This is a genomic window from Chloroflexota bacterium (assembly GCA_026708035.1).
Classification (GTDB): Bacteria; Chloroflexota; UBA11872; order UBA11872; family UBA11872; genus JAJECS01.
On the sequence record JAPOVQ010000017.1, the window covers coordinates 57,672 to 173,014 of the forward strand.

The 115,343-nt window shown below is 69.3% G+C and carries 105 protein-coding genes and 1 pseudogene (1 of these 106 only partly in view); 54 read left to right on the forward strand and 52 right to left on the reverse strand.

The genetic code is table 11. The features are described from left to right. The 13 genes from murA to OXG33_07870 all read right to left on the reverse strand — a co-directional run. Positions 1-1,242 carry the 5' portion of a UDP-N-acetylglucosamine 1-carboxyvinyltransferase gene (gene murA, locus OXG33_07810; protein ID MCY4113826.1) on the reverse strand. It extends 90 nt beyond the left edge of the window, so the window shows 1,242 of its 1,332 coding nt (coding positions 1-1,242); its start codon is at positions 1,240-1,242; its stop codon lies beyond the left edge, outside the window. Between the two features lie 10 nt (positions 1,243-1,252). Continuing rightward, the gene (locus OXG33_07815; protein MCY4113827.1) at positions 1,253-1,675 is read right to left on the reverse strand and encodes a F0F1 ATP synthase subunit epsilon; all 423 of its coding nucleotides are present in this window, start codon (positions 1,673-1,675) and stop codon (positions 1,253-1,255) included. A 180-nt stretch (positions 1,676-1,855) separates the two neighbouring features. Next, a complete protein-coding gene (atpD, locus tag OXG33_07820) occupies positions 1,856-3,259 on the reverse strand; it encodes a F0F1 ATP synthase subunit beta (GenBank protein ID MCY4113828.1) in 1,404 nt (467 codons plus the stop codon). Between the two features lie 14 nt (positions 3,260-3,273). Continuing rightward, positions 3,274-4,140: an ATP synthase F1 subunit gamma gene (gene atpG, locus OXG33_07825; GenBank protein MCY4113829.1), complete on the reverse strand. Its 867-nt coding sequence runs from the start codon at positions 4,138-4,140 to the stop codon at positions 3,274-3,276. A 3-nt stretch (positions 4,141-4,143) separates the two neighbouring features. Further along, a complete protein-coding gene (gene atpA, locus OXG33_07830; protein ID MCY4113830.1) occupies positions 4,144-5,676 on the reverse strand; it encodes a F0F1 ATP synthase subunit alpha in 1,533 nt (510 codons plus the stop codon). Between the two features lie 15 nt (positions 5,677-5,691). After that, the gene (gene atpH / locus OXG33_07835) at positions 5,692-6,234 is read right to left on the reverse strand and encodes an ATP synthase F1 subunit delta (protein MCY4113831.1); all 543 of its coding nucleotides are present in this window, start codon (positions 6,232-6,234) and stop codon (positions 5,692-5,694) included. Beyond that, on the reverse strand, positions 6,231-6,740 hold the full coding sequence (gene atpF, locus OXG33_07840) for a F0F1 ATP synthase subunit B (protein MCY4113832.1): 510 nt from the start codon (positions 6,738-6,740) through the stop codon (positions 6,231-6,233). Before atpF ends, atpH begins: the two co-directional genes overlap by 4 nt. A 38-nt stretch (positions 6,741-6,778) precedes the next feature. Further along, complete coding sequence (locus OXG33_07845) at positions 6,779-7,009, reverse strand: ATP synthase F0 subunit C (protein MCY4113833.1); 231 nt, start codon at positions 7,007-7,009, stop codon at positions 6,779-6,781. A 24-nt stretch (positions 7,010-7,033) separates the two neighbouring features. Further along, positions 7,034-7,873: a F0F1 ATP synthase subunit A gene (atpB, locus tag OXG33_07850; GenBank protein ID MCY4113834.1), complete on the reverse strand. Its 840-nt coding sequence runs from the start codon at positions 7,871-7,873 to the stop codon at positions 7,034-7,036. 3 nt (positions 7,874-7,876) lie between these two features. Beyond that, positions 7,877-8,086: an AtpZ/AtpI family protein gene (locus OXG33_07855; protein MCY4113835.1), complete on the reverse strand. Its 210-nt coding sequence runs from the start codon at positions 8,084-8,086 to the stop codon at positions 7,877-7,879. Positions 8,087-8,533: 447 nt separating this feature from the next. Then, positions 8,534-10,537 (reverse strand): hypothetical protein, encoded by a 2,004-nt coding sequence (locus OXG33_07860; protein MCY4113836.1) that lies wholly within the window; start codon positions 10,535-10,537, stop codon positions 8,534-8,536. Between the two features lie 169 nt (positions 10,538-10,706). Continuing rightward, entirely contained in the window at positions 10,707-11,378 is a 672-nt protein-coding gene (locus tag OXG33_07865) for a LysM domain-containing protein (protein MCY4113837.1), read from the reverse strand. 3 nt (positions 11,379-11,381) lie between these two features. Then, positions 11,382-12,800 (reverse strand): glycerate kinase, encoded by a 1,419-nt coding sequence (locus OXG33_07870; protein ID MCY4113838.1) that lies wholly within the window; start codon positions 12,798-12,800, stop codon positions 11,382-11,384. Positions 12,801-12,838: 38 nt separating this feature from the next. Between OXG33_07870 and OXG33_07875 the strand changes: the two genes are divergently transcribed. Further along, positions 12,839-13,807 (forward strand): hypothetical protein, encoded by a 969-nt coding sequence (locus OXG33_07875; GenBank protein MCY4113839.1) that lies wholly within the window; start codon positions 12,839-12,841, stop codon positions 13,805-13,807. A 25-nt stretch (positions 13,808-13,832) separates the two neighbouring features. On the opposite strand, the gene OXG33_07880 is transcribed toward OXG33_07875, so the two are convergent. Continuing rightward, positions 13,833-14,705, reverse strand: coding sequence for a DegV family protein (locus tag OXG33_07880; GenBank protein MCY4113840.1), 873 nt, complete (start codon positions 14,703-14,705; stop codon positions 13,833-13,835). After that, positions 14,692-15,309, reverse strand: coding sequence for a glycerol-3-phosphate acyltransferase (locus OXG33_07885; GenBank protein MCY4113841.1), 618 nt, complete (start codon positions 15,307-15,309; stop codon positions 14,692-14,694). The genes OXG33_07880 and OXG33_07885 overlap by 14 nt, the downstream gene beginning before the upstream one ends. Before the next feature lie 205 nt (positions 15,310-15,514). Here OXG33_07885 and OXG33_07890 point away from each other — a divergent pair, with 205 nt between their 5' ends. From OXG33_07890 to OXG33_07905, 4 genes are all read left to right on the forward strand, one after another. Then, complete coding sequence (locus OXG33_07890) at positions 15,515-16,123, forward strand: GNAT family protein (GenBank protein MCY4113842.1); 609 nt, start codon at positions 15,515-15,517, stop codon at positions 16,121-16,123. Between the two features lie 56 nt (positions 16,124-16,179). Next, a complete protein-coding gene (locus OXG33_07895; GenBank protein MCY4113843.1) occupies positions 16,180-17,910 on the forward strand; it encodes an aconitase X in 1,731 nt (576 codons plus the stop codon). A gap of 22 nt (positions 17,911-17,932) precedes the next feature. Next, positions 17,933-18,766: an HAD family hydrolase gene (locus OXG33_07900; protein ID MCY4113844.1), complete on the forward strand. Its 834-nt coding sequence runs from the start codon at positions 17,933-17,935 to the stop codon at positions 18,764-18,766. 148 nt (positions 18,767-18,914) lie between these two features. Next, on the forward strand, positions 18,915-19,610 hold the full coding sequence (locus OXG33_07905) for a helix-turn-helix transcriptional regulator (GenBank protein ID MCY4113845.1): 696 nt from the start codon (positions 18,915-18,917) through the stop codon (positions 19,608-19,610). A gap of 243 nt (positions 19,611-19,853) precedes the next feature. Here the strand turns inward: OXG33_07905 and OXG33_07910 are convergent, their stop codons facing one another. The 8 genes from OXG33_07910 to OXG33_07945 form a co-directional block, all read right to left on the reverse strand. Further along, complete coding sequence (locus tag OXG33_07910; protein MCY4113846.1) at positions 19,854-22,166, reverse strand: DUF2283 domain-containing protein; 2,313 nt, start codon at positions 22,164-22,166, stop codon at positions 19,854-19,856. A gap of 56 nt (positions 22,167-22,222) precedes the next feature. Then, entirely contained in the window at positions 22,223-23,437 is a 1,215-nt protein-coding gene (gene metK, locus OXG33_07915; protein ID MCY4113847.1) for a methionine adenosyltransferase, read from the reverse strand. A 209-nt stretch (positions 23,438-23,646) separates the two neighbouring features. Continuing rightward, positions 23,647-24,918, reverse strand: coding sequence for an adenosylhomocysteinase (ahcY, locus tag OXG33_07920; protein ID MCY4113848.1), 1,272 nt, complete (start codon positions 24,916-24,918; stop codon positions 23,647-23,649). Positions 24,919-24,955: 37 nt separating this feature from the next. Then, positions 24,956-26,044 (reverse strand): PfkB family carbohydrate kinase, encoded by a 1,089-nt coding sequence (locus OXG33_07925; protein ID MCY4113849.1) that lies wholly within the window; start codon positions 26,042-26,044, stop codon positions 24,956-24,958. A 181-nt stretch (positions 26,045-26,225) separates the two neighbouring features. Then, the gene (mtnP, locus tag OXG33_07930) at positions 26,226-27,104 is read right to left on the reverse strand and encodes an S-methyl-5'-thioadenosine phosphorylase (protein ID MCY4113850.1); all 879 of its coding nucleotides are present in this window, start codon (positions 27,102-27,104) and stop codon (positions 26,226-26,228) included. A 305-nt stretch (positions 27,105-27,409) separates the two neighbouring features. Then, complete coding sequence (mtnA, locus tag OXG33_07935; protein ID MCY4113851.1) at positions 27,410-28,465, reverse strand: S-methyl-5-thioribose-1-phosphate isomerase; 1,056 nt, start codon at positions 28,463-28,465, stop codon at positions 27,410-27,412. Between the two features lie 161 nt (positions 28,466-28,626). Further along, entirely contained in the window at positions 28,627-29,151 is a 525-nt protein-coding gene (locus OXG33_07940) for a hypothetical protein (protein MCY4113852.1), read from the reverse strand. Positions 29,152-29,161: 10 nt separating this feature from the next. Continuing rightward, complete coding sequence (locus tag OXG33_07945) at positions 29,162-29,884, reverse strand: hypothetical protein (GenBank protein MCY4113853.1); 723 nt, start codon at positions 29,882-29,884, stop codon at positions 29,162-29,164. A 119-nt stretch (positions 29,885-30,003) separates the two neighbouring features. Here OXG33_07945 and OXG33_07950 point away from each other — a divergent pair, with 119 nt between their 5' ends. The 4 genes from OXG33_07950 (at position 30,004) to OXG33_07965 (ending at position 33,171) form a co-directional block, all read left to right on the forward strand. Continuing rightward, positions 30,004-30,525, forward strand: a complete 522-nt coding sequence (locus OXG33_07950; protein MCY4113854.1) for a helix-turn-helix transcriptional regulator — start codon at positions 30,004-30,006, stop codon at positions 30,523-30,525. A gap of 46 nt (positions 30,526-30,571) precedes the next feature. Then, entirely contained in the window at positions 30,572-31,720 is a 1,149-nt protein-coding gene (locus OXG33_07955; GenBank protein MCY4113855.1) for an SUMF1/EgtB/PvdO family nonheme iron enzyme, read from the forward strand. Between the two features lie 14 nt (positions 31,721-31,734). After that, the gene (locus tag OXG33_07960; GenBank protein ID MCY4113856.1) at positions 31,735-32,358 is read left to right on the forward strand and encodes a chloramphenicol phosphotransferase; all 624 of its coding nucleotides are present in this window, start codon (positions 31,735-31,737) and stop codon (positions 32,356-32,358) included. 66 nt (positions 32,359-32,424) lie between these two features. After that, a complete protein-coding gene (locus OXG33_07965) occupies positions 32,425-33,171 on the forward strand; it encodes an SDR family NAD(P)-dependent oxidoreductase (protein ID MCY4113857.1) in 747 nt (248 codons plus the stop codon). A gap of 147 nt (positions 33,172-33,318) precedes the next feature. Here the strand turns inward: OXG33_07965 and OXG33_07970 are convergent, their stop codons facing one another. The 4 genes from OXG33_07970 to dnaA all read right to left on the reverse strand — a co-directional run bounded on the left by OXG33_07970 (position 33,319) and on the right by dnaA (position 36,982). Next, entirely contained in the window at positions 33,319-33,555 is a 237-nt protein-coding gene (locus tag OXG33_07970) for a hypothetical protein (GenBank protein MCY4113858.1), read from the reverse strand. Positions 33,556-33,636: 81 nt separating this feature from the next. Next, positions 33,637-34,500, reverse strand: coding sequence for a ParB/RepB/Spo0J family partition protein (locus OXG33_07975; GenBank protein ID MCY4113859.1), 864 nt, complete (start codon positions 34,498-34,500; stop codon positions 33,637-33,639). Continuing rightward, positions 34,490-35,230, reverse strand: coding sequence for a ParA family protein (locus tag OXG33_07980; protein MCY4113860.1), 741 nt, complete (start codon positions 35,228-35,230; stop codon positions 34,490-34,492). The genes OXG33_07975 and OXG33_07980 overlap by 11 nt, the downstream gene beginning before the upstream one ends. A gap of 393 nt (positions 35,231-35,623) precedes the next feature. Next, the gene (gene dnaA, locus OXG33_07985; GenBank protein ID MCY4113861.1) at positions 35,624-36,982 is read right to left on the reverse strand and encodes a chromosomal replication initiator protein DnaA; all 1,359 of its coding nucleotides are present in this window, start codon (positions 36,980-36,982) and stop codon (positions 35,624-35,626) included. Positions 36,983-37,382: 400 nt separating this feature from the next. On the opposite strand from dnaA, the gene OXG33_07990 reads away from it, so the two are divergent. Together OXG33_07990 and OXG33_07995 are read left to right on the forward strand one after the other, a co-directional pair. After that, positions 37,383-37,529 (forward strand): hypothetical protein, encoded by a 147-nt coding sequence (locus OXG33_07990; protein ID MCY4113862.1) that lies wholly within the window; start codon positions 37,383-37,385, stop codon positions 37,527-37,529. A 104-nt stretch (positions 37,530-37,633) separates the two neighbouring features. Beyond that, a complete protein-coding gene (locus OXG33_07995) occupies positions 37,634-37,792 on the forward strand; it encodes a hypothetical protein (GenBank protein ID MCY4113863.1) in 159 nt (52 codons plus the stop codon). 7 nt (positions 37,793-37,799) lie between these two features. On the opposite strand, the gene OXG33_08000 is transcribed toward OXG33_07995, so the two are convergent. Together OXG33_08000 and OXG33_08005 are read right to left on the reverse strand one after the other, a co-directional pair. Beyond that, positions 37,800-38,369, reverse strand: coding sequence for a VTT domain-containing protein (locus OXG33_08000; protein ID MCY4113864.1), 570 nt, complete (start codon positions 38,367-38,369; stop codon positions 37,800-37,802). 213 nt (positions 38,370-38,582) lie between these two features. Further along, entirely contained in the window at positions 38,583-40,184 is a 1,602-nt protein-coding gene (locus tag OXG33_08005) for a thiamine pyrophosphate-binding protein (protein ID MCY4113865.1), read from the reverse strand. Between the two features lie 338 nt (positions 40,185-40,522). On the opposite strand from OXG33_08005, the gene OXG33_08010 reads away from it, so the two are divergent. From OXG33_08010 to OXG33_08045, 8 genes are all read left to right on the forward strand, one after another. Beyond that, the gene (locus OXG33_08010) at positions 40,523-40,969 is read left to right on the forward strand and encodes an OsmC family peroxiredoxin (protein ID MCY4113866.1); all 447 of its coding nucleotides are present in this window, start codon (positions 40,523-40,525) and stop codon (positions 40,967-40,969) included. 120 nt (positions 40,970-41,089) lie between these two features. After that, complete coding sequence (locus tag OXG33_08015) at positions 41,090-41,332, forward strand: hypothetical protein (GenBank protein MCY4113867.1); 243 nt, start codon at positions 41,090-41,092, stop codon at positions 41,330-41,332. Between the two features lie 218 nt (positions 41,333-41,550). Beyond that, positions 41,551-42,552 (forward strand): mannonate dehydratase, encoded by a 1,002-nt coding sequence (locus tag OXG33_08020; GenBank protein ID MCY4113868.1) that lies wholly within the window; start codon positions 41,551-41,553, stop codon positions 42,550-42,552. 252 nt (positions 42,553-42,804) lie between these two features. Then, entirely contained in the window at positions 42,805-43,647 is an 843-nt protein-coding gene (locus OXG33_08025; GenBank protein ID MCY4113869.1) for an SMP-30/gluconolactonase/LRE family protein, read from the forward strand. Between the two features lie 166 nt (positions 43,648-43,813). Next, entirely contained in the window at positions 43,814-44,365 is a 552-nt protein-coding gene (locus OXG33_08030; GenBank protein MCY4113870.1) for a MarR family transcriptional regulator, read from the forward strand. Between the two features lie 218 nt (positions 44,366-44,583). Continuing rightward, complete coding sequence (locus tag OXG33_08035) at positions 44,584-46,443, forward strand: ABC transporter ATP-binding protein (GenBank protein MCY4113871.1); 1,860 nt, start codon at positions 44,584-44,586, stop codon at positions 46,441-46,443. 17 nt (positions 46,444-46,460) lie between these two features. Then, entirely contained in the window at positions 46,461-48,314 is a 1,854-nt protein-coding gene (locus OXG33_08040) for an ABC transporter ATP-binding protein (protein ID MCY4113872.1), read from the forward strand. Between the two features lie 8 nt (positions 48,315-48,322). Beyond that, positions 48,323-48,868 (forward strand): GNAT family N-acetyltransferase, encoded by a 546-nt coding sequence (locus tag OXG33_08045; protein MCY4113873.1) that lies wholly within the window; start codon positions 48,323-48,325, stop codon positions 48,866-48,868. Between the two features lie 247 nt (positions 48,869-49,115). Here the strand turns inward: OXG33_08045 and OXG33_08050 are convergent, their stop codons facing one another. From OXG33_08050 to OXG33_08070, 5 genes are all read right to left on the reverse strand, one after another. Further along, entirely contained in the window at positions 49,116-49,577 is a 462-nt protein-coding gene (locus OXG33_08050; protein ID MCY4113874.1) for a VOC family protein, read from the reverse strand. Positions 49,578-49,590: 13 nt separating this feature from the next. Further along, on the reverse strand, positions 49,591-51,243 hold the full coding sequence (locus OXG33_08055) for a hypothetical protein (GenBank protein MCY4113875.1): 1,653 nt from the start codon (positions 51,241-51,243) through the stop codon (positions 49,591-49,593). Positions 51,244-51,380: 137 nt separating this feature from the next. Continuing rightward, positions 51,381-53,189 (reverse strand): ABC transporter ATP-binding protein, encoded by a 1,809-nt coding sequence (locus tag OXG33_08060; protein MCY4113876.1) that lies wholly within the window; start codon positions 53,187-53,189, stop codon positions 51,381-51,383. A gap of 18 nt (positions 53,190-53,207) precedes the next feature. After that, positions 53,208-54,956: an ABC transporter ATP-binding protein gene (locus OXG33_08065; protein ID MCY4113877.1), complete on the reverse strand. Its 1,749-nt coding sequence runs from the start codon at positions 54,954-54,956 to the stop codon at positions 53,208-53,210. A 138-nt stretch (positions 54,957-55,094) separates the two neighbouring features. Further along, the gene (locus OXG33_08070; GenBank protein ID MCY4113878.1) at positions 55,095-55,463 is read right to left on the reverse strand and encodes a hypothetical protein; all 369 of its coding nucleotides are present in this window, start codon (positions 55,461-55,463) and stop codon (positions 55,095-55,097) included. 182 nt (positions 55,464-55,645) lie between these two features. Between OXG33_08070 and OXG33_08075 the strand changes: the two genes are divergently transcribed. The 3 genes from OXG33_08075 to OXG33_08085 all read left to right on the forward strand — a co-directional run bounded on the left by OXG33_08075 (position 55,646) and on the right by OXG33_08085 (position 58,374). Then, positions 55,646-56,695: a hypothetical protein gene (locus OXG33_08075; protein MCY4113879.1), complete on the forward strand. Its 1,050-nt coding sequence runs from the start codon at positions 55,646-55,648 to the stop codon at positions 56,693-56,695. Positions 56,696-56,802: 107 nt separating this feature from the next. After that, positions 56,803-57,708 carry a CehA/McbA family metallohydrolase gene (locus tag OXG33_08080; GenBank protein ID MCY4113880.1) on the forward strand — a complete coding sequence of 302 codons (906 nt, stop codon included), beginning with the start codon at positions 56,803-56,805 and terminating at the stop codon, positions 57,706-57,708. 192 nt (positions 57,709-57,900) lie between these two features. Then, on the forward strand, positions 57,901-58,374 hold the full coding sequence (locus OXG33_08085) for an isoprenylcysteine carboxylmethyltransferase family protein (protein ID MCY4113881.1): 474 nt from the start codon (positions 57,901-57,903) through the stop codon (positions 58,372-58,374). A gap of 61 nt (positions 58,375-58,435) precedes the next feature. Here OXG33_08085 and tpiA read toward each other — a convergent pair whose 3' ends face one another. From tpiA to ftsY, 3 genes are all read right to left on the reverse strand, one after another. Further along, a complete protein-coding gene (gene tpiA, locus OXG33_08090) occupies positions 58,436-59,197 on the reverse strand; it encodes a triose-phosphate isomerase (GenBank protein MCY4113882.1) in 762 nt (253 codons plus the stop codon). A 160-nt stretch (positions 59,198-59,357) separates the two neighbouring features. Continuing rightward, complete coding sequence (locus OXG33_08095; GenBank protein MCY4113883.1) at positions 59,358-60,137, reverse strand: sugar phosphate nucleotidyltransferase; 780 nt, start codon at positions 60,135-60,137, stop codon at positions 59,358-59,360. Next, on the reverse strand, positions 60,134-61,087 hold the full coding sequence (gene ftsY, locus OXG33_08100) for a signal recognition particle-docking protein FtsY (GenBank protein ID MCY4113884.1): 954 nt from the start codon (positions 61,085-61,087) through the stop codon (positions 60,134-60,136). Before ftsY ends, OXG33_08095 begins: the two co-directional genes overlap by 4 nt. A 149-nt stretch (positions 61,088-61,236) precedes the next feature. Between ftsY and OXG33_08105 the strand changes: the two are divergent. Then, positions 61,237-61,428 (forward strand): annotated as a pseudogene (locus OXG33_08105) (Rdx family protein). 55 nt (positions 61,429-61,483) lie between these two features. Here the strand turns inward: OXG33_08105 and OXG33_08110 are convergent. The 3 genes from OXG33_08110 to OXG33_08120 form a co-directional block, all read right to left on the reverse strand. Beyond that, on the reverse strand, positions 61,484-63,286 hold the full coding sequence (locus OXG33_08110; GenBank protein MCY4113885.1) for a DUF2723 domain-containing protein: 1,803 nt from the start codon (positions 63,284-63,286) through the stop codon (positions 61,484-61,486). Positions 63,287-63,304: 18 nt separating this feature from the next. Then, complete coding sequence (locus OXG33_08115) at positions 63,305-64,618, reverse strand: heterodisulfide reductase-related iron-sulfur binding cluster (GenBank protein ID MCY4113886.1); 1,314 nt, start codon at positions 64,616-64,618, stop codon at positions 63,305-63,307. A gap of 145 nt (positions 64,619-64,763) precedes the next feature. Next, positions 64,764-66,122 (reverse strand): FAD-binding oxidoreductase, encoded by a 1,359-nt coding sequence (locus OXG33_08120; protein ID MCY4113887.1) that lies wholly within the window; start codon positions 66,120-66,122, stop codon positions 64,764-64,766. A gap of 226 nt (positions 66,123-66,348) precedes the next feature. On the opposite strand from OXG33_08120, the gene panC reads away from it, so the two are divergent. Next, entirely contained in the window at positions 66,349-67,260 is a 912-nt protein-coding gene (gene panC, locus OXG33_08125; GenBank protein ID MCY4113888.1) for a pantoate--beta-alanine ligase, read from the forward strand. Then, a complete protein-coding gene (selB, locus tag OXG33_08130) occupies positions 67,257-69,146 on the forward strand; it encodes a selenocysteine-specific translation elongation factor (protein ID MCY4113889.1) in 1,890 nt (629 codons plus the stop codon). Before panC ends, selB begins: the two co-directional genes overlap by 4 nt. Before the next feature lie 267 nt (positions 69,147-69,413). On the opposite strand, the gene OXG33_08135 is transcribed toward selB, so the two are convergent. Together OXG33_08135 and gap are read right to left on the reverse strand one after the other, a co-directional pair. After that, a complete protein-coding gene (locus OXG33_08135; GenBank protein MCY4113890.1) occupies positions 69,414-70,589 on the reverse strand; it encodes a phosphoglycerate kinase in 1,176 nt (391 codons plus the stop codon). A gap of 42 nt (positions 70,590-70,631) precedes the next feature. Further along, positions 70,632-71,651 carry a type I glyceraldehyde-3-phosphate dehydrogenase gene (gene gap, locus OXG33_08140; protein MCY4113891.1) on the reverse strand — a complete coding sequence of 340 codons (1,020 nt, stop codon included), beginning with the start codon at positions 71,649-71,651 and terminating at the stop codon, positions 70,632-70,634. Between the two features lie 167 nt (positions 71,652-71,818). Between gap and hpnC the strand changes: the two genes are divergently transcribed. The 7 genes from hpnC (at position 71,819) to OXG33_08175 (ending at position 79,135) form a co-directional block, all read left to right on the forward strand. Beyond that, positions 71,819-72,697 carry a squalene synthase HpnC gene (gene hpnC / locus OXG33_08145; protein ID MCY4113892.1) on the forward strand — a complete coding sequence of 293 codons (879 nt, stop codon included), beginning with the start codon at positions 71,819-71,821 and terminating at the stop codon, positions 72,695-72,697. A gap of 3 nt (positions 72,698-72,700) precedes the next feature. Next, positions 72,701-73,537, forward strand: a complete 837-nt coding sequence (hpnD, locus tag OXG33_08150) for a presqualene diphosphate synthase HpnD (GenBank protein MCY4113893.1) — start codon at positions 72,701-72,703, stop codon at positions 73,535-73,537. After that, positions 73,534-74,877 (forward strand): hydroxysqualene dehydroxylase HpnE, encoded by a 1,344-nt coding sequence (gene hpnE, locus OXG33_08155; protein MCY4113894.1) that lies wholly within the window; start codon positions 73,534-73,536, stop codon positions 74,875-74,877. The genes hpnD and hpnE overlap by 4 nt, the downstream gene beginning before the upstream one ends. A gap of 175 nt (positions 74,878-75,052) precedes the next feature. After that, the gene (gene shc / locus OXG33_08160; GenBank protein ID MCY4113895.1) at positions 75,053-76,933 is read left to right on the forward strand and encodes a squalene--hopene cyclase; all 1,881 of its coding nucleotides are present in this window, start codon (positions 75,053-75,055) and stop codon (positions 76,931-76,933) included. 34 nt (positions 76,934-76,967) lie between these two features. After that, on the forward strand, positions 76,968-77,978 hold the full coding sequence (gene hpnH / locus OXG33_08165) for an adenosyl-hopene transferase HpnH (GenBank protein ID MCY4113896.1): 1,011 nt from the start codon (positions 76,968-76,970) through the stop codon (positions 77,976-77,978). 265 nt (positions 77,979-78,243) lie between these two features. Beyond that, positions 78,244-78,609: a PadR family transcriptional regulator gene (locus tag OXG33_08170; GenBank protein MCY4113897.1), complete on the forward strand. Its 366-nt coding sequence runs from the start codon at positions 78,244-78,246 to the stop codon at positions 78,607-78,609. Beyond that, the gene (locus OXG33_08175) at positions 78,602-79,135 is read left to right on the forward strand and encodes a hypothetical protein (protein MCY4113898.1); all 534 of its coding nucleotides are present in this window, start codon (positions 78,602-78,604) and stop codon (positions 79,133-79,135) included. Before OXG33_08170 ends, OXG33_08175 begins: the two co-directional genes overlap by 8 nt. 85 nt (positions 79,136-79,220) lie before the next feature. On the opposite strand, the gene OXG33_08180 is transcribed toward OXG33_08175, so the two are convergent. Next, complete coding sequence (locus OXG33_08180) at positions 79,221-79,691, reverse strand: phage holin family protein (protein MCY4113899.1); 471 nt, start codon at positions 79,689-79,691, stop codon at positions 79,221-79,223. A 14-nt stretch (positions 79,692-79,705) separates the two neighbouring features. Continuing rightward, complete coding sequence (locus OXG33_08185) at positions 79,706-80,719, reverse strand: NADP-dependent oxidoreductase (GenBank protein MCY4113900.1); 1,014 nt, start codon at positions 80,717-80,719, stop codon at positions 79,706-79,708. A 150-nt stretch (positions 80,720-80,869) separates the two neighbouring features. Between OXG33_08185 and OXG33_08190 the strand changes: the two genes are divergently transcribed. Further along, positions 80,870-81,568, forward strand: coding sequence for an N-acetyltransferase (locus OXG33_08190; GenBank protein ID MCY4113901.1), 699 nt, complete (start codon positions 80,870-80,872; stop codon positions 81,566-81,568). Positions 81,569-81,581: 13 nt separating this feature from the next. Here OXG33_08190 and OXG33_08195 read toward each other — a convergent pair whose 3' ends face one another. Beyond that, the gene (locus OXG33_08195; GenBank protein ID MCY4113902.1) at positions 81,582-81,833 is read right to left on the reverse strand and encodes a YdeI/OmpD-associated family protein; all 252 of its coding nucleotides are present in this window, start codon (positions 81,831-81,833) and stop codon (positions 81,582-81,584) included. Between the two features lie 187 nt (positions 81,834-82,020). On the opposite strand from OXG33_08195, the gene OXG33_08200 reads away from it, so the two are divergent. Then, entirely contained in the window at positions 82,021-83,448 is a 1,428-nt protein-coding gene (locus OXG33_08200) for a polysaccharide deacetylase family protein (protein ID MCY4113903.1), read from the forward strand. Between the two features lie 41 nt (positions 83,449-83,489). Here the strand turns inward: OXG33_08200 and OXG33_08205 are convergent, their stop codons facing one another. Both OXG33_08205 and OXG33_08210 read right to left on the reverse strand, forming a co-directional pair. Then, complete coding sequence (locus tag OXG33_08205; GenBank protein ID MCY4113904.1) at positions 83,490-85,982, reverse strand: heavy metal translocating P-type ATPase; 2,493 nt, start codon at positions 85,980-85,982, stop codon at positions 83,490-83,492. Then, positions 85,979-86,356, reverse strand: coding sequence for a metal-sensitive transcriptional regulator (locus tag OXG33_08210; protein ID MCY4113905.1), 378 nt, complete (start codon positions 86,354-86,356; stop codon positions 85,979-85,981). Before OXG33_08210 ends, OXG33_08205 begins: the two co-directional genes overlap by 4 nt. 70 nt (positions 86,357-86,426) lie before the next feature. On the opposite strand from OXG33_08210, the gene OXG33_08215 reads away from it, so the two are divergent. From OXG33_08215 to OXG33_08225, 3 genes are read left to right on the forward strand one after another with little or no spacing between them, the layout of a single operon-like run. Beyond that, positions 86,427-88,832, forward strand: a complete 2,406-nt coding sequence (locus OXG33_08215) for a DUF2298 domain-containing protein (protein MCY4113906.1) — start codon at positions 86,427-86,429, stop codon at positions 88,830-88,832. Further along, on the forward strand, positions 88,829-90,562 hold the full coding sequence (locus tag OXG33_08220) for a TIGR03663 family protein (protein MCY4113907.1): 1,734 nt from the start codon (positions 88,829-88,831) through the stop codon (positions 90,560-90,562). The genes OXG33_08215 and OXG33_08220 overlap by 4 nt, the downstream gene beginning before the upstream one ends. Continuing rightward, positions 90,559-91,884: an NAD(P)/FAD-dependent oxidoreductase gene (locus OXG33_08225; GenBank protein MCY4113908.1), complete on the forward strand. Its 1,326-nt coding sequence runs from the start codon at positions 90,559-90,561 to the stop codon at positions 91,882-91,884. The genes OXG33_08220 and OXG33_08225 overlap by 4 nt, the downstream gene beginning before the upstream one ends. A gap of 289 nt (positions 91,885-92,173) precedes the next feature. Here OXG33_08225 and OXG33_08230 read toward each other — a convergent pair whose 3' ends face one another. Further along, the gene (locus OXG33_08230; GenBank protein MCY4113909.1) at positions 92,174-92,926 is read right to left on the reverse strand and encodes a 2-phosphosulfolactate phosphatase; all 753 of its coding nucleotides are present in this window, start codon (positions 92,924-92,926) and stop codon (positions 92,174-92,176) included. Positions 92,927-93,254: 328 nt separating this feature from the next. On the opposite strand from OXG33_08230, the gene OXG33_08235 reads away from it, so the two are divergent. The 13 genes from OXG33_08235 (at position 93,255) to OXG33_08295 (ending at position 106,679) form a co-directional block, all read left to right on the forward strand. Continuing rightward, on the forward strand, positions 93,255-94,085 hold the full coding sequence (locus OXG33_08235) for an LppX_LprAFG lipoprotein (GenBank protein MCY4113910.1): 831 nt from the start codon (positions 93,255-93,257) through the stop codon (positions 94,083-94,085). A gap of 92 nt (positions 94,086-94,177) precedes the next feature. Next, entirely contained in the window at positions 94,178-95,695 is a 1,518-nt protein-coding gene (locus tag OXG33_08240; protein MCY4113911.1) for an MFS transporter, read from the forward strand. A gap of 109 nt (positions 95,696-95,804) precedes the next feature. Further along, positions 95,805-97,001 (forward strand): zinc-dependent metalloprotease, encoded by a 1,197-nt coding sequence (locus OXG33_08245; protein MCY4113912.1) that lies wholly within the window; start codon positions 95,805-95,807, stop codon positions 96,999-97,001. A 249-nt stretch (positions 97,002-97,250) separates the two neighbouring features. Further along, positions 97,251-99,035 (forward strand): nitrite/sulfite reductase, encoded by a 1,785-nt coding sequence (locus OXG33_08250; GenBank protein ID MCY4113913.1) that lies wholly within the window; start codon positions 97,251-97,253, stop codon positions 99,033-99,035. Positions 99,036-99,159: 124 nt separating this feature from the next. Continuing rightward, the gene (locus tag OXG33_08255; protein ID MCY4113914.1) at positions 99,160-99,771 is read left to right on the forward strand and encodes an NYN domain-containing protein; all 612 of its coding nucleotides are present in this window, start codon (positions 99,160-99,162) and stop codon (positions 99,769-99,771) included. Positions 99,772-99,885: 114 nt separating this feature from the next. Further along, positions 99,886-100,641 (forward strand): phosphoadenylyl-sulfate reductase, encoded by a 756-nt coding sequence (locus tag OXG33_08260; GenBank protein MCY4113915.1) that lies wholly within the window; start codon positions 99,886-99,888, stop codon positions 100,639-100,641. Between the two features lie 49 nt (positions 100,642-100,690). Continuing rightward, positions 100,691-101,266, forward strand: a complete 576-nt coding sequence (gene cysC / locus OXG33_08265; protein MCY4113916.1) for an adenylyl-sulfate kinase — start codon at positions 100,691-100,693, stop codon at positions 101,264-101,266. Continuing rightward, a complete protein-coding gene (gene sat, locus OXG33_08270) occupies positions 101,263-102,348 on the forward strand; it encodes a sulfate adenylyltransferase (GenBank protein ID MCY4113917.1) in 1,086 nt (361 codons plus the stop codon). The genes cysC and sat overlap by 4 nt, the downstream gene beginning before the upstream one ends. A 9-nt stretch (positions 102,349-102,357) precedes the next feature. Further along, positions 102,358-103,266, forward strand: a complete 909-nt coding sequence (hemC, locus tag OXG33_08275; protein ID MCY4113918.1) for a hydroxymethylbilane synthase — start codon at positions 102,358-102,360, stop codon at positions 103,264-103,266. Next, positions 103,263-104,009 (forward strand): uroporphyrinogen-III C-methyltransferase, encoded by a 747-nt coding sequence (cobA, locus tag OXG33_08280; protein ID MCY4113919.1) that lies wholly within the window; start codon positions 103,263-103,265, stop codon positions 104,007-104,009. Before hemC ends, cobA begins: the two co-directional genes overlap by 4 nt. After that, positions 104,006-104,779, forward strand: coding sequence for a uroporphyrinogen-III synthase (locus OXG33_08285; protein ID MCY4113920.1), 774 nt, complete (start codon positions 104,006-104,008; stop codon positions 104,777-104,779). The genes cobA and OXG33_08285 overlap by 4 nt, the downstream gene beginning before the upstream one ends. Further along, positions 104,779-105,798 carry a porphobilinogen synthase gene (hemB, locus tag OXG33_08290; protein MCY4113921.1) on the forward strand — a complete coding sequence of 340 codons (1,020 nt, stop codon included), beginning with the start codon at positions 104,779-104,781 and terminating at the stop codon, positions 105,796-105,798. Before OXG33_08285 ends, hemB begins: the two co-directional genes overlap by 1 nt. Beyond that, positions 105,768-106,679, forward strand: a complete 912-nt coding sequence (locus tag OXG33_08295) for a DMT family transporter (GenBank protein ID MCY4113922.1) — start codon at positions 105,768-105,770, stop codon at positions 106,677-106,679. The genes hemB and OXG33_08295 overlap by 31 nt, the downstream gene beginning before the upstream one ends. On the opposite strand, the gene OXG33_08300 is transcribed toward OXG33_08295, so the two are convergent. From OXG33_08300 to OXG33_08310, 3 genes are all read right to left on the reverse strand, one after another. Beyond that, positions 106,676-108,679 (reverse strand): GAF domain-containing protein, encoded by a 2,004-nt coding sequence (locus OXG33_08300; protein MCY4113923.1) that lies wholly within the window; start codon positions 108,677-108,679, stop codon positions 106,676-106,678. The genes OXG33_08295 and OXG33_08300 overlap by 4 nt on opposite strands. Before the next feature lie 64 nt (positions 108,680-108,743). After that, entirely contained in the window at positions 108,744-109,919 is a 1,176-nt protein-coding gene (gene ftsZ, locus OXG33_08305) for a cell division protein FtsZ (GenBank protein MCY4113924.1), read from the reverse strand. Then, positions 109,909-110,685 carry a ParA family protein gene (locus OXG33_08310; protein ID MCY4113925.1) on the reverse strand — a complete coding sequence of 259 codons (777 nt, stop codon included), beginning with the start codon at positions 110,683-110,685 and terminating at the stop codon, positions 109,909-109,911. Before OXG33_08310 ends, ftsZ begins: the two co-directional genes overlap by 11 nt. A gap of 400 nt (positions 110,686-111,085) precedes the next feature. Here OXG33_08310 and OXG33_08315 point away from each other — a divergent pair, with 400 nt between their 5' ends. Together OXG33_08315 and OXG33_08320 are read left to right on the forward strand one after the other, a co-directional pair. Then, entirely contained in the window at positions 111,086-111,625 is a 540-nt protein-coding gene (locus OXG33_08315; GenBank protein ID MCY4113926.1) for an RNA polymerase sigma factor, read from the forward strand. Further along, positions 111,615-113,651, forward strand: a complete 2,037-nt coding sequence (locus OXG33_08320; GenBank protein ID MCY4113927.1) for a von Willebrand factor type A domain-containing protein — start codon at positions 111,615-111,617, stop codon at positions 113,649-113,651. The genes OXG33_08315 and OXG33_08320 overlap by 11 nt, the downstream gene beginning before the upstream one ends. A 116-nt stretch (positions 113,652-113,767) precedes the next feature. On the opposite strand, the gene OXG33_08325 is transcribed toward OXG33_08320, so the two are convergent. Continuing rightward, positions 113,768-114,091 carry an NIPSNAP family protein gene (locus OXG33_08325; protein MCY4113928.1) on the reverse strand — a complete coding sequence of 108 codons (324 nt, stop codon included), beginning with the start codon at positions 114,089-114,091 and terminating at the stop codon, positions 113,768-113,770. Between the two features lie 87 nt (positions 114,092-114,178). Here OXG33_08325 and OXG33_08330 point away from each other — a divergent pair, with 87 nt between their 5' ends. Both OXG33_08330 and OXG33_08335 read left to right on the forward strand, forming a co-directional pair. Beyond that, positions 114,179-114,589, forward strand: a complete 411-nt coding sequence (locus OXG33_08330) for a TrkA family potassium uptake protein (GenBank protein ID MCY4113929.1) — start codon at positions 114,179-114,181, stop codon at positions 114,587-114,589. 1 nt (position 114,590) lies between these two features. Further along, positions 114,591-115,262, forward strand: coding sequence for an NAD-binding protein (locus OXG33_08335; protein MCY4113930.1), 672 nt, complete (start codon positions 114,591-114,593; stop codon positions 115,260-115,262). The last annotated feature ends 81 nt before the right edge of the window (positions 115,263-115,343 follow it).

Consider the following 115,343-nt stretch of genomic DNA (forward strand, 5'->3'; position numbering starts at 1 on the left):
ATAGCCGCGCTGGATGATCTCCGCGTCATCGAGCACCGTCGTGCCCTGCGCCACCAGCCCGGCCAAGAGCAGCGCCGCGCCGGCGCGGATGTCGGGCCACAGCTGCATCTCGCAGGCCGTGAGCGGCGTCGGACCGCGGATGCGCGCCGTCGGGCCATCCACCGACACGTCCGCGCCCATGCGCCGGAGCTGCTCCACATAGCCCAGGTTGCCGTCGTAGACGCGCTCGATGATGGAGCTCTCGCCGTGGGCCTGGGTCAGCAGCGTGCCCATCGCCGCCTGGACGTCCGTGGGGAATCCCGGAAACGGAATGCACTGGATGGCGGTGGCGCTGAGCATCGGGCTGCCGATGACGCGCACGGAGCGGTTCGTCTCGTGCAGCGCCACCCCCATGGCAGCAAGCTTGACGAGCACCGGCTGCAGGTGGTCGGGGCGCACGTTCAGCAATTCCACGTCGCCGGCGGTAATGGCCGCCGCCACCGCCATCGTGCTGCCCACGATCCGGTCCGGGATCGCGCGCGCCACCGTGCCGAAGAGCCGCGACTGGCCCTGCACGCCGATCGTGCTCGTGCCCTCGCCGTGAATCTCGGCGCCCATGCTGCGCAGGAAGTGCACCAGCGCGATCACTTCCGGCTCGCGCGACGCGTGCACGATGGTCGTGTAGCCGCTGGCCAGCGTGGCCGCCATCAGCAGGTTTTGCGTGCCGGTGTGGCTCGGGTAGTCCAGGTAGACCTGGCCGCCGACCAGCGGGTCGGCCACCGCCTGGTAGACGCCGCCGCCGAGGGCGATGGAGGCGCCCATGACCTCGAAACCCTCGATGTCCACGTTCACCGGGCGGGTCCCCAGTTGGCAACCGCCCGGCGCGTGGCAGTCCACCCGTCCGAAGCGCGAGAGCAGCGGTCCGGTTACCTGAAACGACGCCCGCATGGCGCGCACTAGGCGGGGATCGGGGCGGGTCGAGTGGACGCCGGCCGCGGTGATGGCGACCGATCGGCGCTCAGTGTCGATCTCCACCTGTGCGCCGAGTCCACGCAGCAGCTCGGCCATGACCATGATGTCGGTGATGAGCGGGATGTCCTCGATGACGCAGGTTTCCTCCGTCAGCAGGCACGCGGCCATCATGGGCAGCACCGCGTTCTTGGCGCCGGGCACGCGATAGGCGCCCTGCAGCGACCGGCCGCCGGTGATTGCGACCCGCGTGGCGGGCGTGGTCGTGGTGGCGTCGGCGAGGGCTGCGGCCACGGGGCCGGCCTTAGCCGCGCCCTGCCCGTTGCGCGGTGCGGATGCGCGCCAGCGCCCGAAGCAGGGCCAGCCGCGCCCGGATCACCGTCGCGTCGTCTCCGCCCACGCGCGCCTCCTCGAGCTCGCGCAGCGCCTCGGCGCGGGCGCGCTCGGCCCGCTCCACGTCGATCTCGTCGGACCGCTCCGAGCCGTCCGCGAGCACCGTCACCGTGTCCTGCATGACCTGGAGGAATCCGCCCAGGATGGTGAGAAAGCGTTCATCGCCGCCGCTGCGATAGCGCAGCGTGCCGGCCTGCAATTGGGTCACCAGCGGGGCGTGGCGCGGCATCAGCCCGAGCTCGCCGTCGATTCCGGGCGCAACGACCATATCGACGTCGTCCTCGCGCAGAACTTCCCGCTCCGGCGAGACGACGGTGAGGGTCAACCCAGCCATCTACGCCTCCTCGTCGAGAATATCAGAGCGTTTCGAGACGACTGTTGCGTTGAGCAACACGTTGATCGGCATCAGGCGACTTCCCGCTCCTCGTCCACGGTCTGATCCCCTCTCCCTTGACGCGAGAGGGTTGGGTTGGGGGTGCATTCCGCTGACCGTCGCGATGGACCGACGCCGCGCCTAGCCTTCGGCGGCGAGCTGTTCGGCCTTCGCCACGGCCTCGTCAATCGTTCCCACCATGTAGAACGCCTGCTCGGGCAATTCGTCATGCTCGCCCGCGAGAATCTCCTCGAACCCGCGGATCGTCTCCTCCACCGGCACGATCACGCCCGGCTGGCCCGTGAAGGCCTCCGCCACGTTCATCGGCTGCGAGAAGAACCGCTCGATCTTGCGCGCGCGCACCACCGTCAGGCGGTCCTCTTCCGAGAGCTCCTCGATACCCAGGATCGCGATGATGTCCTGCAGGTCCTTGAACCGCTGCAGCACCTGCTGCGCGCCGCGCGCCACGTCGTAGTGACGCTCGCCCACGATGCGCGGATCGAGAATCTTCGAGGTGCTCGTCAGCGGGTCCACCGCCGGATAGATGCCGCGCTCCACGATGGAACGCTCCAGCCGGATCGTGGCGTCCAGGTGGGCAAACGTCGTCACCGGCGCCGGGTCCGTGTAGTCGTCCGCGGGCACGTAGATCGCCTCGAGCGAGGTGATCGAGCCCGAGGTAGTCGAGGTGATGCGTTCCTGCAACTCGCCCATCTCGGTGCCCAGCGACGGCTGATAGCCCACCGCCGACGGCATGCGCCCGAGCAGCGCCGATACCTCGGAGCCCGCCTGGGTGAAGCGGAAGATGTTGTCGATGAAGAGCAGCAAGTCGCGCCCTTCCTCGTCGCGGAAGTACTCGGCCAGCGCCAGACCCGCCAGCCCAACCCGCAGGCGCGCCCCGGGCGACTCGTTCATCTGGCCGAACACCATGCAAGCGTTGCCGATGACGCCGGCCTCCGTCATCTCACGGATCAGTTGCGTGCCCTCGCGCGTGCGCTCGCCGACGCCGCAGAACACGGAGTAGCCGCCGTACTGCACGGCGATGTTGTTGATCATCTCCATGATGATCACCGTCTTGCCCACGCCCGCGCCGCCGAACACGCCGGTCTTGCCGCCTCGCGTGAACGGCGCGATGAGGTCGATGACCTTCAGCCCGGTGGCGAAGACCTCCGCCTGCGTCGTCTGCTCGGTCAGCGGCGGCGGCGCCCGGTGAATGGGATACCGCGACTCGGTGACGACCTCGCCCTTGCCGTCGATCGGCTCGCCGGTCACGTCGAACACGCGTCCCAGCGTGGGCGCGCCGACCGGCACCGAGATCGGTCCGCCCAGGTCGGCCACGGGCAGCCCGCGGCTCAGACCTTCGGTCGGGCGCATGGAGACGCACCGCACGCGACCGTCGCCGACGTGCTGCTCGACTTCCAGCACCACGCGGTCGTCGCGGTCCGGAGCCTCGACCTCCAGCGCGTTGTAGAGCGCCGGCAACTCGCCGGCCGGGAACTCGACGTCAATGACGGCCCCGATGATTTGTGCGATGCGTCCGCTCGCCATTCCCAATCCTTCCCTCACGCGCGCTGCGCCAGCGCGTTGGCGCCGGAGGCGATGTCGATGATCTCGCTGGTGATCTTGGCTTGCCGCAGTTTGTTGTAGGTGAGCCCCAGGGCGTCGATGAGCTCGCTGGCGTTTTCCGTCGCCGCGCGCATCGCCACCATGCGCGCGCTGTGTTCGCTGGCGGTTAGCTCGAGCAGCGTTTCGTAGAGCACGGTCTCGATGAATCGCGGCACCAGCGCCTCGAGCACCGTGGCCGGGTCCGGCTCGAAAATCACGTCGGCGTCGCGGGGATCGGTCTCCTCGGGCAGCACGACGGGCAGCAGGCGCAGCGACATCGGCCGCTGCGTCAAGGTGTTCACGAACTCCGGGTACACGATCTGGACCTCGTCGAAGTCGCCCGCCAGGTAACCGTCCATCACGAGCCGCGCGATGGGGAGGATGTCCGCCGACGTCGGCCGGTCCGAAATGTCGGTGAAGGCCGCCTGCATGGGCACCAGCCGCGCCAGCGACGTGCGTCCGCGCCGGCCGATCACGATCACCGACACTTCCGCGCTGGCCCGCGACTCCTCGATGTCTTCCATCGCCTGTCGCACGACGTTGGTGTTAAGCGCGCCGCACAATCCACGGTTCGTCGTCATAACCACGTAGGCCGAGTGCTCCACGGGCCGCGTCTGGAGCATCGGCGGCAGCAGGTCGTCGCCGGTGGCCGCCACGAGTTGCTGCATCAGCCCCAGAACCTCTTGCGCGTAAGGTCGCGCGGCGTCCGCCGCGTCTTGGGCGCGCCGCATGCGCGAGGCCGCCACGAGCTGCATGGCCCGGGTGATCTGCCGCGTGTTCTCGACGCTGCGAATGCGGCGTCGCAGCTCGAGCGGGTTGGCCATCGGCTAGCTGCCGGCCATCGCGGCTCGGCCCGAGAACGTGTTGGTCGTGAAGTCGGCGATCGCCGCGTCAAGCGCAGCCTCGTCCTCGTCGCTCAGCTCGCGCGACTCTCGAATGCGGTCCAACAGCTCCGCCTGCCCCGAGCGCAGGAAGTCGAGCAACTCCTGCTCGAAGCTGTCGACCTGATCGGTCGGCACGGCGTCCACCGCGCCCGAGGTGCCGGCGTGAATGATGCAGACCTGCTCCTCGATCGGCGCCGGCTCGAACTGCTTCTGCTTGAGCAGCTCGGTCAAGCGCGCGCCGCGTTCAAGCTGGTTGCGCGTGGCCCGGTCCAGATCGGAGGCGAACTGCGCAAACGCCGCCACCTCGCGGAACTGCGCGAGGCCCAGCCGCAGCTGGCCGGCCACCTGTTTCATGGCGCGAATCTGCGCGTCGCCGCCCACCCGCGACACGGACAGCCCGGCGTTGATCGCCGGTCGGATGCCGCCGTTGAACAGGTCGGCTTCCAGGTATATCTGGCCGTCGGTAATCGAGATGACGTTGGTGGGGATGTAGGTGCTCACGTCCCCTTCCTGCGTCTCGATGATCGGCAGGGCCGTAAGCGACCCACCGCCCTGGTCGTCGTGCATGCGGGCCGACCGCTCGAGCAGCCGGGAGTGCAGGTAGAACACGTCGCCCGGGTAGGCCTCGCGGCCCGGCGGGCGGCGCAGCACCAGCGACACCTGGCGATAGGCCCAGGCGTGCTTGGTGAGGTCGTCGAAGATCACCAGCGCGTCTTGGCCGCGATCGCGGAAGTATTCGCCCATCGTGCAGGCGGCGAAAGGTGCGATGAACTGCTGGGCGGCCGGCTGGCTGGCGGTGGCGGCCACCACGATGGTGTGCTCCAGCGCGCCGTATTCCTGCAGCAAGGCCACCACCTGCGCCACGGCGCTTTCCTTCTGGCCGATGGCGCAGTAGATGCAGATCAGGTCGCCGCCGCGCTGGTTGATGATCGTGTCCAGGGCGATGGCGGTCTTGCCGATCTGGCGGTCGCCGATGATGAGCTCGCGCTGGCCGCGGCCGATCGGAATCATCGCGTCGATGGCCTTGATGCCCGTCTGCACCGGCGTATCCACGTCCTGGCGCAGCGCCACGCCGGGCGCCACCTTCTCGATCACGTCCGTGGCGCTGGCGGTGATCGGTCCTTTGCCGTCCACCGCCTCACCCAGCGCGTTCACCACGCGGCCGAGCATCTCCGGTCCCACGGGCACCTCGGCCACGCGGCCGGTGGTGCGCACCTCGTCGCCTTCCTGAATCGTCAGGTAGTCGCCGAGGATCACCGCGCCCACGGTGTCTTCTTCCAGGTTGAGCGCCATACCCATCACGCCGCCGGAGAACTCCAGCAGCTCGCCCGCCAGACACTCGGAGATGCCCGTGACCTGCGCGACGCCATCGGCGACCTCGAGCACATTGCCCACGTTGGCCTGCTGAGCGCTGGCCTGAAAGCCCTCGATTTCTCGCCGTAGGGCGTCTGCGATTTCTTGCGGGCTGATAGACATTCGCGTCCCTCGCGCCTAGCGCAACGCTCGGCCCAGCGATTGCAGCCGGGCGCGCACGCTCAAATCCAAAACATTGTCGCCGCGTCGCACCACGAAGCCGCCCAACAGGGCGGGGTCGGTCGTGGTGGTGAGGTGCAGCCGGCGGCCCGGCTGGGCCAGCCGCTGGCGCAACTCTTCCGTCTCGGTCTCCTGCAACGGAGCCGCCGTGGTCACGTGCACGCGGTCCAGGCGGCGCTCGCGGTCGGCGACGCGCAAGAACCCGCGCTCGATCTCCGGCAGCGCGTCAACGTCCCGGCTCGTCACCAGCACGTGCAGCAGTCCGAGGCCGTTCACGCTCACGGATGACCGGGCCACCCGATCAACCAGGTCCAGTCGCTCGGCCAGCGGCGTCCCCGGGTTCTCGAGAAACGTCCGCACGGAGTCGTCGTCCGCGATGGCCCGCAGCGTGCGCAGGTCGCTCTCCCAGTCGTCCCAGGAGTCCTCGCGCTGCGCCGCGGCCACCACCACCTGCACGTAGGTGCGGGCGCGGCGTCGGCGCGCGGCTGCGCCCTGTCTCACCGGGCGCCCCCGTCGACGTCCGCCAGGGCTTCCTGCACCAGGCGGCGGTGCTCGGGGTCGTCGATGGAGCGATCCAGCACGCGGGCCGTGGCGCCCAGCACCAGATCCGCCGTCTCGCGGCGAATCTCCTCGCGGACCTGCGCCCGCGAACGGTCGATCTCCGCGTGGGCTTCATTGCGAAGCCGTTCCGCTTCCTTGCGCGCGCGCTCGACCTCGCGCGTGCGCAGCGCTTCGGCGCTGCGAGCGGCCTCGTCGCGGATCCGCTGGGCCTCGGCCTGGGCGCCGGCGAGCTCGGCCTGAAACTCCGCTCGCTCGCGCTCGACCTGCCCCCGCAGGGACTCCGCCTCCTGCAGGCTCTCGCTGATCCGTTCGCGGCGCCGGCGCAGCATCTGCGTGATCGGCCCGAACAGCAGACGCCGCATCAGATACAAGAAAATCACGAAGCTCACCAGCTGGAAGAGAATGTTCCAGCCGCTGATCCCCAGTGAGTTGATTAACCCGTCCATCAGCGTCGCCTCCGACTACGGTTGCAGCGGTCGCCGTCCTAGCCGAACGCCAGAAGGATGCCGATGATGAACGCGTAGATGCCGATGGCCTCGGCCAAGCCGAGACCCACGATCATCGTATTGCGGATGTCGCCGGCGGCCTCTGGATTGCGACCGATGGCGTTCATGGCCGCCTGCACCCCAAGACCAATTCCCAGGCCCGGCCCGATAGCGCCGATGCCAATTGCCAACCCGGCGCCCAACGGTGCCAGGTTTGCAGCTTGTTCCATGCGTCCAACCCCTCCTCGCGGCGTCTAGTGCGCCTCGTGACCCGACTCAGCCACGGCTTGTCCCGTGAACACCATGCTGAGCATGAAAAAGATTACGGCCTGAACCAGCCCGAACAGTAACTCAAGGACCAGGAACACGACCCCGATCAGCGGGATATGCCCCAGCGCGAATCCCGCCAGGATCGGGCCGTTCAGCACCACCTCCCCGGCAAACAGGTTGCCGAAGAGTCGGAACGACAGCGAAATGACCACGAACAGCTCGATCAGGATAAACACCGGCGCCAGCAGCGCGACCTGGGACATCTCCTTGATGTGGCCCACAGGATTGTGCGCCCGGATGCCGGAGCCATGGATGACGAGGAACGCCAAGATCGCCAGTGCCAGCGTCATGTTGATGTCGGCGGTCGCCGGTCGGAAGATCGGCGCCGCGATCTCGTGCGCCGGGTCGTGCGGGTCCGGAACGACCAGCCAGATGGTGCCGATGCCCGGCAACAGGCTGAACCAGTTGGCGACCAGGATGAAGATAAAGAAGGTGGCCCCGATCGGCAGCAGGCGCTGGGCGTATTTCTTGCCCACCGTCGACTGCACCAGCTCGTCGAGGAACTCGATCACCGCCTCGGCCGCGTTTTGCAGGCCCTCGGGCACCAGCGCCGCCTCAGGATCCTGGCGAATCCGCCGCGACGCCAGCCAGGCCACGACCAGCAGCAGGGCCATGGTGATGAACATCATCAGCATGGAGTTGGTGAAGGTGAAGGGCCCAAAGTGGCCCAGCGGCTCCGCCGCCGCGCTGATGTGAGGGGCAAGGTCGGCGCCTTCCTCGGCGAACCTGACCTCCTGTACCGGAGGTGGGCTGGCGCTCGACATGCGCTAGCGATCCCCGCGCGACAACGCGGACATGATTCGGTAGAAAACGTAGGCCGAGCCGACGAGACCGAGCATCAATCCCACAAGCAAAAAGAGCGGGCTGAGGTCCAACCGCTCATCGAGCCACCGACCCCCGAGGATGCCGACGATGAACATCGCCCCGACCAGCGAGCCGAACTGGAGTGCCAGCGCCGCCGCGCGCAGCAGGCCCATTTCGACTCAGTCCGATCCCAAGGGCTTTGTGAAAACATTCACACCCTCGCGAGCCGGGCGAGTCTAGCAGAGGCGCCCTGCCCCAACAACGCGCGACGCGCCCCTTGCCCCGGCCGTCGCGCCTGCCTAAAGTGCACCCAGCGACCCATCCCGAAACCACCCAAGGACCACCGCGTAATGATAGAGCGGCCAAGATCCTGGCGGGTGTCACGCACCGGACTCGTGGTGCTGCTCACCCTGGCCACGTTGAGTCTCGTGCTCGGCACCTGGCTCTACTCGATCGTCGGGTAAAGCCACCCGCCCGGAATCCGGTGGCCCAGGCTGCGCGCAGCCTGGGAGTTTCAGTCGCGGCCAGTCGGGTCCCCTCTCCCCATCGTTGGAAAGGGTTAGAGCCTGCCCCGGACTTGATCCGGGGGTGAGGGGGACGACCAACCCCGTCCGCGCCGCCTACTCCCCGTCGCCAGCCGCGCCCGATTCTTCGTCGGCTTCAGGCGGCTCGTCGACCCAGCGCCAGATCTCGCCGCCCAGCGCCATCGCGTACACGCTCTGGTCCTCGGCGAAGTCCGGTGACGCAACGACGGTGAGCACCGCCAGGTTGCTCAGACCCTCGTTGATGGGCTGCCACGACGCGCCACTCGTTGCGCTGCGATAGACCCCGGCGCTGGTGGCGGCGAACACACGCTCATCGCCCGGCACCGGGGCCGGCACCACCGCCAGCACGGCTGAGCGCCGGCTCGCCGGGAAGGTGCCGCTCCAGGTATCCGAAATGCGCTCCGCCGGCTTGAACACCTGGCCCGCCGTGGCGAACATCCACCAGCGGTCCTCCGGGGTGAAGGATGCCGGAATCCCCAGGGCAATCCACGGCGTCGCGGAGTCGTGCTCCACGAACCGCTCGAAGGTCGCTCCGCCGTCCCGGCTCAGGTGCACCGCCGCCGTGCGCTCGCCTAGGGTCCCGAAGAACACCGTCTGGTCACTGGCAAAGTCGGGGCCGGTGGCGATGGCCGCGATGGTCTCGCCGTCAAACTCGTAGTCGATCTGCGTCCACGAGTTGCCGTTGTCGCTGCTCTTGTATCCCAGGCCCAGCGGACCGCCCGCGAACACCGTGCGATCGCGGGCATATGTTGAGGACACGCCAACCGCGCGAATCTCCTCGGTGTCGATGCCGCGGTCCATCTCGCGCCACTCATCGCCACCGTCCGTGGTGCGCAGCAGCCCAATGCTGGTCGCGGCAAACACGATGCGGTCGCGCCGGTAGTTCGGCGAAATGGCGAGGCCCGTCACGTCGGCTTCCGCGTAGTCCTCGGTGATCGGCGCCCACGACTCGCCGCCGTCGGTCGACCGGAACACCCCCGTGCCGGTTCCGCCGGCGAACATGGTTCCGTCGCGGGCAAGGGCCGGACTGAGGGCCAGGGTGACCCAGTTCTGGCTCGTGATGCCGTTGTTGGCCGCTTCCCAGGTTTCACCCAGGTCCGTCGACCGATACAGGCCAGTCTCGTAGGTGCCGGCCCAAATAGTCGTCGTGCCGCCGTCGGCCATCACCGACACGCTCAGCACGGCGCCCACCTCGTCGCCGACCGAGCGCAGCGTCCAGGTCTGCCCGGCGTCGCTGCTCACCAGAACGCCGGCGTCGCCGGTCCCGGCCACGGCGAGCTGATCCTCACCGAAGTTCGGGGACATGGCGACGGCGTTGATCGACTGCGAGGCCACGTCCTCGATGGCGTCCCAGCGACGTCCGCCGTCCGTCGAGCGCCAGAGGCCATGCTCCTCGGTGCCGATCACCACCACCCGGGCGTCCTTGAACGCGGGCGACAGCGCCACCGCCTGCACCGTGGCGGTGCCGACGGTCGACTTGCCCAGCTGCGTCCAGGTCCGACCGGCGTCGGTCGAGCGGCACAGCCCCCCGTCCACGATGCCCGCGAAGACCATCTGATCGTTGGTGAAGTTCGGCGAGACCGCGACGGCTTGCACCGACAGCCCGGTGAGCCCGCTGCTGGACGGATTCCAGCTCCGCCCGCCGTTCGTCGACCGGAACACGCCGTCGGCGTCGCTGCCCAGGAAGGCCATGCGGTCCGTGTCGTAGGCCGGGGACAGGCCAATGGCCACCACGTTGGGCATGGTGCTCCAGAAGGCCAGCTGATTCCAGGTGTCGCCGCGGTCGAACGACTTGAAGGCCCCGCCGCCGACCACTCCCAGGAAGACCGTGCCGTCCTCGGTGACGGCCGGCGAGGCGACCAGCGCTTGCACGTAGGGACTGGTGAGGTTGCGGTTGGAAATCCGCCAGGAGTCGCCGCCGTCGTCCGACACGTAGACCCCGGACATCGTCCCGGCAAAGAGCCGCCGCGCGCCCTCGGCCTGATCGGCGCCGGCGATGGCCGTGATCGTGCCGCCGGCGCGGCCGCCGACGCGCTGCCATTCATTGACGCGTGGCGCGTCGTCGCTTGTCGCTGCCATCTACGTCTGTCTCCTCTTCCTCAAGTCCCCGTCCCGCAGGCGTGAGTGTGGACGTTCAGCATCCGGTGGGTAAGGCGTGGTGCGCCGACGCCAAAGTTGACGCCGGCCCCCGATCCAGCGAGCCCCGCCAGTCTACGGGCGCCCGCCGCGCGCAACAATCCTACCCGCCTCACGACCCACCGCCCGGCACGTTCAACTCCTGCCCGACGAAGATGTTGTTCGGGTCGGGAATGTCGTTGGCGGCGATCAGCTCTTCAACGGTGACGCCCAGCGCCACGGCAATAGTGCTCAGCGTTTCGCCGGGCCTCACGATGTAGGTCGCTGGGAGCTCGGTCTCGGCGGGCACTTCCGCCTCCGGCGGCAGGATGAGCACCTGCCCAGCCGGCAGATTGTCGGGGTTGGGGATGTTGTTGATCTCGAGAATCGCGCTCATGCTCACGCCGTAGAAGTCGGCGATCACCGACAGGTACTCGCCCGGCCGGACGGTGTGCGTCTTGGGCGTGGGCGTGGGCGGCGGGGTTGGCGTGGGCGTGGGCGCAACCGTGGGCGTGGGCGTGGGCGAAATCACGACCACCGGCACGGCCGTGGGCACCGGCGTCTCGGGAATCGGCGGCGCGGTGACCATAGACCCGGCGTTCGTCTGCGCGGCGGGCGCTCCGGCGGCGGCGAGCTGGTAGGAGTCTTCCTGCCACGCCAGGATGCGCCAGGCAATGAGCACGGCCGCAGCCAGCAGCGCCACTCGCAAGAGGCGGATCCAGTGCCGGTCCAGCGGCGCCAGCGCATCGGGGCCGGACACCTTGACCCATTCGACGTCGGGCGGCGGCGCGGGTTCTTGCGACATCAGCTACCAGCCAACCGCGACGTAGAGGTCATTGACATTCGTGTGCGTGGGCCCCGTTTCAATCAGGTCGCCCGCGGCTGACAAGAATGCGTGCGAGTCGTTGTCATCCAGGGCGCGAGAGGCGTCGATGCCCGCGGCGCGGGCGCGGGCCACCGTCGCGCCATTGACCAGGCCGCCGGCGGCGCTGGTAGGGCCGTCGGTTCCGTCGGTCGCCAGCGCCATAACCGCCGCGCCCGTCGTGCCCTCCAAGGCGATGGCCGCCGCCAGGGCCATCTCCTGGTTGCGGCCGCCCGTGCCCGCGCCGCGCACGGTCACCGTGGTCTCGCCGCCGAACACCACGCATCCCGGTCGTTCCACCGGCCGCCCGTGGCGGGCGATGTCTCGGGCGGTGCCCGCCAGCGTCAGCGCGAATTCGCGGGCCTCCCCTTCCACCGCCGACGTGACGTGCAGCGCGTCAAATCCTCTCTCACGCGCCGCCTGCACGGCCGCCTCCGCCGCCAGCGCGTTGTCGGCGATGATCACATTGCGCACGTCCGCGAGCCGCGGGTCGCCGGGCTTGGGGCTCTCCTCCTCCGCCCCTGCCGCGCCGCGCTGGAGGTGCTCGCGGATCGGCGCGGGCGCGGTTTCGCGCAAGCCGTGGTCGCGGAGCGCGCGCAGCGCGTCGGCATAGGTCGTCGGGTCCGGCACCGTTGGCCCCGAGGCAATCACATCCAGCGGATTGTCCACGACGTCGCTCAGGATTAGCGCCACCACGCGCGCCGGGTGCGCCGCCGCCGCCAGCCGCCCGCCGTGAATCACCGATAGATGCTTGCGCACGGCGTTGATGGCATTGATCGTCGCGCCGCTGCGCAGCAGTTGATCGGTGAGCTGCTGCAGCGCCTCGAGCGATACGCCCGGCGCCACCGCGGGCGTGAGGCACGATCCACCGCCCGAGATGCAGCACAGCAGCACGTCGCGCGGGCCGGCCTCCCGCGCCAACGCCAGCAGCCGACCCGCCGCGCGCTCACCCCGTTCGTCGGGATAGGGGTGGGACGCCTCCACGATCTCGACGGTGGCCGTCGGCGCCTCGTGGCCGTCTTTGACGATGACGAGCCCGCCGCTGACACGGTCGCCCAGTTGCGCTTCGAGGGCGGCGGCCATTCGGGCGCTCGCCTTACCCGCGCCCACGACCAGCACGCGGTCGATCTCCGCCCACGGCAGGGCCGCGTCGCCGACGTGAAGCGCCTCGGCGTCGGCGTGCACGATCGCCGTCACCGCCGCCGCCGGGTCCACGGCGGCAAGCCCCGCGCGCCCGATCTCCAGCAGCTGCGCGCGCAGCTTAGAATCCAGCGTCCGGCCCCCGGTAAATGCGCGGTGCGGTCGAGTGTACGCACCGACGCGCCACGGGGAACCCATCCAGCGGCAGCGGTGCATACTGAGCATCGGTCCGAGCCGCTCGCGCGTGCAACGGAGGCCGACAGATGGGCGATTGTCGGTACTGCGGAGAGTCGGCGGGCTTCATGCGCCGCCAGCACGGGGCCTGCGCCACGAAGAACGCCCGCGCCACGTCGGCCATCCGCGATCTGTGCGTCCAGGCGGCGCTGCGGGGCGACGACTTGGAGGCGCTGCCCGCCAGGATTCGCGAGACTGCCGACGACGGCTTCATCGACATGTCCGACGCGGCCTTGGCGGACACACTGGCCGACACGTGGGGCGACGCCGTCGAAGCCGCCATGCAAGACCACGTGCTCACGGGCCAGGAACGGCGCGGATTGAGCCGCTATCGCGACCAGTTCAGCCTCAGCCCCAGCCGCCTCGACCGGCGAGGCCATTACGACCTCTTCCGCAAGCTGGCGCTGCTCGACGTCATCGGCGAGCACGGCGTGATCCCACGCTACGACCGGCGCGCGGCGCGGGCGGCGTTTGGCCGCCTGCCGTTCAACCTGATGAAGAGCGAAGCCTTGATCTGGCTGTTCGACGACGTGGGATATCTGCGGCAGGTCACGCGCCGGGAATTCCGCGGGCAGTCCATGGGTGTGAGCGTCCGGGTGGCCAAGGGCGTCTACGTGCGTCCGGGCGCCTTCCGGGGCCGCCCCATCGAGAAGACCGAGATGGAGCGCACCGACCACGGAATCCTGGGAGTCACCACCAAGCACATCTACTTCAAGGGCGGCGACAAGAGCTTTCGCGTTCGGCTGGAGCGAATCGTCTCGTTCGAGCCCTATACGGACGGGCTGGGCATCATGCGGGACACGGCCCGCGCGGTGCCCGAGGCCTTCACCATGGACGGCAATGACGCCTGGTTTGCCATCAACCTCATCGATGCGGTGCTGGACATCGAGGACGTGACGCTGCCCAAGCGCGATTCACCGACGCTGGACGACATCGTGGACGCGGGGCCCGACGACGACGCGGGCCTATTCGTCGCCGGCGCGGGCGTTTCGCTCTAGCGCGGTCGTCCGGTCCGCGCGCCCGTCAGGCCGGCAGCGCGCAGTACGCCAGCCCGATGAGCCCCGGCCCGACGTGCGCCCCCATTACCGGAGTAAAGCCGGTCACGAACAGATCGTCGGGCCGAATGATGCGCTGCACGTGCGCGGCCAACTCGTGCGCCTCGGCTTCGTCCGAGCCGTGGTGCACCGTGATGCCGACATACGTGGCGCGCTGCGCCTCTTTTGACACGTGGTGCACCAGGCCCCGCACCGCCCGGGCGCGCGAGCCGAAGCGCGCCCGCACGCCGATGGTGCCGTCCCCGAAGCGCAGCACGAACGTCGACGGCAGGGCGTCGGCCACGCGCGCCACGATTCCGGGAACCCGTCCGCCGCGGGCGAGGTAGGACAGCGAATCGAGCACCGCGACGATCGCGCTGTGCCCCGCCGCCCGCTCCGCCGTCTCCACGACCTCGCTCGCCGCCGCGCCCCCGGCCGCCGCGCGCGCGGCCAGCAACGCGGGAAAGCCCGCCGCCATGCCCGCGCCGCCGGCTTCGACGATATGGACCGGCAGCCGGTCGGCAATGCGCCGCGCCGCGAGATGGGCCGCCTCCGCCATCGTCGAGATCGGTCGGGGCAGGCACACGCACACCGCCGCGCGAGCCCAAGCCGCCGCCTCGTCCAACACCTGCTCATACTCGCCCGGCGCGATAGTGCTCGTCGTGGGCAATTCGGGGTCGGTGGTCAGGCGCTGCCAGAACTCCGCCTGGGTGATGTCGACGCCGTCGCGCAGCTCCTGGCCGTGCCACACCAAGACCATGGGCGCCACGCCAATGCGCAACCGCTCCACCTCGTCGCGCGGCAGGCAGGCGCTGGAGTCAGTGACGACCGCGACCGGTCGCCGAAAGTCAGCGCTCGTCACGATCGAGAATGAGGCGGCGGACCATTAGCCGAGCCAGGCCCACATCCTCCTCGGTCCGCACCTTGCGATACCCGACGAGGCGGCCCACGACGACCACGCCCACGACCACCCAGGCCGTGACGCCGATGGTGAGCGATTGACCAGTCAGACTCAGCAGCACCGCCGTGGCAAAGAATCCCACCAGGGCGCCGGGCGCCGAATCGCGCAGCAGTGCCCGCCCCAGCACCAGGCCGGCAAACGCCAGGCACATCTGCCAGGCTCCCAGCGCCGCCAGCAGCGCGCCGGCCGGTCCTATCCCCCGGCCCCCACGCCAGCGCAGGGTGATGGGCCAGATGTGCCCGCCCACGGCCGCCACGCCCGCGGCGGCGGACACGTCATAGCTCTCGAAACGCTGCGCGACTGCCACCACCAGCACCGGTTTGAGCGCATCCAGGAACCCAGCCGCCGCGCCCGGCACCGGACCCAACCGCTCGATGGCGGCGGACCCGCTCACGCCCCCGGCCCCTTCGTCCAGCAGATCGTGGCCGCGCAGGCGGGCGGCCAGATACGCGATCGGAATGGATCCGATCAGATAGCCCATCAATACGAGCCAGAAGGCGGTCATGGCACCTGCTCACGCCGAGGCGTCGACGCCGCACCGGCAGGCTCGGAGTCTAGCAGTGTCCCCACTGTTGACCCTACGCGTCGGCGCGGCGGCTAGGCTCGTGCGGCGCTCGTCCAGCAAGTGTTGACCATCGCCGCGCCGCCCTGCCCCGTACTCGAAATGGGGTGAGGGGAACACCCTCCGCCATTCCATATCCGATGATGTGGTGCACGAGCCGCTGTCCTCGGTCGCCATGCCTCTCCCCGACCCCACCGACCACGAACCGATCCCGGGCCCTCGCCTACGCCTGCGGCCCATCACGCCCGACGACCTCCCGGAGCTACTGCGCTGGCTCGGCGATCCGGAGGTCATGGCCTTCTACGGCCGTCCGCCGTCGAGCCTCGCCGAGGCCCGAGGCGAATTCCTCGAACCCTCCAACCTGCCCTGCTGGAGATTCATCATCGAGGCTGACGGCCGCGCCGTCGGCGAAATCCAGTACTACTACTCGTACGCCGAAGTCACCTGGTCCGCCGGGATCGACCTATTCCTCGGCGAACCGGATGCGCGAAACCGCGGCCTCGGCACCGAGGCCATTCGCACCCTGCTGCAGTACCTCTTCGAACGGAAGGGCGTGAGCCGCGTGGTGATCGACCCCGAGCCGTCCAACCACCGCGCCATCCGCGCCTACGAAAAGGCTGGCTTCCGCCTCGACGGCGTCATCCGCCGCCACGCGAAGGTCGACGACCGGTGGGCCGACGCCGCCTTCATGACCATCCTGGACGAGGAGTGGCCCGCCGCCAAGGCCCGCTGGCAGCCGCCCGGCGGTTCCGCGTGAAATCCTGCCGCTCAGCCTGTTACAACTAATCAGCCGTCCGTTCCGGGAGCTACCCAATGCCGACGCACACCTATAGCTGCCGCCAGATCGTGGGCGGCGTTGCCGAGGGCCCGGCGCTCGTGGCCGACACGCGCATTTCGTTTTGGGGCGGCTTCGACCCCGCGTCGGGCGAGATCGTCGAGGTCGGCAACCCCTTCGAGGGCGTCAGCATCGCCGGCAAGGTGCTCGTCTTCCGCTCCACCAAGGGCAGCTCCGGCACCTCGCTCATGCTGCGGCTGGCCAAGATGGCCGGCCACGCGCCGCTGGCGTTCATCAACACCGAGCTCGACGAGCTGAGCACGCTGGCCTGCGTCGCGCTGGGCCTGCCGCTGGTCACCGAGCTCGACGTGGACCCCTTTGTCGCCATGCAGACCGGCGACATCGTGCGCGTGGACGCCGACCGCGGGGTGGTCGAGGTGTCCACCGACCGGCCGTCGGCGCCGCGGGTCGAAGCGGTGTCGAGCGCCCCTTCCCGGACAACCATCGACCTGACGCCCGACCAGCAGGCCATGCTGGACGGCGCTCGCGGCGACTCGCGCGCCGAGCACTTGCGCCTGCTGGTGGAGTGGGGCGAAGCCGTCGGCGCCGAGCGCCTGATCGAAGTGGATAACGTGCTGCCGGGCGGCCTGTTCGTCCCCAACCGCACGCTGGGCGAGTTGCCCTTCGAGCTCATCGAGGGCTATATCAACTACACCAAGGGCTGCCTCATCGACGACGTGGGGGGCGTCACCGCCACGGCCCACGCCAGCTTCATGGACCTGGAGCGCCTGGAGCAGTTCCAGCCCGACTTGCGGCAGGTTCCGGCCCAGCGCGAGCTGCTGGACCTCGGACGCAAGGCCGGCGTCTCGATGACCTGGACCTGCGCACCTTATCTGGTGGGCAACGTGCCCCTCAGCGGCCAGGTCTGCGCCTGGACCGAGTCCCACGCCGTGGTGTTCGTGAACTCGTTCCTGGCCGCCCGCACGACACGCAACGGCAACGAGAGCGCGGCCGCCGCCATGGCCACCGGCTTCGTGCCCGAATTCGGCGTGCTCCAGACCGAGAACCGCCGCGCCGACTTCGTCATTGAGGTCGACGTCGAGCTCACCTCGGATGCCGACTGGGGCTGCCTGGGCTATTTCGCCGGGAAGGCCGGCGGACTGCGCATTCCGGCGTTCACCGGGCTGCGGTCGCCGCGAATCGAGTCGGCCCGCCAACTGTGCGCCGCGCTGGCCACCTCCGGCGGCGCGCCCATGCTGCACATTGTCGGCGTCACCCCCGAGGCGCCCACGCTGGAGGCCGCCCTGCGGGGTCGCGAGCCCGACGAGACGCTGACCTTCGGCGCGGACGAGCTGGCCGCCGTCTACGACTCCCTCACCACGGCCACCGACGACGAGGTCGACCTGGTCTACTTCGGCTGCCCCCACGCGACCTTGCAGGAGGTGGTGGAGCTGGCCAAGGAGCTGCGCGGGAAGAAGGTGCGGGAGGGCGTCACGCTGCTGGTTTCCATGTCCTACGCCATCGAGGCGCAGGCGCGCCGCCTCGGCTACGCCGAGGAGATTGAAGCTGCCGGCGGCCGGGTCATGACCGACAGCTGCCCCAGCAACGCCCTCTGGCGCGAGTCGACGCGCATGGCCACCCCGGCGGTCAAGACCGGCTCCTACGCCCCCAATCTGCTGCAGTGCGAGGTAATCCTGGCCCCGATGCCCGATTGCGTGCGCATCGCCGAAACGGGGCGCTGGTCCCGCTCGGCTGCCGCCCTCGTCTGACCACAGGCGCCGACCGTCATCCGTGGCTACACCTGAACCCCAGCGTCGGCCGCCGGCACCCGACGCCCCCACCGTGCTATTCGACCTCGACGAGACCCTCATGCCGGAAGAGCCCGTGGCCATGCGCTGCATCGTCGACACGGCGAGCATCGCGTCCGGCAGGTACGGCGTCGACGCCATCGAGCTGGCGACTGCCTTGCGCGAAGAGGCACGCGCGCTCTGGCACGCCTCGCCGGTCCATGGGTTCTGCAATCGCGTGGGCATCAGCTCGTGGGAAGCGCTGTGGTCCGAGTTTCCCGGCGACGGCCCCGAGCTGGCCTACGTGCGGTCGTGGCGCGGGACCTACCGGCTCGGCTCGTGGCAAGCGGCGCTGGCACGATTTGATATCCAGGATTCGACCCTCGCGCAGCAACTGGCCGACGCGTTCCCGACCTTGCGCGCTCGGACCCACGAGACGTTTGCGGATGCCGTGCCCTGCCTCGAGCGACTCTCTCGCGAGTGCCGCATCGCCGTCGTCACCAATGGGGTCCGCGACAATCAGCTGCGCAAGCTCGCCGGGGGCGGAATCGATTCCCTGCCGGAGCGAATCTTTGTCTCCAGCGACTTTGGCGCCGGCAAGCCGTCGCCGGCGTTCTTTGGCCACGTGCTGCACACGCTGGGCGTGGCGCCATTCGCGTGCGTGTTCGTGGGCGACAGCGTGACGAACGACATTATCGGCGCCAGCACCTGTGGCATTGCGACCATCTGGGTCAACCGCGACGGGCGGGCCGATCGCCGCACCACGGTCGCGCGCCACAAAGTCGCTACCCTGCGCGACGTGGATGTTGGCCTGATCCGCCGGCTGCTCTCGACCTAGCTGGCCGCTTCCCGGATACTCGTCCCGGTCCTAAAGCTCCTGCGTGGCGCCACCTGTCGCCGGACCCGCCGCGGGTGTCTTTTGTGGCACAATCGTTACGGATGTGACTTGGCGCGCTGCCTTGCGCCGTATACATTGCCTATCCCTCATGGGAATCGCTGAAGCCGTCCGTCAGCTCCGCGAGCAGCGACGGTTGTCAAAGGCCGAGCTCGCTGCGCGCTGCGGGCTCGCACCCTCATATCTTTCGCGGCTCGAGAGCGGCGACTACAAGAGCCCGACCGTGGCCACCCTCGTAGCCATTGCCGGTGGGCTGGACGTGGATCCGCGCGAGCTTTTGGTGCTCGCGGGCTACGTACCCGAGGACTTGGCCCGAACCCGGCGCCACCTCGCGGAAGAGTCGATTGCCCGCGTCGCCGAGTCCGCCATTCGCTCGATCTCGCAAACCGTCAGCGCCTCACTCAGCCCAGGCGCCATCGACGCCGTCAACGGCACGCTGAATGTGGATTCCGCATTACTTGCCGAACGCCTGCGTGACTATCGGCGCACCCAGGGGCTGAACCTGCGCGAGGCGGCCCGCCGCGCCGGCGTGCGTCCCTCCCAGGTGAGCGCTCTGGAAGCCGGCAAGCGTCCGGCGGGCTCCCCCGACGTGGTCGCCGTGCTCCGCGAGGGCTACGGCATGAGCGAGCCGCAGGTCGACGACCTCCTGTTCGAAGTCAGCCTCAGCCACTATCTCGCCGACGATCTCGTGCTCTCGGCCGAGTCGCGCCGCATGACGCTGGAGTTCGTGCGGCTCGCTCGCCTCCGCGACCGCCAGAGCCGCCAAGACCAGGCCCACCGCACGTAGAAGCGCTCGGCTCGCGGCCCTTTCCCCCTGGAACCGGCCCACGAGCTAAACCTTTCGTCATTCCAGCGGAGGCCGGAATCCAGTCCAGTTGAACCTGGATGCTTGGCGGCGGGCGGGTCTGAGACCCGCCCCTACGGGCCTATGCGAAGGTCTCTCGATGGGACAAGGCTAGCGATTGCCCCGTAGTGGAAACGTGGACGGGAGTGAGCGCCTACCGTCGCGGCTGCAACGGTCCGGCCGGCCCTACGCCCCGGCCACCGCCGGCACCACCGCGATCGCCGTCGTCGCGTCGCTGGACAGCCCGTCGGCCGTGGTGAACGTCTTCCACGTATTTCCGTCGAACACCCCCACCCCGCCGTCCGTCGCCACCCACACGCGCCCGTCGGCCGTTTCCGCCAGCGCGTGGGCGCCGTCCGCCGGCAGAGCCGAATTGCCCGTCGTGAAGGTGGTCACCGCCCCGTCGACGACGCGGCTCACGCCACCCGCCGTCGCGACCCACACATCGCCGTTCGTGGCGGCGAGCAGGTCCCGCACTTCCTCGCTCCCAAGCCCCTCGGTCGTCCCCACTTGGACCCAGGTGACGAGATTGGCCGAGTGCACCACGCCCTCGTTGAGCAATCCCAGCCAGAGGCGCCCGCCGCTGTCCACGGTCACCGACGTGACGTTGTTCCGGATCACCTCGGGAATCATCGCGCGGGTGATGAAGCGCTGCCACGTGTCCGTCTGCTGATCGTAAAGGGCCGCACCCTGGCGGGTGGCAAACCACACGCGCCCAATGCTCTCATCCACCACGAAGATGTCGCGCACGTCGAGGTCCGGCAGCTCCGAGTTGTCCGGTCGCATCCGGTCCCACTCCGTCCCCGCCAAAACGCTCACGCCCTGGTCCGGGTGCCCGACGTAGAGCACGTTGCTCGCCCGGCGCCCGGCAATGGCCTGCACGTTGTTCGAGCCCAGGCCCCGGCCGGTGGTGTCCAGCGTGAAGACTTCCCCGTCGCCGTCCCGCCCGACCCGGCTCGCGCCCACCGGCGTGCCGACCCAGATTCGACCGTCGCCGTCCACGTGCAGCGCCTGGATTTGGTCGGCCACGAGGTCGGTGTCCGCAGCCCGGATGTTGTGCCACGAGCCGTCGTAGACCGCCAGCCCCGCGTCCGTCGTGCCCACCACTACCAGCTCGCTGGTGAGGCTCGGCGTGGTCGCCGCCGGCGTAGCGGTGGGAGTCGCCGTTGGCGTGGTCGCCGGCGTGACGGCCCCGGCGGTGGGCGTTGGCGGCGGGGGCGGCGTCAGGTCGACGACTTCAACCTGATACGTCGCGCCGTCGGCGAGCGGCCCCGCCGCGTTGAAGGCCGCGATCCGCTGCCAGGCGTCGTTCGGATAGAGGCGGTTGCGCAAGTCGTCGCCCAGCAGCCGCAGCCGCACGCCGGCCCCGGGGTGATGCTCAAGGATCGCCGCCTGGAAATATTGGCGAATAAAGCCCGGCGTAGCCGCGGGAATGTGCAGCGTGCCGGGCCGGTTCGTGTCGATCCGCGCCTCCGTCTTCGGAAAGCCAAAGGCATCAACGCCGCCGTAGGTCCGGAAGAAGTTCAGAAACCCCGTCCACACGCCGCCCACCGAGAAGTTGGAGACCTTGTGCCCCCACGGCCCGTGATCCTCGCCTGAGTTGTTGTTGCTGGTCCCGGGTTCCACGCCCTGGTCCACGCTGCCGGCGAGGCCGCCGCCGAAGTAGTCCCAGGCCAGCCGCCGTTCCATCACATAGATGCCGCCGAGGTCGGCCCGCGGATGGAAGTCCACCACGCCCCGCTGGTAGTACTGCGTCAGCGCGCCGGACTCCTCCTGAAACACTTCGGAGGTCGGCAGCCCCCAGCGCGTCAAGCCGCCGCTGGACTCGTAGAAGGCCGTGAAGTCGGCGGTGAGCGTTTGTCCGCCAATCGTCACCTCGAGCCGGGGAATGTTGTGGCTCAGCGAAGGGTTCGCGTCATCCGCCACCAGCACGGAGCTGACGACCCGCACCGAGTCGAACCCTGTCGCCGTCTGCGCCAGCAGCCCGACCGGCCCGACGATTCCCAGCGCCAGCAGCGCCGCGAGCAGCAAGGTTCCGCTCAGGCGCATCGGGGTGCTCAAGCTCGCCGGTCGCCCCGTTCGAGGCCCCGGCGTCGAATTCGCGACTCTCCTGCCCTGATCCTGAATCGCTCGCCCGCCTGCTGACACCAGCTTCAGTATAGGCAGCGCCGCCCGACCGTGCCGCGTGACGGAAGTTTCACGTGAACCATCGGGGCCGACCTCTGCCAGTACCACGTCGTGCGCAAGTGGCAGCAGTTCGACCGGGCGCGTTTCGCCGGGCGGCCAGCTCGCCTTGACCGTGCGCAGCGGCAGGGCCTCGGTTTCGAGCGTAGAGAGGTCCAGCCGCTGCGACGCGTGATCAATGTCAAAGCCGACGACCTCGCCCGCTGCATCGAGGTCAACGTTGAGCCCATCCGTGACCTCGCGCGTCGCCACGCCCGGCCCTTCCTTGAACTCGACGTAGAGGCTGTCGGTTTCCGAGTAGTAGTGGAGTCTCATGCGCTGCCGTTTCGGAAACGTCGGTAGCTGCCGTCAGATGCCTCGCGATCGGGCGGCTATTGCCCGGCCAATCGCGCCAAGTCCCCGGCGCGGTTGATCTGCTCCCAGGGAATGTCGTCCAGGTCGTCGCGGCCGAAGTGGCCGTACGCCGCGACCTGGCGGTAGAGCGGGCGCCGCAGGTCCAGGTCGCGGATGATCGCGCCCGGCCGCAGGTCGAAGGTGTCGCGAATGGCCGCCTCGATGCGGTCGTCGGGCGCCGTGCCCGTGCCGTAGGTCTCGATGTTGAGCGACAGCGGCTCGGCCTTGCCGATCACGTAGGCCGCCTGCACCTCGAAGCGCGTCGCCAGCCCGGCGGCGACGACGTTCTTCGCGATCCAGCGCAGCGCGTAGTTCGCCGAGCGGTCCACCTTCGTCGGGTCCTTGCCGGAGAAGGCGCCGCCCCCGTGGCGCGCCATGCCGCCGTAGGTGTCCACGATGATCTTGCGCCCGCTGAGCCCTGCGTCGCCCATCGGCCCGCCCACCACAAACCGCCCGGTGCCGTTGACGATGATTTGTGTGGCGGCGTCGAGCAAGTCGGTAGGGATCGCTTCACGGACCACGGATTCCTCGATGGCGCTCGCGATGTCCTCATTCTCAATGTCGGGATCGTGCTGCGCCGCAATCACGACGCTGTCGACTCGCGCCGGCCGCCCGTGGCGGTATTCCACCGTGACCTGCGACTTGCCGTCGGGCCGCAGCCAATTCAGCGTGCCGTCCTTGCGGACCTGCGCCAGCCGCCGCGCGGCGCGGTGCGCCAGCGCAATCGGCGCCGGCATCAGCTCCGGCGTCTCGTCGCAGGCAAAGCCGTACATCATCCCCTGGTCGCCCGCGCCCAAGGCCTCGACATCGTCGTAGTCGCCGTCCAGGGCCCGCACCTCGAGCGCCTCGTCGACGCCCTGCTTGATGTCGGCCGACTGCTCGTTGAGAGCCACCGTCACGCCGCAGGTTTCGCCGTCGAAGCCAACCTCGGAGGCCGTGTAGCCGATCTCGCACACGGTATCGCGGACGACGCGGCGCACGTCGACGGGGGCCTTGGACGTGATCTCACCGAGCACCAGCACCAGGCCGGTGGTCGTGGCCGCCTCGCACGCCACCCGGCTTTCGGGGTCGCCGGCCAAAAAGGCGTCGAGGACGGCGTCCGACACCTGGTCGCAGAGCTTGTCCGGATGGCCCTCGGTCACCGACTCCGACGTGAACAGCAGGCGCGGCGCCTGCATGAACGTGTTGCTCAAGCTGCTCTCCCCCAATAGCGTGACATGGGTGCCTGTCGTCTGCTCGTCATGTGTCCGCCCGGTGAGGACTCCCCCCTCATCCTGTCCTTACTCCCACCAGGGGAGAAGGGATCAGGCCCGCAGGCGCGCGCTCCGGCCCCCTCTCCCTTGATGGAAGAGGGTTGGGGTGAGGGTGACCCGGCGCATCGTCGCGGCCGCGGGCTGATCGCTTAGGTCCCTTCCTGCCAGCCGGACAGGTAGGCGGCCTGCTCCTCGGTCAGCGTGTCAATGGCCACGCCCATCGCCTCGAGCTTCAGCGTGGCGACCCGGCGGTCGATATCCCCGGACACGTCGTACACGTCGGGCGTCAGGTCGCCGGCGTTGGACGCCAGGTATTCGATCGCCAGCGCCTGGTTGGCAAAGCTCATGTCCATCACGCTGGCCGGGTGCCCCTCGGCAGCCGCCAAGTTGATGAGCCGGCCCTGGGCCAGCAGGAAGATGCGGCGGCCGTCGGCCAGCCGATACTCGTCGACGTAGGGTCGCGCCTCATCGACCTCCACCGCCATGTCTTCCAGCGCCTCGATATTGATCTCGATGTCGAAGTGTCCCGAGTTGGCCAGGATCGCCCCGTCGGGCATGGCCTCGAAGTGGGGGCGGTCGATCACGTGCTTGTCGCCGGTGACGGTCACGAACACGTGTCCCACCGACGCCGCCTCCTGCATCGGCATGACGCGGAACCCTTCCATCAACGCCTCCAGCGCGCGCACGGGGTCAACCTCGGTGACGATCACGTGGGCGCCCATCCCGGCCGCACGGCTGGCCAGGCCGCGCCCGCACCAGCCGTAGCCCCCGACGACGACGTTGCGCCCGGCCAAGAGAATGTTGGTGGCGCGCACCAGGCCGTCGATCGTGGACTGCCCGGTGCCGTAGCGGTTATCGAACATGTGCTTGGTCATGGCCTCGTTCACGGCCACGATGGGGTACTTCAGCACGCCCTGCTCCGCCATGGCCCGCAGACGAATGACGCCGGTGGTGGTCTCCTCGGTGCCGCCGAGCACGTCGCCGATGACGTCCCTGCGGTCCGTGTGCAGGGTCGAGACCAGGTCGGCGCCGTCGTCGATCGTGAGATGCGGGCGCGTATTCAGCACCGATTCGATGTGGTCGTAGTAGACCTCGGAATCTTCGCCATTAATGGCGTAGGTGGCGGCGCCGTACTCCTGGACAAGGGCGGCCGCGACATCGTCTTGCGTGCTCAAAGGGTTGGACCCGCAGAGCGCCACGTCGGCGCCGCCGGCCTGCAGCGTGCGCATCAGGTTGGCGGTTTCGGTCGTGACGTGCTGGCAGGCGCCGATGCGCAGGCCGTCCAGGGGCCGCTCGAGCGCGAAGCGCTCCCGGATGCTCGCCAGCACCGGCATGGACTGATCGGCCCACCGGACGCGGCGGACACCGAGGCCGGCGAGCCTGGCGTCGGCGATCTCGAACGAGCTATCCGATGCGGCCATGCGATTCTCCTTGTCGCGCAGGGTCGCCATCCGGCGCCTAAAACGCAACGAGCTCCTTGAACTCGGCGTAACGGGCCTCAACGTCCTCGCGGGTAACCGCGGCCAGGCGCTCGACGCCGAACGCCTCAACTGTAAACGACGCCGCGACGCTGCCATAAACGATTGCCCGGCGCAGATCTTCGTGCCCCCTCCCCCTAGCACGGGGAGGGTTGGGGTGGGGGTCGGCGTGCCCCCTCCCCCTAGCAGGGGGAGGGCTGGGGTGGGGGGCATCCGGCCCATCCCCCTCTCCCCTTGCGGGAGAGGGTTGGGGTGAGGGGTCCTCCCCTCCGTCATTCCCGCGGAGGTGGGAATCCATCCCACCGTCACTTCCGCGCCCCCCGCCGAAGGCCCTCGCTTCGGCCAAACTTCCCAGCATCGCGCCGGCAAACGCGTCGCCGGCGCCCGTCGGATCCACAACCTCCGGCAACGGATAGCCCGGCGCGGAGAACCACTCGCCGCCGTGCGCCAGCACCGCGCCGTACTCGCCCAGCTTCACGACCACGGCTTGCGGGCCGAGCGCCAAAATAGGCCCGACCGCCTTGGGCACTCGGGACTCGCGGCTGAACATCCGCGCTTCCTGGTCGTTCAGCACCACGAGCGTGCTGCGGCGGAATACCTCGGCCAACTCGGCCGACTGACCGCGAATCCAATGGTCCATCGAGTCGGTGGCCACATACGCCGCCGAGTCAAGCTGCTCCATGACGCTCTGCTGGATACCGGGCTCGATGTTGCCCACGAAGATGTAGTCCGCATTCGTCGCGGGAATGCGCGGGGTGAACTCGGTGACGACGTTCAGCTCCACGAACTCCGTGTCGCGCGTATTGAGGTCCTCGTGATAGCGCCCGCCCCAGCGGAACGTCTCGCCCTCGACGACGTCGAGGCCGGTCAGGTCCACGCCGCGGCCTTCCAGCAGCTGCCGATGGGCTTCCGGAAAGTCCGTGCCCACGACGCTGACCAGCGCGGTTGGCGCGAAGAGCCGCGCCGCCAGGGCGGCATAGGTGCCCGACCCGCCCAGGACCCGAGTGGCCCGTCCCGCCGGCGCCACGATGTCGTCGATGCCGACCGTGCCGACGATCACGACGCTCACAACGGGTCCAACTCTCGTACCCCTTGAGGGGGCGGGCTGGGGTGGGAGGAGCTCCAGTTCGGCCCCGTCTCCCCTTGAGGCAAGGGGCCGGAGTGAGAGGAGCTCCAGTCCGGCTCCCTCTCCCTTGGGGAGAGGGCTGGGGTGAGGGGATTGGTCCCCACCACCCACGCCTGCGGGTCGTTCACAGATACCGCTCCACCAGCAGCGCCACCCGCTCCCGCACGGCGGGGTCGATGGCCTCCGGCGCGGTGATGATGCCCGCGGCGAGCGCCGAGCCGCACTCGCAGTCGCGGGGCTGCCGCACGACCGCCGGAATCGCCGTGCGCACCGCGCACAGCGCCAGCTCGGCATTGGCCATGAGGTTCTGCACCACCATGGCGGCCGTCACCGGCTCCTCGCTTTCGTGCCAGACGTCGTAGTCGGTGACCATCGCCATCACGCCGTAGCAAAGCTCGGCCTCGCGGGCCAGGCGCGCCTCGGGCAGCGCGGTCATGCCGATCACGTCCACGCCCCACGAGCGGTACAACTCGGACTCGGCGCGGGTGGAAAACTGCGGCCCTTCGATGCAGACATAGGCGCCGCCCCAATGGACGTTGCCCCCGGCGCCCCCCACCGCCTCGGCCAGGACGCCCCGGACTCGCGGACACAAGGGGTCGGCCATCCCCACGTGCACGACCAGGCCCGGCTCATCGAAAAACGTGGAGGGCCGCACGCGCGTGCGGTCGATGAGCTGGTCGGGAATCACCACGTCAAGCGGCGGGATGCGCTCGCGCATGCTGCCCACGGCGCTCACGGCCAGCACCCACTCGACGCCCAGCGACTTGAGCGCCCAGATGTTGGCGCGCACGTTGAGGGCGGTGGGCGAAATCCGATGACCGCGGCCATGGCGCGGCAGGAAGGCCACCTCGACCCCGTCGAGCACGCCCACGACCAGGTTGTCGCTCGGAGCGCCGAACGGGGTGTCGATCTCGACCTCGCGGCGCTGCTCCAAGCCGGGCATCTGATAAAAGCCGCTGCCGCCGATGACCCCGACGCGGGCGCGTGGATCGTTTGGCGCCATGGGCTAGCCGGTCCAGGGCCGGACGGTGCAAGCGGCTATGTCGTTTCGATCACCCTCACCCCAACCCTCTCCCATCGAGGGAGAGGGGGCCGAAGGAAGCGGAATCGCCGCGACAGTTCTGCCCCTGCTTACTTTCCACGCAGCGGTTTCGCCCCTTCTCCCCTGGTGGGAGAAGGACGGGATGAGGGGGAAACCTTCGAGTTGCCCACGGTCCGTCACTCCGGCGAAAGGACTGCCCCGTACTCGATACGGGGCCGGAATCCAGACCCGATTCGACCACCTAGTGCGAAATGAACTCCCCGCCACTACGCCACCGCCTCGACCGGGGCCCGCCAGGCGGCCAGCGTGGTTGTATAGGGCGCCCGCGCGATGCCTCGCTCGGTCACGATGGCGCTCACCAGTGCGTTTGGCGTCACGTCGAAGGCCGGATTGGCCACCGGCGCGTCACCCGGGGCCCAGCGCGCCGCACCGTGCCCGCGCACCTCGCCCGCGCCGCGCTCCTCGATGGGGATCTGATCTCCCGTCGCCGTGTCGAAGTCAATGGTGGATATGGGCGCGGCGACGATGAACGGCAGCCCGTGCGCGTGCGCCAGCTGCGCCATGGTGTAGGTGCCGATCTTGTTGGCCACGTCGCCGTTGGCCGCGATGCGGTCGGCGCCCACGACCACGGCGTCGACAGCCCCGCGCTGCATAAAGTGACCCGCCATGCTGTCCGTGATCAGGGTGTAGGGAATGCCCCACTGGTCCAGCTCCCAGGTGGTCAACCGGGCGCCCTGCAGCAGGGGGCGGGTCTCGTTGACCCACACCGAAATCTTCCCTTGGGCGTGGGCGGCCTGGATCACCCCTAACGCCGAGCCGAATCCGGCGCCGGTTGCCAGGGGCCCCGTGTTGCAGTGGTGCAGCACCTGCGCGCCGGGCGCCAGAAGACTCGCGCCGTGGGCCGCCAACTCGACGTGTCGCCGGTCGTTGTCGGCGGCCAACGCGTGCGCCCGCTCGAGCACCGCCCGCGCGCCCGAGACCGAGTCGTCGGCGTGGGGCTCCGCCGCTTCTCGGACGATGCGGGCGGCCCATCCCAGATTCACCGCCGTGGGACGGGTCCCGGCAATGTCCTCGACCACCCGATCCAGATGGTCCGCAAACGGGCCGTCGGTCCCGGCGTCGTAGCTATGTGCTCCCAGGGCCACGCCATAGGCCCCCGCCACCCCGAGCGCCGGCGCGCCGCGAATGGCTAGGGTCCGGATAGCCTCCATGACCTGCGGCACCTCGGTGCAGTGCAGCACCTCGATCTCGTCCGGCAAGCGCCGCTGATCCAGGATGCGCACGGCGCCGTCGCGCCATTCGATCACCGGTGGGACAGCCATGGAGCGCGCAATCCTGGCAACAGCCCGCGAGTATAGCCATCGGGAAACTCCCTCCCCGTTAGCAGGATCCGGCTCCCTCCCCCTAGCAGGGGGAGGGATGGGGTGGGGGTCCCTCCGGGTACGAGCCCGCCCCGCCTCCTCGTACCGCGCGGTCCCCGAACCTAGTCCAACCCGCGCCTCTTCCGGGCGGCCTCGTACACCTCCAGGCCAATTTCCCCGCGGGCGAACCGCGCTTCGATGGACTGAAAGGCGTCCACCGGCGCGGCCATGGACGGCGCGAGGTCGGGGCTGGGCTCGGCCGCGCGGGCCTCGGCCAGCTGCTGCCGCGCCGCTGCTTGCGATGGGGCGTCCGCCGGTCCTTCGACGTACTCGTCGCTCTCCGAGGCGTCAGCCGTCGCCGGCTGCGGGTCGGCGGGCGACGGCGCGAGCTTGTCCTTGAGCCATCGGCCAACCTCGGCCGGGTCGGCGTCGGCCACCCAGGCCGTGACTTCATCGTCCGTGGCCGCGGCGCCCGTCTGCGAGCGCAGGCGCTCCCGATGGACCTCGCGGTCCTTCTTCGACTGCCAGCGACGCTCGATCGCATCGACGCGGGCGGCAACCTCGCGGTCGACCGCGGCCTCGAAGTCCTGCGGCGTCTCGTTGGCGGTCTCTTGGGCGGCGGTTGGTTCGCCGGTGTGCTCGGTCATGGAATCTCCTTCAGGCGGCAACTTCGGCGCGGACGGCATAGCCCGCGGCCGACAGGGCGGAATCAAGCTGACGCTCCGGGTCGAGCTCGTCGGCAAGGGTGATGGCGTGACCCAGGCGCGCGGCAAACATCAGCGCGTCGGTGGTGCGCGCGGCGTAGGCGTCGTGAAGGCGCGCGACCCAGCGGGACAGCTCGCCGGCCAGCGCCGGCGGCGCTCCTCGCACCAGCGTCTGCCAGTCCGCGTCCAGGGCCTGGACGTCGGCGCCCGACGCCAGTCGACCGGCGCGCTGATAGCCCTCGCTGACCATCAGCGTGAGCAGGTCGTCGTGCGTGGCGACCCGGCAATGGTCCCACTGCGCGTCGCCGGTCGGCCCGGGATGCGGACAGGTCGCGGCCAAGCAGCCGGCGGACCATTGGCTGCCCGGCGACCCGCAACGCGGGCAGTGCCAGTGGCCTTGCAGCAGCAGTCCGCGCGCCAGCGCCTCGTCGTCGAACGCCTGGCTGATGTAGCGGCGGATACCCGGGGCCGCCCGCGCATCGGTCACCGCGCCCAGCACCTGGCCCACCCAGGCGTGTTCGAAGCGCTCGAACTCCTCGAGGCCGAGCCCTTCGCGGGTTTGCTCCATCGCCGCGCGCAGCGCCCGCGTCGGCACGGCGTAGCGGGCCTTATCGGCATGCCCCTGGGACTGGGCGGTGATGACGGCCGCGGCGCCGTCGATCTGCACATCAAGCACGCGTCCTCCTTTGCGGGTGGCGCCGAGCCTTGGGGCGGCCCATAGCCACATCCGGCGTTGTACACGCCAAGAGTACGCCGCGTGTCGCCGCGTGTCAACCATTCGCGTACAATGCCGCCATGGCAGGCGCAGAGGCTGGGCTGCGGTTCCCCGAGGCATTGCGCCGCGCCCGCTTGGCGCGCGGGCTCTCCTATCGAGCGCTGGCGGCGTGCTGCGGGCTGTCCCACTCGTTCCTGAGCCATATCGAGAAGGGCGAGCGCCGCCCGCCGCGCATGGCGCGCGTGATGGCGATTGCCGCGGCCCTCGACACCGTGACCCCGGCCTTCCTGCTCGCCGCGCTGGCGGACCGCGTGGGAACCGAGGCGACGCAGCTGGTCATTCATCTGGCGCAGACCGCGTCCGGCGGCGACCCGCTGCCCGGCGCGCTAACCGAGATCGGCGGCGCGGACGCGATCGAGGCGCTGGCCACGGCGGCCTCCCAACCGGACGGCGAGGCCCAGCTGCGCCGGGCCCTGTCCTTCGTGGACCTGCAGTTCGACGCCGACGTGCTGCGCGTGGGCTTCGGCGACGCCGCGAACCCCGTGGTCCTGAGCGTGGTAGGCCCGGCGGATCCAGCCGCGGGATCCGAGTGCTCCGACTAGCCCGGTCTCGACTCTTGGCCCGCTCGCACCACGACCTCTCCCTCCCATGACCACCGACCAGCCCCAGTCGTCGCCCCCGTGCTGCGCCCCGCGGCCTTCACCTCTTGCGGCGAGTCCGGCCCCCTCTCCCCATGCGGGAGAGGGTTGGGGCGAGGGGGAACCCGGCGCCGCGCAGCGGCCGCCACCTCCTCGTTATTCCGGCGAAGAGCCGGCCCCGCACTCGATGCGGGGCCGGAGCCCAGGTCCGCCCGTTCCCGGCGCCGCTTCCCACGGGGCACCTCCGGCCCCCTCTCCCCTTGCGGGAGAGGGTCGGGGTGAGGGGAAGTCCGGCGCCGCGCCCCCGGACGACACCGTCCGCCTGCCCGGCGGATCGTTCCTGATGGGCTCCAACGACCCCGCCGGTTTTCCCGAAGATGGCGAAGGCCCAGTGCGCCGGGTGTCGGTGAGCGCCTTTCGCGTGGGCGCTTGCGCCGTGACCAACGCCCACTTCGCCGCCTTCGTCGACGCGACGAAGTACGCCACCGACGCCGAGCGCTTCGGCTGGTCCTTCGTCTTCCAGCTGCTCGTGTCCGAGGACGTCCAGCGGCGGCACCCCCAGCGCCCCGAGGCCACGCCCTGGTGGGTGCCGGTGACCGGCGCCACCTGGCGCCACCCCGAAGGCCCCGAGAGCTCGCTCGACGGGCGGCAAAACCACCCCGTAGTGCATGTGTCCTGGAACGACGCCGCCGCTTTCGCCGCCTGGGCGGGCGCGCGCCTGCCGACCGAGGCCGAGTGGGAATACGCGGCGCGCGGCGGCCTGGAACAGCGGCGCTATCCCTGGGGCGACACGCTCACACCCCGCCGGCAGCACCGCTGCAACATCTGGCAGGGCGAGTTTCCGCGGCGAAACACGCTCGGCGACGGATATCTCGGAACCGCGCCGGTGGACGCATTCCCGCCGAACGGCTACGGCCTGTTCAACGCCGCCGGCAACGTGTGGGAGTGGTGCGGCGACTGGTTCCACCCCACGTTTCAGGTCCAGGGCCCGCGCGAGAACCCCGCAGGCCCGCCCGCCGGCACCGCGCGGGTGCTGCGCGGCGGCTCCTATCTGTGCCACCGCTCCTATTGCAACCGCTATCGCGTCGCCGCGCGCAGCGCCAACACGCCCGACAGTTCGGCTGGGAACGTCGGCTTCCGCTGCGTCTGGCCGTCGTGACGTCAAAGGAGCCGCTGGCCTTGGGCCGGATCGTCATCCTTAACGGCGCCCCGCGGTCCGGGAAATCCAGCATTGCCGCCGTGGTCCAGGACACCTTCGACGGACCGTGGATGAATCTGGGCGTGGATGCCCACATGTCGGGCGTCATGCCGCAGCGCTATTCGCCGGGGCTCGGGCTGCGGCCCGGCGGGGAGCGCCCGGACCTCGAGCCGCTCGTCGTGCAGTTCTACGCCGCGCTCTACGAGTCCATCGCCGCCCATAGCCGTCTGGGGCTGAACGTCGTATCGGACTTCGGCCACCACGACGGCTTCGCCGTGCCGCGCGGAATCCTGGCCGAATGCGCCCGCCGGCTGCACGGCCTGCCAGCCCTGCTGGTCGGCGTGCGTTGCCCCATTGACGTCATCCTGGAGCGCCGTCGCTCGACCGGCTGGGGCGAGAGCCGATCGGCCGGATTCTCCGAGTCCGGCGCGGAACGCTGGCAGCGCGAAGTCCACCAGCCGGGCATCTACGACCTCGAAGTCGACACTGCCGTCATGAGCCCGGCAGAGTGCGCCCAGTCCATCCGTGATCGGCTGGACACCGGTCCGCCGCCCGCGGCCGTGCAGCGGCTTGCCGCCATGTCTTCGGGGCCGCCGTGAGCCCGGCGGGCGATGCGATGCTTGTGGAGAGTTTGGGAATCACGGCGAAGCAGGGGGAACGCGGCTATGACGGCTGAGGCAAACGGCGGGCTGGCGGGCCAGACGGCGATCGTTACTGGAGGGAATCGCGGCATCGGCAAGGGCATCGCGCGCGCATTCGCGATGGCCGGCGCCGACGTGCTGATCACGGCGCGCGACGCGGAGTTGCTCGCGGCCACCGTCGCCGAGCTGGAGGCCTACGGCGGAGTGGTGGTGGGCGTCCCGTCCGATGTGCAGGTCGAAGCGGATGTCGAGCGGGTCTTCGCCGAAGCCGCCGCTCGTTTCCAGCGGTTGGACGTCCTCGTCAACAACGCGGGGCTTTCGCTGCCGGCGCCGCTGCACGAGCACCCGCTCGACACTTGGCAAACGGTCATCGGGACCAATCTCACCGGCGCCTTCCTCTGCACGCGGGCGGCCATGCGCCTGATGCGCCCGCAGGGCCGCGGCCGCATCATCAACATCGCCAGCATTTCGGCGCAGCGGGTGCGGCCCGAGTCCGCTGCCTACAGCGCCAGCAAGTTCGGCCTCTGGGGCCTCACCCAGGTCACGTCGCTCGAGGGCCGCGATCACGGCATCTCCGCCTGCTGCATCAACCCGGGCAATACGCGGGTGGAGCGGCGGGAAGAGATCGAAACCGAAGAGAACCGCGAGCCGATGATGGGCGTGGAGTCCGTGGCCCAGGTCGCGGTGACCATGGCGTCGCTGCCGCCGCACGTTCAGCTGCTGGAGGCCACGGTGCTGCCGCTCCAGCAACCGTTCATCGGCAGGGGCTAACGCCGAATCGCCGTCCCGGATCAGTTTTTTCCCCTCGCCCTAGCAGGGGGAGGGCTGGGGAGGGGGTCCTCCGAGGCTCGGGCTCAGGCCATCGGCCGTGGCCGCAAGCGTCTCCGTCCTAGAGGAAGGCCATCCGGCAGCGATTCTCTAGATCACCAGCGACGTCACGACCAACCCAACGATCAGCACCGCCAGGATGGTCAGGCTCGACGCCAGGTCGCGGCGCAGGAACGGCAGCCCAGGCAGGTCCGTCGTCTCGCCACGAGGTGGTCGTGCGACAACCTCCACCGGCGCGTCGTCGGCTGTCGCCGGGATCACGGTCGCCGGTATTCGACGCACGGGGTCCCGCCGGCGGCGGCGTGTCGAGCGTCGCCGCGAGCCCACGCGCCCTACTCCCGCCCTGCCGATACAGCAGGTGCCCGCTTCACCTTCGGAGACGGCGCGCAATGTTTCACGTGAAACATCCTAGGCCACCGTCAGCCGGTCGATGAGCTGCGCCAACTCTTCCTCGCTGTAGTACTCCAGGACGATTCGGCCCCGCCGCTCGCCGCCGCGCAGCCGCACCCGCGTGCCCAGGTTCCGCTGGATCCGTTCCAGCACACTGCCGACTTCCCGGTTCCACGCGATCTCCGCTTCCGTCGGGCTCCTGCTCGCCCGCGACGGTTGCGACCGGCCTTCCCCAGCCGCCGCCCAGCGCTCCGCCTCCCGGACCGATAGGCCCTGTTCCTTGATCGCCGCGAGCAGGCGGCTGCGCGCCGACACATCCGACACGCTCAGAAGCGCCCGGGCGTGACCTTCGCTAATCTCGCTCGCACGCAACGCGTTCAGCGACGCTTCATCCAGGTTGAGGAGTCGCAGGGCATTCGCCACCGACGGTCGGCTCACGCCCAACGCCTCCGCCACCCCTTCCTGCGTCAACCCAAACTCCTCCAGCAATACCCGGTAGGCCTGCGACCGATCCAGCGGATCCAGGTCCGTCCGCTGCAGATTCTCCACCAACGCCAGCTCCAACTGCTGGCGGCCGTCCACCGTCACAATCGTCGCCGGCACCTCACTCAGGCCCGCCAGCCGTGCTGCCCGCCACCGGCGCTCGCCCGCCACCAGGTAGTAACGACCTGGGTGATCGTCCCGCGCACTCACCATCACGGGCTGCAGCACCCCGTGCCGCCGGATCGACTCCGCCAGCCCCTCAAGCTCGCCCTCGCCGATCCCCTGGCGCGGCTGTCGCGGGTTCGCCTCAATGCTGCTCACCGGCACCGACCGCCGCGCCCCCAGCGTGTCGGCGAAGACGTTCTCCAGTCCCCGGCCAAGCGCCCGTCTAGACGCCACGCCGCTCCACCTCGACCGCCAACGCCTGATAGGCGGCTGCCGCGGCTCCTCTCGGATCGTGCTCGAAGATCGTTCGGCGGAACCCCGGCGACTCCGCGAGCCGGACGCTCCGGGGAATCACGGCCTCCGCCACCTGCTCGCCAAAATGCCCCTGCACCTCCCGCGCGACCTCCCACGCCAGATTATTGCGGCGGTCGAACATTGTCAGCAGATACCGCATTCGCGGTGGCTCGGCGCGCATTCGACCCACGCCTCCCAGCGCCTCCATCAAACTGGCCAGTCCCTCTAGCGCCAGGTATTCGCACTGCACCGGCACGATCACCTCGTCGCAGGTCAGCAGCGCGAGCAGCGTGGCGCCCTCTAGCGACGGCGGACAGTCGATGATGACGTACGCGTAGGCCTTGATCGCCGCTTCCAGGGCGCGCCGCATCACGTTCGGATCGGCGAGGACATACTCGGCCATGCGCGGGTCCCCGGGCATGAGCATGAGGCCGCGGCGGCCAGTCGTCACCGTCGCGCTTTCGACCGCCGCCCCCTCGAGGAGCACGTCGGCGATCGTCGACGACGCCAGCTCTTCACCGAGCAGTCGACTGGTGCTGCCCTGGGCGTCAAAGTCGATCAGCAGCACGCGGTGCTCCCGCACGGCAAGCGCCGCCGCAAGATTCACCGCCGTGGTGGTCTTGCCTACCCCGCCCTTCTGATTGGCGATCGCGCAAATGCTGGCTGTCAATCCACAGACGTCTTCCGCTAGGAGTTTCCTGATCTATACCAATTCTCGGAGTAGTAGGCGTAGGCAGGGGAAAGCCGTGGATTACGCCGGCGGGCCTGCCGGCGACTCGAAGCGACCTGGCCGCTGACTCGAATTTCATGGGAGTGGACGATTTGTGGGCGAGCGTGGACGGCCACGAGCGACCGTGACGAGCCGGCGCGACCGAGGCGAAGTATCAACAGTGACCAGGGGTTATCCACAGGGAGGCCTTGGTTTTCCACACACCGGGTGGTGAAAAGGAAGCCAGGCAGCCCCACCCTTGTGAATGGCGGTAGACGGGGATGCGCGGCAATGTCGAGTAAGTGGGGAGTCTTTCTTGGAAGCGTCCCACCGCATATGTCGGGGGCAGATCGGCTAGGCGATGTCCGCGAGCTGGGCGCGAATGGTCTCGATATCGTTCTTGAGACGGTCGTCCAGTTGAATGAGCCGCTCGATCTTGCGGCAGCCGTGAAGGGCGGTGGTGTGATCGCGGCCGCCGAGGGTTCGCCCAATCTCCGGCAGCGACAGGGACGAGTCGTTGCGAAGCAGATACATCGCCACCTGGCGCGCGTGGGCGGTTGGGGCGTCCCGCCGGGACCCGGAGAGATCCTCGAGCGGCACGGCAAAGTGCGCTGCGGTGCGGTCGAGCACGTGGCGTGCGGCGATCGGGCGTGGGTGCGACGCGGCGCCCAGACCGTCGAGAGCGCGAGCCGCCGTATCCGGCGTCAGCGGCAGCCCGCTCAACTCGGCATAAATCAGGGTGCGACGCAGGGCGCCTTCGAGCTCACGCATGTTCCGGCGGACGCGGTGCGCCAGGAAGTCCGCCACCTCGGATGGCAGCCGGGCGCCCTCGCTCGCGGCGATGGTCTCCAGGATCGCCCGCCGGAGATCGAGGTCCGGCGCCTGCAAATCGGCGACCAGCCCGGACTCGAAGCGGCTGCGCAGGCGCGCGAAGAGACGGGGAATCTCCGACGGCGGCTGGTCGCTGCTGAGCACGATCTGGCGGCCCTGGGAATACAGGGCGTTGAACGTATGGAAGACCTCCTCCTGTGAGGTTTCCGTCCGCGACAGGAACTCGACGTCGTCGATCAGCAGGACGTCGACCGAGCGATAGCGCTCGCGAAAGCGGCGCGCGCGGGCACCGCGATCCTCGGTGCGGATCGAGTGCAGCAGGTCGTTGGTAAACGTCTCGCACGGGACGTAGAGCACCCGGGCGTCGGGGTCGCGGGCCGCGATGGCATGGCCGATCGCATGCAGCAGATGGGTCTTGCCCAAGCCCACGCCGCTGTAGAGGAATAGCGGGTTGTACACGTGGCCCGGCGCCTCGCAGACGCGCAAGGCCGCGGCGTGGGCGAGCCTGTTGGCCGTGCCGACGACAAAGCGCTCGAAGGTCAGCCGCGGGTGCAGCCCCACCGATGGCCTCGGCGCAGAAATCTTGGGCGCGGGGTCGGCAAGTGCGGGCGACGTGACGGGAGTCGCGGCCGGGCTGACAACAATAGTAACGGCCACGTCACGCCCGGAAGCTTTCGACGCCGCCCGCGTCACAACATCGCGGTAGCGGCGGTCGACGATCTCTTTGGCGAAGACGGTCGGAACGCCGACCACGAACTCGCCGTCGCTCGACTCCACCAAGCGGGCGCCCTGAAACCAAGCGAGATACTCGGCCTTGGGCACCTCGACCTGTAGCACGCCGAGCGCGGCTTCCCACGTGCGATTGGGGAGGACTTCGGCCAACGGCGTGACGGCTCCTAGGGCATGACGGGAGGCTATAGGGTAGCCGTAGCCGTGGGGGGGTCGCAACAGCGCTCCAAACCTGTTAGCGCCGAAAATGTCCAAAGTCACGGCAAAGATTCTTAAGGCACGCCGCAGCGGTCACGCCGGGCGATACAACGGTGCGAAGCTCCCCGCGGCGACGACGACTCCTGGAACTGCGCACGAACCGAGAGGGCGGCCGCTCACGCGCCTGAGCCTGCCGGAGAAATGGGGCGCGCCAACGGGTGTGGCAAGTTCGCCCACGCCGCCGGCGACGGACCAGAGGCGACCCGGCCGCCGCTTAATGGCGCCGCGACCTGAGACACCGAACCGTTACAGAAGTATGGAACGACGATGCACGGCTCCGGTGGGACGAGGTGGATTGCCCCGAAACCAAGGCGATCCCCAGGGTTGCTGGGAGCTTGAAGGACTGCTGGTGCCCGGCAGCGGGCCCGTCGACCCGTCGGTGAGCTTGAGCACGCCGGCGCTGACGACTGCGGCCGGCAGGGCCACGCCCGAGCAACCGTGACCCGGGGCGACTGCGTGCTCGGCTCACCGATCGCAGCGAGTGAAGCCGGAGGGCGGCGATATACTTGGGGCGACGCGGTCCGCGGCGAGGAAAGGTGGTCGACGATGCGGGTGATCACGGGCTTGCTGGCGGGTATTGGGTTTTTGGTGGTGCTGCTGTTCCTGGCGGCCATCGGCCTCTTCGCGTATGACGAGCTGAGACGCCGCGTGGCCGGCGACGATGGTGGCGAACCCGAGGCTGCTGCGGAGGCGCCGGCAGGCTGAGAAGCGCCTACGCGCCGAGGAGCCCGAGCCATTCGATGCCCAGGGCCCCGGCGAAGGCGAAGCCGATGTTCTTGATCGCGCGCCCCGGCCACGAGGCGGCGATGAACTTGACCACGCCAAACCGGCTGGCGCCCGCAATCATTCCCGCCACGTCGAACACGGGGTTTGGGATCATCGCCAGGACGAACAGCGTCGCCACCCCGTGCCGATCCATCCAGCGCTTGATTGCCGCATAGCCCCGCACGTTCTGCACCACCCCGCGCCCGCTCCAGCCGATGTAGTAGCCCGAGAGCTCGCCGATGGTCTGGCCGGTAGCGGCCACAAGGCCCACCAGCCACGGATTGAGGGCGGCGCCGAAGGCGGCCACGCTCACCGCGCCGGGCGCGGGCAGGATGACCGTGGCCGCGGCGACGATGGTGATGACGAAGACCGCAAGGTACCCCAGCCCGGCGAAGCGCTCCTGCACCTGCTCGCTGTAGATCACGGCCAGCACCGCGATGGCGAACACCGCCGCTAATCCCAGGATCTGGGCCGCCCGCCGCAGCCACGTACGGGCGCCGGGCGAGCTAGCGGTCACGGAGCGACGAGTGGGGAGGGCTGCCGAGCGGGCGACCTGCGAACCGCGGATGCCGGGCCAGGGGATTGGTAGGGGCGGGTGTCAAACCCGCCCGTGCCGCGCCGGCGCCTCGCGGAGCTGTGGGGACACTCGCGCATCCCTCTGTCATTCCCGCGAGGGCGGGAATCCACCCCCCACTCACTTCGCGGTCGCGCATGGCCTCCGCACCGGTCGTCACGGCGAGACCGGATCGAGGTGGTATTCGATCAGGGTGGGGCCCGGTCGGTCAAGCGCGCGGGCGACCGCCTGCGCCAGCGCGTCGGGGCGGTCCACCGCCTCGGCGTTTGCCCCATAGGCCCGACCCAGGGCCACGAAGTCCGGATTCTGCAGCCGCACGTCGACGCTGCGGCCGCCGAAGATGTTTCGAAAGTGCCCGTCGATGGCGCCGTAGGACTGGTCGTTGAACACCACCGCCACCACCGGCACGGTCTCGCGCATGGCCGTGTTCAGCTCTTCCGAGGTGAACAGGAAGCCGCCGTCGCCGCTCAGCGAAACCACGGGCCGCTCGGGGCAGGCGATCTGCGCGCCGATCGCGGCGGGCAGGCTGAAGCCCAACGTGCCGAAGTAGATGGGAAACATATAGGCGCGGGGCACGTCGACCGGGAACAGCGTCGCCGCGTGGTAGCTGGTGAGCGTCATGTCGTTGACCAGCACCGCATCGGCGGGCAGCACCTCCCGCAGCGCGCCCAGGATGGCCGCCGACCGCGGATCGTCCAGGGCGTCCTGCGGCAGGCGGCGCAGCTCGTCCACTTGAGCTTCCAGGCCGTCGTCGATCGGCGGCGCTTGGTCGGGCAGCGCTTCCAGCAGTTCGCTGAGCGCCGTGGCGGCGTCGGCGTGCAGCGCCACGCTGACGGGGTGCCAGCGCCCCAGCGCGTCGGCGTCGCGGTCGATCTGGATCACCGTGTGCGCCAGAGGCATGCGCCCGTCCTCGGTCATGCGCGCCCCAAGGCGGCAACCGACGACAAGGACGAGATCCCGCGTGCGTAGGAACTCGTAGAGACTCTCGTCGCGGCGGTTCTTGCACCCGAGGGCCAGCGGATGCGACTCCGGAATCGCGCCCTTGCCGGTCTGCGCCGTCAAGACCGGGGCGTGCAGGCACTCGGCCAGAGCGGCGGCCTCAGGCCCCGCGTCCATGGCGCCGCTGCCCAGGAAGAGCAGGGGCGCGTCGGCGTCCGCCAGCAACGCCGCGGCGCGATCAACCGCCTCGGGTGAGGGCGCGCGTGGGGTGACCTGCAGCGGCTCGGGCAGCGCCACGTCGTCCGTGGCCGTGAGCAGGTCGAGCGGAATCTCAATGCTCACCGGTCCGGGCCGGTCGTCAGCCATGGCCCGCAGGCCCCGCTGGATGGCGTGCGGAATATCAGATACCGACTCGACGAGCTGGTGATGGGCCACCAGCGACCGCAGCAGACCCGATTGGTCGCGCAGCTCGTGGAGTTCACCGGTTTCCGCCGGCTCCGACCGCACGCCCAGGGCGGTGGCAATATGCAAGACGGGTGACGACTCGCCGTAGGCCTCGGCCAGCCCGGTTGATGCGTTCGTGATGCCCGGTCCCGTGATCGTGACCACGCACGCGGTGCGACCCGAGGCGCGCGCGTAGCCGTCGGCCATGAAGGCCGCGCCCTGCTCGTGACGCGTAATCACCAGCCGCAGGTCGGGCGCGTCCAGCAGCGCGTCGTACAGCCCGCCGTTGTGCACGCCCGGAATGCCGAACAGCGTGTCGATCCCGGCCCGGCGCAACCCGGCGACGACGGCCTGCCCGCCGGTGAGCTGCGGCATGGGGAGCGCTCCGGGTCTGTGCGGATCGTGCCGCGACGGTCGCCAGAGCAAGCGTAGCGCCTGCAAGGCAACCGGAGGCGCGCTCTAGTGGGCGCGCCACCCGATTCCCCCTCATCCTCACCTTCTCCCACCAGGGGAGAAGGGACCGGACGCCATGGCGCTCGGCGGCCGATTGCGACGGCGCAACGCCCAGGTGGTGACGGCTGACCCCCTCTCCCTGGGATGGGAGAGGGTTGGGGTGAGGTCGCTCCTCTTGTGACTTGCCCGGCCATGGGTGCATTCGCACAATGACCGCGACCCCGCCGAGCGGGAACCCTGAGGCTGCGAAAGGAAGACCCATGGCTGACATCACGCGACGTGCGGACGCGGTGTGGACCGGCGATCTCGTCGGGGGCAACGGCGAGTTCTCGGTCGGCAGCGGCGCCATTGCGACCCAGGGCGTCACCTGGGCCGCCCGCACCGAGGAGCCCGAGGGCAAGACCAGCCCGGAGGAGCTGATCGCCGCGGCGCACGCCAGCTGCTACGCCATGGCGCTTTCACACACGCTCACCGAGGCCGGCCACCCACCCACGCGGCTCGAGGTCTCGGCCGTGGTCACGTTCGCGCCCAAGCCCGGCGGCGGCATGATGGTGGCCTCGAGCGCCCTCACCGTGCGGGGCACGGTGGACGGCCTCGACGCCGACGGCTTCGCCGACCTGGCCGCACAGGGCGAGCAGGGCTGCCCGATCTCCAACGCGCTGCGCGGCAACATCGAAATCACCCTCGACGCCGCGCTCGCTGGCTAACGGACACTTAGCGGCGGGTGCTTTGGTAGGGGCGGTTCGCGAACCGCCTCTACGAGGCGTTGAGTCATCCAAGGGCCGGACGACACACGAGACGGGGACGTCGAAGGGAATGAAGTACGAGTGAGCACAACCAACTGGCCCGGCGCAGCTGACCTGGAGGCCGCGCTGCAGCGCCTGCTCGACGCCATCGACCAGGGCGGCGGCCCCGAGGTCGCCTCCGCCCTGGCCGAGGTCGACCGCCTCACCGCCAACCTGGACCGCACCGCCCCCGCCCGCCTGCGCCACTTCATGGCCCAGCGCGCCTACCAGAAAGCCCTGGCCGCCCTGCGAGGCGAAGCGACCGAGGGGCACCGGCCGGGATGACGAGACAATGAAGCGGAAGAGGCAGTCGAGCAGCGACGTCTCTCGGAATCCGCCGCTCCGTCAGATGGAAGAGGAGCCGTGGCGCGAGATCCTTCACTATGGGGAGCACCGCGCGAGAGAGCAGGGCCTCGGCCCTGCGGATGTAGCGCGCGTGGTCGAGGAGTACCGGGCCGAGGGCGGACCTCGTACCAAGTGAATCCGAACCGCACGATGACTCCATGATCAAGCTCGGACTGCGCTACGCCTCGACCTCCCGCGAGCACCTGCAGCTGGTGCGGCAGCTTGGCGTCCAGGGCGGCACGTTGCGCTGGATCCGGTTTCCCGGGGCGGAGGCTAGCGGCGGCCACGTGGACCGGGACGGCTTTCGCGCGCTGCTGGGGCGCTTCGCCGAGTTCGACCTGGCGCTCGGCGGTATGGAGCTCAGCCGCCCGCTGATTGCCGGCGTCCTGCAGGGCGACGCGGAGCGCGCCGCTGGCGAGCTCGAGGCGCTCTGCGAGACCGTCCGCCTGCTGGGGGATCACGGCATCGACCTGCTCACCTGCGGCTTCGCCATCGCCCATGCCGACGAGGCGCAGCACGACTGGCGCGGCTACCGCGACGAGCCGCTGGGCCGCGCCGGGGCCGTGCTGCGCACCTTTGACGCCGACCGGCTCGACGCCGGCGACCTCGTCACCTGGGGCGGCAACGGCGCCGACGGCCCTCGCGTTGACGAGCCGGAGGTCTGGCGCCGGCTCGACCGGTTCATGGACGCCGTCCTCCCCGCGGCCCGCGCCGCCGGCGTGCGGCTGGGCTTTCACCCCAACGATCCCCCGCTGCCGGTCTACCGCGGCGTGGCCCAGCCGTTCGCGACACCCGAGGGGCTCGGGGTCCTGCTCGACCGCTATGCCGACCCGGGCGTCGGTCTGCTCTTCTGCCTGGGCACCCTGCAGGAGTCCGGCGGCGACATGACCGGCGCGCTGCGTCGCTTCGGCGCGCAGGGCAAGCTTTTTGCCATCCACTTCCGCAACGTCCGCGGCACCGTGCCCCGCTTCCACGAGGTATTCCCCGACGAGGGCGATTTCGACGCCGCCGAGCACATGCGCCTGCTGCACGAAGCGGGCTTCGACGGCTACGTCATGCCCGACCACTACCCCGGCGTCCTGGGCGACACGCCGGACAACGACCTTTCCCGGGCCTGGTGCCTCGGCTACCTTCGCGCGCTGATCCAGTCCACCGCCTGATCGGTCGTCGTCCGCTCGCGGGACGCAGTTTTGGCCTCTCCCTTCAAGGGAGAGGCAGGTCTCGGCATCCATGCCGAGACCGGAGAGGGTCAGGCCCCGCCGCGGCTTTGGATCGACGGAGGACCCCCACCCCAGCCCTCCCCCTGCTAGGGGGAGGGAGCAAGACCGCTAGGAGAAGGAATCGGCCGGTTGCCGCCCCACCCGCGTCGGGGCATGCTCGCGGGTGGGGCGCGGCGCACGGGGGCGAGGCAGATGGCGGCGGAATTTCAGGGGCCGGTGGAGCTGTGGGTGGACCGACTGCTGTCGGCCGAAGGGCCGGCCATGGATGCCCAGGGGCGGCTCTACGTGGGCGACAGCACCGAGCACACGCTGTGGCGGGTGTCGCGCCACGGCGGCTGCGAGCCGTATGTGCGGCTGGCGGCGCCCAACGGGACGGCGGTGCACTGGAACGGCGACTGCTATGTCACCGACCTCTTCGGCTGCCGCATTGCCCGCGTCACGCCGTCGCGACAGGTGTTCACCGTGGTCGACGAGTTCGAGGGCGGGCCGCTCGGGTCGCCCAACGATCTCACCTTCCATCCCACCGGCGCGCTCTATTTCACCGCGCCCAAGGGCCACTACGCCCAGGACCCGCCCCCCGGCCGCGTCTATCGGCTGGGTCCCGGCGGGGATGTGCAGCTGGCGGCGGACGTGGCCTGGCCCAACGGCGTCAACGTGAACGCCGACGGCTCGGTGCTCTATGTCGCCGACTCGCACACCGGCGAGGCGCTGACCTACGACATCCGCGCCGACGGCTCGCTGGCCAATCGCGGCGTGCTGGCGGACCTGCGCGAGGGCCAGGACAACTGGTGGGCCCCCGACGGCATGTGCCTGGACATCGAGGGGAATCTCTACGTCGCGGTCTACGGCGCCTACCGCGTGCGGCGGGTGACGCCAGAGGGCGAAATCGACCTGGACATTCCCGTGGGACACGAGAAACCCGCGAACTGCTGTTTCGGCGGACCGGACAACGACGAGCTGTTCATCACCTGCCGCGAAGGCGCGCTCTACCGGGTCAAGATCGGAATTCCGGGCCTGCCGCTGTTCGGGCCGTAGGGCTTCCAGGGGCGGCCCGACCCCCTCTCGCCACCGTGGGAGCGGGTTGGGGTGAGGGGGAGACACGGCGCGCCTCGGTGGCCCAGGCTGCGCGCAGCCCGGGACCCGCGACGCTCTCAACAATCCCCCTTGACACAATCGTCCGGTCACCGTACGATCTGCCATCATGACGGTCCGTGAAATTGACGAACGAGCCGAGACCGACAGCGTCAACGGGGCGACTGACGCCCTCAGGCAGACCGCGCGGCAGCTCCTGGTGCTCGGCCGGCGCATGGGGCGGATTGCGATGCGGTTTGCCGCCGCCCATGCGGATGAGCTGGAGCTCACCATGCCGCAGCATCAGGCGCTGCGCGCCTTGCGCCACCGCAGTTGCCGCATGAGCGATCTTGGCGGCCGACTGATGGTGAGCAAGCAATGGGCCTCGCAGAGCGTCGATTCGTTGGTTCGCGCGGGCCTGGCGACGCGGGCGGAGGACCCGGATGACCGCCGCCACGCCGTGGTGAGCGCCACGCCGCAGGGGCTCGAGGCGCTCGAGGCCCACGAACAGGCCCTCGCCACGTTCCTGGCGGGGGCGCTGGACGGGATGCCCGCCGAGGCGCTCGAGCGCCTCGATGAGGCGTTGACCGAGTTGAACGCGCACATGGCCCGGCGCCGTGACGAAGGCTATTTCCGCTCGCTGCGAGAAGCGGGCAAGCGTGAATCCGGAGACAAGGCATGACTGACGGACCCCCCTCATCCCAACCCTCTCCCGCCGAGGGGAGCGGGGGCAGGCGCGGGCGGCGCCGCTCGGAGTCTGAGCCGGATCCCGCTGAGGGCAGAGGCGGCCGTCGCCGTGGCCCCGGTGGCAGGGCCCGCCGCGGCCGTGGCGGCGGAGACGGCCCGCCCGGCGACGAACGAGGACGCGGAGGGCGAGGGCGCCGTGGCGGCGGCGGTCCCATGGGACCGCCCGACGGTCAACCGCCCATGGGCGGACCCGGCGGAACGCGTCCCGAGCCGCGCATGGCGCTGGGGTCGAGCCAGCAGGTCTTGCGACGTCTGGCCACCTACGCGCTGCCGCACTGGCGGCTGGCGGCGGGGACGCTTGTGGTCACCCTGCTGGCGACGGCAGCCGAGCTTGCGATTCCAAAGGTGCTGGAAAGAGTCGTCGACAGCGGGCTCAAGGAAGGGCTGGTCGCGGTGCTGGTCGTGCTGGCGGCGATGGTCGTGGCACTGACGGCCGTGAAGGGCACGGCGCAGTTCGGGCGCCAGTTTGCGTCGGAATGGCTGGGCCAGCGGGTCGTGTTCACGATGCGCAACCAGCTCTATCGACACGTGCAGAGCCTGTCGTTTGGCTATCACGACCGCGCGCGCACGGGCGAGTTGATGTCGCGGACGACGAGTGACGTCGAGCGGGTGCGCCGCTTCGTGTCCATGGGCGCGTTTCAGCTCGTGCAGATCGTGCTGCTGCTTGTGGGCGCCGCCGTGATGCTGTTTGTCACCGACTGGCAACTGGCGCTGCTCTCCTTGCTCACCGTGCCGGTGATGGCGGTGATGGCGGTGAGGTTCGCGCACCGCATGCGCCCGCTGTTCCAGGCGGTGCAGGAGGCCTGGGCGGACCTGAACGCCACGGTGCAGGAGAACCTGGCGGGCGCGCGCGTGGTGCGGGCATTCGCGCAAGAGGGAATGCAGCGGGCGCGCTTCGAGCCGGTGAACAAAGAGGTCACTGATCGCAACGTCGAAGTCATGCGGTTGTTCGCCATGCGCATGCCGCTCTTCATGGCGGTGCTGGGGCTGGGGCAGGTGGCGGTGCTGTGGTACGGCGGCTGGAAGGTGATCGAAGGCGAGGCGACGATCGGCACGCTGCTGGCGTTCAACGCCTATCTGCTCCTGTTGATGATGCCGGTGCGGATGCTGGGCATGACCATCAACGGTTTTGCCCGCGCCGTGGCCTCGGGCAATCGCATCTTCGAGATCCTGGACGAGCACTCCGAGGTGCAGGAAGCCGCGGACGCCGTGGCCTTGGACGAGGTGCGAGGCGAGCTGCGATTCGACGGCGTGTCCTTTGAATACGAAGGTCAGCAGGTGCTGGACGACCTGTCGTTTCGGGTGCGGCCCGGCGAGGCGCTGGGCATCGTCGGCGGCACCGGCTCGGGCAAGAGCACCATCATCAATCTGTTGCCGCGGTTCTACGATCCGTCGTCCGGCCGCGTGCTCGTCGACGACGTGGACGTGCGGCAGGCGCGGCTGGCGTCGCTGCGGGGACAGATCGGCATCGTGCATCAGGAGCCCTTCGTCTTCGCGACCAGCCTTCGAGAAAACATTGCCTATGGACGACCGGGGGCGACCGACGAGCAGGTCGAGGCCGCGGCTCGTGCGGCGCAGATCCACGACTTCATCGCGGGCCTGCCCCAGGGCTATGAGACTTCCGTGGGCGAGCGCGGCGTCACGCTTTCGGGCGGACAAAAGCAGCGGATCGCCATCGCGCGGGCGCTGCTGCTCGACCCGCGCATCCTGGTGCTCGACGAGTCGACCTCGAGCGTCGACACCTGGACGGAGCGAGCCATCCAGGAAGCCCTGGCGGATGCGCAGCGCGGACGCACCACGCTCATCATCAGCCAACGCATTCGCAGCGTGCGCGACGCCGCCGAAATCATCGTGCTGGAGCAGGGACGCATCGTGCAGCGCGGGCGACATGAGGCACTGGTCGAGCAGGAAGGCCTCTACCGCGACATGTGGATCACCCAGGAGGCCGAGGCCGAAGAGCTGCGTGACGCCCAGGCGGCGCCCGCCGCCCCGACGCAAGGAGGAGCGGGCTAATGGGTATGCAGGGACGCATGATGCTGGGTGGCATGGGCGACGACACCAAGGCCTATGACCACCGGATCGCGCGGCGGCTGCTGGCCTACCTGCTGCCGCACCGGCGACGGCTGGCGGTGGTGCTCGCGCTGGTGGTGCTCGCGGCCGCTGCAGCGAACGCCGGTCCGCTGCTGTTGAAGATCGGCATCGACGATGGCATTTGCGGCGGCGTGCAGTCGTGCGACGACCCCGGCCTGGGCAACGGCGGCCTGCTGGCAATCGTCGGGATGGTTTACATCGGGACGCTGGGCCTCATGTGGGCGCTCAACTATTTCCAAGTGCTGCTCACGGCGGCTATCGGGCAGGCGAGCCTGCGCCAGTTGCGCAACGACATGTTCGCCAAGCTGCAGCGGCTGTCGCTCTCCTATTTCAGCCGGCATCCGCTGGGCGCGGTGATGTCCCGCATCACCAACGACGTGGACGTGATCAGCGAGTTCGTGACGCTCGGCGTGACGTCGCTGGTCGGCGACGTGGTCATGCTGATCATCATCGTCGGGATGATGTTCGGGCTGGATTGGCGGCTGGCGCTGGTATCCCTGTCGGTGATGCCGCTGATGTGGCTGGCGAGCCGGGTGTTCAGCAAATGGGCGCGGAACGCGTTTCGCCAGGTGCGCTCAACCGTCGGCGATGTCTACGGCAACTTGCAGGAGAGCATCGACGGCGTGCGCACGGCGCAGTCGTTTGTGCGCGAGGACCGCAACGCCGCCGCCTTCGAGCGAACCAACCGGCAGAACGTGGACGCCAGCGTGCGCGCGGGTGCGATCGTGTCGGCGTTCATTCCGGTGGTGGACACGATCTCGGCGCTGGCGACGGCGCTGGTAATAGTGGTGGGCGGCAGCTTCGTCATCAACAACGAAATGCAGATCGGCACGCTGGTGGCCTTCATCGCCCTGATCGCGCGCTTCTTCACGCCCATCCAGCAGCTCACGCGGTTCTACAACCAGCTCCAATCCACCATGGCCGCGGGAGAAAAGATCTTCGAGCTGATCGACGAGCCGCTGGACGTCGAGGACCGTTCGGAGGCGCGGGCGCTGCCGCAGATCCAGGGGCGGGTCGAGTTCGATAACGTGACCTTCGGCTACAACGGCACGGACGTGCTGCACGACATCTCGTTCGACGTGGAGCCCGGGCAGCGCGTGGCCCTGGTGGGACCGACCGGCGCCGGCAAGACCACGACGGTGAATCTGCTCGCCCGCTTCTACGAGGCGGGCCGCGGCGCGATCCGTATCGACGGGGTGCCGTTGGACACGGTGACCCAGGACTCGCTGCGTGGCCAAATGGGCATCGTGCCGCAGGACAGCTATCTGTTCTCGGGCACGATTCGCGAGAACATCGCCTTCGCGCGGCCCTACGCCACCGACGAACAGGTCGTGGAAGCGGCGGAGGCCGTTGGGGCGCACGAGTTCATTCAACGGCTGCCGGAGGGCTACGCCACCGACGTGCGCGAACGCGGCGCGCGACTCTCGGTGGGGCAGCGGCAGCTCATCTGCTTCGCCCGGGCGCTGCTGGCGGACCCGCGCCTGCTGATCCTGGACGAGGCCACCTCGAGCGTGGACGCCCACACCGAGCAGATCATCCAGCGCGGGCTCGACCGGCTGATGGCGGGGCGCACGTCGTTCGTCATCGCGCACCGGCTGGCCACGGTGCGGGGCGCGGACCTGATCCTGGTGTTCCAGGACGGCCAGATCGTGGAGCGCGGCGGCCACGACGAGCTGCTGGAAGCCGGCGGGCTCTACTACCAGCTCTACACCACCGGCTTCCCCGGCGACGAGACGCCGGAGCAATCCACGGCCACGGAGGCCACGGTCCTCAACCGCCGGATGTGGATGTAGCCGGCGCGGTGCAACTGCGCGCGGCCACGGTGGCGGATGCCGCGGCAATGGCCGAAGCCCACGTGCGCGCGTGGCAGACCGCGTTTCGCGGGATCGTCCCGGACGAACGGCTGGACGCGCTGCGGGTCGAGCGGAGCGCCGACCGCTTTCGCGGGTATCTGGCGCCAACGGAGTCCGACGACCAGCGATTCATCCTCGCGGTGTCGGGTGACACGGCGCTCGGTTTCGTGGGCTTCGGCACCACGCGCGACGAGGACGTGGATCCCGCCCGCGTGGCCGAAGTTCGCGGGCTCTACGTGCACCCCGCACACTGGCGGCGAGGCGTGGGCCGGCGGTTGCTGCAGGCCGCCATCGACGAACTGACCGCCGACGGCTACGACACCGCGACGCTCTGGACCCTGGCGGAGAGTGAGGCGTCGCGGGCCTTCTACGAGGCGCAGGGATGGCGGACCGACGGGGTCGTCACGCCCTGGGAAGACTGGGACGGCGTGCCGCTCGTGCGCTACCGGATCGGGCTCCCTCAGGCTGACTCGAGGAGGGCAAGAGACCCGTAGGGGAGGGCCGAAAGACCTCTTTCATCGAGGCTCGCGCCCCCTCCGTCATTCCGGCGGACGCCGGAATCCAGTCCGGTCGGATCTCGTGGCGCGACGGTTGATTGGGGTCGGGCGGGACTCAGGCTCGCCCTTCCAGATTCGGAGAAGTCGCCGACGGCGGGAATCCAGCCGACGTCAACCTGCCGACCCAACTGCAGAGGCGAACTGCGGACCACCGTTCCCGGCCGCACTGCGGCGGGCGCTGGCACTACTCCACCGCCACCGGCGCGCGGATGTCGAGCTCGACCGTGATGCCGTCGGGATCGCGCAGGTAGAGCGTTCCGGTGCCTTCGAACTCGCCGGCCGTTTGCCAGACGGGCGCCTCGCGGTGGAATGACGCACCCAACTCCTTCAGCCGCGCGACGGCCGCGTCCCAGTCGTCCACGGTCAGGCACAGGTGTGCGTTGCCGGCGTTGTAGGTCTCAAGATCGACGCGGCCCGGCGGCGGCTCGTAGTAGCGCAGCAGCTCCAGCTCGACCTCGGTGCCCGGCAGTCGGAACAGCGCAATCTCCAGGCTGCAGTCGGCGTAGCCGATGATGTCGCTGATGTAGGGCTCGTCGTAGCGGCGGCGGAAATGGGGGCCCTCGCCGAGCAGGGCGCTATAGAACGCGACGGATCGGTCCAGGTCCGCCACGGTGAATCCCACGTGAACGACCTTGGTCACACCCATGCGAACTGCCTCCTTAGTTTCGGTAGCGCACGTGCGCTTCGAGCTTCTCGATCTGGACGGGCTGGGGTTCGGGCGTGCCGCGCGCGAGCCGCACGCCGACCAGATTCTCCCCCACCGCGAACTGATTCGGCTGGGCCGCATAGACCAGCCAGCCGTCCTCGACGGTGGGCGGTCCGAGCCGCAGGTTGTTGAGCCGGATTTCGACGCGACTCGCGATCGCGCGCGCTGGAGGCTCGTTCATCAGGCTGCGGTCGGGATGCCCGATCTGGGCGATTTCCACGGGGTCCAGCCGCTCGTCGGCGGGGAGTGCCTTGGCCGCCGGGTCCGAAAGCAGCACGCGCACGTCCACGCTCGCCAGGAGCTCGGCGTCGCCCGCCAGGTCGTCGGCCACGTACAGCGTCAGCAGCGTGTCGGCGGCGCCGTCCCAGGCCAGCGGGGCGGGCAGCGGCGCGAACATGTTGGAGTTGAAATACATGTTGCGCGGCGTATACCAGCCTTCCGGGTTGGGGATGACGATTGGACCGTGACCGCCGCCGCGCCGCTGCACGACGAAGGTTTTGTCCTTGCGGTGGAAGCCGTCCGGCTCGGCCAACTCGATATAGGCCCGGTATTGGGCCTCCGCCGCCGGCCAGTTCAGGGCCTTCAGGCCGATGCGCTCAGCAGACTCCAGCGAGCTGTGCTCCCAGTTGAACGTCTGCACGCCGTCCGCGCCCTGGTGGAACCAGTTGGCGAATACGCCGCGAAACACTTCGATCGGCGGCCACATGTAGCCGTCGGAGGAGTGGTGGTCGTCGAGGGCCGGGTAGAGCTTGATCGGCGTCCCCGCCGTGATGCGCCGAAACGCGGCGATATCCACATCGAACGAGCGGCAGCCGATGACCATCACGTCGACGAGCACCTCGCGCGCCCAGGTCTCGATGTCGATGCCGTCGAAGTGGCAGCCCATGAGGTTTTCGGGGACCCGCACCGCCAGCAGCAGCGGCCGGCCGCGCGCTTCGGCCACGTCAAGCATCATGCGGCGCACCTTGCGCATGAAGGTCGTCAGCCGGTCCCGCAGCTCCCACTGCCGCCCCCACGGCAGCACCAGCGGGATGCGCGCGAAGTCGAGCGTGACGCCGTCGTAGTCGTAGTCCTCCGCGATCTCGCGCAGGATGCCGAGCTTGTAGTCGTGGACCTCGTCGAGAGCGAAGTTCCAATAGCCGTTGGCGTTCCAGGTGGTCATGAGCAGCTCCGGGTGCTGCTCTTTCATGGGAATCGGGCTCACCGGGCCGAGATCGTTGTCCGAGCCGTTGATGCGGTAGAGGTGGAAGTTCTCCAGGCCGCGCTGCCGCGACGCGTCCAGGAAGATCTGCAAGATGTTGACGCCGTCGTCCGCCCACTGGCGGAATCCGGGCGCGTCGATCAGGACTTGGGTGCGGCTGGGAAACGGCGCCTGGTGCCCCTCGTTCCAATCCCACCACATGCTGTCCAGGCGCACGGCGGGGTCGTCGGCCCACTCGAACTTGAACGCGAGAAGGTCGTCGATGTCCTTGATCGGAAAGTTGGCGCCGTCGCCCATGATCACGTCGAAGTGGACCACGATCCGCCGCCGCCGCTCGATGGCGGCCAGGTGGTCGTCCGAAAGCTCGACCCGCGCATCGCCGGGCGACGAGAACGGCTCAGCCATGCGGCCCTCCGACGCGGCGCGAAGCCCCCTCACGGTGCGCCCCTAGCGGCCCGGCGTCAACCGTCCGAGGATGGCCGCCAGCGCGGTATGACCGGCCAGGTGCACGCAGGCCCCTGGCGGCGGCCGTTGACTCAAGATCATTCGGTTTCCGGACTTAGGACCGAGCGCGCATAGAGCGAGTGGTAGAGACCACACTGCGCCAGCAGTTCCTCGTGCGTTCCCTGCTCGACGAGGCGACCGTCGTCCAGGACCAAGATGCGGTCGGCGTTCCGCACCGTCGAGAGGCGGTGGGCAATGACGAAGGAAGTGCGCCCCCGCAAGAGGCGGTGAAGGGTCTGCTGGATGTGCACTTCCGTCTCCGTGTCAACGTTGGCCGTCGCTTCGTCAAGGATGAGGATTCGCGGATCTCGCGCCACGGCCCGGGCAAAGCTGATGAGCTGCCGCTGGCCGACGCTCAGGTTGCCGCCGCGCTCTTCCAACACCGTGTCGTAGCCGTCGGGTAGGCGCGTAATGAATGCGTGCGCCCCGGCGGCCTTTGCCGCGTTGACGATGTCGCCGTCGGTCAAGTCGGCCCGGTCGTGCCGGATGTTTTCCCGCACCGTGGCCGAGAAGAGAAAAGCTTCCTGCGGCACGATGCCGATCTGCCGCGAAAGGGAGTCGCGGGTGACGTCCCGCAGGTCGTGTCCATCCACGGTCACGCGCCCGCTGGTGACGTCGTAGAGCCGCAGCAGCAGCGACACGAGGGTTGTCTTGCCGGAGCCCGTAGGGCCCACCACGGCCACGGTCTCGCCTGGCTCCACCGCCACGCTGATGTCACGCAGAACGGGTTGCCCGGGTTCGTATTCGAAGTGGACGTGCTCGTACCGGACTCTGCCGGACACTGGCGGCAGGTCCGCCGCGTCCGGCGCCGTGCGCACCTCGGGCTCGATCTCCAGGAGCTCGACGGCCCGATCAGCCGCTACCAACGACCGGGTGAGCTGGCCGAACTCGCCGGTCAGGTCGCGAATGGGCTCGAAGAGCCGCTCGATATACAGCGCGAAGGCGACCAGCAGTCCGGCGGAGAGGGACGCGCCGATCCCTTGGCCGATGACGAGGATGATGAACGCCAGCGCCAGAGCCGCGAGGAGCTCGACGGACGGCCACAGGCCATAGCGGTAGCGGGCGGATCGCAGCGTGGCGTCCAGGTTGTCCCGGTTCACCCTGCGGAAGGCGCGGGTGTTTTGCTGCTGGCGGTTGAGACTCTGCACCACGCGGATACCCGCCACGTTCTCTTGGACGCTGGAGGTGACGTCGGCGATGGTCTCGCGGGCTCTGCGAATCGGCCGGTGGGCAATCCGACGCCAAAACGCCAGACTGGGAATCAGCAACGCCGCGAACGCCAGCGTGATCGCCGCCAGCAGCGCGTCCATCGCCAGCATCGCGGCCGCGATGCCGAACACGCTCACGAAACTCGCCAGCGACAACGTGAGGATCCAGAGTGAATCCGCCAGCTCCTCTACGTCGTTCTGGACGCGGGACATGATCTGCCCCACCTGGTTGCGGTCATAGAAAGACATTGACAAGCGTTGCAATTGCGCAACGAGTTGGGTGCGGATATCGAGCACCACCCACTCGCTTAGCGTCACCATGGTCCGGCTATGGACTAGTCCCGTGGCCAGGCGGGCTGCGGCGATGAAGCCGAAAAGCCCCACGCTGGCGGCAAATCCAAGCAGATCGTTTCCAGGCGTCGCCAGCAGCTGGTCGATGGCCTGCTTCACCGTCCACGGCAACGCGACGACCGTCCCGCTATAGGCCAGCATGGCGACGACCGCCACCGCCAGCCGCCCGCGGTACGGGCGGAAGTGCCGGAACAGCCAGAGCACCGTCCGCCAATAGCGCGTCTGGCGATTCGGGTCGAGATCAAGTTGCGTCCGGCCGCCGGCCGCCTGAGCGGCTGGTGTCGCCATCAGCCCCAACCTCGATGGTCACGCATCCGAGCCGAACCCGCGCAAGTCATCAGCCGGACGTAGCTGGAGGTCGTGAATCCGGCGATAGGGGCCATCCCGTTGCAGCAGGTCGTCGTGGGCGCCTTGCTCGACGATCCTGCCCTGGTCGAGCACCAGAATGAGGTCCGCGCGTCGCACCGTGGAGAGCCGGTGGGCGATGACGAACGCGGTTCGCCCCCGGAGCACCTGGACCATGGCCTGATGGATCAGCGCCTCGGTCGCGACGTCAACGCTGGACGTGGAGTCGTCAAGAATGAGAATTGGCGGCGCGAGCAGGAGCGTGCGGGCAATGGCCAGTCGCTGTCGCTGGCCGCCGGACAGGGTCGCGCCGCGTTCGCCCACCCAGGTGTCATAGCCGTCCGGCAGGCTCTCGATGAATCCATGCAGTTGCGCCGCCCGCGCGGCGCGAATCACGTCCTCCAATGACGCATCGTCGACGCCGTAGGCGATGTTGTCGCGAATGCTGGCCGAAAAGACGAACACGTCCTGCATCACGATCCCTACGCTGCGGCGCAGCGACTCGAGGGTCACGTCCCGGACGTCCACGCCGTCGATGGTGATGCGACCCGCCGACGCGTCGTAGAACCGGGGCAGCAGGTGCGCGATGGTGCTCTTGCCGGAGCCCGTGCCGCCGACGATGGCTACCGACTGCCCCGGCCGGAGCTCAAACGACACGTCGTGCAGCGCGGGCACGCCGTCGGTGTAGGCAAAAGACACCGAGTCGAACACGACGTGCCCGGTGGCGGACAGCTCCCGGGCATCCGCGGCAACGACAAGCGGATTCCTGGTGTCGAGAACCTCGAATATGCGCGAGCCCGCGGCCATGGCGGTGGAAAAGAGCCGCACCCTCCACTCCAGGCCCCTGATGGAGCCGCCCAGCATCACCAGAAACAGAACAAAGGTCGCCAGCGTTCCGGCGGTGATAACCCCCTGCTGCACCTGCCATCCGCCAACGAGCAGAATCGCCGCCATCAAGGCGGCGTACAGGAAGTTGAGCGTGGCGTCCCTCGTCACGGCGAGACGGTCGGCACGAATGAAACTGGCGGCGACCGCACTGGCCCGCTCCCGGTACAGCCGCTTCTCGTAGTCTTGGGAGCCCAGAACCTTCACCGTTCGAATCCCCGTCAAGCTCTCTTGCAGCGCGGTGTTCATGCGACCGGTCTCCTGGAAGACGTGGGTATAAATCCGAAACAGCCGCACTGCCAACGAGACCCCATACCCCGAGATCATCAGGGAGCCGACGAAAGCGATGAGGCCCAGCTGCCAGTTCAAGCTGAGCATGACTACGACCGGAAGGAAGAACAGCATGACGAACGCGATGCCGTGCATGACGCCGGTCGATATGAAATTGGAAACGGCGTCGATGTCGACCGTGGCCCGAGACATCAAGTCGCCGGTCTTCTGGCGGTCAAAGAAGCCGAAGTTGAGCCATTGCAGCTTGTCCACGAAGTCGTTGCGGAGCCGGTACTCGGTCACCCGGCCAACTCGTTCGGCCAGGTAGAGGCCCAGGTACCCCAGCACCGCCCGGACCAGCCCAGCCGCGACCATCAGGCCCGCGATCAGCACCAGCGAATCTCGGCCTTGCGTGAGCAGCGCGTCCACGGCGTCGCCCACGAGGCGCGGAAGCGCCACGCGCGGCACGATCGAGGCAACCATCACGAAGGCCGTCGCAATGACGAGCGCCCGCTGCGTCAGGGCGTACTTGACGAGTCGGATGAGGGTCGGCATGCAGGTTTGGAGTCTTTAGCGGTCCTGGAGGACGTTTCGGCCGATCAAATCGTGCCGAAACCGCCTGAGCCGTTTGGCGCTGCGTCCTCAACGTTGCTCGGGCGCTGTAGGGGTGTCAATCGGGCCGGTTAGGCACACTTACTCCGGTTCGGAGTACCTGATGGGGCTGCCGCGGCTTGTCCGGAGGTGGGCTGGGACCTGCCTCTTGCGGTAGTACTGCCAGACCGCAAGCTCGGCCTCTCGGCCGTAGAAGCCCCAGCGACCGGAATGCGGCTCTCTGCTGGGAAAGTTCTCCCGCGTGGCCTCCAGCCATTCGTACGGTCGGTAGGCGCCGACCACCTTGGCGCCCACCCGAGCCAGCACGAGGTTGCAGCGCCGCGCCCGTTCGACATCGACTTTCCAGGCGTACTGCACGGCGTGGTAGGGGTCTTGGCCCTCTCCATGGGTCTGGGCGATCGAAATAAGCAACAGGGGCTCGCGTACCTCGAACGGTTCTGCGATGGTCATTGGTCGCTGCGCTCGGAATCTCAGGCAGGACGCAGCATGACAGCACGGAATGAACTTGGCTGGATCGGGCCGCTCGGCACCGCATCGGATATCCTGGCATCCAGGCGGGAGGCGTGGCTCGCGGAGGGGCGCGCCCGGAACCTTCCCGTGCGCCGAACGGGATCGAATGGCCGGAGGCGACGATGCGAGAGGACTACTTCCACCGCGTCCAGCGAGAGACGGCGACGCGGGTGTGGGTGAACAATCCCACCGAGTTCGATTTGAGCGCGTCGGTCGACGCCGGGGCCGTATCCGGCACCACCAATCCGACCTATGGCTCCGTGCTGCTCAGACGCGAGCCCGAGTACGTCGAGCCGATCATCGACGAGGTGGCCGCCGTTGAGTCCAACCCCTATAAGGCCGCCGACGAGGTCTACCAGCGCATCACGCGCCGGTTCATGGAGGGCTTCCTGCCGCAGTGGGAGTCGAGCGGCGGCGAGTGGGGCTTCGTGACCATGCAGGACGACCCCCGCCTCGACGAAGACCCCGACCTGATCGTGGATGCCGCCCTGCGGCACCGCGAGGTCGCGCCCAACTACCTCGCCAAGATTCCGGTCATCGAGTCGGGCATGGAGGCCATGCGGCGGCTGGTGGGCCTCAACATTCCCATGTGCGCCACGGAGTGCTTCGCCGTCTCGCAGGCCGTGGCCATGTGCGAGGTCTACGAGAAGGCCGCCGACGCCACCGGCAACACGCCGCCGTTTTTCATCACGCACATCACCGGCGTCCTCGACGACGACCTGAGCGAGTGGGTCGCGGAGAACGAGATCGACCTCGCGCCGGAGCTGGTGCGCATGGCCGGCTCGATCGTCGCGCGCAGGCAATACAAGGTGATCAAGGAACGGGGCTACCGCACGGTCTTCCTCGGCGGCGGCGTGCGCGGGACGCACCACTACACCGAGTTCGTGGGCGGCGACGCGCACATCACGATGAACTGGTCGACGTTCGACGATCTGATCCAGGAAGACGGGCCGGTCATCGACCGCATCCACTTCGCCGACGATCCCGCCGACATCGCCGAGCTGCGGGCGAAGATTCCGCGCTTCGCCACCGCCTACGACGACGACGGCCTGAGCACGGCGGAGTTCACCGAGTACCCGGCGCTGGTGCGGTTCCGCAACTACTTCATCGACGGCTGCGTGCACCTGGATGACGAAATCGCCAAGCGCCACGCCGCCGCGGCGGTTGTATAGGGGACGGTCTGAAAGTCGGCGTAGGGGCGACGCATGCGTCGCCCCTACACGGAGCAGGACCTGGACTCCGGCGTTCGCCGGATTGACTGAAGGGAAGTGGTAGGGGCATGACGTCAGACGAGCACGCGGGCGATCCCTTTGCGGTCGAGGGCCGCTGGTATCGCGGCAACCTGCACACGCACTCCACCAACTCCGACGGGCGGAAGTCTCCCGAAGACGCCGTGAACTGGTACCGCGACAACGGCTACGACTTCATGGCCCTCACCGACCACAACGTGGTCAGTGACACCTCGGCGCTGACCACCGACGACTTCATCACCATTCCGGGCATGGAAATGCACGGCCCCGACCCGTGGTTGGGGACCAGGTACCACATCGTTGGCCTGGGCATGCACAGCTTCGACCGGGGCGACGAGACCTTGGGCCCGCAGGAGGCCATCGACCGCGTCAACGCCGACGGCGGCCTGGCGATCCTGGGCCATCCCTACTGGCTCGGGCAGACCGCCGCCGACATGAGCGAGCTGGAAGGCTTCGTGGGGATGGAAGTCTTCAACTCCATCTGCGACCGCAACCGGGCCAAGGGCTTTTCGTCGGTCCATTGGGACGACTACGGCGACACGCTGGGCATCACCTGGGGCTTCGCCACCGACGACACCCACTGGATGCTGAACGAGCAAGGCCGCGGCTGGGTGATGGTGCGCACCACCGACTTCAGCCAGCGCGGCTTGCTGGAAGCCCTGCGCGCGGGGCACTTCTACGCTTCGATGGGCCCGGAGATTCACGACGTGCAGATCAGCGCCAGCCACGTGACGGTGCGCTGCTCTCCCGCGCGGCGCGTGTCCCTTATCACCGCCCGGGCGGGCGGAGACAGCCGTCACGTCGACGGCGGCGAGCTGCTCACCGAGGCTACCCTCGAGCGGCGCCAGTCGCCGGCTTATCCCGAGCGCTACCTCCGCGTGGAGGTCGAGGACGCCGAGGGCCGCATCGCCTGGTCCAACCCGCGCCCGGCCTGAGTCGCGGGGGCCCGGAGAGCAGGTCGGGTTCCCTCTCCCTGGAAGGGAGAGGGCTAGGGAGAGGGTCATCCGAGGCTCGGGGCTAGGCTATCGACTGTAGATGCAAGGGTCCCCTTCCAGAGGAAAGGGGCCTGGCCGGCGGGTGGAGGGGTTTTGTCTGACGTTTCCTAGGCCGGGAGGCACTACGAAGGCATGAAGCTCTTCCTCAAAATCGCGCTATTCACGGTGGTGGTGCCGGGATCGGTGGCGGTGCTCGTCCCTTTCCTGCTCGGAGGTGATCGAGTTGTCGCCGGCGGGGCGTGGCTCGGGCTGGCCGCGTGCCTCTTCGCGCTCGGCATCGCGATCTATCTGCGCGCGGTGTGGGACTTCGCCATGATCGGCCAGGGAACCCCCGCGCCAATCGATGCGCCGAAACGGCTCGTCGTCCGAGGGATCTACCGCTACTCGCGCAATCCCCTCTACGTCGCCATGCTCATTGTCGTCGCCGGATGGGCCGCCCTCTTCGGAACGGCCCTACCGCTGGCGTATGCGGCGGGGCTCTTCGTCCTGTACTCGCTGGTTATCCGCTTCCACGAGGAGCCGCACCTCGCGCGCGAGTTCGGCGATGAATACACGGCCTACACGCAGCAGGTCGGCCGCTGGCTGCCGCGGCTGCGGCGACGGTAGGCGGGCGCCGGGGCTCGGGTAGGGGCGGGTTTCAAACCCGCCCAATAGGGCTACGTATTCCCTAAGGAACCGCGCTCCGCGCGATGGCGATGAAGTCTTCGGCCTTCAGGCTCGCGCCGCCCACCAGCGCCCCGTCCACGCCGTCCTGGGTCAGCAGCTCGCGCGCGTTGGCCGGGGAAACGCTTCCTCCGTAGAGCACCCGCGTGCGCTGCGCCGCTTCGGCATCCAGCGCCTGGCTCAGCGCCGCGCGCACCCAGCCGATGGCCTCCGCGGCCTGCTCGGGAGACGCCGTGCGCCCCGTGCCGATGGCCCACACCGGCTCATAGGCCAGCACCAGCGGCTCGGCGGCCGAGGAATCGATACTTGAGAGGGCCGCCTGAACTTGCGCGGTAATCAAATCCCGCGCCCCACCGGCGTCGCGCACCGACTCGGTCTCGCCGACGCAGACGATCGGCGTGAGACCGGCGGCCAGGGCGGCCCGCAGCTTGCGGTTCACCATCTCGTCGGTCTCGCCGAAGTCGGCGCGCCGCTCCGAGTGGCCCACGATCACCACGTCCGCCACGCCGGCCAGCATCGGGGCCGAGATTTCGCCCGTAAACGCGCCGGCATCGAGCCAGTGCATGTTCTGCGCGCCCACCTGCACCGACGTACCCACCACGGCGCGCGCGACGTCGGTCACGGCGATCGCCGGCGGGCAGAGCACCAGGTCGACGCCGTCGGGCAGCCCGGCGCGGATGATGGCGCGCGCTAGATCAACGCCCGATTGCGGCGTGCTGTGCATCTTCCAGTTGCCGGCCACGAGCGGTCGGCGCGCGAGGGCCATCACCTAGCCGTCGCCCATTGGCGGAGCGGGAGGTACATCCGGTCCCTTCTCCCCTGGTGGGAGAAGGTTAGGTTGAGGGGGATTCGGGACAGGGCAGTCCATCGCGTACGGCGTGGAGGAAGGCGGCGCCCTCACCCCCGTATCGAGCACGGGGCAGGCTCTATCCCTCTCCCGTCGAGGGAGAGGGGACCGGACCCGACGGGCTGGGGTAGATCCGGTTGGCGCCTTGTGCCGCCACCAGGTTGCAGGCCTGCAGGTAGTGCGCGATGGACTCGCCGCAGTCGGCCCAATAGCCCTCCAGGAGGTCATGAGTCATCTCGCCCCGCGCGAGGTAGGCGTTGTTCAAGTCCGTGACCTCCAGCTCCCCGCGCGCCGACCGGTCGAGTTGGCGCACAAGGTCGAAGGCGTTCTCGTCGTAGAAGTAGATGCCCGTCACCGCCAGGTTCGAGGGCGGACGCTCCGGCTTCTCGATGAACTGCACGATGCGGTCGCTATCCAGCTCCGCCACGCCGTAGGCCTGGGGATTCTCGACCTCGGTGAGCAGCACCTTGGCCCCGGACGGCTGGGCCTCGAAGCGGCGCGCCGCCTCGACGATGTTGCCGCCGATGATGTTGTCGCCCAGGATCACCAGCATGCGGTCGCGGCCCACGAACGGCTCGGCCAGGCCGATGGCTTCCGCGATGCCGCCCGCGCCCTCCTGGTAGGTGAAGCCCAGGTGGTCGATGCCGAACTCGCGGCCGCTGCCCAGCAGTTGCAGAAAGTCCCCGGCGCTCGAGCCGCTGGTCACGATCAGGATCTCGGTCACCCCCGCATTCACCAGCGTCTCGATGGGGTAGTAGATCATCGGCTTGTCATAGACGGGCAACAGTTGCTTATTCGTCACGCGCGTCAGGGGATCGAGGCGCGACCCCGTGCCGCCGGCCAGAATCACGCCCTTCATGAACCGCGCTCCGTGGCGTCGCCGCTCGCGAGCACCGCGGCCGCGAACTCCTCGGGCTCGAACACGGCGAAATCCTCTGGCTTCTCACCCGTACCGATGAACTTGATCGGCACGCCAAGCGCGCGCGTGACGGCGAACGCCACGCCGCCCTTGGCCGAGCTGTCGAGCTTGGAAACGATCACCCCGGTCACGTCCACCGCGTCGCGAAACGCCTGAGCTTGGCGCAGGCCGTTTTGCCCGGTCAAGGCGTCCAGCACCAGCAGCACCTCGTGCGGCGCGCCGGGCGCCTGCCGCTCGGCCACGCGTCGCACCTTGGCCAGCTCGTTCATCAGGTTGAGATTTGTGTGTTGGCGGCCCGCCGTGTCGGCGATGACGTAGTCGACGCCGCGCGCCTTGGCCGCGTCCAGCGCGTCGTAGACCACCGCCCCCGGGTCGCTGCCCGGCTGATGCGCCACGACCGGCGCTTCAATGCGCTCGCCCCAGACTTGGAGTTGGTCGATGGCCCCGGCGCGGTAGGTGTCGGCCGCGGCCAGGAGCACCGAATAGCCGTGGCTTTTGAGCAGCGTGGCCAGCTTGGCGATGGATGTCGTCTTGCCCGCGCCGTTCACGCCGACCACCAGCACCACCTGCGGCGGATCGCCCGCCGCGAAGGCGCGCTCGCCGCCGCCCAGCTCCGCCGCGAGGCGTTCGCTCAGCAGCGCCCGGGCGGCTTCAGGGTCCTTGATGCCCGCGTCTTGCACGGCCTCTTGCAGCCCTTCGACGAGCTCCAGCGACAGCTCCGGGCCGAGATCGGCTTGGATCAGCAGCTCTTCCAGCTCCTCCCAGTCGGCGTCGTCCAGGCCGCCCCGGTCGAACCAGCGCCGCAGCCCCCCGCCGAAGCGGCGGCGCGTGGGCGCCGCGCCCGCGTCCACGGACGCATCCTTCGAGCGCCGCAGCCGTCCCAGCCGCATCGCTAGTTCCTGACGTGCGCGCGGGCGGCGCGGCGTGCGACGATGGAATCGCACGCGCAAATCTCAAACCGCATCAGGGGGAGCGCAACATGTCGCATGGCGCCCGAGTCTCCATCGAATACTGCAGCCAATGAAACTATCTCCCTAGAGCCGTCCGTGCGACGGAGGAGATTCTGACTGAGTTCGCGAAAGACGTGGCGGAGTGGACGCTGATCCCCTCCGGCGCCGGCGTGTTCGAGGTGATGGTTAACGACCAACTCGTGTTCTCCAAGCGCGCGTTGAAGCGGCACGCCAAGCCCGGCGAGTTGTACCCACTGGTCAGCGAGGCGCTGGCGGGGTAGTCCCCCGGGGAACGCGCCGGGGCGGACACGACCGAACGGTCGGCGGCGTCCCTGATCAGTTCTGCATCACGCACGTTGGCGGACACTGGGACTGGGGTGTCGGTGGGGCGCGCTGCTCCGGCATCTCCAGGGGCGACCCTTCGGGTAAGCGCTCGATGTCCCGGTCGTCGAGCTTGCGCACCCGGTTCCAGGCAAAGCCGTGCGCGGTGAAGATGTCCAGGTTAGGAATCCACCGACGTTCGCCGCCCGAGACGAGGTAAATGCGGTCGTCGCTGTCCTTGATCAAGTCGCCGTCGCTCACGTCGGCGGCAATGAAGACTTGAAAGAAGGCCCCTTCCTTCACGACGGCAAACTCCCGCTCATAGTCCGGCGTGCTTGCCTGGAGATAGAGACTGCGACCGCTCAGCAGAATCTCTTCCGCTTGGTCGATTCCCATCGTCTTTAGGCCTGACACTTGAACCTGAATGTTCTTGTCCGCGCCGAATTCGTCGACGAACAGCGCATACCGGTGATGCCACGAGGATGGCCAGGTGCTCATGTAGACGCTGTTCGGCACCATGTGTCGAATCTGTGCCCGCGCATGCTCGGTCAGCACCTTGGCGTGCCCCGAGACGCCACTGATGTTGCGCCACGCATCCCCGGTCATCTGCACGCCGGCGCGCGCCGAAACTCCGGCCAGCAGCGCCAACGACACCACCCACACCGCCGGTCGTACAAATCGAGAGAGCCGCAGTCGCCGGAGTGCTGCCGGCACCGCCGCGAGGAGAAGCGCCAAGCCTCCCGCCAGCCAGATCCCGAGGATGACATGGACCATGGCGAAGTAGCGGTCGTAGTCCGGAATCGTGTAGATCAACGTGAACAGCCCGGTCAATACGGCGGTGCCCAGCGTCCATCCCGCGAAGCGCCAATCTCGCGCGGCAACAACGAAGATGCCCCCGATGATCGCCACGACCCAGATCCACCCGAACTCGCGCAGCACATCTTGGGTGAACTCGCCCCAGCGGGGCTCCAGGTACTCGCCGGGTGTGACGAATAGCCTGTCCGTAATGCTGCTGCCGCCCGGCGCGGCCGTAAAGGAGAACGCGTGGTCCCAGATATCGCGAAACCCGAGCAGCCGCTCAGTCTCGGGCTCTCTGATGGCCACTGGGGTCCAGCGCGCGCGCACCAGATAGAGCCAGGGGGCCAGGCCGACCAGGAACGCGCCGGACGCCAGCGCCGCTTCGCGCGGGCGCGGCAGGCGCCATGGCCGCCGGGACAGGACGTACGCAAGCGTAAAGGGCAGCATGAACACGCTGAGCGCGTGATTGGTGAACGACAAGCCGGTGGCCAAGGCCACCACGGCCAACCGCACCGGCGATGGCCGCCGGTGGAAGGCGCGCAGCGCCGCGGCCACGGCCAGCATGAGCGCCATCTGCAAACTGAAGGGCTCCGCTTGAACCCCGAGCGTCCAGACGCGGAACCCGGTGCCGAAGACGACCGCCGCTCCAAGCGCCGCCACCCAGGAGCCCGTGACGTCCCGCGCCACGACGAACAGCAAGACCGTGGCCAGCGCAGCGAACGTCCCATTCACAACGTTGGACGCATGCGCTGGCTCCAAGAAGCCCAGGGCGTGGGACCCGAGGAATAGCGCGGCCGTGAGCAGCGGATACGACGGCGGGTGGGCGATGCCGCCCAGATACCCCAGCGTCTGAAACTCGCCTTTGTCGCCGCCGTTCACATACGGCACCGCGCTCAGCCAGTAGAACGGCAACGCCAACCCGGCCAGCACCACGATCGGCAGCCAAAACTGAAAGTGCGGCTGGGCGGAAACGGCCCCATAGGCCACTCGAATCCGGCGCGCAGCGCTGATTGCAGCCATCACCACCTCCGCGGGCGGTCACTTGGTGGCGTAGGCCGTGTCCAGAAACTCGGCGAGGTGCATCACGTCCAGTTCGAGGCCGCGCCGTCGCGCGCCGGCGCGCAGGTGCAGGATGCAGCCCGGATTGCCCGAAACGATGGTCCGCGCGCCGGTCGCCTGGATCGCGTCGAGCTTCTCGTCCAGGATCTGCAGCGACACCTCCGTGTCGGTGGCGCTGTAGAGGCCCGCGGCGCCGCAGCAGAGCGTGGGGTTGGCCGTCTCCACCAGCTTGACTCCGGGAATGGCGCCGATGAGGTCGCGGGGCTGTTGCGTGATGCCCTGGGCGTGCACCAGGTGGCAGGCGTCCTGGTAGATCACCTCGCGCTCGACCGAAGCTGAACCGGCGGGCGCCTCGATCTCGGCCAGAAACTCCGAAAAGTCCCGCACCTTGGCGACGAAGGCGCGCGCCCGCTGGGCGTAGGCGGAGTCGTCGCCGAGCAGGTGACCGTACTCCTTCAGGGTCGAGCCGCAGCCGGCGGAGTTGACGACGATGGCGTCGAAGGCGTCCGCCTCGAAGGCGTCGATGTTGCGCCGGGCCAGGTCGCGGGCGGTCTCGCGCGCGCCGCCGTGCACGTGCAGCGCGCCGCAGCACTGCTGGTGCTCGGGAATGTGAACCTCGCAGCCGGCGCGCGCCAGCACCCGCAGCGAGGCGCGGTGGGCGTCGGCGAGCGACAGCGACATGATGCAGCCGGTGAGGAATGCCACTCGATAGCGGCGTTCCCCCGCGGCCGGCACGAAGCGCAGATCGCTCGCCTGAAGGAAGCTCGCGGACATCGGTGGCGACATCTCATCGAGCCGCGCCAACGGCGGCGCCAGTGCGTGCAGCACCCGGCTGCGGCGCACCAGCCACTGCAAGCCGCTGCGCTGATACAAACGCAAGCCTTGCCCCAGCAGCCGCAGCGCCCGCGGTCGGGTGAAGACGTGCCGCAGCACCAGGTCCGCGATGCGGCGTGCCCGCGGCAATAGCCCGGCCTGCACCGTCTGCGCCCGCACGTCCTCGATGATCTCGCCGTACTTGACGCCCGAGGGACAGGCCGTCTCACACGCGCGGCAGTCCAGGCAGCGGAAGGTGTGCTTCAGGAAGGTTGGGCTGGTGAGGGACATGTGCCCGTCGGACACCGCCTTGGTGAGTTGAATCCGCCCGCGCGGCGAGTCCATTTCCAGCCGCAGCACGCGGTAGGTGGGGCACTCGTTGAGGCACAAGCCGCAATGCACGCAGGTGGCGATGGTGGCGGGATCGGGCGCGTCGTGGGTGCTGAAGCCGACGCGCGCGGTCGGCGTCGCGGCGCTCATTGGTCGGATCCAGAAGTCCAGGAGTGCCGTTCGTGGTGAGCCAGTCGAACCATGAACGGCCCTTCGACACGCTCAGAGCCTGCCCCGTACTCGATACGGGGGCGAACGGCTTCGCCGCTGGGAGGCACAGGCTGAAAGCGGCTGTTCATGCGGCGTCTGCCAGGAAGCGTCCGGGGTTGAGCGTGCCGTTGGGATCGAATGCGCGCCGCAGCTCGCTCGCGAGCGCATGAGCCGCGTTTGACGGGTCCGTGCCCCAGACGTCCAGGCGGCGCTTGACGCCGGATGGCGCCGCCTCGACGACGACGGGAGCGTTAAACATCCGCGCGTCGCCGCGCAGATCGGAGACGGCGCGGCACACCGCGTCGTCGTCGCCGCCCGTCCAGCGCACCCGCCCCACGCCGCTCACGGCGTGCGCCTCCGCACGCCACTCCAGGCCGAGCTCCGCGGCGATCTCGGCCGCCGATCCGAGCAGCGATGGAATCTGCGATGAGAGGGCGCTCATGCGGCACACCGTAAATGGCTCGCCGGTGGGGGGCGGTTCGGCCACGCTCACCGCGTCGCGCCAGAGGTCGCGCTGCGCGTCGCCCTCGAGCACGTACGGGACGGCGCCGTTGGGGGCGAGCGTCTCGTGGACCATCGCGAGCTGCGCGGCAACTCCGGCTTCCGTCCCCGCGAAGCGCACCGCCAGCAGCCAGGGGCCGTTCGGCAGGTCGGCTGTCGCGACCAGTCGCCGGTCGATGAGATCGACCCCGGTGGGCGCGACCGGCTGGGCCACGATCGACCCAACCGCGCCGCCCGCGTCGAGCGCCGATGCGTAGCCGTAGACCGCCGTGCGCTCGTTGGTCGGCAGCGGCGCCACTTTGAGATTCACGCGGGTAATGAGGCCCAGGGTCCCCAGCGCGCCAATGTGACCCTTGTGCAGGTCATAGCCGGTCACGTTCTTGACCACCATGCCGCCGGATTTGGTGATGGCGCCGTCCGGCCCCGCCGTCTCAGCGCCGATCACCAGGTCGCGAAACGAGCCCGAGGCCACCCGCCGGGGCCCCGACGTGTTGGTGGCCATCAGGCCGCCCAAAGTGGCGGATGCCGCGAATGGCGGGTCCAGCGGCAGGTGCTGGCCTTCCTTGCCCAAGCGCGCTTGCAGCGCGGCCAGCGAGACTCCGGCTTGCACGCCAAGCGTCAGGTCCGCGGGCGTGTAGGTCACGAGTTCATTGAGCCCGGACATGTCGAGCACCACGTCCACGCGTTCGGGGATATTCCCCAGGCCCATCTGGGCGCCGGCTCCGCGCGGGACGACTGCGGCGCCCACCTCGTCGCACCGCGCCAGCACGGCCGCCGCTTCGTCAGGATGCGCGGGCTGGACGACCACGGACGGCTCGACGCCGTCCACGGCCAACGCTCCTGGGCCGCTGGTGCGGATGCGGCTGGACGGGATGTCGCGCGTGAGCGCGGCCTTGATTTCCGCAGCCGATGGGGCGACCGGCGCCGCAGCTTCAAGTGCCATGATTGGCAGTATGGAGCGCGGTCAGGACCGGAACAACCGCCACCCCCTCCGTCACTCCGGCGGAAGCCGGAGTCCAGTCCGGTCGACCCTGGAGGCACGCTGGATGCTTGGAATGCGGGCAAGTCTCAGGCCTGCCCCTACCGGAGTCTGCAAAGGTGTCCCTGGAGGGAGAGCGTGACCGCCGCAGCCATGACGCCATGACCAGCCCCAGCCACCGAGCCACGGCATGATCGTGGCGCGCACGCGGGCCGAGCTGGCGGCGGCGCGGGCCGGACTCCCGGCTCCCGTCGGCGCCGTGTTCACGATGGGCGGCTTACACGACGGCCATAGCGCCCTGCTGCGCGCCGCGCGCCGCGAATGCGCCTCCGTGGTGGGCACGCTCTTCGTGAACCCCATCCAGTTCGAGATCGAGCAAGACGCCGCGACCTATCCCGGCGACGAGGCGGCCGATTTGCGGCGCTTTGAAACCGAGGGCGCCGACGTTGTGTTTGTCCCCCCGGCCCACGAAATCTATGGGCCGGCGTTCGCCACCCAGGTCTGCGTACCGACCCTCGGCTCCATGCTCGAAGGCGCCAGCCGGCCCGGCCACTTCGACGGCGTCGCCACCGTAGTCGCCGTGCTGCTCAACCTCACGCGCCCCGAGCGCACCTACCTCGGGCAGAAGGATTGGCAGCAAACGCGGGTGATCCGGCAGGTCGTGCAGGATCTTGCGCTCGGCGTGAAGCTGCGCGTGGTTGGCACCGTGCGCGAGGAGGCGGGACTGGCCCTGGGCACGCGCAATCTGCGGCTGTCGGATGAGGGCCGCAAGGTGGCGCGCGTGATTCATCGCGCGCTGGCGGCTGGGGCCGGCGCCTGGCGGCGCGGCGAGCGGGGGGCGGACCGCCTGGAGGGCGCGATGCGGCGGAAACTGGAAGCCGAACCCGGCGTCACCTTCGACTACGCGGTTGCGCGCGATCCCCTCACGCTGGAGGAGCTAACCCCCCAGGCCGGCGCTGCCGTGCTTCTCGTGGCCGTCTGGGTGGACGGCGTGCGGCTGATCGACAACTTCGTCCTTGGCGACGGTCTCATCGACATCGACCCCGCGCCGCTGCTGGCCGACGCCGCGGCCGCGACTGGCGGCGGTCAGCCCCCGCCGTGACGGCCGCGACCGACGCCCCGCCCGCGGCCACGGTTGGCACCGCGGGGCATGTCGATCACGGCAAGTCAACCCTGGTGCACGCGCTCACCGGCATCGATCCGGATCGTCTCGCCGAAGAGAAGGCGCGCGGCATGACCATTGATCTGGGCTTCGCCTGGCTCACCCTGCCCAGCGGGCGCTCCGTGAGCCTGGTGGACGTGCCGGGACACGAGCGATTCATTCACAACATGCTGGCCGGCGTGGGGGGCATCGACGCCTGTCTGTTCGTGGTCGCCGCCGACGAAGGCGTGATGCCGCAGACGCGCGAGCATCTCGACATCGTGACCCTGCTAGGCATCGAGCGCGGCGTGGTCGCGCTGGCCAAGACGGACCTCGTGGACGAGGAATGGCTCGAACTTGTCGAACAGGAGCTGCGCGAAACCCTGGCGGCCAGCTCGCTGGCCCAAGCGCCCATCGTCCCCGTCTCGGCGCGCGAAGGCCGCGGACTGGACGCGCTGCTGGAGGCGCTGGACGCGCTGCTCGCGCAGCCGTTGTCGCGACCGCAGGTCGGCGGACCGCGACTGCCGGTGGACCGGGCCTTCACCCAGCGGGGCTTCGGCACCGTGGTCACCGGCACCCTGGCCGGAGGGCCGCTGGACGTGGGAGATACGGTCCATCTCTATCCGGGCGGCGCGCGGACACGCGTGCGCGGCTTGCAGACCCATCGCGCGGCGGAGGACCGCGCCTGGCCGGGACGGCGCGTGGCGGTGAACCTCGGCGGCGTCGCGCCCGCCGACGTCCCGCGCGGCACGGTGGTCGCCGCGCCTGGGGCCGTCACCGAGACGCGACGCGTGGACGCCACGCTGCGCCTGCTCGCGTCGGCGCCGCGCGCGTTGAAACCTGGAGAGCGGGTGTCGTGGCATTCGGGCACCGCCGAGGTCGTCGCGGCGGTGCGCTACTTGGAAGCCGACTCCGTCCGGCCGGGGAGCGGCGGCTGGGTCCAGTGGCGGCTAGGCGAGGCCGTCGCCATCCGCAAGGGCGACCCTTATGTGATCCGGCGGCTCTCACCGCCGATGACCATTGGCGGCGGGGAGATCGTGCGCGCGGCGGCCCGCCACGTGCCTCGCGGCGACCCCGCCGCGCTGGCGGCCCTCGAACGCGCGCGCCGCGCCGCTCCCGCCGAGCTGGTAGCCGCGGCAGTCGACGCCGCTGGCCCGCTTACCGCCGCTGAGATCGCACGACGCGCCGAGTTGAACCTCGACGAAGTGACGGCAATCGTGGACGCGATGGAGCGCGAAGGCGGGCTGAGCGTTGTCGGCGGCTACGCGGCGCCGACCGGCGCGGTCGACGCACTGAGCCGGCGCATTCTTGCCCGACTGTCGCCAGGCACTGCCGGCGGCCTGCCGCGGGCCGCGTTGCCCCAGCAACTGGGAGCCCCCGCGCCTCTCGTCGCGGCGCTGCTCGAACGCCTGGCCGACGATGGGAAATTGGTCCTCAAGGAAGGACGAGTTCTACCGCCGGGACGGGCGGAAGCTCCGCATGGTCCGGAGGCTGATCGCCTGCTGGCCGCGCTCGACCAGGGCGGCATCGCGCCGCCGGACCTGCCGACGCTGGCGCGTTCCCTGGGCGCCTCACCCGCGCTCCTCGACGCCCTGGCGGCCGCCGGTGAACTTGTACGCGTCACGCCGACGTTTGGCCTCACCCAGGCGGGCTACGCGCGCTGGCGGCAGGCCATTGGCGAGGCCTTCGCCGTGAACGATCAGGTGACGGTGAGCCAACTCCGCGACCAGTTGGGCACCAGCCGCAAATACGTCCTGGCGTTCTTGGAGCACCTTGACGCCCGCGCGGTCACCCGGCGCGTCGGCGAAGCGCGCATCCTCCTGGACCTTAGCTGGCTGCCGGAGTAGCGCAGGCGGTGGAGCCACCGCCGCCTGTCCGCGGCACCCCTGCCTGACGCTCGCGCGACCCACTTCTGTGATTCCGAGCGCAGCGAGGAATCTAAGGGGCGGAAAGCATGCGCAACGCCCTTGGAATCCTCACGTTCGTTCGGAACGCCGCGGTCCGGCCCCCTCTACCCTCCGCGGGAGAAGGTTGGGGTGAGGGGATAGAAGAGCCCGGTGGCCCGGGCTGCGCGTAGCCCGGGAGAGTGGCAAATGGGTCTTTCGGCCCCCGCCTCAGCCCTCCGGCAGCGCGGCCACGCCTGGCAGCTCGCGACCCTCGATTAACTCCAACGTGGCCCCACCGCCCGTGCTGAGGTGGGCGAAATCTCCGGCGCGGCCCGAGGCTTGAGCGGCGGCCACGGCGTCGCCGCCCGCCACGACGACCTGGGCGGGCGAGTCGGCGAGAAGCCGCGCCAACCCCAGCGTGCCGCCGGCGAACGGCGCCAGCTCGTAGACGCCAACCGGCCCGTTCCACAGCACCGTCCGCGCACTTGCGAGCGCCTCGGCGTAGGCCGCCAGCGACGCGGGACCAATGTCCAGAATCATGGACTCGGACGGCACGGCGTCCAGCGCCACGGTGCTCGCGGACGCGTCGGCCGCGAGCTCATTCGCCACCACCGCATCCACCGGCAGCACCAGCCGGCAACCGGACGCAATGGCGGCCGACCGAATGCGAGCGACGGCGTCGGACGCGCTCTCCGCCCGCGACCGCCCGATGTCAGCGCCGTCCGCCGCCAGGAAAGTGTTGGCCATCGCCCCGCCCAGGATCAGCACGTCAGCCGTCGCCGCCAGCCGCTCGAGCAGCGCGATCTTGTCGCCGATCTTGGCCCCGCCCACGATGGCCGCAAACGGCCGTGGCGGCCCCTTCACGATCGGGTCCAACGCTTGCAGCTCGGCCAGCATGAGTTGCCCGGCGGCGGCGGGCAGCGCGTGGGCCAGCCCAGTCGTGCTGGCATGCGCTCGATGCGCCGTGCCGAAGGCGTCGTTGACGTAGAAATCGGCCAGCCGCGCCAGCGCGCGCACGTGGACCGGGTCGTTGGCCTCCTCACCGGGGTGGAAGCGAACGTTTTCTAGCAGCAGGACTTCCCCGTCCACGAGCTCGCGCGTGAGCCGCTCGACCTCGGGGCCCACGCTGTCGGGGGCCAGGGGAACCGAAGCGCCGAGGCATTGCCCGAGGCGCTCCGCGACCGGCGCCAGCGATAGCTCCGGGCGCAGCGCACCCCGCGGTCGGCCGAGGTGAGACGCCAGCACCACGCGCGCGCCGCGGTCGCGCAGGTCGCGAATGGTCGGCAGAGAGCCCTTGATGCGGGAGTCGTCCCGGATCGCGCTCCCGTCGAGCGGCACGTTGAAATCGGCGCGGACGAATACCCGCCGGCCCTTGACGTCAAGGTCCGCCAGGCCGCGCTTCATGCGGCGGACCGATCGGCGACGGACGCCACCAGGCGGTTGCGGCTAGACGGCGGCCGCCGCGGGCGTCCCGGCGGCGACCAGCGCCGCCGCGTCGGCCACGCGGCAGGCATAGCCCCACTCGTTGTCGTACCACGCGGCGACCTTGACCAGGTCGTCGCCGATGGCCATGGTGCTCTCGGCCTCGACGATCGACGAGTGCGGGTCGCCGCGCAGGTCCACCGACACCAGCGGCTCGTCGTTGATCGCCATGATGCCCCGCAGCCGGCCCGCGGCCGCCTCGCGCAGGGCGTCGTTGACCTCCGACTCGCTCGCCGCACGCTCCAGGTGCGCCACGAACTCCACGATGGACACCGTGGGCACGGGCACGCGATAGGCCGCGCCGTGCATGCGGCCTTCGAGCTCGGGAATCACCAGCCCGATGGCCTTGGCGGCGCCGGTTGATGTCGGCACGATGCTCATCGCCGCGGAGCGGGCCTCGCGGATGTCGCCCGCCGGGCCGTCGACCAGCGCCTGCGACGCGGTGTAGGCGTGCACCGTGGACATCAGGCCCTTCCGCACGCCGAATTCGCGGTGCAGCGTGTCCAGGGGCGGCGCCAGGCCGTTGGTGGTGCACGACGCGTTGCTCACGACGTGATGAGTGTCGGGATCGTAGCGGTCGTGGTTGACCCCCATGACGAGGGTCAAGTCGGCCCCCGTGGCGGGCGCTGTGATCAGCACGCGCTCGGCGCCGGCGTCCAGATGCAGCGCGGCGCGATCCCGCGCGGTGCCGACGCCGGTGGCCTCGATCACCAGTTGCGCGCCCAAATCGCCCCACGGCAGAAGGTTCCACTCCCGCTGCGAGGTAGTCGGGATGCGACGTCCGTCGACCACCAGGTCCGTGCCATCCACGGCCACCTCGCCTGGAAAGCGCCCATAGTTGCTGTCGTAGCGCAGCAGGTGGGCCAGCATCTCCAGGTCCACCAGCTCGTTGATGCCCACGACCTCGGCCTGCGGCTGACGCTCCAGCAGCGCGCGAAATGCTTGCCGGCCGATCCGCCCAAACCCGTTGATGGCAATGCGCACGTCGTGCCCTCCCGCGCAGCGCCCGATCGCGCGTCGAGTATAGGCCCGACCGTGCGGCGAACGCTCACGCCCGATCGCGCTCCACGGCCCCGCGTAGAATTGCGCCCCAGGCACCCTTCAGCATCCAGGCCGCGCCGCACGTGCCGGGCGCGGCGGGCGGAGCCGCCATGTCAAGTGTGAACGCCGCGCCCGCGCCTCCGATCCCGGACGGTGTGCCTCGGCGCGACGCGGTGATGGCGCGCGCCTCCGGCGAGAATTTTCCCGTCGCCATGCGGCTGCTGCCGCCGGACGCGCGCCGCCACCTGCTCGCCGTCTATGGATTTGCCCGGCTCGTGGACGAGCTGGGCGATGCGGCCGAAGGCGATCGCCTGGCCTTGCTCGACTGGCTCGACGACGAGGTGTCGGCCATCTACGCCGGGCGGGCGCCGGCGCACCCGATCATGCGCCGGCTGGTCGCCACCGTCCGCGCGGCGGACATCCCCGACGAGCCGTTCCGCCGCCTCATCCAGGCCAACCGCCAGGATCAGACGGTCCACACTTACGAGACCTTCGAGGAGCTTGTGGGCTACTGCGAGCTGTCGGCCAATCCCGTGGGACGCATGGTGCTGCACGTGTTTGGCGCGTTCACGCCCGAGCGCGTGTGGCTGTCGGACCAGATCTGCACCGGCTTGCAGTTGGTCGAGCACTGGCAGGACATTGCCGAGGACTACGACAGCGGCCGTGTCTACGTGCCCCGTGAGGACCTGGAGCGCTTCGACTGCCGGCCCGAGGACTTCGGGCTGCGCGTGACCACGCCCGAGTTTCGCGAGCTCATGGCATTCGAGGTCGACCGTGCCGAGGCGCTCCTTGACCGCGGCGCCTCATTGAGCCGGCTGCTCCCCGGGACCTACGGGATGGCCATCGCGGCGTTCACCGAGGGCGGGCGGGCCGCGCTGCACGCGATTCGCGACGCCGACTACGACGTGCTGGGACGCGCGCCCCGCCCGACGCTGCGGCACAAGGCGCGCGCCGCGCGCGCCTTGGCACGCCTCTGGATGAGCTGGTAGCCCGTGGAAGTCGACGCCGCCTACGACGTCTGCGAGCAGATCACCCGCTCGCGCGCCGCGAACTTCTATTGGGGCATTCGCCTGCTTCCGCCGCCGAAGCGACGGGCGCTCAGCGCCGTCTACGCCTTCGCGCGGCAGATCGACGACATCGGCGACGGTTGCCTGCCGCCGCCCGCCAAGGCCACCGCGCTGGCGGAAGCGCGGCAACGGCTTGAGTCCACGGGCAATGGCGCCGTCGACCCGGTCATGACGGCGTTGCGCCACGCCGCCGATCGATTCCCCGTGCCGCTGGACGCGTTTGGCGATCTGATCGACGGCGTGGAGATGGACGTGCGCGGCGACACCTACGAGACCTTCGACGACCTGGTGGTCTATTGCCGCCGCGTCGCCGGCAGCATCGGGCGACTCTCCCTGGGCGTGTTCGAATCACGCGACATGGCCCGGGCCGAGCCGCTGGCCGACGAGTTGGGCGTGGCGCTCCAGCTCACCAACATCCTCCGCGACGTGCGGGAGGACCTGGCGCAGGGCCGCGTGTACCTGCCGCGCGAGGACCTCGCGGCATTCGCTTGCGAGCTGCGCCCGCCGCTCACGGCGACCCCGGCGTTCGCGGCGCTGATTCGTTTCCAGGCCCAGCGCGCCCGGCGGCAATTCGACATGGGGTTGCAGCTGCTGCCGTTGCTCGACTGGCGCAGCACCGCCTGCGCCGCCGCCATGGCCGGCATCTACCGGCAGGTCCTGAAACGCATCGAGCAAGACCCGGCCGCCGTGACCCGCGGGCGGGTATCGCTGTCCACCGGGGCCAAGGTGCGCGTCGCGCTGTGGAGCCTGCTCCGCGGATGAGCCGCCACTTCGTCGTGGTTGGCGGCGGACTGGCGGGATGTTCGGCGGCGCTCACCTGCGCCGACGCCGGGGCGCGCGTGACGCTGCTCGAGGCGCGGCGGCGTCTCGGTGGGGCCACCTACTCGTTTCAGCGCGACGGGCTGTGGTTCGACAACGGCCAGCACGTGCACCTGCGCTGCTGCACGGCCTACCGCGCCTTCATCGACCGCATCGGCGCCTCCGACATGGTCACCATGCAGCGCCGGCTCGCGATCCCGGTCATCCGGCCCGGGCACGGCGTGGCCTGGATCAAGCGGGCCAATCTACCGGCTCCGCTGCACCTTGCCCTCAGCCTGGGAACCTACCGGCACCTGTCGGTCGTCGAGCGCCTGCAATTGGCGCGCGCGCTGATCGGGTTGATGCGCCTCGATCTGCGCGACGTGTCGCTGGACGCCCACACCTTCGGGCGCTGGCTGCGCGCCCGCGGCCAGTCGGACGGCTCGCTCGAGGCGCTGTGGGACCTGATCGTGCTGCCCACGGTGAACCTGCCGTCGGCGGAGGCCTCGTTGAGCCTCGCGGCCATGGTCTTCAAGGTCGGTCTGCTGCGCGATCGGTCGGCAGCGGACATGGGTTACACGACGACCACCCTGGGCCGCGCGCATAGCGACCAGGGACTGCGCGCCCTGCGAGCGGCGGGCGTGGACGTGCAGCTCGGCGTCGCCGTTTCGGAGGTGGGAGTTGAGCCCGGGGGAGAGTTGCGCGTGCGGCGGCAAGGTGAAGACCTGGCGGCCGACGCCATCGTGCTGGCGGTGCCGCACTCGCAGGCGGCGCGGCTCGTGCCGGCGGACGCCGATCCCGAGGCGGCGCGGTTCGCGGACCTGGGAGCCGTGCCCATCGTGAACTTGCATGTGATCTACGACCGGCCGGTCATGCCCCATCCGTTCGCGGCCGGCGTCGGCACGCCCGTGCAGTGGGTCTTCGACCGTACCCAGGCCGCCGGGCTATCCGAGGGCCAGGCGCTGGCCGTCTCGCTCTCGGGCGCCGTCGCCTACGCCCAGGTGCCCACCGACGTGTTGCGCGAGCAGTTCGTCGCCGAGTTGGCGCGCCTCTTTCCCCGCGCGCGTGAGGCGCGGGTTCGGGGGTTCTACGTCACGCGCGAGCACCAGGCCACGTTTCGCCAGGGTCCGGGCAGCCTGGCGCGGCGTCCCGGGCCCCGCACCACCCTGCCGAACCTGGCTCTTGCCGGCGCCTGGACCGACACCGGCTGGCCCGCGACCATGGAGGGCGCCGTGCGGAGCGGCAACCGCGCGGCGGATCACGCGCTGAAGGCGCTGGGCCTGCCGACGCCGGTCGAGGCATGACCCGCGCGTACCCGCCGGGACGCGCCGCGCGTTGCTATATTCGCCAGGCGGCGGACCCCTCAACGACAAGGAGTGGCGTCGTCTCGTGATTCGACGTGTGACGGACCCCGCCTCCGGAACCCGTCCCGGTCCCGTGCGCACTGGGGCGTCCAGCGACGTCCGCGAAGGCGCGCGCGTGGCGCTGGAGCGCGCCTCCAGCCAGCTGCTCGAACAGCAAGACGCCCAGGGCGTCTGGCGTGGCGAGCTTGGCACCAACGTCACCATCGAGGCCGAGGACCTGTTTTTGCGCGAGTTCCTGGACATCCTCGAGCCCGACGTCTTGCGGGCGACGGCGGCATGGATTCGGCAGCGGCAGCGGGACGACGGCACCTGGGCCAACTTCCACGACGGCCCCGGCGAGCTCTCCACGACGGTCGAGGCCTATGTCGCCCTGCGCCTGGCGGGCGACGCGCCCGAAGCCGAGCACATGCAGCGCGCCGCCGCTTGGATCGTGGATCAGGGCGGGCTGGCGGCCACCCGCGTGTTCACCCGCATGTGGATGGCGCTGCACGGCTGGTGGGACTGGGACGAGCTGCCGGCCATTCCACCCGAAATGATCTTCCTGCCCACCTGGGTGCCGCTCAACATCTACGACTTCGGTTGCTGGGCCCGGCAGACCATCGTGGCGCTCAGCATCGTGCGCGCCTATCGCCCGGTCAGGCCCGCCGACTTCACCATCGAAGAGCTGCGCAGCGGGACGGCTCCGCGGGTGAGCGCCTCGCTGCGCACGTGGAAGGGGTGGTTTACCTGGATCGACCGGGCGCTGCAGCGCTACGAGCGGCGGCCGCTGGGATGGCTCCGCGCCGCCGCCCTGCACCGTGCCGAATCCTGGGTCATGCGGCGGCAAGAAGCCGATGGCTCCTGGGGCGGCATTCAGCCCCCTTGGGTCTACTCCATCATTGCGCTGCGCCTGCGCGGCTACGGCATGACCCAGCCCGTCATCAAGCATGCTCTCGAGGGCCTTGAACGGTTCACGATTTGGGACGGGGGCGTGCGTCGCCTCGAGGCGTGTCAGTCGCCCGTCTGGGACACCGCGCTGGCGCTGGTGGCGCTGGCCGACGCCGGCATACCGCCCGACGCCCCGGCCTTGCGCCGCGCCGGCGAGTGGCTGGTCGGCGAAGAGGTGTCCCAGCAAGGCGATTGGGCGATCCGTCGCCCCTATCTCCACCCCGGCGGCTGGGCCTTCGAGTACGAAAACCGCAACTACCCGGACGTCGACGACACCGCCGAGGTCATCCTCGCCCTGCGCCGCGTCGACGTGCCCAACGCCAAGGGGGCCATCGACCGCGGCGTCGCCTGGACGCTCGGCATGCAATGCGTGGACGGCGGCTGGGCGGCGTTCGACGCCGACAACACCCGCACGCTGTGCCGCGCGCCGGCATTCTGCGACTTCGGCGAGGTCATCGACCCGCCCAGCGCCGACGTGACCGCACACGCGATCGAAATGCTGGCCCTCGAAGGCAAGACCTACAACGCCCGCGTCCAACGCGGGATCGCGTGGCTCCGGTCCGCGCAAGAGCCCGACGGCTCGTGGTTTGGGCGCTGGGGCGCCAACTACATCTACGGCACCGGGGCGGCGGTTCCCGCCCTGGTTGCGGCCGGCGTCTCACCCGACGACCCGTCCATCCGACGCGCCGTGCACTGGCTGGCCGCGCGCCAGAATCCCGATGGCGGCTGGGGCGAGGACCTCAGGTCCTACGACGATCCCGCAGGCTGGTCGGGTCGAGGCGCCAGCACCGCCTCGCAGACGGCTTGGGCGCTGCTCGCGCTCGTGGCGGCCGGCGACGACGGGTCCGTGACGCGCCGCGGCGTCGAATACCTCGTCGACACCCAGCGCGAGGACGGCTCGTGGGACGAACCGCTATACACCGGCACCGGCTTTCCCGGCGCCTTCTACATCAACTATCACCTCTATCGCTTGATCTTTCCCGTCATGGCGCTGGGGCGCTACGTGAACGGCTGGCACGCCGGGCGGCTCACGCGGTTCGTACTGGACGGAGCTCATGGAACGTCGTAGCTTTCTCGTGCTGGCTCCCGGACTCTAGGCGCTCATGGGCGTTCCTCTGCGGCAAACGGTGACCGTTGCCCGCTATCTGATGACGCAGCGGCTGCGCGGGCGCGAGAAGTTTCCGCTGATCGTCGAGCTCGAGCCGCTCTACGCCTGCAACCTGGCCTGCGCCGGCTGCGGCAAGATCCAACATCCGGTCGCGACGCTGCGCAAGCGCATGCCCGTCGAGCAGGCCGTGGCCGCCGTCGAGGAATGCGGCGCGCCCATGGTGTCCATCGCCGGCGGCGAGCCGCTGGTGCATCCCGAGATTCACAAGATCGCCGACGAGCTCGTGCGGCGGCGCAAGTTCGTCTACCTCTGCACCAACGCCCTGCTGCTCGAGCGCAAGCTCTCGCTCTTCACGCCGTCGCCCTACTTCGCCTTCGCCATTCACATCGACGGTTTGCGCGAGCGGCACGATGAATCGGTGTGCCAGGAAGGCGTGTTCGACAAGGCGGTGGAAGCCATCAAGGCGGCCAAGCACGCCGGATTCCGCGTCACCACCAACACCACGTTCTTCACCCACGACACCCCGGACAACGTGCGCGCGGTGCTGGACTTCCTCAACGACGAGTTGGAAGTGGACCACATGATGATCTCCCCCGGCTACGCCTACGAGAAGGCCCCCGACCAGGAGCACTTCCTGCCGGTGGAGCAGACGCGGCGGCTCTTCCGCGAAGCCTTTCGCGGCGGCGGGCGCAAGCGCTGGCGCCTCAATCACAGCCCGCTCTTCCTCGACTTCCTGGAAGGCAAGGTCGACTACGACTGCACCGCCTGGGGCATACCCAGCTACTCGATCTTCGGCTGGCAGCGGCCCTGCTATCTCATGGCGGACGGCTACGTCGAGACCTACCAGGAGTTGATCGAGACCACGGATTGGGACAGCTACGGCCGCGGCCGCGATGAGCGCTGCGACAACTGCATGGCGCACTGCGGCTACGAGCCCACCGCCGTGGCCGCCACCGGCAGCTCGCTGCGCGAGTCCCTCCGAGCCTTCGCCTCCGCGCTGAACTAGCCCCGCGGCCCGGCGCCCAACCGGCCTGCCGCGCCCACCCTGGCATTCGAGCGCCCCGCTCCCGTCATTCCGAGCGCAGCGAGGAATCTAAAGCGCGCGTCCTCTACCTCCAGGCAAAGTCACGGCCGGTCAACTCCCATCACCCCCCCCGCCGAATGTCGGAGTTGGCCATCTATATCGCGCTACGATATATTGATTCGCGATATAGCATGTGGCCCTTCAGAGTCTGACCAGGGTCATCCTTTCGAAAGAAGGTGGTTGGCCATTGCCGAATCGAAGCCCCCTGGATCCGCTTCCTCTCCCCGTCGCCCAGCTTCACATCCTGTTGGCCTTGGCGCCTGGCGACAAGCACGGCTACGCGATCATGCGAGAGGTCGAGGCTTTGACCAATGGAGCGGTCACGATGGGCCCCGGCACGCTGTACGGGGCTGTGAAGAAGATGCTGAAGTCGGAGCTTGTCGAGGAGAGCGACGAACGGCCAGACCCCGAACTGGACGATCAGCGTCGCCGCTACTACCGGATCACCGGTCTTGGCAAGCGTGTGCTCGACGCTGAGATCAACCGCATGGAGCGGCTGGTGCATGCCGCCAGGTTGATACAGGCGACCGCCACGCGAAGGCCCAGTGCCTGAGGCGTTCCACGAGCGCGTGTACCGCTGGTTGCTCGCCTTGTATCCGAGAGAACACCGGCGGGAATACGGGGAGTTGATGGTCCAGCTCTATCGGGACCGGATGCGTCGCGATGGCAAGGGATTCGCCGGACTGTCCGTCTGGATTCACCTGATCGTGGACCTCTGTGGATCTGCTGCGAGAGAACACACGGAAGGAGTTGACATGAAGAGTCGAACAAGGTTTGGGATCGCGTTGGCCGGCGTGGTTGTAGCCGGCGGCATCGGCGCGGGTGTCCTCTTGGCCAATTCGGACGGCGAGCCGAGCGTCTCGTTGTCGTGGCAGGAGACAGACGTGGCTGCGAACGGCGAACCGGAGGTTTCGCTGTCGTGGCTGCCAACTGGTGACGCTGGATCGAGCGCCCTCATTGCCGGTTCGGGCGCCGAGCCGAGGGTCTCCCTGTCGTGGCAGCAGACAGACGCGGTTGCGCACGGCGAACCGAAGATCTCGCTGTCATGGGAGAAGGCGGATCAGATCGCTCCCGAATAGCGCGGGGCTGTTCAAGCGGAGACTTTCCGCGGGGCGGGACCGAACGGACCCAAAAGTATGGTCACCACCCAGAGACTCTGGCCTGCTACGTGGCGGGGCCGTCGCCGGCCCCGCCCTGCCGCGGCGCCGACCCGCCGGCCTGCCCCTGCCCGCGACGAAACACGAGCCATGACACGCTCGTCGAGATGGCCGCCGTAATGAGCGCCCCCAGCAGCGCCCAGCCGAAGCTCTCCACGTAGATCGGCGGAATGATCTGGCCGGCCAGCCAAAACATGAACGCGCCCACCACGAAATGCCCGAACCCCAGCGTCACGACCATGAAGCAGCAGGTGAGCGGCAGGGTGGCCAGGTACATCAGCGGGCGCACGTAGACGTTCAGCGCCGCCAGCACCGCGGAAAATGCCGCCGCCGTCGCCCAGTACATCAGCGATCCGGTCTCCGGCAGCCGGACATACGGGTCCAGCAGCAGGGCCGTCAGCAACACGCCCAAGAACGCTCCGGCCCAGTGCACCGCGAACTGGTGAACCGTCCGCTCGAAGTTCCAGCGCACCCGCACCGGGGGTTGGCCGTTTACGACGCCGCCACCGACGGCTCGGCCACTTTGACCAGCACCTTGCCGACATTCGCGCCCGTGAACAGGCGCAGAAAGGCCGCCGGGGCGTTCTCCAGGCCCTCGACGATGTCCTCGCGATACTTGAGACGTCCCGCGTCGATCCAACCCACCAGCTCCCGCAGAGCCTCATCGGTGCGGTCGAAGTAGTCGTTGGCGAAGAAGCCCTCCATGCGGGCGCACGCCAGGGCCAGCGGCACCGAATGCCGCGGCGCCACGTCCGGCTCCTCCAGGTTGTATTGCGAAATGAAGCCGCACAGCACGACGCGGGCGTACATGCGCAGGTGTTGCAGCGCCATGTCCAGGATGCGGCCGCCGACGTTGTCGAAGTACACGTCCACGCCGTCGGGACAGGCGCGTTTGAGGGCGGTTGCCAGGTCGTCGGTGCGGTAGTTGATCGCCGCGTCGAAGCCGAGGTCCTGCGTGAGGTGCCGGCACTTGGCCTCCGTGCCGGCAATGCCCACTGCGCGGCAGCCCTTGATGGCGGCGATCTGGCCCACGGCGGAGCCGACGGCACCGGCGGCGCCCGACACCAGCACGGTCTCACCTGGGCGCGGCCGGCCAACCTCGAGCAGGCCGAAATAGGCCGTGAGCCCGGGCATGCCCAGGATGCCGACGCCGGTCTGGATGGGGGCGATTGCTGGATCGATCACGCGGAGCTCGTCTGCCGCCAGCGTGCCGTAGGCCTGCCACCCGATGCGTCCCACCACGGTCTGCCCCACGGCCACGGCGGGAGACGCCGTCGCCGCCACCTCGCCCACCACCTCGGCGGTGACGACTTCGCCGACATTGGTCCGCGGCCCGCGGATGGCCCAGCGCATATAGGGGTCCACCGAGAGCCACAGCGTGCGCACCAGCGCCTCGCCGTCGCCCGGCTCGGGGATCGGCGTCTCCTCGAGCCGAAAGTTCTCGGCTGTCGGCATGCCATGGGGCCGGCTGGCGAGGACGTAGCGCCGGTTGGCGGATTCAGTCATGGGTGTCTGCACGCGGCGCGGGGGTGCCATGGTACCCACGGCGCATTGGCGAATTGCATAGAATCTGCATGAGCGCTGCATCGGCGCTCAATCGGCTCCCAATAGCATCCAATGGGCTTGGTGCGATCGCCGCACCCAGGGAGGACCATTGTGAGCGTATCGCCGGGCGTCGCGGGCGCGAGCGTCGCACAAGCTCAAGGCAGGGCGACCCACGGCCGCCTGCTGCTGCGAGATGCTCGGCCAACCGACCGGCTCCCCGCGGGAGCGCTGCTGCGCGAGGCGCTGACTCCGCAGCTCGCCGACGCCATATTTGGCCTGGGCGCTTCCGGCGCCACGCGGTACTTCGAGCGGCTGTTTCAGCTTCCGGGCACTCTGTGGAGCTATGACATCACCACGCTGGCCGAGCTCGACAGCGAGGTGGTGGGCTTGGTGTCGCACGCGCCGTGGGCGGTGCTTGCCCAGCGGCGCCGGTCAACCCTGTGGGGCTATTGGCGCGCCTACGGGCTTCGCGGGCTGCTGAAGTTGATTCCTCGCATCCGCGCCCTCATGCGCGCCAGCCCGGCCGTGCCGCCGGACCATTGGTTCATTCCCTGCCTCGCCGTGGCGCCCGAGCACCGCGGCAACGGCGTCGCGCACGCCCTATTGCAGACGGTGTACCGGCACGCCGATGCGCATGCCCCGGCGTGCAGCCTCTACGTGCCGACCAGCAATGCGACCGCGCGCGAGTTCTACGACCGCGCGGGCTACGTGGAGCGAGAGGGGGCGGACTCGGAGTTGCTCCACCGTCTCGCCGGCGTGCGTGGACGGGTCCGATTCGAGCGGACGCTCGCCAACGGCAAACCCGCCTAGCGGCGCGGCGCCACTAGCGCCCGCGCGATGAAGGGCGCCAGGCCATCTTCATGTAGCGGTCGCCCTGCTCGAGCTCGTCCAGCATTTGTGCCAGTCGCCGCAGCTTGGTCGGCTCGCGCTTCGCCCGGTCGATCCAGCCGAGGTAGTCGTTGCGCTGATACGGGGGCCGGCGGCGGTACGCGTCCATCAGGCCGCGTTCGAGCAACGCGCGCTCGACGAACTCCGGCATTGGGTTCAGGGGCCGCTTCAGGGTCGACGGCGGCATACGCGCCTCACGCCATCGAGTCGACGATGCCAAGGATACGCAGCGCGCCGGTCGGACCGCCGCTCAATCTCACCCAATCGAACCCCCGGCGCATCAAGCGACGCGCCTCCCGCTGACGTTCTAACCGTGATTTCGAACATCCGCCGCGTCCGGTAATATGGCCGTCCCTCTCGCGACGGTGACGCAAATGACGATCGCTCGACTCCCCGGCTTCGGGGAGTCTCGCAGGCCGCTCCAGCTCCCGCGGCGGCAGCTCCTACAGCTTGGCGCGGGGGCCGCGCTCGGCGGCGCGCTGCACGTGGGGCCGGCACGGCTGGTCGCCCAGGACCGCGCCCCCTGGTGGGTCTTCGTGTCCGAGCACCGCGCCGACCTCGGCTATGTCGTGGAGGATATTCCGCAGGGCCAATTCGCCTCGACCTACACGTCGCTCGGCGGCAGCGCGGTGGCGGGTGCGGGCATCAGCGCGAGGTTTCGCGACGGGTCGGGCGATCCACTCTGCCAGGCATTCGAGCGTCTCGTGCTGCACGTATCGCCGGTCACACGGAGCGTCCGGCCGGTGCCGCTGCTCAAGATGGCGAGCGAGGGCGGATTCGACGACTTCCTCGAGGCCGAGCATGGAATCCCCCCGGCCTGGACCGCTCGTGCGGCTTCCAGTCTCGGGATTAGCGGCGATTTCGCAGAGGCCTACCACGCCTTCGGCAACTGGCCCGTCTTGGGCGCGCCGGCGACGCCGCCGGTGCGCGTGCAGGGCGTGGTGATGCAACGATTCGACAACGCCGTGATCAGGCTGCCTGACGGCGGTGGGCCCGAAGACGCCGAGTTGGCGCCCGTACCGCTCTATCTGCGGGCGGCCGGATACTTTCCCGACACGCCCTTCCTGCCGCGCTCGCTGCCGGTATATCCGATGGAGGCGCCACCGGTGATCCGCCACGGCGACGCCACGCAACCGTATCTCTTCGTCACGGTCGACGACTGCTGGGACCCGGAAATGACCAGCCGCGCCCTCGACATTGCCCGCGACGAGCGGATCAAGATCACGTTCTTTCCCGTCGGTACGGTGCTCCGGACGAACCCGGACCTCTGGCGCCGGGCAATCTTCGAGGGACACTCGATCGAGAACCACACGTATTCGCATCTGCCGTTGCCTGACCTGAGCGATGGCCGCATTCGCTGGGAGCTGGACGAGGCCGGACGCCAGGTCAATTCCGCATTGGGCTACGCGTACCCACAGCTGTTCATGCGGCCGCCGCTGGGTGCGGGCATTCCAGACGCGCGGAACCGCCTGGTTCGAATCTCGCAGGCTGCGGGGCTCCACATTGCCATGTGGACGGTAGATTCCAAGGGATGGCACTACCCTCGCGACGGTGGTACCCGCGCGCAAGACTTCGTGCTGGGCAACCTGACCGAGAAACTTCAAACCGGGGCAGTTCTACTTCTCCACGCCCTCGCCAGCGACATTGCCGCGCTGCCCCGGCTCGCGCGCGAAATCCACAGCGCGGGCCTCCAGAGCGTGAACCTGCGTGACCAGCTGCATCTCCCCGGCCAGACCATCGACAACGGCGATCCGTCGTCGACGTGCCCGGAGACCCTCCCCGATGCGGCGGAGTGGTGCTGACTGGCCAGCGCGCGCGGGTGGAGACGATTGCTAACTGAGGTCTAGAACGCCCCGTCAGGCCGTCTGCGGCCGCCCGCGCCGAACCGCCGCAGGCGCAGCGAGTTCCCCACCACCGACAGCGACTCCAAGGCCATCGCCAACGCGGCCAGCATCGGGTCGAGTTGCACGCCCAGCAGGGGGAAGAACGCCCCGGCGGCGAGCGGAATGACCAGAATGTTGTAGCCAAACGCCAACGCCAGGTTCTCCTTGATGGTGCGCACCGTGCGACGGCTCAGGCGAACGGCCGTCAGCACGCCGCGCAGATCGCTGCGCACCAGGGTGACGTCTCCCGCCGCCATGGCGATGTCGGCGCCCGCCCCCATGGCGATGCCCAGATCGGCCTGGGCCAGCGCCGGGGCGTCGTTGATGCCGTCGCCCGCCATCACCACCCGCGCGCCCCGCGCTTGCAGCTCGCGGACGACCGCTGCCTTGTCGTCGGGTCGCACGCGCGCGCGCACTTCGTCGATCCCACCCGCGCGCGCCACCGCCTGCGCCGTCTCCGGTCGGTCGCCGGTGAGCATCACCACTCGCAGGTCCATGCGCCGCAGCGCGGCCACCGTGTCGGCCGCCTCGGGCCGCACGGTGTCGGCCACCGCCAGCACCCCGGCCAGCTGGCCATCGATCGCCGCGTACAGCGGCGTGCGACCCTGCGCCGCCAACCTCGCGACATCGAAGTCATCGGCGTCCAGCGACACACCGGCCTGCGCCAGCAACTCCGACGTGCCGACGATGACTGGACGTTCCTCCACGATGGCCTGCACGCCGCCGCCGGTGACCGAGTGAAACTCGTCGGCCCGTGGGACCGCGACGCCCCGAGCCCTGGCGCCGCGTACGATCGCGCGACCGAGCGGGTGTTCCGAGTCGGCCTCGGCGCCCGCCGCCAGCCGCAGCAGTTCGGCTGGCGGGATGCCGTCGTGCGGCAGCACGTCCACCAGCTCGGGCTCGCCGTGGGTCAGCGTGCCGGTCTTGTCCAGCAACACCGTGTCGATCTTGCCCGCCGCTTCGAGCGCCTCGCCGCTGCGAATCAGCACCCCGTGCTCGGCGCCCCGGCCCGTCCCGACCAAGATGGCCAGGGGCGTGGCCAGGCCGAGCGCGCAGGGACACGCGACCACCAGCACGGCCACGAAGCTCACCAGCGCGTGTGCCGCCCTGGGGTCGGGGCCGACCGCCGCCCACACCGCCAATGCGGCCAGCGCAATCACAATCACCGCGGGCACGAACCGCCCGGCCACGCGATCCGCCAGCCGCTGCAGCGGCGCCTTGGTGGTCTGGGCTTGCTCCACCAGACGCACGATCTGCGCCAGCACGGACTCGCGGTCCACCGCCGTCGTGCGGATGCGGAGACGCCCCGTGGTGTTGAGCGTCGCCCCGACCACCTGGTCGCCGGCGGTTTTCTCCACCGGCACGCTCTCGCCCGTGATCAGCGATTCGTCGACCGCCGATGCGCCGTCCACGACCTCGCCGTCCACCGGGATCTTGGCGCCCGGCGAGACATGGACGATGTCGCCGACTTGCACGCTGTCCAGCGGAACCTCGACACGCTCACCGTCGCGCTCGACCAGCGCCGTTGCCGGCCGCAGGTTCATGAGGCGCTTGATTGCGTTCGACGCCTGACCCTTGGCCCGCGCCTCGATCCAACGTCCGAGCAGCACCAGGCCGATGATGATCATGGCCGTGTCGTAGTGATGCATGGCGGCGCCGTTTTCCAGGAGCGAGGGCCAAATCGTCAGCACCAGGCTGGACCCATAGGCCGCGCTGGTGCCCACGGCGATCAAGGTGTTCATGTCGGCGCCGCCGCGGCGCAGCGCCGTCCACGTCCCCCGGTAGAAGCGCCACCCGAGCACGAACTGCACCGGCGTCGCCAGCGCCAACTGCACGACCGGGTTCGCGAATACCTCGGGCCGCCAGAGGCCCGGGATATAGGTCGCGCCCGCCCAGAGCACCAGCAGGCCCAGGCTCACGGCCGCCGCGGCCTGCCAGCCCAGCAGCCGCTGCTCGCGGCGCCGCGCGGCGTCCCATGAGCCGACCTCGCGTTCGGCGGCGCCCGCCGCCGGCGGTGCGACAAGCTCGTACCCCGCCGCCTCCACCGCGGCGGCGAGGTCGGCGAGTGTCGCCGTGCCCCGAATCGCCCGCACGTGCGCCCGCTCCGAGGCCAGGTTGACCGCCGCCTCGAGCACGCCCGGCGCCCCACGCAGGGAGTCTTCCACGCGCGACACGCACGAGGCGCAGCTCATGCCCCCGATCTGCGCGTGCATTTCGGTGGTCGGCACGTCGTATCCCGCCGCCTCCACCGCCGCCGCAAGCGCGGCGGTGTCCGTCCGGGCCGGGTCGAACTCCGCCGCGGCCGTTTCGGTGGCGAGGTTCACCGTCGCCGCCACCACCCCCTCGACACCCGACAACGCCTCTTCGACGCGCCCGACGCACGAGGCGCAGGACATCCCGTCAATCCGGAGCGTCACCTCGGTCGTCTCGCGCGCGGGCGCGGCGGTGGTCACGTCGGGCCCGCCTCCGTCGGCGCGGGCTCCGGGACCGATCCGCCGTCGGCGAGCGCCTCGGCCACGCTCTCGAGGACCTCTCCCGTCGACGCGACACGACGCAGGTGCCCCGTTCCCTTCATGACCTCCAGCAGCTCGCGGATCACGCGCTCGCGCTCGGCGGGGTCGTCGCTGCGGATGGCGGCAGCGACGCAGGTTTGGAGGTGACGCTCGAGAATGGCGGCGTTCACCCTTTCGATGGCGCCCTGAATCGCCAGCGTCTGCTTGAGGATGTCTGTGCAGTAGGCCTCGTCCGCAATCATGCGCTCGACGCCGCGCGCGTGCCCCTCGATTGACCTCCAGCGATTGACGAGTCGCCGCGTCGCATCGTCCATGGATTTGCTCTTTCTACCCCACCCCACCTGGGGTGCATCTCAAACCTACGACATAGAGGCGTCCGGGGCAATGGGCGCCACTTCGCGAAGTCTGTGGGACAGCCGGTCGTGGGACGCGGGGCCGTTGCCGCGCGGCCTGGCGACCGACCACGTGCGGTCGCTTGTAGCGCGTCGGATAGAGCCCGGCGGCGGCCCGTCCGCCGGACGGCTGACCGGCGGTGGGCGCGTGGCTATCCTTGACGCGCGGCGCGAGGCGTGCGCCGGTGCACGGAGGGCCGGACCGATCGATCAGGCGCTCTGGCTGCTTGCACTGGTCGCGTTCGCCGTGCTCGGGGTGCCCTGGGCGCGCCTGGCCTTCGGACGGCTGACCACCCGCGGCCTCGCGCTCGCCGCGCCCCTCGGGTTCTTCCTGTTTCACTACGTCGCCTGGCTCGGGCTGTTCACCGGCTGGTTCCGCAACGGCACGACCTACGCCTGGGCCGCGCTCGCGGTCTTCGCGGCCGCGACGGCGGCGCTGGCCTGGCTCATGCGGGCGGACCTGCGCGAGCTTTGGCCGCGCCGGCGCCTCTGGGTCTGGGGCATGGCGGCGCTCCTCGTCGCCTACGGCGTCGGCGTGGGGATGCGCTGGCTCAATCCCGAGATCGCCGGCACCGAAAAGCCCATGGACCTGGCACTGCTCAGCGCCACCATGCGCAGCCCGGACTTCCCACCGCTCGACCCGTGGTTTGCGGGCGAGACGATCAACTACTACTACCTGGGCTACTCGATGGGCGGCGCCCTGGCGCACCTGGCGGGTGCGTCGCCCGCCGTGGCCTACAACACCTACCTCGCCACGCTGCTGGCATTGCTCGTCGTGGGCGTCGGCTCGGCGGGCTACGACCTGGCCGCGATGCTCGGCGCCGGGCCGCGGCGCGCGCTGCGGGCGGCGGTTGGGTCGGTGCTCGTCGGAGTCGTCGCCGGCAACTTGGCCATCACGCGCGCCGTGGTGACCGAGGAGTTTCGCGGCCAGACCGGCTTCTGGCCGGGCATTGGGTGGAACGCTTCACGCGTCATCGAGCGGCAGCCGGTCGATGGCGTGGCTGACAAGACGATCAACGAGTTCCCGGCCTTCTCCTTCATTCTCGGCGATCTGCACCCTCACGTGATGGCGCTGCCATTTGCCGTGATGGCCGCCGGCCTCGCGTTGCAAGGCATTGCGGTCTGGTGGCGGCCCGGCGCCGACAGGAGCTGGACGCCGTGGGCAGGCTCGCTGCTCGCGGGACTCTTGGTCGGCGGCCTCTACGGGCTGAATGCGTGGGACCTGCCGACCTATGGGGTCCTCGTCATCGGCGCGGCCTTCCTGGCGCACCTTGGCGGGCCGGGGACGCGCGCCTGGGGCCGGCTGCTGGTCCACGCCGCATTGATCGTCGTGGCGGCGGCCGTCGCCTGGCTGCCCTACAGCCTGAACGTCACCCTGCTCAGCGAGGGACTGGGGGTGGTGCCCACGCGCACGCTAGCGCTGCACTTCCTGCAGGTGTTCGGTCTGCTGGGCTTGCTCGCCGTGGCGGGGCTGGTCGCGCTGCTGGCGGACGGCTCGCGGTCGACGCGCGTCTGGCTCGGCGTGAGCGCGGCCGTCGCGGCACTGGCCGTGCTGGTCACCGGCGGGGAAATCGCGGGCGTCCTCCTCGTCGTGCTGGTCCTGGCGGTGGCGGCGATGGGGCGCCCGCAAGCCGCGCCGGGACCGTTCGCCCTTGGCCTTCTGGTGGCGGCCGCGTTCGGCCTGATGCTGGTGGTCGAGCTGGTCCACGTGGACGACTTCTTCGGACCGCCCTATGTCCGCATGAACACCGTGTTCAAGGTGCACTACCAGGCATGGGCCTTGCTGGCGATTGCCGCGGGTCCGGCGCTCCTCGTAACCTGGCGCAAGCTTTCCGACGCCGGCGGCCCGGGGTGGGCGGTGGCCCGCGCCGGTTATGCCAGCGTGGTCGCGGTGCTGCTGGTGCTGGCGTTGAGCTACTCCGCGGTCGCCCTGCGCGACAAGGCGGCCGACAGCAAGGTCAGCGGCACGATTGACGGGCTGGCGCAAGCCGAGCGGCTGCACGCCGACGATCTGGCAGCGGCGCGCTGGCTGGCGCGAAACGCGGGGGACGCGGCCGTCGTTCTGGAAGCGCCGGGTACTCCGTACAGTGAGATGTCACGCATCGCCACGTGGTCGGGTGTGCCGACCGTGATCGGCTGGACGCAACATGAGCAGCTATGGCGCGGGAGCATTCCCGAGATCGGCGAGCGCGCCGACGCCGTTGACCGAATCTATGCGGCGGCGGATGCCGCGGAAGCCCTGCGACTCATGCGCCGCTACGGCGTGACGCACGTGGTGTTCGGCCGCATCGAGCGGGCCCGCTACGACGCAACCGCGGCATCTCGCCTGCGCGCCTACCTCGAGCCCGTGGCGCAGTTTGGCGGCACAACCGTCTTCGCGGTGCCGGCCAATCCATGATCAGCGAGCAGACCGGTCAGGTTGGCAGATCGGACGAAATCCGCGCCTGGCTGGCGGGTCCCGCGGGCTTCGGGCTGAGCCGCGGCGAGGTGCTGCTGTACCTCGCGATCCTGGCGCTGGCAGCCGGACTGCGCTTCTACGACCTCGGCGACCGGACCTTCCACCACGACGAGGCCATTCACGCCAAGGAATCCGTGGAGATGATCCGCGGCAAGCAGTACCGCTACGACCCCGCCTACCACGGGCCCCTGCTGTATTTCACCAACACGCTGTTCTTCATGGCGGTTGGCCACGACGACGTCACGGCGCGCGTGATCCCGGCCCTGGTCGGCGTGGCGACGGTGGCGGCGCTTGTCCTGCTGCGCCCCGAGTTGGGCCGCATCGGCACGCCGCTGGCCATGACCGCCATGACGCTCTCGACGGCGTTCCTGTACTACTCGCGGTTCGTTCGCAACGACATCTACGTCGCGCTGTTCACGCTCGTGCTCGTCGGGGCGCTAGTGCGCTACATGTCCCAGCCGCGCCGTCGCTGGATTTATATCGCCTGGGTCGCGCTGGGGCTCTCATTTGTGACCAAGGAAAACACCTATATCCACGGCGTGCTGCTGGTCGGGCTGCTGGCCGCATTCGGCCTCGTGGCGTGGGCCGCGGCGCGCCGCCCGTCGCGCAAGTCCGCGCCGGTGGTGGGCACGATTCACTCGGCCATGACCCACCTGCGCCGCGACGCCGAGCACCTCGTCTACGGCTTCCTCGTGTTCGTGCTCATCGCGTTCCTCTTCTACACCTCGTTTCTGACCAACCTCACCGGGTTTCGCGACGCCTTCGTCGACTCGGTGGACTATTGGGCCGCGGTCCACGAGTCCGAGCGCGTCAACCAGCCGTGGTTCTACTACCCGATGTTTCTCCTGGTCTACGAGCCGTTCGCGTTGCTCGTGGGCGCGTTCGCGCTTACCCGCCTGACCACGGCCCGCACGCCGCTGCCGTGGATCCTGGTCCTGTGGGGCGTGGTCGGCATGGGCATCTACTCGACGCTCGGCGAGAAGGCCCCCTGGCTGGTGCTCCACGTGATGTGGCCCTTCCTGGTGCTGGCGAGTTGGTACGCCGGACGGCGACTGGAATCGGGCCAGCCGGCCATGCTGCGCGCCGCCATGGCCGTGTTGGTAGTTGGGCTATTCGCCTGGACCGTGCGCTTCGGCGTGCCGACCACCTACGAACGCGGAGACGTGCCCATTGACTTTGTCATGTATGTGCAGACCTCACCGGACGCGCTGAAGGGCGTCGCCGCAATCGAGGCCTCCGGCCAGGCCACCGGGGAGGCCAACCACGTGCGGGCGGTGGTTGAAAACGAGTTCGCCTGGCCGCTGGCGTGGTACTTGCGGAACTACCCGAACATTGCCTATGAGAAAGAGGTGACCTTGGAGCAGGCGCTCAGCTCGCAAGTCGTGCTATTGAAGAAAGAGACGTCGGCGCGGCTGCGCCTGGATACCCACGGATATTCCTCGGAGGTCCTGCCGCTGCGGCGCTGGTTCCCCGAGTTCGCCTACCGCGGCTGGACGCTTGGGTTTCTGGGCAAGTTCTTCAACGATCCCAAGGCCCGCGATACCTTTTGGGATTGGCTCGTTCGGAGAGAGCGGACGCCAGTGCCCATCGGCAGCTTTGACTACGTGTTGCACATCCGCGACGACATGGACATGCAGACCGTCCAGCCCGTCGGCGAGGCGCTCAAGTGAAGATTGCCATCGTCGGAGCCGGCATCACCGGGCTCACCCTGGCCTACCTGCTCCGAAAACGCGGGCATGCGGTGGAGGTGTTCGAAGCCGGCGGCGCGCCCGGCGGTGAGCTGGCGACGGTCGAGGTCGGCGGTGAGCCCATCGAGCGCTTCTATCACCACCTGTTCACCCACGACCGGTTCATGATCGGGCTGTGCGAGGAGCTCGGCATTGCGGATCGGCTGGATTGGCACGAACCGCTGATGGGCTTCTACGCGGGCGGGCGGGTGCATCCCTTCACCTCACCGCTCGATCTGCTGCGCTTTGGACACTTGTCGCTGCCGGCCCGCGTACGGCTCGGCTTTGGAACCGTCCTCCTGCAGCGCCGCCGCAGCTACGCCGCGTTCGAGGACCGGACGGCAGCCGAGGTGATGCCGCGCTACACCGGGCGCGAAGCCTTCGAGAAAATATTCCGACCGCTCCTGGAGGCCAAGTTCGAGCGTCACTGGGAAGGCGTGTCCATGGCCTGGATGTGGGCCCGGCTGATGTCGCGCGCCCGCACCCGCACGCCCGATAAGCGGCGCGAGCGCCTGGGCTACTTTCGCGGCGGATTCCGCGTGGTGGTGGATGCGTTGGCGCGCACGATCACCGAACGCGGGGCGGCGCTGCATCTGCGCTCGCCGGTCCAGGAGGTCACCATTGGATCGCCCGGGGCGCCCGCGCTGCGCGTCGGCGGGCAGGCGGTCGACGCCGACGCCGTGGTGGCGACCGTGGGCCTGCCGATCATCCGGCGCATCCTGCCCGAGGAGCGGCGCGACTTCACCAACTCCCTGGCGGCCACGAACTACGTCGGCGCCTGCGTGGTGCTGATGGAGATAGAGCGCCAGCTTTCGGAGTACTACTGGACCAACATCGGCGACCGCAGCCTTCCCTTCGCCGGGCTGATCGAGCACACCAACATGGTCGAGCGCGAGCGCTACGGCGGCCAGCGGCTGCTCTACGTCAGCAACTACCTGCCGCCCGAGCACGAGTTTTTTCACATCGACGACGACGCCCTGATCGACCGGTTCGTCGAGCCGATTCAACGAGTCTTCCCGCGCTTCGCCCGCGAGCAGATCGGGCGCTCCTGGATCTCGCGTGATCCCGTGGCGCAGCCGGTGATCGCCGCCGGCTACCAGCGACGCAAACCGGCCTATCGCTCACCCATCCCCGGCTTCTACATCTGCAACACGTCGCAGATCTATCCCGAGGACCGGGGCACCAACTACAACGTGCGCATCGCCCGCGAGTGCCTGGAGGTACTCGACGGCGACGCGTCCGAGCTGACGCGCCGCCAGCCCTAGACGCGGGATGTAGGGGCGCCCCTAGTGGGCGCCCGCCCGACCCACCGGGCCTCTCGTCAAGGGTAGGGGCGGGTTTCAAACCCGCCCGTCCGCCCGGCCTAGTCTCCCTTGATGAAACCCTTGCGCAACCCGCCCCCTTGAGACCGGACAGCCGGTCCGGTCCCCTCTCCCCTGATGGGAGAGGGATAGGGTGAGGGTGATCCGGCGCGTGGGCGTGGCATGTCGACCACCTGCTCAAAGGCCTCCTGATGGGAGAGGACTGAGGTGAGGGTGAACGGCGCTTGAAGCCTCACCCATCCTCCAGCAGCCGCAGGCGACCCTCGCCACCCAACTCCGGCACCGCCGACGAAGCGTCCAGCACCGCGCAATAGGGGACATCCTCTACCAATCCCACGCCGGCCAGCGCCTGCGCGCTCTGGGACTCCGCCAGCGCCGCCCCCGCGTCCGGCTGCGCCTGCGCCACCCGCAGCGCCACGATCGCCGTCTCGTCGAGCTCGACCTCCGGCTGAAGTTCGAGGATGCGCGCCACGATGGCCCCCGCCGTGTAGACATCGTCCAGCGCCAGCGTCCCTTCCTTGCCGGCGCACACCACCGTCATTGATCCGCCCGCTCCCGCTTCTTCCAACAGGCGTCGCGCAATGGCGTCTCGGTTGCGCAGCGCGCCCACGAATGTCTTTCGCGCCGCCGACCAGCGCCGCAGGGCATTGGTGCCGTTGGTGGTGACGAAGACCGCTCGCCGGCCCGCGTATTCGCCAGCGGCCACTTCTCGCGGCGAGTTGCCGAAGTTGTAGCCCTCGGGCCGAAGTCCGCCCTCTTCGCCACCGAGCAGCACGCCGGACCCCAAGCGTGGCGCCGCCGCGCGGGCCGCCGCATGATCGGCTGCCAGCCAGACCTCGGGATCGCCGGACCCGGCCAGCTCGACGAGCGTGGTGGAGGCGCGAATCACGTCGACCACCGCGCACACGTCGACCGGATCGGGCTCGATGACCTCCGGCAGCAATGCCACGCGCAGCCGCGCCGCGGTGGAGGCGGGGCTACTCATCGGCGGTGCCAACGGCGCGCGGCGTGGAGTGGCGCATGCCTCCCGAAAGTAACCGACGGGGCCACGGGGTGATTGGTGCGCGCGTCACGCCGATCGATAGGCCGTTTAGCAGGTGGTGGCGAGGCTCAGGGCGTATAGCGCCAGCGTGGTGGCTTATGTAGTATTCGCTACGAAACGGCACGCACGCTCGGCTTGGCCGAAAGGTGGCATGCTGCTTCGAGGTCGCCGCCGCTGACATCACAGCCAAACCTGGAGGCAAGCGCCAATGTTGAGTCCCGCTGCCCGAATCATCGTTCCCTCCGGTTGGCGGCCGCGGATGCGCCGGCGCATGGCCCAGGGCGGCCTGTCGCTGCTGATCATCGGCTGTTTGGCGGTTGCCGTGTTCGCCTGCGGCGAATCCGAGTCGGAGGAGCCGCCTACCCCGGAGGCCGCACCCGCCCAAGCGGCTGCAGCTACCGCCGCCCCTGAACCGACCGCAGCGCCCACCCCAACTCCTGCTCCGACCCCAACCCCAACGCCGACCCCCGCCCCGACGCCGACGCCTACGCCGACGCCGCTAACCGAGGCTGACGTCCTCCAGCGCGCCGGCGCCGTAATGAGCGCCGCCAAGACGTTTGATTTCTCGCTGACGCATGAGGTGGGCACCAGTGAGTTCCTGCCCGGCCTGGCGGTCGAGGAGGTGAAGGGCCAACTCGAGATACCCGACAAGCTGAGCGTGGAATTCTCCGGCCTGTTTGGCGATATCCCAATCCAGGTCGAGCTCATCAAGGTCGGCGACCTGCACTACATCACCAACCCGCTCACGGGAGTGTGGGAAGAGGTCCCGGCGGCGAACTCTCCCGTCGGCTTCTTCAGACCCGAGGAGGGGATAGCCGAGATCATGTCGTCGATCGCGGCGACCTTCGACGGTCCGGAGGGCGATGTCTTCAGTCTCTCGGGGACGCTGCCCGCCAGCGCCTTCGCGGCGCTGATCGGGGACACCCTGGAGGACGCCGTCGTTGACGTGAACATCGAGATTGACGCGGACAGCTTCCATTTGACCAAGATCCGGTTCGCCGGTCAGGTCAGCCCGCTCGACGACCCCAGCGTCGTGCGGATTGTCGAACTGTCCCGGTTCGACGAGTCCGTCTCGATCGAGGCCCCCGACACCGGTTCCTAAGGAGCCCGTGGTCCACGGAGCACGGCCCCGAGGGAAGGCCATGAGCGCGGGTCGAGCCGGCATTCGGCCGTGGCCGCCGGCGAGGCCTTAGCGTGTTCCGCGTCTCCCCCTATATCGCGCTCATCCCCGTCTGTCTAGGCGTATTCGTCGCCGCCGACGACCAGACGGTGATGGTCACGGTGCTGCCGGACATCATGTTCGACTTTCGGATTCCGCCGATCGAGCTGGACTACGCGTCCTGGACCATCACCGCCTACCTCCTCGGATACGTGGCCGCCATGCCGTTGATCGGCAGCATGTCGGACGCCTTCGGCCACCGCCGCATGTTCGCCATCGCCACGGTGTTTTTCATGATCTGCTCGGTGGTGGCCGCCCTTTCGCCCAGCCTGCCTTTCCTGATCGGCATCAGGGTCTTCCAGGCCGTAGGCGCCGGCGCGATGCTGCCGATCGCGATCGCAGTCGTCGGCGACCTGTTTCCCCGGGGCAGCCGCGGCATCGCGCTGGGTATCGTCGGCGGCTCGGCGGAGGCGGGCGGCGTCATCGGTCCGCTCTGGGGCGGCCTGGTCGCGCGCTTCCTCGACTGGCCCTGGGTGTTCTGGATGAACCTGCCGCTCGGCGCGCTCGTCCTGATCGCCCTCTTTCTGCTGCTTGGCCCGAGCCCGAGGTTCAAGTCCTCGTTGGACTACGTCGGCGGGTTTTTCATCGCCGTCGCCCTGGCGTCCCTGACGCTCGCGCTCTCTCGCATCGATCGGCTGGACCTGGGGATGCTCGGGCTCCTGGCGCTCACAGCCGTGGCCCTGATCGCCTTCATCTACCGCCAGCGGACGGCAGCGGTGACGCTGCTTCCCAACTCGATGTTCCGCAGCCGCACGGTCGTGATGGCCAACGTCGCCCATTTGATGGTCGGCGTGTCGCTAATCATTGGCATGGTCACCATTCCCATCATGACCACCTATCTGATCGGCCACTCGCCGCTCGAAGGCGGACTCCGGCTCATGCGCATGACCGTGGCGATGCCGGTCGGGGCCGTGATCGGCGGACTCGCCTGCCAACGCATCGACTACCGCATCCCGAGCGTGATCGGCCTGATCCTGGTGGCAATCGGCTACGCCTTCATGACCACCTGGGACCTGAGCGTGGCCGACCCCCAGCTCACGATCCATCTGGCGCTCGCCGGACTGGGTTTCGGCTTCCTCATTGCTCCCATAGCCCTGGGCGCCACCGAGCCCGTCGGCCACGGCGACCGCGGCTCCGCCGCCGCCGCGGTAACGTCGATGCGGCTGGTGGGCATGACGCTCGGCCTGGCGGCGATCACGGCCTGGGGGTCCCAGCGGTTTTCGCTGCTGGTGGCCGGCATCCCCATGCCCGTGCCGCAGGAAGGCGAGGCGATCGAAGTCTCGCGCCAACGGGTTGCCGAGTTCCAAGAGACCCTCACCAACATCGGCATGGACGTGTTCGTCACGTTCTTCGCCGTCGCGGCCGTCGTCGCCGCCCTGGGCATCCTCCCCGCCATCTTCATGACCTGGAACCGCGCCCGCAGCCGCGAGATGGAGGATGCGGGCGCAGGCACCCCGGAGCCGGAGGCCCCGCGCCACCCCCAGACCGCGTGACCGGCACCGTCTGAGGGGAGTCCGGCCTGTGCCGTACGCTGGCGGGCCAGACGAACAGTTGGTGTACGTGAGGCTCATGGCGGCTGGGTGGCGCTTGGGATTGCTGGCAGTGGCTGGGTTGGCTGTCGCCGGCGGCGTGGCTCTGGCGGGGCGCGGGCAGCGAACCACGCTGGTCAATTGGTCGCTCACGCGGCGCATGGCGCTGCGGCTGGCGGACGCCCAGGGTGAGCCGGCGTCGGCCCCCGAGCTCACCGCCGCCTACACGGACCTCGTCGCCCGCAGCTATGCCGCCGTAAGCGACTACACCCAGGCGCCGATGCCGCCAACGATGGATTCCGTGCAGGTGCTGCGGCGCGGGGATTGGATCGGCGCCAACTTGGACAACTTCAGGCGCATCCTGCGACCGGTCATCGAGGCCTACGACCACGCCCAGGCCGGCGGCGGCGTGGGCTCACGAGTGCTGGGCGTGACCACGCAGGCCGGCGTCTCCACGCAACTGGGGGTGCTCCTGGGGTTCCTGGGCCGTCGAGTCTTGGGCCAATACGACATTCCGCTGCTCGACCCCGAGCCCGGCCCCGCCGCGATCTACTTCGTGGACGCCAACTTGCGAGCCGTGGCCGCCCGCGCGGGCGTACCGGTCGACGACCTGCGGCTGTGGGTCACGCTGCATGAGGTCACGCACGCCTTTCAGTTTCATGCCGGGAATCCGCCCTGGCTGCACGGATACATGTCCGGCCTGCTCGAGGACTACCTGGAAGAAGCCGTGGTGACGCTGGGGCAGCACGGTGAGCTGCGGGCGCGGCTCAGTGCGGCGGTTCAAGAATTCCAGCGCGGCGGGCTGCGCCAATCCGGCTGGCTGCGCCTGGCGCTGTCGCCGCGGCAGGTGCGCACCATCGAGCAGATTCAGGCCCTGATGACCGTCGTCGAGGGCTACAGCAACCACGTGATGCACGCCACCGGCGCCCGCCTCATACCGGGCTATACCCACCTGGCCCGGCGCATGAAGGCCCGCGAACGCTCGCAGGCCACCTGGGTGCGGCTGCTCACGCGGGCGCTCGGGCTCGACATGAAGCTGGAGCAATACCGCATCGGCGAGGCGTTCGTGGACGCGGTGGTGAGGCAGCGAGGCATGGCCTTTGTCAACCGGCTGTGGGAAGGTCCGGAGCACCTGCCGACGCTGGCCGAGACGCAGGACCCCGCCGCCTGGATGGCCCGCGTGGAGCCGGAGGGCCCGGCGGACGCGGCCAGCGCAAGCGACCCTCACCCTAACCCTCTCCCATCCCAGGGAGAGGGAACCGGACCGTGATCGGGATCCGGCACAGGCGCTGACGCTGCTCGCAGGACCGCTACCCACCAGTCAGGTCCGCGGTTGCGTCCGGTCCCTTCTCCCCTGGTGAGAGAAGGCTAGGATGAGGGGATTCCCCCCGCGCACCTTTGGCGCACGGCGTTCCGGCCTGTAGACTTCCCGCACCCGGTCAATCAACAATCCCGGGTCGGCCCATCTGGCAGAATCAGTCACGCAGCAGGGGCCGCGGCGCGCCTGGAGGCTTGTGCAATGGCAGTCACGCATTCGACCGACACGCCTGGGCGCGTCATTCCCATCAGCGACGAAGAGTTCGAGGACTTCGACACCGAGGCCACGGCCTTCCTGCGCGGTGAGCGCGATCCGGACCTGTTCACCGGCTTTCGGTTGAAGCAGGGGGTCTACGGGCAGCGCCAGGCCGACGTGCAGATGATCCGGGTCAAGCTGCCGTTCGGCGGCGTTTCCGCCGATCAGCTCGACGCCTTCGCCGAAGTGGCCGAGCGGTTCGCCCCGCTCAAAAAGGGCCACATCACCACACGCGAGAACGTGCAGTATCACCACGTGCCCCTGCCGCTGGCGGCCATGGCGATCCGCGTGCTGGGCGACGCCGGCCTGTCATCCCGCGAGGCTTGCGGCAACACCGTGCGCAACGTCACCGGCGACCCGTGGGGCGGCATCTGCAACGACGAGGTCTACGACGCCACGCCCTACGCCGGGGCCTTCGTGCGCTACTTCGTGCGCCACCCGCTCACCCAGCTTCTGCCGCGAAAGTTCAAGGTGGCGTTCACCGGCTCCGAGACCGACCGCGTCGTCACCGACATCCACGACCTGGGCTTCATCTCGCAGGTTCGGCACGAAAACGGCAAAGAAGTCCGCGGTTTCCGCATGGTCACCGGCGGTGGACTCTCCATCATGGCCAAGCGCGCGTTCGTGCTCTACGACTTCGTGCCGCTGACGGAGTACCTCCGCGTCTCCGAGGCCGTGCTGCGCATCTTCGAGCGCTCCGACGACCTGCGCCGCAACCGCGCCAAGGCCCGCATCAAGTTCCTGGTCCATCGCGTCGGCATCGACGCGTTCCGTGAGATGGTCGAGGAAGAGTTGAAGGGCGACTGGGCCAAGCGCGACTACCCGCTCGACGGTCTGGTGTACCTGGACGACGAGGCCGCCGAGGCGCCGGCGCTGAATGGCCATGTGCCGACGGTTGCCGAGGCCGACCGCGACATGTTCGAGCGGTTCATGCGCTCCAACGTGCAGGCGCAGATTCAAGAGGGCTACGCCGCCGTCGAGGTCAAGGTCACCCGCGGCGACCTCTCGCCGGAGCAGTTCCGCGGCCTGGCCACCATCCTGCGCACCTACGGCTCCGGGCGCGCGCGCACCACTCCGTGGCAGAACATCGTGCTGCGCTGGATTCCGCAGAACCGCGTCTACGACGTGTGGCGCGAGCTCTACGCGATGGACCTGGGCAACCCCGGCGCGCTCGAGATCACCGATGTCGTCAGCTGCCCCGGCACCGACAGCTGCAAGCTGGGCATCACTTCGTCCATGGGCCTCAATCGCGCCGTGCAGGGCAAGATCGAGGAGATGAACATCCAGGACCCGCTCACGCGGCAGATCCTGGTCAACATGAGCGGCTGCCCCAACTCCTGCGGCATGCACCACGTGGGCAACATCGGCTTCCATGGAGCGGCCATCAAGAGCGGCGACCGGCAGGTGCCGGCCTATCACGTCTTCGTCGGCGGCAACCGGCGCGCCGGCGAGCCCATGAAGCTCGGCACGCTGCTGCGCACTCGGCTCCCGGCCAAGCGCGTGCCGGTGGCCGTCGAGCGGCTGATCCTGGACTACGAAGATAACCGCGAGGAGGACGACGAGCCGTTCAACGATTACGTCGACCGCCTGGGCAAGGTCTATTTCAACGACCTGCTCAAGGACCTGGCGCTGCCGCCCGAATTCACCGACGAGAACCGGGAGCACTTCGTGGACTGGGACCGCGACCGCCTCTACGTGCTGGAGCGCGGCGAAGGCGAGTGCGCGGTCTAGTTGGTCGCGCCCGTTCGTGCTCGAGTTGACGTGTGAACCGGCGACACTGATACTTCAAGTTAATACTCCCCGCCGTCCACTGCCTTCGGGCGGTGAACTGGCGGGGTTTTGTTGTTAGCGAAGTATGGCCGACCGCGTCAAGATCTATATCGACGGGCAGAACGTCTATAACTGCGCCCGCGTCGCGTTCTTTCCGCACAGGCACGACCGCCACTTTACGGACGGCCAATTCGATCCGATGGCGCTCGGTCGCCTCTTGGCATCACGCGATACGCGCGGCTTCGCCCGCGACGTGGACGAGGTACGCGTCTACACCGGCCGACCAGATTCGGCGAAGGATCCAAGGACCTACGCAGCGCACATGAAGCAGTGCGCACGCTGGACGGCCGACGGCTGCACCGTCATCCACCGACCACTCCGCTACCCGTTTGACCATCCCCGCGTCCCGGCGCAAGAAAAGGGCATTGACGTGCAATTGAGCATCGATGTCGTGGCAGGAGCGATTGACCGCGACTACGACATTGCCGTGGTTTTCTCGACAGACACTGATTTGCGACCGGCGATTGAGTTTGTCGCCAACCGGTTTACTGGTCTTCCGCGCATCGAGCTGGCGGCGTGGAGTAGCCCAACAAGCGTCCGGCGCATTCCGGTGAGCGGAGATCGAGCCGTGTGGTGCCACCATCTGGATCACTTCGACTACGAGGAAGTAGCCGATGCGACGGACTACACCAAGTGAATCGTGAGTCGAGCAACCAGCGCTGCCGGAGCCCGTGGAACGATGCCGCCAATTCTTGATAAAACCGATCAACTTTATATACTTACTCTCCCTGTCGATTCCGCATGGTGAGTGATGGCGCTGGCCGCCCAGGCCGTGGCAGACATCGAATTGCCGGATTCCCAACCGACGGTCGATTCGGCTGAGATCGAGGCTGCGGCACAACGCCTCGAGTCGGCGGCGCCCGAGGACATTCTCCGCTGGACCGTCGAGCGCTTCGGTCCCGACGTGGCGGTCTCGTGCTCGTTCGGCGGGCCGAGCGGCATCGTGCTGGTGGACATGCTGGCCCGGTTGGCGCTGCTCGACCAGGTCGACGTGTACGTCGTCGATACGGGGCTGCTGTTCCAAGAAACCCACGCGCTGCGCGCCGAGGTCGAGCGCCGCTATGGCTTCACCGCCACGGTGTTCGCGCCGGCCCTGAACCTGGATGAGCAGGCGGCGGCCTACGGCGACGCGCTCTGGACGCGCGACCCGAACGCCTGCTGCGCCATGCGCCGCGTGGCGCCCAATCGAGAGGCGCTCAGCCGGCGGGGCGCCTGGGTCGCCGGGCTCCGCCGCGACCAGTCGCCCACCCGCGCAAACACGCCGGTGGTGGCCTGGAACGACCGTCACGACCTCGTCAAGGTCGCGCCGCTGGCGAACTGGAACGAAGCCATGATCTGGGACTACGTACGCCGCTACGACATTCCCGTCAACGCCCTCCACGCCCAGGGCTACCCCAGCCTTGGCTGCACCCCGTGCACCACCCCGGCCCGCAATGGCGAAGACCTCCGGGCCGGTCGCTGGCGCGGCTCCGACAAGACCGAGTGCGGTCTGCACTGGCAAATCTGACGACACGCCCGCCACGACCCATCGTCTGCACGAAAGGACCCCGCACCGCATGAATCACGACGGCGTCACCATTTGGTTCACCGGCCTCTCGGGCGCCGGCAAGACCACCCTGGCCGACCTATTGGCGCCTGAGCTGGAAGCCCGCGGACATCGCGTCGAGAAGCTCGACGGCGACGTGATCCGCACCCACCTGAGCAAGGGACTGGGGTTCTCCAAGGAGGACCGCGACACCAACATCCGGCGCATCGGCTGGGTGTCGGCCATGGGCACCCGCCTGGGCGGCACCATGATCGTCTCCGCCATCTCGCCGTACCGCGACCTGCGCCGCGAAGTCCGCGCCATGACAACTGCGTTCTTTGAGGTCTACGTCCAGTGCCCGCTCGATGAGCTGGTGCGCCGCGATCCCAAGGGGCTCTACAAGAAGGCGCTGGCCGGCGAGATCGCCAACTTCACCGGCGTCTCGGACCCCTACGAGGAGCCGGAGCAGCCCGAGGTGGTGGTGAACACCGCGGGCGAATCGCCGCAAGCGTCGCTGGAGAAGATTTTGAACGCGCTGGAGAGGCACGGATATCTCGTCGGAAGCAAGGAGCCGCTGGCGCCGGTGGCTGCTGGGGTTGCCCGATGACCGCCATTGCCGCGCCTTCGGCCCTGCGCCTGGGCGAGCGCCACCTGGGCGATGTCGAGATGTTGCGGGTCGGCGGCTACGCCCCGCTGACCGGCTTCATGACCCGCGCCGACTACACGCGCGTGGTCGACGAGATGCGCCTCGCCGACGGCGCGCCGTGGTCCATGCCGATCACGCTGGCCGTCGACGACGAGACGGCGGAGACCGTGGCCGAAGGCGGCGCCGTGGCGCTGCTCGACCAATCCGACCGTGTTGTGGGACATCTCGAAGTCCAGGAGAAGTTCGGCTACGACAAGCGGCGCGAGGCCCAAGAGGTCTATCGCACCACCGATGAGGCGCACCCCGGCGTCGCGGCGCTGTACGCGCAGGGCGACACCCTGCTGGGCGGTCCGGTGCGCCACGCCGTCGAGGGCCCCACGGGTCCGTTCCCCGACTACCGGTTGACGCCCGACGAGCTGAAGGCCGAGTTCGAGAATCGAGGCTGGCGCACGGTGGTCGGGTTTCAGACGCGCAATCCGGTCCACCGCGCGCACGAATACATCCAAAAGGCGGCCCTTGAGACCGTGGACGGGCTGCTGCTCCACCCGCTGGTCGGCGAAACCAAGGGCGACGACGTACCCGCGGACGTGCGCATGCGTTGCTATCACGTGCTGCTCGAGAAGTACTACCCTCTCGATCGCACCATCCTGGCCGTGTTGCCGGCGGCCATGCGCTATGCGGGTCCGCGCGAGGCGATATTTCACGCGCTCATGCGCCGCAACTACGGCTGCACCCACTTCATCGTGGGGCGCGACCACGCCGGCGTCGGCAACTACTACGGCAGCTACGATGCACAGCACATCTTCGCGGAGTTCGATTCCAACGAGCTTGGCATCACGCCGCTGTTCTTCGAGCACGCCTTCTGGTGCCGCGCGTGCAACGGCATGGCCACCACCAAGACGTGTCCCCACGAGCCGTCCACGCGCACCTTCCTCAGCGGCACCGCCGTGCGGGACATGCTGCGGGCGAATCAAGCGCTGCCCGTCGAGTTCACCCGCCCCGAGGTGGCGCATGAGCTGGTGGCGGCCTACCGGCGCGACTAGCGCAGCGCCGTGAGTGGCGCGGCGCCCTCGGTGCTGCGCGTGGCCACGCGCGGGACGCCGTTGGCGCGCGCCCAAACCAGCCTGGTTGTCGCCGCGCTGCAGCGCGTCCATCCGCGGGTGCAGTGCGAGACGGTGGTCGTGCGCACGGCCGGCGATGCCGACACCGCGCGGCCCATCGCCGACCTTGGCGAGCGCGGCGTGTTCACCAAGGCGCTGCAGGACGCCCTGCTCGAAGGCCGGGCGGACGTTGCGGTGCATAGCTACAAGGACCTGCCCACCGAGCCGGTGCCCGGGCTTACGATCGCCGCCGTGCCGACGCGCGGCGACCCGCGAGAAGCGCTGGTGGCCGGGTCCGCGCGCTCGCTGACCGACCTCGAGCCCGGCGGGACCCTCGGCACCGGCAGCCCCCGGAGGCGCGCGCAGGCGCTGCGCCAGCGTCCTGACTTGAACATCGTGCCCCTGCGCGGCAGCGTGGGAACGCGCGTGGCCGCTCAGCGGGAGGGACGCATTCACGCAACGATCATGGCCGTCGCCGGCTTGCAGCGCGCCGGGCTGGACGCGGCGATCTCCGTCGTGCTCGAGTCCCCGGACTTTCTGCCGGCCCCCGCCCAGGCCGCGTTGGCCGTGGAGGCGCGGACCGACCGTCCCGAAATCCTCGCGCTCGTTGCCGCGATAGACGACGCCGCGGCACGCGCCGCCACCACCGCCGAGCGCGCGTTCCTGCACGACCTTCAGGGCGGCTGCTCGTTGCCGGCGGCGGCCCTTGCCACCGTGAATGGCGACGAATTGGTGCTCGATACCGCCGTCTACGTCGAGGATGGCTGGGCCGTGCGCACCCACCGGCGAGGTCCCGCCGCCGAGGCGGCCGCGCTGGGCCGCGAGGCAGCAGCCGAGACCGTGGCCCGAGGCGTGACGTGACGGCGCAGCCCGGCACCGTGCACCTCGTGGGCGCCGGCCCCGGCGATCCAGGGCTCATCACCGTGCGCGGCCGGCGGATCCTCGAAAGCGCCGACGTGGTGGTGTTTGATCGCCTCGTGGCTCCGGAACTGCTCGAAACCGCCAGGCCGGACGCGATGCGCGTATCCGCCGGCAAGGCTCCCGGAGGCCGCGGGCCGTCGCAGGCCCGGATTAATGCGCAGATCATCGAGCATGCAAGGGCCGGGCGGTCCGTCTGCCGGCTCAAGGGCGGCGATCCGTTCATATTTGGACGCGGCGCCGAGGAGATCGCGGACGTGGCGGCTGCTGGGATCCCCTGGGATGTCGTGCCGGGCGTGACCTCGGCCGTCGCCGCGCCCGCCGCCGCCGGCATTCCGCTGACCCATCGCGACTGGGCCTCGACCGCGACCCTCGTGACAGGGCATGAGGGCAAAGACAAGGACGGCGCCCCGGTCGACTGGGCCGCGGTCGCCGACGCCAGCGGCACAATCGTCATCCTCATGGGCGTCGCCACCCTGAAAAGCACCTGCGAGCAGCTCATCGCCGCCGGGCGCCCCTCGTCGGAGCCGGTGGCCGTCATCGAGCGGGCCACCTGGCCCGATCAGCGCATCACGCTCGGCACGTTGGCCGACATTGCCGGCACGGCTGAGCGGATAGGCGTGTCTAACCCGGCGGTGGTCGTCGTGGGAGCCGTGGTTCGGGCGCTGCCAGGCGGCTCGGAATGAGCCGGCAGCCACGCGTCGTGGTGACACGCCCGCAAGACGCCGCCGACGACCTGGTCCTCCGGCTCGAGGCGTTGGGCTTCGAGGTCGTGCACGTGCCCGCGATCGAAATCGGGCCGCCGCGCAGCTACCAGGCGTTGGACCGCCTGGTGGCCGACCCCGCGCAGGCCGACTGGCTGCTCTTCACCAGCCGCAATGCCGTGCGCTACTTCGTGCAGCGCAGCCGGCGGCTGCGGCGACCCCGGGCCGTGCCCGACGGAGTTAAGGTCGGGGTGGTCGGTCCGGCGACGCGCGCCGCGTGCGCTCGGGCCGGCATCGACGTGGACCTGGAGTCGTCGGGACGCAGCGGCCACGATCTGGCCCAAGAGGTCATGGCATGCGCTGAACCCGCAGCCGCCGTCGTGGTCGTGCAAGCCGAGGACGGGCGGCCCGATGCGACCGAGTTGCTCACGATGGCTGGATTTCAGGCGCGGTCGATAGCGGCGTACCGCACCCGAAACGCCAGGGTGCCGGCGGCGGTGGCGGAGGCCATCAAGGACGGCGAGGTCGATGCGCTGGCCTTCGCCAGCCCATCGAGCGTCGTCAGCTTCGCCATCGCGCTCGGCGGCCTAGGCAAGGCGGCGGCGTCGGTTCGGATTGCGGTCATCGGGCAGACCACGGCGGATGCCTGCCGGCGCGCCGGACGCGCACCCGACGCCGTGGCACCGGAGTCCTCCGCGGCGGCGCTCGCCGATGCCGTCGCCGAAGTCGTGCAGACGGCGGGGGCCGCCTGATGGCTGCTGACGAGTCGCGACCTGAAGCCTGGACGCCGCCGGTCGTGCGCCCGCGCCGGCTGCGCGCCACCGCGTCTCTGCGCCGGATGCTCCGCGAGACGCGGCTCTCGGTCGACCAGTTCGTCTACCCGCTGTTCGTCGCCCCCGGCAGCGACATCGTCGAACCCATCGACGCCATGCCAGGGCAGTTCCTGCGCTCGGTCGATCGCGTCGTGGACGAGGCGCGCCGCGTCGCGGCGCTGGGAATCCCTGCCGTTCTGCTGTTCGGTCGCGCCGCCGCCAAAGACGCGCGGGGCAGTGAGTCATCATCGCCGAACGGCGCCGTGCAACGCGCCGTGGAGGCCATCAAGGCCGCGTCGCCGGAGCTGACGGTGATAACCGACGTGTGCCTCTGCGCCTATACCGACCACGGGCACTGCGGCATCGTCGACGGCGAGCAGATCGACAACGATCGGTCCGTGGCGCGCATCGTGGACACGGCGCTGTCGCACGCGGACGCGGGCGCGGACCTGGTGGCGCCGTCCGACATGATGGACGGCCGCGTGGCGGCCATCCGGGCGGCCCTCGACGCCGCCGGACACGCCGACGTGGGAATCCTGGCCTACGCGGCCAAGGCCGCCAGCGCCTTCTACGGACCGTTTCGCGAGGCGGCCGACTCGGCGCCCGCATTCGGCGACCGCCGCAGCTATCAGCTGGACCCCGCGAACGCGCGTGAGGCCCTGCGCGAGGTCGAGTTGGACGTGGCCGAAGGCGCCGACATCGTCATGGTCAAGCCGGCGCTGGTGAACCTCGACATCGTGGCGCGCGTGCGCGACCGCGTCACGGTGCCGGTGGCCGCCTACTTCGTCAGCGGGGAGTACGCCGCCATCAAGGCCGCCGCCGCCCAGGGCTGGCTCGACGAACGCGCCGCGGCGCTCGAAGCCCTCACCGCCATCGTCCGGGCGGGCGCGCAGATCGTCGTGACCTACTTCGCGCCGGATGCGGCCCAATGGCTCCGCGACGAGGAGATGCGCGACTGACCGCAAGCGCCTGGCGGGGCATCGCCATGTCGGTGACCGCGGCCTTGCTCTTCATGTGGAGCGGCGCCGTTACCCGGCTCACCGTCCCGGCGTCGCCGGCCGTGGTGACGTTCGGTCGCCTGGCGGTCGCGGTGGCGGTGGTGCTCCTCATCACCATGGCGCTGCGCCGCCCGCTGCGGCCGGCGCTCAGTCTGCGCCACGCCGTGCTCGGGGTGACGCTGTATCTGCACTTCTACCTGTTCACCGTGGCCGCGCAGACCTCCACCGTCGCCCACGCGCTGTCCATCACCTATACGGCCCCCATATTCGTCGCCGCCGGCTCGGCGCTGCTGCTGCGCGAGCCGCCCTCGCGAATCCAGCTGGCCGGCGTTGCCGCCGCCATTGTGGGGATCGGCATCCTCGCCGGCTTCGATCCGGGCGAGCCCGGCGTCTCGCTGCTCGGCGACCTGGCGGCGCTGGGATCGGCCGTCACCTTGGCGGCCTACGTCCTCGCGGGACGCTGGCTGCGCCGCGCGAATCCGCTGGAGACCTACGTTTCCGGCGTCTACGGCTGGGCGGCCCTCGCGGCCCTCCCCGGCGCCGCGGTCACCCTTGACGTCGTTGCCCTCGGGGATGCGTGGCTGTGGATCGCGCTGCTCGGCATCGGGCCGCTGGCGGTTGGCCACACCCTCATCAACGCCGCCTTGCGCCGGCTGCCCGCCACCGTGCCCAACGTCATCGCGGCGCAGGAAGTGCCCGCGGGAGTCCTCATTGGCATTTGGTTGGTGCAGGAAGTGCCGGGGCCGACGACGCTCATCGGCGGCCTCGTCGCCCTTGGCGGCGTCATCGCGGTGATTGCCGGCACGCCGGATAGCCGCGGCCGCTCAGCCTCGCCGGCCTAAGGCGCGAACCTCAGCGTCGCCTCCGCCCCGGGTCCGTCGTCGCGCGGCGCGATGGCCACCGCGCCTTCCAGGTTGCGCTCCGACAGATTGCGCACGATGGACAGGCCCAGACCGAGATCGGATTCGAGATCGAAGCCCGGCGGCAATCCGCGGCCGTTATCGGCCACCGTCACGATCAGGGTCGGGCCGTCGACCTCCGCCGTCACGTGAATCTGTCCGGACGGACGCCCTTCCAATCCGTGCTGGAGGGCGTTCCACAACAGCTCGTTGACGACGAGGGCGAAGACCGAGGCCTTATCCGAGGTGATCTGCGCAGCCTCGGCCTCGACCTGGATCTCCACCGACCGGCCGCTCACCGCCAGGTCGGCGCGCATCAGCGTCACCATGGCCTCGATGATCTCGCCCACCGACGCCAGCCCGATGTTCTGGCGGGACAGCAGGTCGTGCACCTGCGCCATGCCCGCGATGCGGCCGGCGCTGAGCTTGAGCAGCTCGGCCGCCTCGTCCGTCTGCGCGCGCCGCGCCTGCATCTCCAGGAGCGACTTGATGGTCTGCATGTTGTTCTTCACGCGATGGTGCAGCTCTTGCAGCAGCAGCGACTGGCTCTCAAGGCTGCTGCGCGCCTCCTCGAACAGGCGCGCGTTTTCCATGGCGATCGCCGCGTGATTGCCGAAGGTAAACGCCAGGTCCACCTGCTCCTGGCTGATCTCGCCGGGCTGCAGGCTGTAGAGGCTCACCGCCCCCAGCACGTCGTCGCCGGTGATGAGCGGCACCGAGAACATGGCGCGGTAGCCCTCCCGGCGCACGAGGTCGGGCGGCGCCTGCAGCAGGTCGCTGTTCATCGAGTCGGGCACCACCACCGGCGCGCGCGTCTGCACCGCGCGGCCCACCGCGCCCTCGCCCAGCGCCAGCCGGTGCTGCGCGTACTCCCGCCCGAGATTGAACGACGTGATGATGCGGAGCTCGTCGTCCGTCACGCGCCAGATGGCCGCCTTCTCCATCCCCGTCAGCTCGGCGGCCTGACGGGCAATCTGGGCCAGTACTGACTGAAGCTCCAGGTTGGACGCCAGCGTGCGCGCGAGGTTTTGCACCGACGTGAGCTGCTCGACCTTGCCGTGCAGCGCGTCGTCGGTTTCGCCGTGCAGGCGCGCGTTCTCCACCGCGATGGCGATGTGGCCGGCGGTGATCTCGGCAAACCGGATCTCTTCCCGGGCGAAATCGCGAAACTCGGTCGACGTCACGTTGAGCACGCCAATCAGCCGGTTGACGGTGAACAACACGATGGGCACCGCCAGAAAGCTGCGCAGCCGCTCTTCGCCCAATCCGGGCACGTATTTGAAGCGCGGGTCCGACCACACGTCGCGCACCGGCACCGGACGGCCAATCTTGGCGGCCTCGCCGACGATGCCCTCGCCGATGCTCAGCGTGAGCTGACCCACCGCCTCGGGGTTGAAGGAGCGCGTGCCCCGCAGGATCAGGCGATCGATGGCCGGGTCGTAGAGATAAATCGTGACCTCGGGCGCATCCAGCACTTCGCCCACCGACTCGACCGTGAGCCGGAGTACCTCTTCCAGCTCCAGCGACGAGTTAATGGCCGCGTTGATGCGGTCCAGTCCCTCGATGGTCTCGGTGAGTTGCCGCTCGCGCTTGGTGGGGCTTGAAGTGAGCGCCACCACGGAGCTGTGCCCCTGGAGCAGGGCTTCGACGACCAGCGCCTGCAACTCCTCCAGGCGCTCGGCGGCGTGCAGCCGCTGCGACGCGTCCAGACGGGCCAGGTAGTCGGTCGCGGCGTGCCCCAGCCGTCGAATCGCCGTCGAGGCCAGCACCGCCGCCGAGCCTTCATGACTGGCGGCTTCCGCGCCGGCGGCGTTCAGGTGCTGGCGGAATTCCAGGGAGACGCCCAGGTGCAGCGCCAGGCGCGCCAGTTCGTGGGGCGGCGCGGTGACGCGTCCGCCTTCGCGGTCGGCGAGCCACAGGGCCAAGCTCTTGGCGTCAACCATGTCGGCGCCATTATCGGTGGACGGCGGCCTCATGTGGTCGGTTGGGCCGAAGGCGCCCGGTTCGTCAGCGGCCGGCGGCGCCGGTTTCGTCGCGATTGGCTGGCGTGGGAACCATCGTAAAGGGAGATCTGGCGGTCGCGGTTCGCGATGTCCGGCGGCGGGCGCGACGACCCGGCGTCGACGTTTGCGCGGCTGACGCCGGCCGGCATCCCGTGGCAATCAGTGTGATGCGCACGCCCTGGGACAGGCGCGGATCGATCACCGAGCCGAAGATGATGTTGGCGTCGTCGGCCACCACGTCGGCCACCGCCTGCGCGGCCGTATTCAACTCGACTAGCGTGACGTCTTCCGAGGCGGTGACGTTGAGCAGCACGCCCCGCGCGTCCTCGATGCTGGTTTCGAGCAGCGGGCTGTGCATGGCTTCGTTGACGGCCGTGACTGCCCGGTCCTCGCCGGAAGCTTCGCCCACCCCCATCAGCGCGGGGCCGGCGTTGGACATGACCGCGCGCACGTCCGCGAAGTCCACGTTGACGATTCCGGTCGTGAGGATGAGGTCGGTGATGCCCTGCACGCCGCGCTGCAGCATCTCGTCGGCGAGCACGAAGGCGTCGCCAATGCCCATGCGCGGATCGGACATCTTCAACAGCCGGTCGTTGTGGACCACGATGAGCGCGTCCACCTGCTCGCCAAGCGCCTGAATCCCGTCCGCGGCGATCTGGCCGCGGCGCGTGCCCTCGAAGGTGAACGGGCTCGTCACCACGCCAACCGTCAGCGCGCCCTGCTCCGAGGCGATCTCGGCGATTGCCGGCGCGGCGCCGGTGCCCGTGCCGCCGCCCATCCCTGCCGCAATGAACACCATGTCGGCGCCTTCCGTGGCCTCGGCCAGGGCGCCGGCGCTCTCGCTGGCCGCCTTCGCGCCGCGCCGCGGGTCGCCGCCCGCGCCGAGCTGCCCGGTGGTGTGCGTTCCGATCTGCACGATCTCGGAGGCGCGCGAGCCGCGCAGCGCCTGGGCGTCGGTATTCACGGCCACGAACTCCACGCCGTTGAGCCCGGCGTCGATCATGCGGTCCACCGCGTTCACCCCGGCGCCGCCCACGCCGATCACCCGAATCTGAGTGAAGCCCGTCGCCCGCCCCGGCAGCGGGGCGTCGCGCGACAGGATGCGCGGCACCAGCCCCGGCGGCCGGTTGTTGGCGTCCATGCGCGCGGGGTCGAAGCCGCCGCGGTCGCTAGGCGGCACGCGTGAGCACCTCCTCGGCCAGGGCCTCGTAGGCGTTGACCGCCCGGCGCACCCCGCGGCCACGCGCTCCGGGCGCAAAAATCGACAGCCCGGAGCTCGACGCTTCCAGGATCTTGCTATTCGTTGGAATCTTCGAGGCGAACATCTCCGCCTCCCACTGCTCCTGCAGATATCCGGCCACGTGCTTTTCCTCGCGCAGGCGTCGGTCGAACTTGTTGAGCACGATGCCAAGCACGCGCAGGTTCGGATTCACGATGGTCACCTCTTCGATGCTCTCCGTGAGCATCTGCAGGCCGCGCAGAGAGAAGAAGCGCGCCTCCGTGGGAATGATGACCCACTGCGCGGCGACCAGCGCGTTGAGCGTCAGCACGCCCAGCGACGGCGGCGTGTCGACGAGCACGAAATCGTAGTCGTTGTCGATGCGCATCACGTGCTCGCGCAGGCGCATCTCGCGACCCAGCTTGGTCTGAAGTTCGCTCTCCACCGCCGCCAGCTCCGGCGTGCCCGGCACAAGGTCGATGGCGATGTCCGTGGAGTCCTGCACGCGATAGCGCGGCAGCTCGGCGTCGCGGTGCAGCAGGGAATCCGCCAGCGAGGGCGACACGGCCTTGTCGAGGCCGAACGAAGACGTGAGGTTGCTCTGCGGGTCCGTGTCGATGACCAACACGCGCAGATCGTGGCGGGCCAACGTGACGGCAAGGTTGGCGGTGGTCGTGGTCTTGCCGACGCCGCCCTTCTGATTGGCAACGGCGATGGTGACAGCCATAGGCGTCTCCGAGCGCTGCCGCCCACGGGCCCCCACGGCAGACAAACGCCCGGAGCGATGGTAGGCGTCGCCCGCAATTGAGTCAACATAATTGTCGCCGGGGGTTCCGGCTCACAGGAAGTTCGTCATTCCGTGAACGTCCGCCATTCCCGCGTAGCGAGACCTTTGCGCAACCCCTCCGTCATTCCGGCGAAAGCCGGAATCCAGGGACCGCTCAACCTGTTAGCGCACGAGTAGGGGCGGTTCGCGAACCGCCCCCACCTCTATTTGCAATGGTCTCCGGCGGCGGGAATCGGCAATCCAGCCTCGGATTTCGCCGTCGCCGCTGGGAACGATTGCCCTCCAAACGGCGTACTTGTCTATGCAATACCCCGCCAAGCGCGGGCCATGAGGGCGGCTTATGACGGATGAACAGGCGGTCCTGCGTTGTCAGGACGGCGATCGTGAAGCCTTCCATCACCTGGTGGAACGCTACCAGGACCTGCTCTATCGCACGGCCATGCTGATGACCGGAAGCCGGGCGCTGGCCGAGGAGCTGGTCCAAGGAGCCCTGCGCTCGGCGTGGCGGGGCATCCACGGCTTCCAACACGGGTGCCCGGTCAAACCCTGGCTGATGCGCTATCTCGCCCGCGAGGGCGTGTCGCAGCGCCGCCGCCGGCCGACGGCCGGCGTTGTCCCAGCCGGTCCCGGGCAGCCGGACGACTCCGACGAGTCGCGGCACGAGCGCCAGGAGATGCGTCAGGCTCTGGCGGGCCTCGACGCCGACCAGCGGCACCTCCTGGTGCTGCACTACTTCGCCGATCTCACCGTCCCCCAGCTGGCGAAAGCCCTCGACGCTGGCGAGGACACCGTCAACACCCGCCTCGGCCGCGCGCTCGGTCAACTGCGCGAGGGACTTGAGGCACAAGGTGCCCAGGAGGTCGCCAACGATGGCTCCTAACTACTCCACCGACGAATCCCTGGGCGAAGCGCTGCGGGAGTATTTCGCGGCGGAAGCCCCCGAGCTGCGCGCGCCGACGAACCTTTGGGACACCCTCGAGGGGCGTCTCGAGGAGCCCCGGCGCATGCCGCGCATTCGACGCAAGGTCCTGGACGCCGCCTCGCGCTATTGGTTCCCCACGTTGGCCACCGGCGGAGCGGTCGCGGCGGGCGCCGTGCTGGCGGTCTGGGCGAGTTCGGCCAACTTCGGCGCCGGCGAAACGTATGAGGCAGTGGCGGAGGCCTACGCGCCGCCGGCCGCGACGGCAGCTCCGACGGCAGCGGCATTCCAGCCGATCCTCGCGACGCCAACCCCGAGGGTCGTCGTCCGAGAAGTGATCAAGGAAGTCCCGGTCGAGACCGTGGTGACGAAGGAAGTCATCAAGGAAGTCGCGGTTGAGAGGGTGGTAACGCAGGAAGTGATCAAGGAGGTCGAGGCCGTACGGGAGGTCGTGGTCGAGAAAGTCGTCGAGCGTTCGTCGGCTGCGTACTCACGCGCCCCCACCGCCCAGGCGGCACCGGCGCCCACGGCCCGCCCGGCGGCCACGACCTTCCAGGACAACCGGCGGCAGCCGGTGGTCGCCACGGCCGATGACGCGGTGTCGACCTTCAGCCTGGACACCGATCGCACGTCCTACCAGTTGGCGCTCAACTGGGCGCGGCAGGGCTACGACATCGAGCCGGACTCGGTGCGGGCCGAGGAGTGGATCAACGCCTTCAACTACCAATACGCCCAACCTGCCGATGCGTGGGGCTTCGCCATTACGAGCGACGTCGTGGCGCATCCGCTGGACGAGCGCAAGCACCTGGCTCGCATCGGGTTCCAGGCGGCGGAAGTGCCGGACGACCGGCCGCTCAACGTGACGCTGGTGCTCGACGCCTCGGGCTCTATGCGCGACGGCAACCGGGTCGACATCGCGCGGGCGGCGGCGGAGACCATTCGTCAAAGCCTGCGCCCGCAGGATCGCGTGGCCGTGGTGCACTTCACCACGGATGTGATCCACGACCTCACGGTTAACCATCGCGCGCCGGACGACTCGGCAGTCTGGCGGTCCATTCGCCGTCTCGAGCCGCATGGGAGCACCAACGTGCAGGCGGGGCTGAACCTGGGCGTGCGGCTGGCCAACCAGGCGCGTCTGGAACGGCCCAGCGCCTACAACTACGTCATCCTGATGTCGGACGGCGTGGCCAACGTGGACGCCACCAATCCGTTCGCGATCCTGGAGTCGGCCTACGACCGGAACGCCGGCAATCCGCTGCGGCTGATCACGGTCGGGGTGGGCATCAACAACTACAACGACGTGTTGCTGGAGCAGCTGGCCCAGCACGGCAACGGGTGGTACCGCTATCTGGACGATACCGCCCAGGCGCAGCGCACCTTTAGCCGGGCGAACTGGCTGGCGTTGTCGACACCGTTCGCGGACCAGACGCGGGCCCAGGTCACCTGGGATCCCGACGTGGTCAAGTCCTGGCGAATCATCGGGTATGAGAACCGGGTGACGTCGGATGCGAGCTTCGCGGAAGACCGCAAGGAGTTCGCGGAGCTGCCGTCGGGCGCCGCCACCACGGTGTTCTACGAGATTGAGCTGCACGACCGCTATCGCGGTCGCGCGTCCCAAGACCTGAAGCTGGGCCGGGTGGAGTTGCGCTGGGTGGTGCCGGAGACGGGCCAGTCGCGCAGCCAGCAGGTTGAGGTGACGGGCCGGAGCAACCTGAGTTTCGGCAGCTACGAGGCGGACCCGCTGCTGCGGCTGGGCGGCATCGTGGCGCTGGCGGCGGACCGCTACAGCAGCCTGCCGCGGGGCGCGGACGACGGCACGGCGGGTGTGTCCACCGACCTGGCGATCCTGCAGGAGGAACTGCGGGCGCTGGCCGGGCCGCTGGGCGGGCTGGACGCCTACCGGGACTTCAGCTTCGTGCTGGAGCGCATGGCGGAGCGCGCCTACACGCAGGCCCCGCCGGAAGCCCCCTCCGGCTACAGCCGCTAGGCCTATCGGCGCCTGCCGGTCACCCCGACCGGCAGGCGCCTGGGCTGCGGTATTCACCGACGACCCGGACGGGCACCCACCAGGGGCGCCCCTACACGTCAGGGTGAATCGCCGACCTACGGCAGCGGCGAATAGTCCGTCGGCTCGAGGAACCGGTTGTGAATCCGAGCCACAATCTGCCCGTCGGATTCCGTTTCGGCCCGCAGTTGCAGCCACTCGGGGTCCTTGATGAAGGCGCCCCATTTCCGCTCGCGGTCGGCCATGTCCGCAAAGCGCGTCAGATACACCAGCCGGTCGCTGCGGCCCACGACCTCGTGCCAAAACCCGACCACCTCCACGCCGTGCCGCTCGAAGAAGCCCAACGTGTGCTCGCGAAACCGAGCGTCGATCACCGGCATCTTGCCGGGAAGAATCTCGTAGATGCGCAATTCATACAGCATGGTGGGGCGACCTCGGACGGCGAGCGCGCGGGAGCGTAGCATGGAGGCTGCGGGGACCGGGCGGTTGCGTCGGGGAGGCGCGGAGACTTGTACGCCATCGTGATTGGCTGCGGACGCGCCGGCGCCGAGATTGCCGCGCGCATGGCTGCTTCGGGCGACTCGGTCGTCGTCATCGACCGCGACAGCCACGCGTTCCAGCGGCTGCCCGAAGACTTCGCCGGCACGACGCTCGTGGGCACCGCCATCGACCTCGACGTCCTGGAGGCCGCCGGCGTGGCCCGCGCCGACGTGCTGGTGGCGGCCACCTACGGCGACAACTCCAATCTCACCGCCGTGCAGCTGGCGCGCCTCAAATACGACGTGCCGCGCGTGATCGCCCGTGTAAAGGACCCTGTGCGCGCCCGCGTCTTCGCCGATCGCGGCATCGAGACCATCTGCTCCACGGACATCATCGCCGGCGCGATCATGGACCGGCTGGCCGGCTCCCCGGCGGCTTAGGGTGTTCATCATCATCGCTGGCGGCGGCAAGGTGGGCGCCGCGCTGGCGCACGATTTGCCGCCCGGCGGGCACGAGATCGTCCTCCTCGAGAAAGACCGCCGCAAGGCGCAGGACTTGGAAGATGATCTTGGCGCCTCGGTGATTCCCCAGGACGCCTCCGAGGGCCGCTGGCTCTCGACGGCGGGCGTGGCGCGGGCCGACCTCGTGATCGCCGTCACCGGCGACGACGAGGACAACCTCATCATCTGTCAGCTCGCTCGCGCGCTCTCCAAAGGTCGGGCCCGCACCATCGCGCGTCTCAACAACCCCAAGAACCAAGACGCCTTTCGCCTCCTCGAGATCGAGGCCATCGTCAACGCCACCGACCTGGTCATGAGCATGATCGAGCGCGACCTGGGCGCGGCGTCCGTGGTGCACCTCATGCGCCTGCGCTCCGCCGGCCTCGAGCTCGTCGAGCTGACGGTGGCCAGCGAATCGGCCGCGGCCGGGGCGTCGGTCTCCGACCTGCAGTTGGAGCAGTTGGGCGCCCGCGTGGCCGTCGTGCTGCGCGGCGACGACGCGCTGTTCACGTTCACCGACCTCGTGCTCAGGTCCGGCGATACGGTGGTGGCGGTCGTGGACATCGCCAACGAAAGCGCTGTCCGCTCCCGCTTCGACGCCGCACACTTCTAGGAAGGGTCTGAATTAGGCGGTGGACTGCACCCCATCCGTTCGCCCCCGTATCAAGTACGGGGCAGGCTCTGAGCCTGTCGA

Bases quoted from the DNA above. Each gene is read 5' to 3' on its own strand.
- OXG33_08035 (MCY4113871.1), top strand. From the start codon at position 44,584: ATGGGACCGCCCGACGGTCAACCGCCCATGGGCGGACCCGGCGGAACG.
- OXG33_08310 (MCY4113925.1), bottom strand. From the start codon at position 110,685: ATGGCTGTCACCATCGCCGTTGCCAATCAGAAGGGCGGCGTCGGCAAG.
- OXG33_08070 (MCY4113878.1), bottom strand. From the start codon at position 55,463: ATGACCATCGCAGAACCGTTCGAGGTACGCGAGCCCCTGTTGCTTATT.
- OXG33_08320 (MCY4113927.1), top strand. From the start codon at position 111,615: ATGGCTCCTAACTACTCCACCGACGAATCCCTGGGCGAAGCGCTGCGG.
- OXG33_08315 (MCY4113926.1), top strand. From the start codon at position 111,086: ATGACGGATGAACAGGCGGTCCTGCGTTGTCAGGACGGCGATCGTGAA.
- mtnA (MCY4113851.1), bottom strand. From the start codon at position 28,465: ATGGCTGTCCCACCGGTGATCGAATGGCGCGACGGCGCCGTGCGCATC.
- OXG33_08010 (MCY4113866.1), top strand. From the start codon at position 40,523: ATGGCTGACATCACGCGACGTGCGGACGCGGTGTGGACCGGCGATCTC.
- OXG33_08005 (MCY4113865.1), bottom strand. From the start codon at position 40,184: ATGCCGCAGCTCACCGGCGGGCAGGCCGTCGTCGCCGGGTTGCGCCGG.
- OXG33_08285 (MCY4113920.1), top strand. From the start codon at position 104,006: ATGAGCCGGCAGCCACGCGTCGTGGTGACACGCCCGCAAGACGCCGCC.
- OXG33_08210 (MCY4113905.1), bottom strand. From the start codon at position 86,356: ATGGACGATGCGACGCGGCGACTCGTCAATCGCTGGAGGTCAATCGAG.
- hpnC (MCY4113892.1), top strand. From the start codon at position 71,819: ATGTCAAGTGTGAACGCCGCGCCCGCGCCTCCGATCCCGGACGGTGTG.
- OXG33_08025 (MCY4113869.1), top strand. From the start codon at position 42,805: ATGGCGGCGGAATTTCAGGGGCCGGTGGAGCTGTGGGTGGACCGACTG.
- panC (MCY4113888.1), top strand. From the start codon at position 66,349: ATGATCGTGGCGCGCACGCGGGCCGAGCTGGCGGCGGCGCGGGCCGGA.
- OXG33_07870 (MCY4113838.1), bottom strand. From the start codon at position 12,800: ATGCTCAGTATGCACCGCTGCCGCTGGATGGGTTCCCCGTGGCGCGTC.
- OXG33_08040 (MCY4113872.1), top strand. From the start codon at position 46,461: ATGATGCTGGGTGGCATGGGCGACGACACCAAGGCCTATGACCACCGG.
- OXG33_07955 (MCY4113855.1), top strand. From the start codon at position 30,572: ATGACCACCGACCAGCCCCAGTCGTCGCCCCCGTGCTGCGCCCCGCGG.
- atpD (MCY4113828.1), bottom strand. From the start codon at position 3,259: ATGGCGAGCGGACGCATCGCACAAATCATCGGGGCCGTCATTGACGTC.
- OXG33_07845 (MCY4113833.1), bottom strand. From the start codon at position 7,009: ATGGAACAAGCTGCAAACCTGGCACCGTTGGGCGCCGGGTTGGCAATT.
- OXG33_08085 (MCY4113881.1), top strand. From the start codon at position 57,901: ATGAAGCTCTTCCTCAAAATCGCGCTATTCACGGTGGTGGTGCCGGGA.
- sat (MCY4113917.1), top strand. From the start codon at position 101,263: ATGACCGCCATTGCCGCGCCTTCGGCCCTGCGCCTGGGCGAGCGCCAC.
- OXG33_08195 (MCY4113902.1), bottom strand. From the start codon at position 81,833: ATGCCGCCGTCGACCCTGAAGCGGCCCCTGAACCCAATGCCGGAGTTC.
- OXG33_08075 (MCY4113879.1), top strand. From the start codon at position 55,646: ATGCGAGAGGACTACTTCCACCGCGTCCAGCGAGAGACGGCGACGCGG.
- OXG33_08110 (MCY4113885.1), bottom strand. From the start codon at position 63,286: ATGGCTGCAATCAGCGCTGCGCGCCGGATTCGAGTGGCCTATGGGGCC.
- tpiA (MCY4113882.1), bottom strand. From the start codon at position 59,197: ATGGCCCTCGCGCGCCGACCGCTCGTGGCCGGCAACTGGAAGATGCAC.
- OXG33_07860 (MCY4113836.1), bottom strand. From the start codon at position 10,537: ATGGCAGCGACAAGCGACGACGCGCCACGCGTCAATGAATGGCAGCGC.
- mtnP (MCY4113850.1), bottom strand. From the start codon at position 27,104: ATGGCGCCAAACGATCCACGCGCCCGCGTCGGGGTCATCGGCGGCAGC.
- OXG33_07965 (MCY4113857.1), top strand. From the start codon at position 32,425: ATGACGGCTGAGGCAAACGGCGGGCTGGCGGGCCAGACGGCGATCGTT.
- OXG33_07865 (MCY4113837.1), bottom strand. From the start codon at position 11,378: ATGTCGCAAGAACCCGCGCCGCCGCCCGACGTCGAATGGGTCAAGGTG.
- OXG33_08235 (MCY4113910.1), top strand. From the start codon at position 93,255: ATGGCCCAGGGCGGCCTGTCGCTGCTGATCATCGGCTGTTTGGCGGTT.
- OXG33_08055 (MCY4113875.1), bottom strand. From the start codon at position 51,243: ATGGCTGAGCCGTTCTCGTCGCCCGGCGATGCGCGGGTCGAGCTTTCG.
- OXG33_07950 (MCY4113854.1), top strand. From the start codon at position 30,004: ATGGCAGGCGCAGAGGCTGGGCTGCGGTTCCCCGAGGCATTGCGCCGC.
- OXG33_08250 (MCY4113913.1), top strand. From the start codon at position 97,251: ATGGCAGTCACGCATTCGACCGACACGCCTGGGCGCGTCATTCCCATC.
- OXG33_08115 (MCY4113886.1), bottom strand. From the start codon at position 64,618: ATGAGCGCCGCGACGCCGACCGCGCGCGTCGGCTTCAGCACCCACGAC.
- OXG33_08200 (MCY4113903.1), top strand. From the start codon at position 82,021: ATGACGATCGCTCGACTCCCCGGCTTCGGGGAGTCTCGCAGGCCGCTC.
- OXG33_08215 (MCY4113906.1), top strand. From the start codon at position 86,427: ATGGGCGCCACTTCGCGAAGTCTGTGGGACAGCCGGTCGTGGGACGCG.
- OXG33_08060 (MCY4113876.1), bottom strand. From the start codon at position 53,189: ATGGCGACACCAGCCGCTCAGGCGGCCGGCGGCCGGACGCAACTTGAT.
- atpB (MCY4113834.1), bottom strand. From the start codon at position 7,873: ATGTCGAGCGCCAGCCCACCTCCGGTACAGGAGGTCAGGTTCGCCGAG.
- OXG33_08300 (MCY4113923.1), bottom strand. From the start codon at position 108,679: ATGGTTGACGCCAAGAGCTTGGCCCTGTGGCTCGCCGACCGCGAAGGC.
- OXG33_07905 (MCY4113845.1), top strand. From the start codon at position 18,915: ATGGGAATCGCTGAAGCCGTCCGTCAGCTCCGCGAGCAGCGACGGTTG.
- atpG (MCY4113829.1), bottom strand. From the start codon at position 4,140: ATGGCCAACCCGCTCGAGCTGCGACGCCGCATTCGCAGCGTCGAGAAC.
- OXG33_08255 (MCY4113914.1), top strand. From the start codon at position 99,160: ATGGCCGACCGCGTCAAGATCTATATCGACGGGCAGAACGTCTATAAC.
- OXG33_08325 (MCY4113928.1), bottom strand. From the start codon at position 114,091: ATGCTGTATGAATTGCGCATCTACGAGATTCTTCCCGGCAAGATGCCG.
- OXG33_08120 (MCY4113887.1), bottom strand. From the start codon at position 66,122: ATGGCACTTGAAGCTGCGGCGCCGGTCGCCCCATCGGCTGCGGAAATC.
- OXG33_08050 (MCY4113874.1), bottom strand. From the start codon at position 49,577: ATGGGTGTGACCAAGGTCGTTCACGTGGGATTCACCGTGGCGGACCTG.
- OXG33_07855 (MCY4113835.1), bottom strand. From the start codon at position 8,086: ATGGGCCTGCTGCGCGCGGCGGCGCTGGCACTCCAGTTCGGCTCGCTG.
- OXG33_07940 (MCY4113852.1), bottom strand. From the start codon at position 29,151: ATGACCGAGCACACCGGCGAACCAACCGCCGCCCAAGAGACCGCCAAC.
- OXG33_07895 (MCY4113843.1), top strand. From the start codon at position 16,180: ATGCCGACGCACACCTATAGCTGCCGCCAGATCGTGGGCGGCGTTGCC.
- OXG33_08260 (MCY4113915.1), top strand. From the start codon at position 99,886: ATGGCGCTGGCCGCCCAGGCCGTGGCAGACATCGAATTGCCGGATTCC.
- OXG33_07815 (MCY4113827.1), bottom strand. From the start codon at position 1,675: ATGGCTGGGTTGACCCTCACCGTCGTCTCGCCGGAGCGGGAAGTTCTG.
- OXG33_07995 (MCY4113863.1), top strand. From the start codon at position 37,634: ATGCGGGTGATCACGGGCTTGCTGGCGGGTATTGGGTTTTTGGTGGTG.
- cysC (MCY4113916.1), top strand. From the start codon at position 100,691: ATGAATCACGACGGCGTCACCATTTGGTTCACCGGCCTCTCGGGCGCC.
- atpA (MCY4113830.1), bottom strand. From the start codon at position 5,676: ATGTCTATCAGCCCGCAAGAAATCGCAGACGCCCTACGGCGAGAAATC.
- OXG33_08095 (MCY4113883.1), bottom strand. From the start codon at position 60,137: ATGAAGGGCGTGATTCTGGCCGGCGGCACGGGGTCGCGCCTCGATCCC.
- OXG33_08135 (MCY4113890.1), bottom strand. From the start codon at position 70,589: ATGAAGCGCGGCCTGGCGGACCTTGACGTCAAGGGCCGGCGGGTATTC.
- OXG33_07875 (MCY4113839.1), top strand. From the start codon at position 12,839: ATGGGCGATTGTCGGTACTGCGGAGAGTCGGCGGGCTTCATGCGCCGC.
- OXG33_08220 (MCY4113907.1), top strand. From the start codon at position 88,829: ATGATCAGCGAGCAGACCGGTCAGGTTGGCAGATCGGACGAAATCCGC.
- OXG33_08080 (MCY4113880.1), top strand. From the start codon at position 56,803: ATGACGTCAGACGAGCACGCGGGCGATCCCTTTGCGGTCGAGGGCCGC.
- OXG33_08030 (MCY4113870.1), top strand. From the start codon at position 43,814: ATGACGGTCCGTGAAATTGACGAACGAGCCGAGACCGACAGCGTCAAC.
- hpnH (MCY4113896.1), top strand. From the start codon at position 76,968: ATGGGCGTTCCTCTGCGGCAAACGGTGACCGTTGCCCGCTATCTGATG.
- OXG33_08185 (MCY4113900.1), bottom strand. From the start codon at position 80,719: ATGACTGAATCCGCCAACCGGCGCTACGTCCTCGCCAGCCGGCCCCAT.
- OXG33_07885 (MCY4113841.1), bottom strand. From the start codon at position 15,309: ATGACCGCCTTCTGGCTCGTATTGATGGGCTATCTGATCGGATCCATT.
- hpnE (MCY4113894.1), top strand. From the start codon at position 73,534: ATGAGCCGCCACTTCGTCGTGGTTGGCGGCGGACTGGCGGGATGTTCG.
- ahcY (MCY4113848.1), bottom strand. From the start codon at position 24,918: ATGGCCGCATCGGATAGCTCGTTCGAGATCGCCGACGCCAGGCTCGCC.
- ftsY (MCY4113884.1), bottom strand. From the start codon at position 61,087: ATGCGGCTGGGACGGCTGCGGCGCTCGAAGGATGCGTCCGTGGACGCG.
- OXG33_08295 (MCY4113922.1), top strand. From the start codon at position 105,768: ATGGCTCCGCGACGAGGAGATGCGCGACTGACCGCAAGCGCCTGGCGG.
- hemB (MCY4113921.1), top strand. From the start codon at position 104,779: ATGGCTGCTGACGAGTCGCGACCTGAAGCCTGGACGCCGCCGGTCGTG.
- OXG33_08065 (MCY4113877.1), bottom strand. From the start codon at position 54,956: ATGCCGACCCTCATCCGACTCGTCAAGTACGCCCTGACGCAGCGGGCG.
- OXG33_08230 (MCY4113909.1), bottom strand. From the start codon at position 92,926: ATGAGTAGCCCCGCCTCCACCGCGGCGCGGCTGCGCGTGGCATTGCTG.
- OXG33_08020 (MCY4113868.1), top strand. From the start codon at position 41,551: ATGATCAAGCTCGGACTGCGCTACGCCTCGACCTCCCGCGAGCACCTG.
- atpF (MCY4113832.1), bottom strand. From the start codon at position 6,740: ATGGACGGGTTAATCAACTCACTGGGGATCAGCGGCTGGAACATTCTC.
- OXG33_07910 (MCY4113846.1), bottom strand. From the start codon at position 22,166: ATGAGACTCCACTACTACTCGGAAACCGACAGCCTCTACGTCGAGTTC.